The sequence below is a fragment of the Agrobacterium sp. 22117 genome, from assembly GCF_052045735.1.
Lineage (GTDB): Bacteria > Pseudomonadota > Alphaproteobacteria > Rhizobiales > Rhizobiaceae > Agrobacterium > Agrobacterium cavarae.
The window spans coordinates 1-113,721 of the sequence record NZ_JBQEPP010000008.1 but is presented as its reverse complement, the minus strand read 5'-3'; the positions used below and the strand labels follow the sequence as shown (position 1 = coordinate 113,721).

General features: G+C 58.9%; 101 protein-coding genes, 1 tRNA gene and 1 riboswitch (1 of these 103 only partly in view). Of the genes, 39 read left to right on the top strand and 63 right to left on the bottom strand.

Translation table 11 applies throughout. From position 1 onward, the window contains the following. The 5 genes from ACTJKV_RS21340 to ACTJKV_RS21320 form a co-directional block, all read right to left on the bottom strand. Nucleotides 1–167, bottom strand: partial view of an aldo/keto reductase gene (locus tag ACTJKV_RS21340; RefSeq protein WP_440599431.1) — the beginning only. 784 nt of this gene lie to the left of the window's left edge; only the first 167 of its 951 coding nucleotides appear in the window; it begins with the start codon at nt 165–167; the stop codon falls past the left edge of the window. Nucleotides 168–270: 103 nt separating this feature from the next. Next, nucleotides 271–1,263 (bottom strand): GlxA family transcriptional regulator, encoded by a 993-nt coding sequence (locus ACTJKV_RS21335; protein WP_113180532.1) that lies wholly within the window; start codon nt 1,261–1,263, stop codon nt 271–273. Further along, a complete protein-coding gene (locus ACTJKV_RS21330; RefSeq protein WP_062427661.1) occupies nt 1,263–1,820 on the bottom strand; it encodes an isochorismatase family protein in 558 nt (185 codons plus the stop codon). The genes ACTJKV_RS21335 and ACTJKV_RS21330 overlap by 1 nt, the downstream gene beginning before the upstream one ends. Before the next feature lie 180 nt (nt 1,821–2,000). Beyond that, complete coding sequence (locus tag ACTJKV_RS21325; RefSeq protein ID WP_440599430.1) at nt 2,001–2,327, bottom strand: hypothetical protein; 327 nt, start codon at nt 2,325–2,327, stop codon at nt 2,001–2,003. Nucleotides 2,328–2,429: 102 nt separating this feature from the next. Further along, nucleotides 2,430–2,645: a hypothetical protein gene (locus ACTJKV_RS21320; protein WP_062427663.1), complete on the bottom strand. Its 216-nt coding sequence runs from the start codon at nt 2,643–2,645 to the stop codon at nt 2,430–2,432. Between the two features lie 184 nt (nt 2,646–2,829). On the opposite strand from ACTJKV_RS21320, the gene xseA reads away from it, so the two are divergent. Both xseA and ACTJKV_RS21310 read left to right on the top strand, forming a co-directional pair. Beyond that, nucleotides 2,830–4,431: an exodeoxyribonuclease VII large subunit gene (xseA, locus tag ACTJKV_RS21315; protein ID WP_440599429.1), complete on the top strand. Its 1,602-nt coding sequence runs from the start codon at nt 2,830–2,832 to the stop codon at nt 4,429–4,431. A 27-nt stretch (nt 4,432–4,458) separates the two neighbouring features. After that, the gene (locus tag ACTJKV_RS21310) at nt 4,459–4,878 is read left to right on the top strand and encodes a GNAT family N-acetyltransferase (protein WP_440599428.1); all 420 of its coding nucleotides are present in this window, start codon (nt 4,459–4,461) and stop codon (nt 4,876–4,878) included. A gap of 20 nt (nt 4,879–4,898) precedes the next feature. Here the strand turns inward: ACTJKV_RS21310 and ACTJKV_RS21305 are convergent, their stop codons facing one another. The 9 genes from ACTJKV_RS21305 to murA form a co-directional block, all read right to left on the bottom strand. After that, nucleotides 4,899–6,014: an anhydro-N-acetylmuramic acid kinase gene (locus ACTJKV_RS21305; protein WP_312806576.1), complete on the bottom strand. Its 1,116-nt coding sequence runs from the start codon at nt 6,012–6,014 to the stop codon at nt 4,899–4,901. Nucleotides 6,015–6,025: 11 nt separating this feature from the next. Further along, nucleotides 6,026–7,042, bottom strand: coding sequence for a serine hydrolase domain-containing protein (locus ACTJKV_RS21300; protein WP_440599427.1), 1,017 nt, complete (start codon nt 7,040–7,042; stop codon nt 6,026–6,028). Between the two features lie 12 nt (nt 7,043–7,054). After that, the gene (locus ACTJKV_RS21295; protein ID WP_440599426.1) at nt 7,055–8,806 is read right to left on the bottom strand and encodes an ABC transporter ATP-binding protein; all 1,752 of its coding nucleotides are present in this window, start codon (nt 8,804–8,806) and stop codon (nt 7,055–7,057) included. After that, entirely contained in the window at nt 8,803–9,645 is an 843-nt protein-coding gene (locus ACTJKV_RS21290) for an ABC transporter permease (RefSeq protein WP_113225920.1), read from the bottom strand. The genes ACTJKV_RS21295 and ACTJKV_RS21290 overlap by 4 nt, the downstream gene beginning before the upstream one ends. Beyond that, a complete protein-coding gene (locus tag ACTJKV_RS21285; RefSeq protein ID WP_113225921.1) occupies nt 9,642–10,604 on the bottom strand; it encodes an ABC transporter permease in 963 nt (320 codons plus the stop codon). The genes ACTJKV_RS21290 and ACTJKV_RS21285 overlap by 4 nt, the downstream gene beginning before the upstream one ends. A gap of 24 nt (nt 10,605–10,628) precedes the next feature. Next, nucleotides 10,629–12,143 (bottom strand): ABC transporter substrate-binding protein, encoded by a 1,515-nt coding sequence (locus ACTJKV_RS21280; protein ID WP_440599425.1) that lies wholly within the window; start codon nt 12,141–12,143, stop codon nt 10,629–10,631. Nucleotides 12,144–12,212: 69 nt separating this feature from the next. Beyond that, nucleotides 12,213–13,136, bottom strand: coding sequence for an N-acetylmuramic acid 6-phosphate etherase (murQ, locus tag ACTJKV_RS21275; protein ID WP_440599424.1), 924 nt, complete (start codon nt 13,134–13,136; stop codon nt 12,213–12,215). A gap of 109 nt (nt 13,137–13,245) precedes the next feature. After that, complete coding sequence (locus ACTJKV_RS21270; protein ID WP_440599423.1) at nt 13,246–14,130, bottom strand: BadF/BadG/BcrA/BcrD ATPase family protein; 885 nt, start codon at nt 14,128–14,130, stop codon at nt 13,246–13,248. After that, nucleotides 14,127–15,383: a UDP-N-acetylglucosamine 1-carboxyvinyltransferase gene (murA, locus tag ACTJKV_RS21265; RefSeq protein ID WP_440599422.1), complete on the bottom strand. Its 1,257-nt coding sequence runs from the start codon at nt 15,381–15,383 to the stop codon at nt 14,127–14,129. The genes ACTJKV_RS21270 and murA overlap by 4 nt, the downstream gene beginning before the upstream one ends. A 119-nt stretch (nt 15,384–15,502) precedes the next feature. On the opposite strand from murA, the gene ACTJKV_RS21260 reads away from it, so the two are divergent. Further along, complete coding sequence (locus ACTJKV_RS21260; protein WP_062597573.1) at nt 15,503–16,351, top strand: MurR/RpiR family transcriptional regulator; 849 nt, start codon at nt 15,503–15,505, stop codon at nt 16,349–16,351. Between the two features lie 6 nt (nt 16,352–16,357). Here ACTJKV_RS21260 and ACTJKV_RS21255 read toward each other — a convergent pair whose 3' ends face one another. The 13 genes from ACTJKV_RS21255 to ACTJKV_RS21195 form a co-directional block, all read right to left on the bottom strand. Then, the gene (locus ACTJKV_RS21255) at nt 16,358–17,206 is read right to left on the bottom strand and encodes a carbohydrate ABC transporter permease (protein WP_153312837.1); all 849 of its coding nucleotides are present in this window, start codon (nt 17,204–17,206) and stop codon (nt 16,358–16,360) included. Further along, on the bottom strand, nt 17,203–18,123 hold the full coding sequence (locus ACTJKV_RS21250; protein WP_112956954.1) for a carbohydrate ABC transporter permease: 921 nt from the start codon (nt 18,121–18,123) through the stop codon (nt 17,203–17,205). Before ACTJKV_RS21250 ends, ACTJKV_RS21255 begins: the two co-directional genes overlap by 4 nt. Before the next feature lie 156 nt (nt 18,124–18,279). Beyond that, entirely contained in the window at nt 18,280–19,518 is a 1,239-nt protein-coding gene (locus tag ACTJKV_RS21245) for an extracellular solute-binding protein (protein ID WP_153312836.1), read from the bottom strand. A gap of 41 nt (nt 19,519–19,559) precedes the next feature. Next, complete coding sequence (locus tag ACTJKV_RS21240; RefSeq protein WP_440599421.1) at nt 19,560–20,630, bottom strand: ABC transporter ATP-binding protein; 1,071 nt, start codon at nt 20,628–20,630, stop codon at nt 19,560–19,562. Between the two features lie 19 nt (nt 20,631–20,649). After that, nucleotides 20,650–21,288 (bottom strand): HAD family hydrolase, encoded by a 639-nt coding sequence (locus ACTJKV_RS21235; protein ID WP_153312834.1) that lies wholly within the window; start codon nt 21,286–21,288, stop codon nt 20,650–20,652. Nucleotides 21,289–21,502: 214 nt separating this feature from the next. Further along, the gene (locus ACTJKV_RS21230; RefSeq protein ID WP_440599420.1) at nt 21,503–22,285 is read right to left on the bottom strand and encodes an SDR family NAD(P)-dependent oxidoreductase; all 783 of its coding nucleotides are present in this window, start codon (nt 22,283–22,285) and stop codon (nt 21,503–21,505) included. A 3-nt stretch (nt 22,286–22,288) separates the two neighbouring features. Further along, nucleotides 22,289–23,137, bottom strand: coding sequence for a fumarylacetoacetate hydrolase family protein (locus tag ACTJKV_RS21225; protein WP_440599419.1), 849 nt, complete (start codon nt 23,135–23,137; stop codon nt 22,289–22,291). Then, nucleotides 23,137–23,562 (bottom strand): cupin domain-containing protein, encoded by a 426-nt coding sequence (locus tag ACTJKV_RS21220; protein WP_153312831.1) that lies wholly within the window; start codon nt 23,560–23,562, stop codon nt 23,137–23,139. Before ACTJKV_RS21220 ends, ACTJKV_RS21225 begins: the two co-directional genes overlap by 1 nt. 28 nt (nt 23,563–23,590) lie before the next feature. After that, complete coding sequence (locus ACTJKV_RS21215) at nt 23,591–23,986, bottom strand: RidA family protein (protein ID WP_062427683.1); 396 nt, start codon at nt 23,984–23,986, stop codon at nt 23,591–23,593. Next, entirely contained in the window at nt 23,979–24,398 is a 420-nt protein-coding gene (locus ACTJKV_RS21210; RefSeq protein ID WP_153312830.1) for an acyl-CoA thioesterase, read from the bottom strand. Before ACTJKV_RS21210 ends, ACTJKV_RS21215 begins: the two co-directional genes overlap by 8 nt. A gap of 18 nt (nt 24,399–24,416) precedes the next feature. Next, nucleotides 24,417–25,205: an SDR family NAD(P)-dependent oxidoreductase gene (locus ACTJKV_RS21205; RefSeq protein ID WP_440599418.1), complete on the bottom strand. Its 789-nt coding sequence runs from the start codon at nt 25,203–25,205 to the stop codon at nt 24,417–24,419. 7 nt (nt 25,206–25,212) lie between these two features. Next, entirely contained in the window at nt 25,213–27,525 is a 2,313-nt protein-coding gene (locus tag ACTJKV_RS21200; protein WP_112956946.1) for a bifunctional salicylyl-CoA 5-hydroxylase/oxidoreductase, read from the bottom strand. Nucleotides 27,526–27,767: 242 nt separating this feature from the next. Further along, entirely contained in the window at nt 27,768–28,892 is a 1,125-nt protein-coding gene (locus ACTJKV_RS21195; protein ID WP_112956945.1) for an LLM class flavin-dependent oxidoreductase, read from the bottom strand. 117 nt (nt 28,893–29,009) lie between these two features. Here ACTJKV_RS21195 and ACTJKV_RS21190 point away from each other — a divergent pair, with 117 nt between their 5' ends. After that, the gene (locus tag ACTJKV_RS21190; protein WP_112956944.1) at nt 29,010–29,591 is read left to right on the top strand and encodes a winged helix DNA-binding protein; all 582 of its coding nucleotides are present in this window, start codon (nt 29,010–29,012) and stop codon (nt 29,589–29,591) included. A 40-nt stretch (nt 29,592–29,631) separates the two neighbouring features. Here the strand turns inward: ACTJKV_RS21190 and ACTJKV_RS21185 are convergent, their stop codons facing one another. The 3 genes from ACTJKV_RS21185 to ACTJKV_RS21175 form a co-directional block, all read right to left on the bottom strand. Continuing rightward, nucleotides 29,632–30,864: a styrene monooxygenase/indole monooxygenase family protein gene (locus ACTJKV_RS21185; protein WP_112957002.1), complete on the bottom strand. Its 1,233-nt coding sequence runs from the start codon at nt 30,862–30,864 to the stop codon at nt 29,632–29,634. Nucleotides 30,865–30,926: 62 nt separating this feature from the next. Further along, nucleotides 30,927–31,712, bottom strand: a complete 786-nt coding sequence (locus tag ACTJKV_RS21180; protein WP_112956943.1) for an SDR family oxidoreductase — start codon at nt 31,710–31,712, stop codon at nt 30,927–30,929. A 41-nt stretch (nt 31,713–31,753) separates the two neighbouring features. After that, nucleotides 31,754–32,263: a flavin reductase family protein gene (locus ACTJKV_RS21175; protein WP_162734218.1), complete on the bottom strand. Its 510-nt coding sequence runs from the start codon at nt 32,261–32,263 to the stop codon at nt 31,754–31,756. Between the two features lie 166 nt (nt 32,264–32,429). On the opposite strand from ACTJKV_RS21175, the gene ACTJKV_RS21170 reads away from it, so the two are divergent. From ACTJKV_RS21170 to ACTJKV_RS21145, 6 genes are all read left to right on the top strand, one after another. After that, the gene (locus ACTJKV_RS21170; protein ID WP_113176421.1) at nt 32,430–33,422 is read left to right on the top strand and encodes an AraC family transcriptional regulator; all 993 of its coding nucleotides are present in this window, start codon (nt 32,430–32,432) and stop codon (nt 33,420–33,422) included. Between the two features lie 368 nt (nt 33,423–33,790). Next, complete coding sequence (locus ACTJKV_RS21165; protein ID WP_113176422.1) at nt 33,791–35,944, top strand: indolepyruvate ferredoxin oxidoreductase subunit alpha; 2,154 nt, start codon at nt 33,791–33,793, stop codon at nt 35,942–35,944. A gap of 15 nt (nt 35,945–35,959) precedes the next feature. After that, entirely contained in the window at nt 35,960–37,510 is a 1,551-nt protein-coding gene (locus tag ACTJKV_RS21160; RefSeq protein ID WP_440599417.1) for an indolepyruvate oxidoreductase subunit beta family protein, read from the top strand. 127 nt (nt 37,511–37,637) lie between these two features. Next, nucleotides 37,638–38,951, top strand: a complete 1,314-nt coding sequence (locus ACTJKV_RS21155; protein WP_274104074.1) for an MFS transporter — start codon at nt 37,638–37,640, stop codon at nt 38,949–38,951. Nucleotides 38,952–39,094: 143 nt separating this feature from the next. Beyond that, the gene (locus tag ACTJKV_RS21150; RefSeq protein WP_440599416.1) at nt 39,095–40,666 is read left to right on the top strand and encodes a Re/Si-specific NAD(P)(+) transhydrogenase subunit alpha; all 1,572 of its coding nucleotides are present in this window, start codon (nt 39,095–39,097) and stop codon (nt 40,664–40,666) included. A gap of 19 nt (nt 40,667–40,685) precedes the next feature. Further along, entirely contained in the window at nt 40,686–42,119 is a 1,434-nt protein-coding gene (locus ACTJKV_RS21145) for an NAD(P)(+) transhydrogenase (Re/Si-specific) subunit beta (protein WP_112956938.1), read from the top strand. A gap of 66 nt (nt 42,120–42,185) precedes the next feature. Here ACTJKV_RS21145 and ACTJKV_RS21140 read toward each other — a convergent pair whose 3' ends face one another. The 3 genes from ACTJKV_RS21140 to ACTJKV_RS21130 form a co-directional block, all read right to left on the bottom strand. Then, nucleotides 42,186–42,674, bottom strand: coding sequence for a cupin (locus ACTJKV_RS21140; RefSeq protein WP_112956937.1), 489 nt, complete (start codon nt 42,672–42,674; stop codon nt 42,186–42,188). A gap of 173 nt (nt 42,675–42,847) precedes the next feature. Further along, a complete protein-coding gene (locus ACTJKV_RS21135) occupies nt 42,848–44,161 on the bottom strand; it encodes an MFS transporter (protein ID WP_062597591.1) in 1,314 nt (437 codons plus the stop codon). Nucleotides 44,162–44,323: 162 nt separating this feature from the next. Next, nucleotides 44,324–45,460 (bottom strand): iron-containing alcohol dehydrogenase, encoded by a 1,137-nt coding sequence (locus ACTJKV_RS21130; protein ID WP_440599415.1) that lies wholly within the window; start codon nt 45,458–45,460, stop codon nt 44,324–44,326. Nucleotides 45,461–45,614: 154 nt separating this feature from the next. On the opposite strand from ACTJKV_RS21130, the gene ACTJKV_RS21125 reads away from it, so the two are divergent. Beyond that, nucleotides 45,615–46,538, top strand: a complete 924-nt coding sequence (locus ACTJKV_RS21125; protein ID WP_343108451.1) for a LysR family transcriptional regulator — start codon at nt 45,615–45,617, stop codon at nt 46,536–46,538. A gap of 168 nt (nt 46,539–46,706) precedes the next feature. Next, complete coding sequence (dld, locus tag ACTJKV_RS21120; RefSeq protein WP_343108452.1) at nt 46,707–48,464, top strand: D-lactate dehydrogenase; 1,758 nt, start codon at nt 46,707–46,709, stop codon at nt 48,462–48,464. Between the two features lie 11 nt (nt 48,465–48,475). Here the strand turns inward: dld and ACTJKV_RS21115 are convergent, their stop codons facing one another. The 3 genes from ACTJKV_RS21115 to ACTJKV_RS21105 form a co-directional block, all read right to left on the bottom strand. Further along, entirely contained in the window at nt 48,476–48,982 is a 507-nt protein-coding gene (locus tag ACTJKV_RS21115; protein WP_062445126.1) for a MarR family winged helix-turn-helix transcriptional regulator, read from the bottom strand. A 17-nt stretch (nt 48,983–48,999) separates the two neighbouring features. Further along, complete coding sequence (locus ACTJKV_RS21110) at nt 49,000–50,589, bottom strand: phytoene desaturase family protein (protein ID WP_440599414.1); 1,590 nt, start codon at nt 50,587–50,589, stop codon at nt 49,000–49,002. A 101-nt stretch (nt 50,590–50,690) separates the two neighbouring features. Then, nucleotides 50,691–51,476, bottom strand: a complete 786-nt coding sequence (locus ACTJKV_RS21105; RefSeq protein ID WP_343108454.1) for a cyclase family protein — start codon at nt 51,474–51,476, stop codon at nt 50,691–50,693. A 528-nt stretch (nt 51,477–52,004) separates the two neighbouring features. On the opposite strand from ACTJKV_RS21105, the gene ACTJKV_RS21100 reads away from it, so the two are divergent. Next, nucleotides 52,005–52,511, top strand: coding sequence for a MarR family winged helix-turn-helix transcriptional regulator (locus ACTJKV_RS21100; RefSeq protein ID WP_062445119.1), 507 nt, complete (start codon nt 52,005–52,007; stop codon nt 52,509–52,511). 110 nt (nt 52,512–52,621) lie between these two features. On the opposite strand, the gene ACTJKV_RS21095 is transcribed toward ACTJKV_RS21100, so the two are convergent. From ACTJKV_RS21095 to ACTJKV_RS21080, 4 genes are all read right to left on the bottom strand, one after another. Further along, a complete protein-coding gene (locus ACTJKV_RS21095; RefSeq protein WP_440599413.1) occupies nt 52,622–52,870 on the bottom strand; it encodes a hypothetical protein in 249 nt (82 codons plus the stop codon). A gap of 187 nt (nt 52,871–53,057) precedes the next feature. After that, on the bottom strand, nt 53,058–53,186 hold the full coding sequence (locus tag ACTJKV_RS21090) for a hypothetical protein (protein ID WP_440599412.1): 129 nt from the start codon (nt 53,184–53,186) through the stop codon (nt 53,058–53,060). A gap of 136 nt (nt 53,187–53,322) precedes the next feature. After that, nucleotides 53,323–53,398 (bottom strand) — tRNA-Ala (locus tag ACTJKV_RS21085). A gap of 152 nt (nt 53,399–53,550) precedes the next feature. Beyond that, a complete protein-coding gene (locus ACTJKV_RS21080; protein WP_062427762.1) occupies nt 53,551–53,937 on the bottom strand; it encodes a TIGR02300 family protein in 387 nt (128 codons plus the stop codon). Between the two features lie 226 nt (nt 53,938–54,163). Here ACTJKV_RS21080 and cmk point away from each other — a divergent pair, with 226 nt between their 5' ends. Next, a complete protein-coding gene (cmk, locus tag ACTJKV_RS21075; RefSeq protein WP_113226416.1) occupies nt 54,164–54,796 on the top strand; it encodes a (d)CMP kinase in 633 nt (210 codons plus the stop codon). Nucleotides 54,797–54,964: 168 nt separating this feature from the next. Further along, on the top strand, nt 54,965–56,665 hold the full coding sequence (rpsA, locus tag ACTJKV_RS21070; RefSeq protein ID WP_062427705.1) for a 30S ribosomal protein S1: 1,701 nt from the start codon (nt 54,965–54,967) through the stop codon (nt 56,663–56,665). Nucleotides 56,666–56,780: 115 nt separating this feature from the next. Here rpsA and ACTJKV_RS21065 read toward each other — a convergent pair whose 3' ends face one another. Further along, nucleotides 56,781–58,394 carry a hypothetical protein gene (locus tag ACTJKV_RS21065; protein WP_440599411.1) on the bottom strand — a complete coding sequence of 538 codons (1,614 nt, stop codon included), beginning with the start codon at nt 58,392–58,394 and terminating at the stop codon, nt 56,781–56,783. Nucleotides 58,395–58,616: 222 nt separating this feature from the next. After that, nucleotides 58,617–59,243, bottom strand: a complete 627-nt coding sequence (locus tag ACTJKV_RS21060; RefSeq protein ID WP_313057310.1) for a ribonuclease D — start codon at nt 59,241–59,243, stop codon at nt 58,617–58,619. Between the two features lie 256 nt (nt 59,244–59,499). Here ACTJKV_RS21060 and ACTJKV_RS21055 point away from each other — a divergent pair, with 256 nt between their 5' ends. Both ACTJKV_RS21055 and ACTJKV_RS21050 read left to right on the top strand, forming a co-directional pair. Then, nucleotides 59,500–60,069: a nucleoside 2-deoxyribosyltransferase gene (locus tag ACTJKV_RS21055; RefSeq protein ID WP_112956930.1), complete on the top strand. Its 570-nt coding sequence runs from the start codon at nt 59,500–59,502 to the stop codon at nt 60,067–60,069. A gap of 26 nt (nt 60,070–60,095) precedes the next feature. After that, nucleotides 60,096–60,848 (top strand): SDR family oxidoreductase, encoded by a 753-nt coding sequence (locus tag ACTJKV_RS21050; RefSeq protein WP_062427709.1) that lies wholly within the window; start codon nt 60,096–60,098, stop codon nt 60,846–60,848. Between the two features lie 368 nt (nt 60,849–61,216). Here the strand turns inward: ACTJKV_RS21050 and ACTJKV_RS21045 are convergent, their stop codons facing one another. From ACTJKV_RS21045 to ACTJKV_RS21010, 8 genes are all read right to left on the bottom strand, one after another. Then, the gene (locus tag ACTJKV_RS21045) at nt 61,217–63,874 is read right to left on the bottom strand and encodes a nitrate reductase (RefSeq protein ID WP_440599410.1); all 2,658 of its coding nucleotides are present in this window, start codon (nt 63,872–63,874) and stop codon (nt 61,217–61,219) included. 2 nt (nt 63,875–63,876) lie between these two features. Then, the gene (gene nirD, locus ACTJKV_RS21040; RefSeq protein ID WP_440599409.1) at nt 63,877–64,206 is read right to left on the bottom strand and encodes a nitrite reductase small subunit NirD; all 330 of its coding nucleotides are present in this window, start codon (nt 64,204–64,206) and stop codon (nt 63,877–63,879) included. Nucleotides 64,207–64,309: 103 nt separating this feature from the next. Further along, a complete protein-coding gene (nirB, locus tag ACTJKV_RS21035) occupies nt 64,310–66,769 on the bottom strand; it encodes a nitrite reductase large subunit NirB (RefSeq protein WP_153312812.1) in 2,460 nt (819 codons plus the stop codon). A 5-nt stretch (nt 66,770–66,774) separates the two neighbouring features. Beyond that, nucleotides 66,775–67,572: an ABC transporter ATP-binding protein gene (locus ACTJKV_RS21030; RefSeq protein WP_111850834.1), complete on the bottom strand. Its 798-nt coding sequence runs from the start codon at nt 67,570–67,572 to the stop codon at nt 66,775–66,777. A 12-nt stretch (nt 67,573–67,584) separates the two neighbouring features. Continuing rightward, on the bottom strand, nt 67,585–68,481 hold the full coding sequence (gene ntrB / locus ACTJKV_RS21025; protein ID WP_062597605.1) for a nitrate ABC transporter permease: 897 nt from the start codon (nt 68,479–68,481) through the stop codon (nt 67,585–67,587). Between the two features lie 77 nt (nt 68,482–68,558). Next, nucleotides 68,559–69,857, bottom strand: a complete 1,299-nt coding sequence (locus tag ACTJKV_RS21020; RefSeq protein WP_113272385.1) for a CmpA/NrtA family ABC transporter substrate-binding protein — start codon at nt 69,855–69,857, stop codon at nt 68,559–68,561. A gap of 364 nt (nt 69,858–70,221) precedes the next feature. Continuing rightward, a complete protein-coding gene (locus ACTJKV_RS21015; protein WP_440599408.1) occupies nt 70,222–71,493 on the bottom strand; it encodes a CmpA/NrtA family ABC transporter substrate-binding protein in 1,272 nt (423 codons plus the stop codon). A 28-nt stretch (nt 71,494–71,521) separates the two neighbouring features. After that, nucleotides 71,522–72,109, bottom strand: a complete 588-nt coding sequence (locus tag ACTJKV_RS21010) for an ANTAR domain-containing response regulator (protein ID WP_062427764.1) — start codon at nt 72,107–72,109, stop codon at nt 71,522–71,524. Between the two features lie 156 nt (nt 72,110–72,265). Between ACTJKV_RS21010 and ACTJKV_RS21005 the strand changes: the two genes are divergently transcribed. Continuing rightward, nucleotides 72,266–72,973 (top strand): FadR/GntR family transcriptional regulator, encoded by a 708-nt coding sequence (locus ACTJKV_RS21005; protein ID WP_440599407.1) that lies wholly within the window; start codon nt 72,266–72,268, stop codon nt 72,971–72,973. A gap of 63 nt (nt 72,974–73,036) precedes the next feature. Here the strand turns inward: ACTJKV_RS21005 and aspA are convergent, their stop codons facing one another. Then, a complete protein-coding gene (gene aspA, locus ACTJKV_RS21000; RefSeq protein WP_376782209.1) occupies nt 73,037–74,455 on the bottom strand; it encodes an aspartate ammonia-lyase in 1,419 nt (472 codons plus the stop codon). A 237-nt stretch (nt 74,456–74,692) separates the two neighbouring features. Here aspA and ACTJKV_RS20995 point away from each other — a divergent pair, with 237 nt between their 5' ends. The 8 genes from ACTJKV_RS20995 (at nt 74,693) to ACTJKV_RS20960 (ending at nt 83,938) form a co-directional block, all read left to right on the top strand. After that, nucleotides 74,693–76,195: an amino acid permease gene (locus tag ACTJKV_RS20995; RefSeq protein WP_440599406.1), complete on the top strand. Its 1,503-nt coding sequence runs from the start codon at nt 74,693–74,695 to the stop codon at nt 76,193–76,195. Beyond that, the gene (locus ACTJKV_RS20990) at nt 76,192–77,154 is read left to right on the top strand and encodes an asparaginase domain-containing protein (protein ID WP_440599405.1); all 963 of its coding nucleotides are present in this window, start codon (nt 76,192–76,194) and stop codon (nt 77,152–77,154) included. Before ACTJKV_RS20995 ends, ACTJKV_RS20990 begins: the two co-directional genes overlap by 4 nt. 101 nt (nt 77,155–77,255) lie before the next feature. Then, complete coding sequence (locus tag ACTJKV_RS20985; protein WP_111850841.1) at nt 77,256–79,595, top strand: glucose/quinate/shikimate family membrane-bound PQQ-dependent dehydrogenase; 2,340 nt, start codon at nt 77,256–77,258, stop codon at nt 79,593–79,595. Nucleotides 79,596–79,730: 135 nt separating this feature from the next. Beyond that, nucleotides 79,731–79,951, top strand: a riboswitch (cobalamin riboswitch). Nucleotides 79,952–80,147: 196 nt separating this feature from the next. Continuing rightward, on the top strand, nt 80,148–81,173 hold the full coding sequence (locus ACTJKV_RS20980; RefSeq protein WP_440599404.1) for an ABC transporter substrate-binding protein: 1,026 nt from the start codon (nt 80,148–80,150) through the stop codon (nt 81,171–81,173). 4 nt (nt 81,174–81,177) lie between these two features. Next, a complete protein-coding gene (locus tag ACTJKV_RS20975) occupies nt 81,178–82,197 on the top strand; it encodes a FecCD family ABC transporter permease (protein ID WP_440599403.1) in 1,020 nt (339 codons plus the stop codon). Then, a complete protein-coding gene (locus tag ACTJKV_RS20970; protein WP_440599402.1) occupies nt 82,194–82,982 on the top strand; it encodes an ABC transporter ATP-binding protein in 789 nt (262 codons plus the stop codon). The genes ACTJKV_RS20975 and ACTJKV_RS20970 overlap by 4 nt, the downstream gene beginning before the upstream one ends. Further along, complete coding sequence (locus tag ACTJKV_RS20965; RefSeq protein WP_440599401.1) at nt 82,979–83,437, top strand: pseudoazurin; 459 nt, start codon at nt 82,979–82,981, stop codon at nt 83,435–83,437. The genes ACTJKV_RS20970 and ACTJKV_RS20965 overlap by 4 nt, the downstream gene beginning before the upstream one ends. Before the next feature lie 189 nt (nt 83,438–83,626). Further along, on the top strand, nt 83,627–83,938 hold the full coding sequence (locus tag ACTJKV_RS20960; RefSeq protein WP_440599400.1) for a hypothetical protein: 312 nt from the start codon (nt 83,627–83,629) through the stop codon (nt 83,936–83,938). A 19-nt stretch (nt 83,939–83,957) separates the two neighbouring features. Here ACTJKV_RS20960 and ACTJKV_RS20955 read toward each other — a convergent pair whose 3' ends face one another. Continuing rightward, a complete protein-coding gene (locus ACTJKV_RS20955) occupies nt 83,958–84,974 on the bottom strand; it encodes an NAD-dependent epimerase (RefSeq protein ID WP_440599399.1) in 1,017 nt (338 codons plus the stop codon). Nucleotides 84,975–84,992: 18 nt separating this feature from the next. Beyond that, nucleotides 84,993–86,303, bottom strand: a complete 1,311-nt coding sequence (locus ACTJKV_RS20950; protein WP_113262016.1) for a UDP-glucose dehydrogenase family protein — start codon at nt 86,301–86,303, stop codon at nt 84,993–84,995. Nucleotides 86,304–86,516: 213 nt separating this feature from the next. Between ACTJKV_RS20950 and ACTJKV_RS20945 the strand changes: the two genes are divergently transcribed. Together ACTJKV_RS20945 and ACTJKV_RS20940 are read left to right on the top strand one after the other, a co-directional pair. Continuing rightward, nucleotides 86,517–87,731, top strand: a complete 1,215-nt coding sequence (locus ACTJKV_RS20945; RefSeq protein ID WP_440599398.1) for an adenylate/guanylate cyclase domain-containing protein — start codon at nt 86,517–86,519, stop codon at nt 87,729–87,731. Nucleotides 87,732–87,925: 194 nt separating this feature from the next. Then, a complete protein-coding gene (locus tag ACTJKV_RS20940; protein WP_440599397.1) occupies nt 87,926–88,813 on the top strand; it encodes a DMT family transporter in 888 nt (295 codons plus the stop codon). Nucleotides 88,814–88,840: 27 nt separating this feature from the next. Here the strand turns inward: ACTJKV_RS20940 and ACTJKV_RS20935 are convergent, their stop codons facing one another. Beyond that, the gene (locus ACTJKV_RS20935) at nt 88,841–89,743 is read right to left on the bottom strand and encodes a LysR family transcriptional regulator (RefSeq protein ID WP_440599396.1); all 903 of its coding nucleotides are present in this window, start codon (nt 89,741–89,743) and stop codon (nt 88,841–88,843) included. Nucleotides 89,744–89,909: 166 nt separating this feature from the next. On the opposite strand from ACTJKV_RS20935, the gene amaB reads away from it, so the two are divergent. Then, nucleotides 89,910–91,436 carry an L-piperidine-6-carboxylate dehydrogenase gene (gene amaB / locus ACTJKV_RS20930; RefSeq protein WP_440599395.1) on the top strand — a complete coding sequence of 509 codons (1,527 nt, stop codon included), beginning with the start codon at nt 89,910–89,912 and terminating at the stop codon, nt 91,434–91,436. A gap of 64 nt (nt 91,437–91,500) precedes the next feature. Here amaB and putA read toward each other — a convergent pair whose 3' ends face one another. Beyond that, nucleotides 91,501–95,184, bottom strand: a complete 3,684-nt coding sequence (gene putA / locus ACTJKV_RS20925; RefSeq protein ID WP_440599394.1) for a trifunctional transcriptional regulator/proline dehydrogenase/L-glutamate gamma-semialdehyde dehydrogenase — start codon at nt 95,182–95,184, stop codon at nt 91,501–91,503. 160 nt (nt 95,185–95,344) lie between these two features. On the opposite strand from putA, the gene ACTJKV_RS20920 reads away from it, so the two are divergent. Beyond that, nucleotides 95,345–95,815 carry an Lrp/AsnC family transcriptional regulator gene (locus ACTJKV_RS20920; protein WP_062427730.1) on the top strand — a complete coding sequence of 157 codons (471 nt, stop codon included), beginning with the start codon at nt 95,345–95,347 and terminating at the stop codon, nt 95,813–95,815. A gap of 42 nt (nt 95,816–95,857) precedes the next feature. Here the strand turns inward: ACTJKV_RS20920 and ACTJKV_RS20915 are convergent, their stop codons facing one another. Together ACTJKV_RS20915 and ACTJKV_RS20910 are read right to left on the bottom strand one after the other, a co-directional pair. Further along, nucleotides 95,858–96,424, bottom strand: a complete 567-nt coding sequence (locus ACTJKV_RS20915) for a sigma-70 family RNA polymerase sigma factor (RefSeq protein ID WP_062427769.1) — start codon at nt 96,422–96,424, stop codon at nt 95,858–95,860. Continuing rightward, nucleotides 96,424–96,624, bottom strand: coding sequence for a NepR family anti-sigma factor (locus ACTJKV_RS20910; protein ID WP_062427731.1), 201 nt, complete (start codon nt 96,622–96,624; stop codon nt 96,424–96,426). Before ACTJKV_RS20910 ends, ACTJKV_RS20915 begins: the two co-directional genes overlap by 1 nt. 137 nt (nt 96,625–96,761) lie before the next feature. Between ACTJKV_RS20910 and ACTJKV_RS20905 the strand changes: the two genes are divergently transcribed. Further along, complete coding sequence (locus ACTJKV_RS20905; protein WP_062427732.1) at nt 96,762–97,556, top strand: response regulator; 795 nt, start codon at nt 96,762–96,764, stop codon at nt 97,554–97,556. 108 nt (nt 97,557–97,664) lie between these two features. Next, nucleotides 97,665–98,663, top strand: coding sequence for a sensor histidine kinase (locus ACTJKV_RS20900; protein ID WP_440599393.1), 999 nt, complete (start codon nt 97,665–97,667; stop codon nt 98,661–98,663). A 522-nt stretch (nt 98,664–99,185) separates the two neighbouring features. On the opposite strand, the gene ACTJKV_RS20895 is transcribed toward ACTJKV_RS20900, so the two are convergent. After that, nucleotides 99,186–100,802, bottom strand: a complete 1,617-nt coding sequence (locus ACTJKV_RS20895) for a sensor histidine kinase (protein WP_144622911.1) — start codon at nt 100,800–100,802, stop codon at nt 99,186–99,188. Between the two features lie 338 nt (nt 100,803–101,140). On the opposite strand from ACTJKV_RS20895, the gene ACTJKV_RS20890 reads away from it, so the two are divergent. Then, complete coding sequence (locus ACTJKV_RS20890; protein ID WP_440599392.1) at nt 101,141–101,719, top strand: PRC-barrel domain-containing protein; 579 nt, start codon at nt 101,141–101,143, stop codon at nt 101,717–101,719. A 95-nt stretch (nt 101,720–101,814) separates the two neighbouring features. Here the strand turns inward: ACTJKV_RS20890 and galE are convergent, their stop codons facing one another. The 3 genes from galE to ACTJKV_RS20875 all read right to left on the bottom strand — a co-directional run bounded on the left by galE (nt 101,815) and on the right by ACTJKV_RS20875 (nt 103,703). Continuing rightward, the gene (gene galE, locus ACTJKV_RS20885) at nt 101,815–102,798 is read right to left on the bottom strand and encodes a UDP-glucose 4-epimerase GalE (protein WP_440599391.1); all 984 of its coding nucleotides are present in this window, start codon (nt 102,796–102,798) and stop codon (nt 101,815–101,817) included. Nucleotides 102,799–102,932: 134 nt separating this feature from the next. Then, entirely contained in the window at nt 102,933–103,352 is a 420-nt protein-coding gene (locus ACTJKV_RS20880; protein ID WP_111850856.1) for a hypothetical protein, read from the bottom strand. Nucleotides 103,353–103,361: 9 nt separating this feature from the next. After that, nucleotides 103,362–103,703, bottom strand: a complete 342-nt coding sequence (locus ACTJKV_RS20875; protein WP_111850857.1) for a DUF883 family protein — start codon at nt 103,701–103,703, stop codon at nt 103,362–103,364. A gap of 198 nt (nt 103,704–103,901) precedes the next feature. On the opposite strand from ACTJKV_RS20875, the gene nspC reads away from it, so the two are divergent. Then, nucleotides 103,902–104,999: a carboxynorspermidine decarboxylase gene (gene nspC, locus ACTJKV_RS20870; RefSeq protein WP_144622912.1), complete on the top strand. Its 1,098-nt coding sequence runs from the start codon at nt 103,902–103,904 to the stop codon at nt 104,997–104,999. A gap of 78 nt (nt 105,000–105,077) precedes the next feature. Then, nucleotides 105,078–106,316, top strand: a complete 1,239-nt coding sequence (locus ACTJKV_RS20865) for a saccharopine dehydrogenase family protein (RefSeq protein ID WP_144622913.1) — start codon at nt 105,078–105,080, stop codon at nt 106,314–106,316. A gap of 135 nt (nt 106,317–106,451) precedes the next feature. Here ACTJKV_RS20865 and ACTJKV_RS20860 read toward each other — a convergent pair whose 3' ends face one another. Then, a complete protein-coding gene (locus ACTJKV_RS20860) occupies nt 106,452–106,691 on the bottom strand; it encodes a DUF2934 domain-containing protein (RefSeq protein WP_062597628.1) in 240 nt (79 codons plus the stop codon). Nucleotides 106,692–107,410: 719 nt separating this feature from the next. Between ACTJKV_RS20860 and cysP the strand changes: the two genes are divergently transcribed. The 4 genes from cysP (at nt 107,411) to ACTJKV_RS20840 (ending at nt 111,267) form a co-directional block, all read left to right on the top strand. After that, nucleotides 107,411–108,397 (top strand): thiosulfate ABC transporter substrate-binding protein CysP, encoded by a 987-nt coding sequence (gene cysP, locus ACTJKV_RS20855; protein WP_062597629.1) that lies wholly within the window; start codon nt 107,411–107,413, stop codon nt 108,395–108,397. A gap of 120 nt (nt 108,398–108,517) precedes the next feature. After that, the gene (gene cysT / locus ACTJKV_RS20850; RefSeq protein WP_062439094.1) at nt 108,518–109,339 is read left to right on the top strand and encodes a sulfate ABC transporter permease subunit CysT; all 822 of its coding nucleotides are present in this window, start codon (nt 108,518–108,520) and stop codon (nt 109,337–109,339) included. A gap of 3 nt (nt 109,340–109,342) precedes the next feature. After that, nucleotides 109,343–110,236, top strand: coding sequence for a sulfate ABC transporter permease subunit CysW (gene cysW / locus ACTJKV_RS20845; RefSeq protein ID WP_274104038.1), 894 nt, complete (start codon nt 109,343–109,345; stop codon nt 110,234–110,236). Then, nucleotides 110,233–111,267, top strand: a complete 1,035-nt coding sequence (locus tag ACTJKV_RS20840; protein ID WP_335323213.1) for a sulfate/molybdate ABC transporter ATP-binding protein — start codon at nt 110,233–110,235, stop codon at nt 111,265–111,267. The genes cysW and ACTJKV_RS20840 overlap by 4 nt, the downstream gene beginning before the upstream one ends. An 80-nt stretch (nt 111,268–111,347) precedes the next feature. Here ACTJKV_RS20840 and ACTJKV_RS20835 read toward each other — a convergent pair whose 3' ends face one another. Then, nucleotides 111,348–113,288 (bottom strand): M23 family metallopeptidase, encoded by a 1,941-nt coding sequence (locus tag ACTJKV_RS20835; protein WP_440599390.1) that lies wholly within the window; start codon nt 113,286–113,288, stop codon nt 111,348–111,350. Nucleotides 113,289–113,721: the final 433 nt, after the last annotated feature.

Genomic DNA, 113,721 nt, shown 5'->3' with positions numbered 1-113,721 from the left:
CAGGCCGAATAGACATCGGCCGTATCGATGGCATTGAAGCCGGCGTCGAAGAAGGCGTCCAGCAGTTGAAAGGAGGTCTTCTCGTCTGCGGTCCAGCCAAAGACGTTGCCACCGAAGACGATAGGCGCGACGGGAAGGCCGGTGCGGCCAAGCGTTCGGTTCTGCATGGAGTTTCTCCTCAATTGTCTCTCGAATGGTTTAGCGGTGCTGCCAGGCGATGACTATTGAATTTCCGTGATCCAATTATCTCGCCAAAGAGGCAAACGCCTGTCACGAGGAGAGGTTTCGAAACGCAGTCGGTGGCTTTTCATGATGCTGCTGCCAGATGCGGCGCAGATGACGCGCGGAGGCAAAGCCTGAGCGTTCTGCCACGGCCTCCATATCGAGCCTGGATTGGGAGATGATATCGCGCGCCAGGGTCACCCGGATGAGGTTGACATAGTCCACGACGCTTAGCCCCGTCTGCTCTCGAAACAGCCGGGACAGATGTCGCTGGCTGAGATTGGCAATGTCTGAGAGGCGCGCCAGCGTCCAGTCCTCTGCCGGATTTGCAACGATGGCATCCTGGGCTCGATGAATGGAGGGGTGAATGTGGTTTCGGCCCGAAAGCCAGGGTGAAATTTGTGGATCGTGAGTCGTGCGGCGCATATAGACCACCATGATCTGCGCGATGCGGGCGGCGACCTCTGGACTGACGAGGGTCGAGACGAGATGCAGAATGAGGTCTATGCCGGTGGAAATGCCAGCGCTTGAAAAGCGTTTGCCATCCTCGACGAACAACCTGTTTTCCTGAACCAAGGCAAGCGGCGCAATTCGCTTGAGATCGGCGATGCAGTGGGCGTGCGTGGTGCAAGAGTGGCCATCGAACAGCCCGGCCTCCGCGGCAATCAACGCGCCGGAGCATATGCTGACGATTGTCGTGTCCGGCCTCACCGTTCGCAGCAGCCAGTCGGAAAGAGCGCGCCGTTCCTTGGACGCCTCCGGCTGCTGCGGCGTCATAGATGAGCTTCCGGAGATCAGGATCATCGCATGTGCGGGCAGCACATCTGGCAGAGGCTCAAGCCCGCAAAGGCCAAGTCCTATCGTCGTCGTCTGGTTTGGCTGCGCTGCGATGTAGTGGCAAACGAAGCGGATTTTCTTCTGTTGTTCATTGGCGTAGCGCAGCACTTCCAGAGGCCCGGCAACATCCAGCAGTAGTGTCTGCGGGGGCAGCACCACAAAAACAGGAATGACGTGCGGCGTGTCGCCAGGCCCTTGGCTCATCAGTCAGCCTTCCTCATATCATTGATTGCATCTTCGACGGTTGCAATGCGCGCAAATCGTCCCGAAAGAACAAGTTCGGTGCGCTTGGCAATGTCGGCGGGCGAGAAGACCTCGCCGGAGGCATGCGTCATTGGGAAGGTCAGCGTGGCTTCCGTCACGTAATCGACCTTATAGCCGAGATCGGCGGCATGGCGCGTTGTGGTCTCGCAGCATTGCTCGGTACGGATGCCGGAGACGATCAGACGGTTGATCCCCCGCTGCGTCAGCCAGACGTCAAGCCCGGTGCCGACGAAGGCCGAATGACGGTTCTTCTGGAAAGTCACGCTTGGGTTGATGCTGATTCCTTCGAATGTGCGAATAAAGCCGCTTTCGGCCGAGAAGGCCCGGTCTCCATCGACATGGAAAATCTGCACGACGGGAATGCCTGCCGCTTCCGCTCCATCGATCAACGCCTGTTGGGCTGCGATGAATTTCGTCAGGCCGCTTTCTTCGAAGTAGGGTGTGTGTCGGAAGGATTCCTGGACGTCGATAACGAGAAGCGCGGTGTTGTGGGACATTTTTGTAACTCCAGTGTTCATCTGAATACTGTTTTACGCCCGCGATAGAAAGGCGAAATGCGTTCATCGGACGAAAAGAGGACATATCGGGCCATCTTGCTCGTGGTCGAAGAGCCTCGACGGAAGGAAGAAGCGAACGTTAGACTCTCGATGCGCTACACGTCGTCTTTGGACGTCGCTTCATCGTCCGGGACTTGAGCGAGGAGCGCGCCAGTAGCCGATGAGGGACAGAAGCAGAGCCGCAACGAAGGCGGCAATTAAGGCCAACGGCCATTGGAGCATAGGATTGCGCAACAAGAGCAGCGTGGAGATGCCGTAGCTGACGAGCAACGAGATCAGAGTGATGCTGGTTACGATGAAGCGGCTGGTGCTCGCAATTGCGCCTCTGCGCCGCAGATAGAGAACGGCAAAAGCTGCGGTGGAAAGAAAGCTAAGTGTTTTTCCAAGCAGAACCGGAACGCCAACCTGTGACAGGAGCATCCACGTGACGAAAGCATCAAGTGCCATGCACGTGAACTGAACAGAAATAAAACGAAGAAATGTCACGCCAAACCTCGATCATGAGCAAGCGTGATCATAAGTCCTCAATTGAGCGTTGTCAGCAGCTGCTTACCGAAGCGCGAACGCTCCGACGAAGGCCATGGCGACACCGATGTTCAGCCCTACCAACGTCGCCAAAAGCGTCAGAATCGAAACGCCGCTTGCCGCCATAAGCGCGGCAGCTGCAAAGACTGCCACCACAAGGATGCCGACGCTCGCGACGGCAAAGGTCGAACGTGTTGCCGCAGCACTCAAGCCAAGTGCTATTCCCAGAACAAATTCCATGATGCCGCTCCTCCCAAAGCAATCAAGACAAGGCATCTTCTCCTCAAAAGCTGCGATGTCTCCTCGATGGCATGCACTTCAAGATATCGAAGGTAACACAGTATAACGATTCTGCCAGTTTTTATTCAAACTGTCACAAAGTCCTTACGGTTCCCGAATCGTGGCGCATCGGTTACCATTGGGTATGAGCGATATTTTCAGTCAGCCAGCGCTGAGCAACCTCACCGAATTTTCCGTTTCCGAGCTGTCCGGTTCCATCAAGCGGACGGTGGAGACAGCGTTCGATCAGGTGCGCGTACGTGGTGAGATTTCCGGCTATCGCGGACAGCACACATCCGGTCACGCCTATTTTTCGCTGAAGGACGATCGCGCACGCATCGATGCTGTCATCTGGAAAGGGAGTTTTTCCAAGCTGAAGTTCCGCCCGGAAGAGGGCATGGAAGTGATCGCAACGGGAAAGATCACGACCTTCCCGGGATCATCGAAGTATCAGATCGTCATCGAAAGCCTGGAACCCGCGGGAGCAGGCGCTTTGATGGCATTGCTGGAAGAGCGCCGCCGTAGGCTGGCTGCGGAAGGGCTGTTCGATCAGGCACGCAAGCGCCGGCTGCCCTACATGCCGCATGTGATTGGTGTGGTGACCTCGCCGACAGGTGCCGTCATTCGCGATATCCTTCACCGGATTTCCGATCGTTTTCCGGTTCACGTTCTGGTCTGGCCCGTCAAGGTTCAGGGCGAAGGTTCGGGTGAGGAGGTGGCGAATGCCATACGGGGCTTCAACGCTTTGCCTGAGGGCGGCGATATTCCCCGGCCCGATGTGCTGATTGTTGCGCGTGGCGGTGGCAGCCTCGAGGACCTGTGGAGCTTCAACGACGAGATCGTCGTGAGGGCGGCGGCGGAAAGCGCAATTCCGCTGATTTCGGCTGTCGGCCACGAAACCGATACGACCTTGATCGATTACGCCGCGGATGTTCGTGCGCCAACGCCCACAGGGGCTGCGGAAATGGCGGTGCCGGTTCGGGCCGATCTCGAGGCCCAGCTTGCCGGTCTGGCGGCACGTCTATCTGGTTCGACGCGCCGGCATATGGATAATCGCGCCCAGGGACTTCGTGCGCTGGTGCGCGCGCTTCCCTCGCTCGACCAGTTGCTGGCGCTTCCCCGCCGTCGGTTCGATGAGGTATCCGTCGGGCTTGGCAGAGGGCTTGAGCTCAACACCATGAACAAGCGCCGCAGCTTCGAGCGCACCGCGTCCGGATTGCGGCCGGATGTTCTCGGCCACGGCCTGCGCCAGCATCGCCAGCGTGTGAACGAACGCATGCAACGGGCAGAAGCATTGATCGAGAGACGCCTGCTGCAAGCCAAGGCGCGGGTGTCTTCATCGGATTCATCCTTGCGCGCATTGCCGATGCGTCTCTCTGGCCAGCTGGATCGGCAGAAAGAACGACTATTGGCTTGCGTGCGGCGCGCCGACACGGCTGTTCTTCATCGCATGGCGCAGAATAGATCCGGTCTCGCTGCGCATGAGCGCATCTTGCAATCGCTTTCCTACAAAAACGTCTTGAAGCGCGGCTATGCGGTCATTCGCGATGAGGAGAACCGTCCACTCACCCGCGCCGCGGCCGTTGCTCCCGGTGCGGTCATTTCGGTGGAGTTTGCCGATGGCGAAGTTTCGGCGGTGGCGGGTGCTGATGCGCCGGCTCTGGCGGATACGTCCTCGGCTCAGGTGCGCAAGAAATCCGTGAAGCCGGTTGCGAGCGACCCGGGAAATCAGGGCAGTCTTTTTTAAAGCGCTCTTCAGTCTCGGAGACCTGGCATGAAGCACGATCTGACAGTGACCGATCATCCTGCGCCCGAAGACATTGCGGCCATCGGTACCAATCTTAGCGCATTCAACGATGCTGATGTAGGCTCCGCTGACAGGGTGCCGCTCGCGGTGATCATTCGTGGCGATGACGGCGCGCTGCTTGCCGGCATCAATGGATACACGGCCTGGGGCTGGCTCTACGTACAGTGGCTTTGGGTTCACGAAAGTCTTCGCGGCCAGCAGATGGCAGGCCGCATGTTGGCGGCCGCGGAAGACGAAGCGCGAGCGCGTAGCTGCCACTCCGCCTGGATCGACACCTTCAACCCGGCGGCGGAGAAGTCTTATCGCCGCCAGGGTTACGAGGTGTTCGGGGAGTTGCCGGATTTTCCGATCGGTCGCACCCGGAAGTTTCTGAAGAAGCGACTCTAAACGGTCCTACCCGAAAAATTTCAGGCCGCCAGTCGACCTCCGGTCATCGGTTCGGGTGCGCCGGTCGTGGTGGGGAAGCTGATCGGCATATTGCGCAGCACGCGGACGGCCAGAAAAGCAAAGCATTCTGCCTCTACGGCATCGCCCCGCCAGCCCAGTGTTTCAGCAGGCTGCGCGTCCACTCGCGCCAGCTTTGCCAGCATTCTCATCAACGTCGGATTATGGCGACCGCCGCCACTAACGAACAGTCTCTCCGGGCGCTGTGGAAGAAGGTCCAGTGCCTTGCCGACGGCGGAGGCGGTGAAGGCCGTCAAGGTGGCCGCGCCGTCTTCCAGCGAAAGGCCGTCCGCCATGCTGGCACCAAAATCGAAGCGGTCCAGCGATTTCGGGAAGCGGGCGGTGAGATAGGGATGCTGCAGCAGCTTCGCCAGTCGCTCTTCGTTGACGTGACCCGATGCGGCGATCAAGCCGTCACGGTCCATGTCGCCCAGTCCATGCTGCTTGATCCAGTCGTTGATCGGGGCATTGGCCGGGCCGGTATCGAAGGCAACGACATGGCCCTTGCCATCGCTCCAGGTGACATTGCCGACGCCGCCGAGATTGAGGATGGCAGCACTTCCGTCTTGCGCGACGCCTTTCAACAGCGCCGAGTGGTAGGCGGCAGCAAGCGGGGCACCCTGTCCACCAGCGCGAACGTCGGCGCTGCGAAAATCATAGGCAACCTTGGTGCCGAGCAGCTTCGCCATCAACTCGCCATCGCCCAGTTGCCGCGTGGCGCCAAGGCGACCCGGTTGCGGCGCGCGGTGCAGAACCGTTTGCCCGTGGAAGCCGACGACGCCGATATCGGAGAGCGAAAGCCCGGCATCCTTCACGAGGTCTGCCACGGCAGCGGACTGAGCGCGGGTCAGCGCGTCTTCCGCTCTGCCAAAAATCTCCGGCTCCGGTCCTTCGAAATTCCATTTGCGGGCCTCAGCCAGCGTCTCCTCCAGAAGATCGCGAACCGCCTGATCATAGGGTGCGAGCGTGTAGGCACCAAAGCGCTCGACGCGTTCTCCATCGGTGTGAAGAAGCGCAACGTCGATGTTGCCATCCAGCACGGTTCCCGTCATCAAACCCACGGCCCAGATCGGTTCCATGTCGTCTCTCCTCAATGCGTGTTGATCATATCGCCGACAGCAGCCCGCAGTGCGAAAATGCCGCTATCGACGTGGCGGCTCGGATGCACACGGTTGGTCAGCAAGGTCCAGGCGCGGCCCTTGTCGAAATCGATCCAGAGACCGGTGCCGGTGAAGCCGGTATGGCCGATAACGCTATCGTTGCAGCGCGCGCCACCCGACCAACCTTCATAGGGGCGTTCCCAGCCGTGGGTGCGTTTGTCCGAAAGCGGTTGGCGCATCAGCCTGACCACGGGATCGCCATTCTCGTTCCCTGTCAACAGCGACTGGGCATAGGCGAGGACGGCATCGACAGTGCCGAACAGTCCCGCATGGCCCGAGCCTTGAAGCGCGTAACAATTCTCGTCATGCACCTCGCCGCAGATTATCCGGTTACGCCAGCTGCAGAACTCGGTGGCCGCGGTTTTTTCAGGCGTGCTCTCAAAGGCAAAGCCCGGACCGGCATCCATCTCGCGGATACGCTTGGCTTCCAACCTCTCGAGAGCGATGCCAAGCAGGATATAATTGATGTCCGAATAGGCAGGCTCGCCATGTCGCCATTCGCGCTGAAGGACAAAGGCGCGCAGACGGTCGGGGTCATCGCCATAGGTGTAGACCGGTTCTACCGCCGGAAACGGGGTCTGGTGGCCGAGGCACTGGCGGAAAGTCACTTTCCGTTCCCAGCAATCGGGGGCGTATTGCCGGAAATCGGGAATGAGTGTCGTAATGGAACTATCGAGATCGATCGCGCCTGAAACTGCCAATTCGAGGATCTTGCGCGTGGTGAAGATGACCTTGGTCAGCGAAGCGAGATCGAACCATGTGTCGAGGGTCATCGGGCGCTCGCCACCCATCTTCTGCGCGTGGCCGATCGCTCTTGTCAGTCGCTTGCCCTGACGGTCGATCATGCCGAAGACGCCGCCTGGAATGCGACCGTCCTCCACGGCGTTTTTCAGAAGACCAAACCCATTGTCGAAAGGCGTAAGGAGAGGCGACGATGCTTCGGCCATGGATCTTCCCCCTCAGTTGGCTGCCGCCATTTCAAGCTTCACGCGGTGGTCTGCGCCAAAATGTTCCCAGCGTGAGGGCTGCGGCTCGAAGCCCTCGGGACGTAGCAATGTCGGCATGGCCTCGGTGTTCAACTCATACCTCTCGCGCCGCCGTTCCATGGTCGGCACCGCAGCAATCAGCTTCTTGGTATAGCTGTGTTGGGGATTCGACAAGACGGAGCGGGCGTCGCCGATTTCGACGATTTGGCCTGCATAGAGAACGGCCACGCGGTGGGCGATGCGTTCGACCACAGCCATGTCGTGAGAGACGAAGAGATAGGCAAGATCGCTCTCCTTTTGCAGGTCGATCAGAAGATCGAGAACGCGAGCTTGGACGGACACATCGAGCGCCGACACTGCCTCGTCCAGCACGAGAATGGAGGGATCGAGCATCAGCGCGCGGGCGATGCAAAGGCGCTGGCGCTGGCCACCGGAAAACTCGTGTGGGTAGCGGGTGAGGCTATCGGATGGAAGGCCAACGCGATCGAGAAGCGCTGTCATGCGCGACGTGATTTGTCCGTCGATCCGGATGCCCGCTGCAATGACGGGCTCGGCCAAAAGGCTTTGCACATCGAGACGCGGATTGAGCGAAGCATAGGGGTTCTGGAACACCATCTGCATCGGCTTCTGCGCCGTCATCGACTCGGACGATTGCGTTGTAAAAGAGCCTCGTGTGGTCTTGACCAGACCGAGAAGAGCTCGGGCAGTGGTCGATTTGCCCGATCCGCTTTCTCCAACAACCGCCAGAGTCTCGCCCCGGCATATCTCGAAATCTACAGCTTCCACCGCATGGATTGCGCCGGCGGGTCTGCGTAAGAGCCCCGTCGTCGTGGGGAAGCGTACGGTCAACTCCTTGACCGCAAGGACGGCGGGCTCATACGCGTATTTCAGTCGCGGCGCGTCGTCGCGGACATGCTGACCGTTGGCAAAATGCGGCACGGCGTTCAGCAGGTGTTGTGTGTAGCTGTGCTGCGGACGATCGAGAATATCGTCGGCTTTTCCCTGTTCGACTACCTTTCCAGACTGCATGACGAGCACGCGGTCGGCGATACCGGCAACCAGCCCGAGATCATGGGTGATAAAGATCAGGCCGGTGCCGGTCTCGCGCTGAAGCTCGGCGAGGAGCGCCATGATCTGCGCCTGAACAGACACATCCAGTGCGGTGGTCGGCTCATCGGCAATGAGAAGGCGAGGGGAGGCTGCAAGCGCCATAGCGATCATTACCCGCTGCAACATTCCGCCCGAAAGCTGGTGCGGATAGTAGTCCAGGCGTCTCGCTGCGTCGGGAATGCGCATCCGGTCGAGCGCGCGGAGTGTCTCGGCACGCGCCTCAGTCCCGCCCTTGCCTTGCAGGCGAAAGACTTCCTCGATCTGCTTGCCGATGGTGAGAACCGGATTGAGCGAGGTCATCGGCTCCTGAAAGATCATGCCGATCTCCGACCCGCGGATACGCTCCATGCGCCCAGTGTCCAGAGTGGCGAGATCCAGCTTCTTTCCATCTGCAAGCGACAGATCGATCCGACCAGTGGTGATCCTGCCGCCGCTGTAGTCGATGAGGCGGTTGATCGAGAGCGCGGTGACCGATTTTCCCGATCCGCTTTCGCCGACGATCGCAAGCGTTTCGCCCGCATCGAGCGTGAAGGTCACGCCGTCCACGATCGGCTTTATGGCTTTGCCGCGACCAAAGCCGACGCTCAGATTTTGAACAGAAAGAAGCTCAGTCATGATGCCACCCGTCGCATGCGCGGATCGAGCAGATCGCGCAACGCATCGCCCAGAAGGTTGAAGCCGAGAATGCCGAGCATGACGGCGAGACCCGGGAAGATCAGCAGCCACGGCGCCATTTCCATCAGGTTGATGCTATCTGCTAGCATCAGGCCGAGCGAGGAGTTCGGTGGCTGTGTGCCAAGGCCGAGGAAACTCAAGCCCGATTCGGTGAGAAGCGACCATGCCAATGCCAGTGTTACCTGTACGGTCAGTGGCGCTACCAGATTGAGCATCAGATGGCGGGTGAGGATGTAGGAGGTAGAACTGCCGAAGGTGCGTGCCGCATCGACGAAATCACGCGCCTTGATCGACAGTGCCGGTCCGCGCACCACGCGTGTGAAGATTGGCGTGTAGACGAAGGCAATAGCGAGAATGCTGGTGAAGGTGCCGGGGCCGACGACGGTGATGAACAGCAGGGCAAGCAGGATGGCCGGGAAGGCGAGCAGAATATCCATAAGCCGCATGACCACACCATCCCACAGGCGGCCGACCCATGCGGCGGTGAGCCCCAGAACCGTGCCGATCACGGCGGCGATGCCGACGGAGGAAAAGGCGACGAGGAAGGATTGACCGATGCCGATCATCAACCGGCTGAGCACATCGCGCCCGAACATGTCGGTGCCCATCCAGTGAGCGGCGCTTGGGCCTTGCAGGCGGTCGATGCGGAACTGCTGCAGCGGGTCATAGGGCGTCAGTCCGAGCCAGGCGGCAAGAGCCAGCAATAGGTAGGTAAGGACGATGGCCGCGCCGACGCAACCGCTCGGGTGACGCAACAGCCGGGAAAGCAGGGGGGTCATGACCGGCTCCCCAAGCGAATGCGCGGATCGAGCGCGACATAGGCGAGATCGACGATGAGGTTGACGATCATGAAGTTCAACGCGACGAACAGCACGGCACCCTGCACGAGCGCGTAGTCACGCTGCAGGATGGCTTCGAGAGTCATGCGGCCGAGGCCGGGAAGCGCAAAGATCTGTTCGACCAGCACCGCGCCGCCAAGCAGATAGCCGAACTCGACACCGCAGAGCGTGATGACGGGAATGAGGGCGTTGGGCAGGGCATGCCGCCAGATGACGTTGCGGCGCGCGACACCTTTGCTGCGCGCGGTCCGCACATAATCGTCGCTCAAGACATCGAGCATCGCCGAACGGGAAATGCGCGTGACGGAGGCGGTAAAGGAAAGTCCAAGCGTCAGCGCCGGGAAAAACAGCTGCGAGAGGTTGGCGATCGGATCCTGCGTGAAGGGCACGTAATCGCCCATGGCTGGCAGAATGCCGAAGCCTCCCGAAAGGATGTAGATGATGCCGAGGCCAAAGACGAAGCTTGGCGTGGATTGCCCGATCATGGCGAAGATCCGAACGCTGAGATCCGAGCCGCGGCCCGCGCGGGTTGCCGCGAAGACGCCGAGCGGCAGGCCGAGAACAAGAGCGATCACCACGGAAAGGCAGGCGAGTTCCAGCGTCAGGGGGAAACGCTGGAGAATGACCTCGAGAACCGGCTTGCCATAGGTGACCGAGAGACCAAGATTTCCTGTGATAACGCCGGAAAGCCAGCGGCCATACTGGACGAGCCAACCCTGGTCGATACCGAAATAGGCCGATAGCGCCTGCTTCTGCTCCGGCGTCAACAAGCCCGCCTCGGTGCCGAGCATGGCGGTGATGGAGTCACCGGGAACGAGGCGGATGGCGACGAACACCAGAACGGAGACACCCAGCATTACCAGCGGGAATGTCACAAGACGTCGTAGCAGATAGGTCATGTCGTCATCCGCCTCATGCACGCATTACTTAACGGTGACCTTGGACAGGCCGAAGAGAGAGCCATCCGGGGTTGCCACGAAGTTTTCGACATTCTGCTGCTGCGCCGTATAGGAATAGCCGGTGTAGAGCCAGATCCATGGCGAGACTTCGGCGAGATGCTTGTCGAAAGCGGCGAAGATTTCCTTGCGCTTGGCGACATCGGTTTCGACGCGACCCTTCTGCATCAGGTCGTCCAGCGTGTCGTCAATATAGTGGGCGACCTTCTGAAGGTTACCGGCTTTCGTCCAGTAGCGGTTATACATGGTGTAGGGGTCGGCCCGGCCACCATTCAGCGCAATGGCCATGTCAAAATCGCCCTTCAGCCAGGTGTCGACATAGACATTGAGTTCCATCATCTTGATATCGAGATTGATGCCGATTTCCTTCAACTGCGACTGAATGACCTGAGCTTCGGCAGCCGCCGTCGGCGGTTCGCCCGTTGCGGCAATCACGGTTGCCGAGAAGCCATCCTTCAGCCCTGCGTCGGCCATCAGCTTCTTGGCTTTCTCCAGGTCCTTCTTGTAGCAGAAGAGGCTGTTCGGGTCCGAGCGATAGAGCGGCATGGTCAGCGGTCCGGTGACTTCGCCTTCGCCGAGCAGAGCCGTATCGAGAACATCCTGGCGGTCGATAGCGCAGGAAATCGCCTGCCGCACCGCAAGCTCCGTCATCGGCTTGCGCGACGCGTTCAGTTGCAGCGCGTGATAGGAGAGAACCGGCTTGCGGTTCAGCGTCAGCCCGGCAACCTTCGGCACAAGCGTTGCGACCAGGGGGTCGTTCAACAGGGCGAAATCGACCTTTTTCGCGCGTAGTGCTGCAAGAATGGCGTTCTCATCCGGCAACACGTTGATGTCGATGCCATCGATACCCACCTTGCCGCCAGCCCATTCGGCATTGGCTTTAAGGACTTCCTTCTGGTTCGGCTCCCAGCTTTCCAGCTTGAACGGGCCGCTGCCGACTGCAGCCGTACCGATCTTGCCCGAGGTGATTTCGGAAGCAGGAACGATCGCCGCATTGATGCTGCCCATGGCGGTCAAAAGCGGAACATCAGGCTGCGACAGATTGAAGACCACCGTCGCTGCGTCCGGCGTATCGATGCTGGCAATCGAAAGATAATTCGCGCGTGCCGCAGCACCCGTTGCCTGGTCGAGAATGCGCTCGAAGGAAGCCTTCACGTCGGCGGAGGTGACGGCAGCACCATTGTGAAACTTGGCAGCTGGGTCTAGCTTGAAGGTCAGCGTCTTGGCGTCGGGCGAGAAGGTCCATTCTTTCGCAAGTGCTGGCACGACCTTGAGATCGCCATCCAGACGAACCAGAGGTTCATAGATCAGTTCAAGCAGGCGGATGGAGGAAAAGGCCGTCTGCTTGTGCGGGTCAAGGCCCGTCGCATCCTGCGCCCATGCCATCTTCAAGGTGGCTGCGAAACCGGGTGCGGCGGTAGCCGTCAGCAGGCTTCCGGCGATTGCCGCACAAGCCAGCCATTTTCGAGCGATCATCGTCATGCTTATTCTCCCTCTGGTTGGCTGATCCCGTCTCTTTTTCGAACGCCGGGTATGCAGCACGTCTCGCGTTCAATCGGTTTTTTCAGTCAGTGCCTTGCGTAAAAAGCCGTCATGACGAACCAGTGCCGCCTCGGCTTCTTCCCGGTTCAGCCCGCTCAGGATCATCAGGATGGCGAGCTTCACATTGTTGCCGCTCACCGTCAGTTGATCTTCTGCAATTTCCGCCGAGCACCCGGTTGCTTCCATGATGATGCGGATGGCGCGGGCGCGAAGCTTCTGATTGCTGATGGTCAAATCGACCATCAGGTTCTCATAGGTCTTGCCGATACGGATCATGCTGGCGGTCGTCAGCATGTTCAAGACGAGCTTCTGGGCCGTGCCGGATTTGAGCCGTGTCGAGCCTGTGACCACTTCCGGCCCCACGACCGGCGAGATGGCGATATCTGCGATGTCGGCCAGCGTTGAATGCGGGTTGCAGGTCAAAGACACGGTCTTTGCGCCAATGGATTGTGCATAGGTCAGCGCGCCGACAACATAAGGGGTGCGTCCGCTCACCGCGATGCCGACCACCACATCGTTGGCGGAGAGATTGATCTCCGCAAGATTGCGCTTGCCTTCCTCCACATCATCTTCGGCGCCTTCCACTGCATGCAGAATGGCGCGTGGACCACCGGCAATCAGACCGACCACCATGCCTTCCGGCACGGAAAAGGTGGGAGGGCATTCGGATGCATCAAGGACGCCAAGACGCGCGCTGGTGCCCGCGCCGATGTAAATCAAGCGTCCACCGCTGCGGAAGGCGCGAACGATCTCCTCCACGGCCTCTGCAATCTGCGGAATGACTTTGGCGACTGCCCCTGGCACGAACGCATCGTCCCGGTTCATGACCCGCAGGATCTCTTCTGTTGGCAGCAGGTCGATCGACATGGAATTTGGGTTTCGAGCTTCAGAAACCAGCTGCTCAAGTTCCGCCATCAGGTGCAGGTGCGACATGGATCCTCACTCGATTTTTTAACAGACTACGATCGTATATTCCGTCTGTCAATTAATATTGGAATATATTATTCCTTTCTTTGCGGCACGATATCCGCTCGGGTTGCTTTCAGGACGACAGGCGTTTTGCCAGGATGATCGCACCAGCGACGGCGTCGCCATCTGCGGGTTTCAAGCGTTTTCGCACGTCGGGCGCAAGCCAGGGCTCCAGCGGTCCGGAGAGGCCGCCGAGCAGGGTGACACCCGGTGCGCCATACTCGATCAGGCGGCGAACCAACCCATCGATATGGCCAGCACCAGATTGGACGATCTGGCGGGCGGCAGGGTCTCCCTGATCGGCATGACGCAGGACCAGTGGAGCGAGCGTCGCGTAATCCGTGGCGGTTGCTTTGTCCATCCAGCCGACGATATTGGCGGGCAGGTTGTCGAAGCGGTTGAGAACCTCGGAGAGCAAAGCGGTCCTTTCCCGGCGTCCGTCAAAGGCGAGAAGGGCGGATTGGATCGCCTTCAATCCCATATCCGCACCGCTGCCTTCATCGGAGATCGGAAAGCCGTAGCCGCCAGCGCGCTTTTCCTCGCCACCGACCAGTGCCAGCCCGATCGAGCCGGTGCCGGCGATCACGATGCCGCCATCGTGACCGGAATGCGCGCCAAGGCAGGCGGCGGCACCGTCGGAGGTGAAGCAGATATTGCCGAACGGATGGGGCAGGGCTTCCAACTGCTCGCGCGAGCCCGCACGCGTAAGGCCGGCAATGCCGATGCCTGCCGTAACATTCGGCGCGCGGGAAGGATCAAGGCCGGCCTCTTCGGCTGCACCCGTCCAGGCCCGCAGCACCGATGCCCAGGCATTGGGCACCCCGAGGCGCGTCGTGGCCGGGCCTGACAATCCTTGCCCGATCACGTGACCATCCTCATCGACGATCCTCGCCCGGCAGCCCGTGCCGCCGCCATCGACGCCGAGATAAAGTGTCTGGTCGCTAAGCGGCTTCGTCATAGCGACACGCGACGAATGTTGGCGCCGCACTGAGCCAGCTTGCGATCCAGTTGCTCATACCCGCGATCAAGATGATAGACGCGCTTGATGATGGTTTCACCTTGCGCTGCAAGCGCCGCCAGCACGAGGCACACGGATGCGCGCAGATCGGTCGCCATCACCGGTGCACCCTTGAGAGATGGCTGCCCCCGGACTGTGGCGACGGAGCCGTTGAGCGCAATATTGGCACCGAGCCGCGATAGTTCCGGCACATGCATGAAGCGGTTCTCGAAGATGGTTTCGCGGATGACGCTGGCACCCTCGGCAATCGAGGCCATCGCCATGAACTGCGCCTGCAAATCCGTCGGGAAGCCTGGGTAGGGTTCGGTGGTGAAATCGGCAGGCTTGATCCGCCCATGACCTTCGACCACGACGCCACGATCTCCGGGCCAGACGGTGGCGCCCATGCTTTCCAGCACCTGTAGAACCGATGAAAGATGTTCCATCCGCGCGTTGACGAGTTCGATGCGCCCACCCGTGATCATCGCCGCTGCCGCATAGGTGCCGGCTTCGACGCGGTCCGCAATGGCGTGATGGCTCGCGGCACGCCAGTTCGTGCTGCCCTTGACCAGGAGCCGATGCGTGCCAGCGCCTTCAATCTCCGCGCCCATGGAAGAAAGGCAGGCGACGAGATCGATCACTTCCGGTTCGCGCGCCGCATTGAGGATTTCCGTTTCGCCGGTTGCACAGCACGCCGCCATCAATGCGGTCTCACTGGCACCAACGGACGGGCCGGGCAGAACGACGCGCGCACCTTTCAATCCGTCCGAGGCGTTGGCGACGATATAGCCTCCTTCCACGCCAATCGTCGCGCCAAGGGCGGACAGTACCTTGAGATGCATATCGACGGGGCGCGCGCCAATGGCGCAGCCGCCGGGCAGCGATACCCGCGCCGAGCCGAAGCGGGCAAGGAGCGGCGCCAGCACCAGAATCGAGGCGCGCATCTTGCGCACGGTCTCGTAGTCGACTTCGCCCGGCGTTACATTCTGCGCGTTGATGACGGTGCCGCCAGCGTTCCGCTGAACCTCCGCGCCGTAGAGCGAGATGATTCGCAGCATGTTGTCGACATCCGATACCTTGGGCAGGTTCGTCAGCTCGAGCGGATGCGGAGAGAGGAGGGCGGCAGCGATTTGCGGCAGGGCCGCGTTCTTGGCGCCGGCGATCGGAACCGCGCCATCAAGCCTCGTTCCGCCGGTGATATGCAGCTCATCCATAAAAGACCTTCCGGGTCAAAACTGATGCTGAAATCTGGATAGCCAATCATAAGATAAGCGCTATAATATTCCAGAGAATTTTTGATTTACGAATATCTTATTCCGATCGGGGGAACGCCATGTCCGTCTTGAAGGTGATCCAGGCGAAGTTGGAATTCATGACGGATGCCGAGCGCCAGATCGGCCAGTTCATCGTCGATGATCCCGATCGCATGGTGCAGCTTTCGTCTGCCGAACTTGCTGCAGCAACCGGCCGCAGCCAGTCCAGCGTCGTGAAATTCTCGCAGAAGATCGGCTATGACGGCTATCAGCAGCTGAAACTTGCCGTGACCAAGGCCAAGGCGCAGGAATGGCGTGTTCCGTCCGGCATGATCCACGGGACGATCGATGCGGGCGATAACTTCGTCACCATCCAGCAGAAGCTGGTTGCGAGTAAGGTCTCCGCCATGCAACAGACGATGGAGGTGAATGCCGAAGACGCGGTCACCGCGGCGGTCTCCGCACTGGCGTCGGCAAGGCGCATCCATCTCGCCGGCATCGGCGCTTCTTCGCTCGTTGCCCGCGACTTTTCCTACAAGCTCTTGAAGCTCGGATTGGTGGCGCTGATGGATCGCGATCCGCATGTGCAGATGGCCAATGCCGCCTCGCTCAACAATCGCGATGTGCTCTTCGCCATCTCTCACTCCGGCAGTACCAACGAGACGATCCGACTGGCGGAACTGGCGAAAAAAGGCGGCGCCACGGTCGTCACCCTGACGGGTCTTCATGGCAATCGTCTGAGCCAGATCGCCGATATCACGCTTCATACCGTGGCGGATGAGGAGCGTGTGCGCTCTTCCGCCATAACCTCGCGTGATGCGCAACTTGCCATCTGCGATCTGGTCTTCCTGCTGTTGATCGCCAAGATTCCCGGCGCCAATGACGCCATTCATGCCAGCGAGGCCGCGGTCTCCGTTCTCAAGTCTTGACCGTGGCTACTTGATCGCGCCTGCCGTCATGCCGTTGATGAACTGCCGCGACAGCGCGATGTAGAGAATGATGATCGGCAATGCCGAAAGCGTCAGCCCGGAAAACAACACGCCCCAATCCGTGCCGAATTCGCCCATGAAGGCGGTCAGTCCTTGGGGCAGGGTCTTCAGATTGTTGTTCTGAATGAAAATCAGCGGGAAGAAGAAGTCGTTCCAGATCGGCACGACGTTCTGGATCGCTGCGATCACCATGGCCGGGCGCACCAGTGGCAGCATGATGGACCACATGATGCGCGCTTCATTGGCGCCGTCCATGCGGGCGGCATCCTCCAGCTCGTTCGGCAGGCTGCGGATGAAGCCGGTGAGGATGAAGACAGTCGTCGGCAGCCCGGTGGCGACATAGATGAAGATCAGCGACAGCCGCGAGTCGATCAGCCCGAAATCCCGCATCTGGATGAAGAGCGGAATGATGGCAAGTTTCAGCGGCAAGGTCAGCCCCGCCAGAAAGAACAGAAGAATGAAGCCGGCGCCTCGGAACTCGTAACGGGCGATGGCATAGGCCGCCATCGTGCCCAGAATGAGGATGAGCGCAATCGAGCTTGCCGTGACGATGAGCGAATTGCTCATATAGAGCAGGAAGTCCGTCTCGTTCCACACGCGAAGAAGGCTTTTGACATTGGTGAAATCGGGAATGGAGAACGGGGACTGGAAGATCTGTGCGTTGGTCTTGAAGGCTGAAAAGAACATGATGACGATCGGCGTCAGCATGACGATGCTGTTGCCGATGAGCAGGATCTGGATCAGGCCATCCCAGCCATAGGTGCGGAAGCTGCCGCGGTCGATCCCCTTCCTCATAGCTGGATCTCCCGTCTGCGCAGTCTGACTGTAATGACGCTTGAGACCACGGCGATGAACAGGAAGATCAGCACCGCAAGCGCGCTGCCGGGCCCGAAGTTTTCGGCGGACGCGGACATGCTGCCGAAGGCGGTGCGGTAGAAGTAAAGCCCGAGCACATCCGTTGCCTCATGCGGATTGCCGTCCACACCGGCCATGATGAAGGGCAGCTCAAACCAGTTGAAGGCACCGACGAAGAGCAGGGTGAAGACGACGGTCGCCGAAGGAGCAACCAGCGGCCAGACGATCTTGCTCATCTTCACCCATTCGCTTTCGGTCTCCATGCGCACGGCATCGAGAATTTCGGACGGTATGCGCTGCATCCCGGCGAGGAAGACCAGCGTCGGAAAGCCGACCATGTGCCAGGCATTGGCAACGACGATGGCCGTCAATGCCGTGGAATCCTGGCCGAGCCAGGGCTGGGCGAGACTGCCGAGCCCGACGGCCCTCAGACTGGCATTCACTGCGCCAAAGAGTGGATGGTAGAAGAGCTTCCACAGAAGGCCAACGATGACGGTGGAAAGCACCACCGGTAGAAAAACGGCAATACGGTGGAAGCGCGCGCCCCAAAGTTCGCGCCACAGGCAGTAGGCAAGGATGAAGCCGACGCCGTTTTGAAGCACCATCAGTGCGAAGAAGACGAAGATATTGTGCTTGAAGGCGTTGATGGTGCGTTCGGAGAAGGGGTACTCGAAGAGCACGCGGTGGAAATTGTCGAACCAGACGAAGTCGCCGCGGACCAGGCCTCGCCATTCATAGAAGGCATAGGCGAAGGCCGACAGGATCGGATAGACGAGAAACAGGCACATGAAGGCGATCGGCGGGACCACAAGGGCCGCAATCCAAAGTCTTCTGCCTGTCAACTTGCTGGACATCATCAAACTATCCCAACGGCCATAGATCGGTGGAGTGGGCCGCTCCGATGAGGAGCGGCCTCGCGAGAGCATCGGCGGTAAAGGCGGTTCACCGGCGTGCTCTCGATCCGTGCGAAACGTCACAGGCCAAACGGTTTTCAGTCTGGCTGTGACGCCCGGTCACTTCTTGAACGGCGCGTACCAGGCCGCGAGACCATCGGTCATCGATTTGCCGACTTCGGCAGGCGTCACCTGTCCGTTCAGCATCTTCGAAACGCCCGCCTGGATCAGGTTCGAGCCCGTCGGTTCCCCGTAGCGGAAGTTCACGAGCGTCATATAGGGGATCGAATCCTTGTTGAGCGCGGCGACTTCGGCCAGCAGAGGATTATCGAAGGTGACGCCTGGAACGGCAGAAACGTTGTTCAGCCCGTTGGCGAAGGCCTGTCCGAAGTCCTTGCTGGAAACGTAGTTGAGGAACTTCAGCACCGCTTGCGGGTCTTTCGGCTTGGCATTGCCGCCGAAGCCGGAGTCGTAGAAAAGACCGACCAGCTTCTCATCTTCCGCCTTCAGGCCGGGGGCGGCGAAGACACCCATCTTCAGATCCGGATTCTGTTTGGCGAAGTTGGCAAGCTCGAAAGAGCCACCGGCAAACATGCCGGCCATGCCGGATGTAAACAATTGCTGCGCGGAAGCGTAGTCCAGGCCGACAAAGCCATCGGGAAAGTAATGCGAGATTTCCTTGAGCTTGGTCAGAGCTTCGACATAGCGCTTGTCGTTGAAATCGGTCTTGCCCGCCATCAGATCGGCGTAGAAGGCCTTGCCCATGATGGACGAGGTGAGGGCGGAGACGATGGTCTCGTTCTGCCAGCCGGTTGCCGTGCCATTGGCAAACGGCATCACGCCCGCTGCCTTCAGCTTCTCGCAAGCCGCAACGAACTCGTCCCAGCTCTTGGGTTCGGTGATGCCGTTCTTCTCGAAAATCTCGGTGTTGTAGATGACGAGCATGGTCTGGCTTGCGGCCGGAACGGCATAGAGCGTCTTGTCTGAGCGCATCGTTGCGGAGGCAAGAGCCGGTTCCGAGAAGCCCTTCAGTGCAGGGATCTTCGTATCGTCCAGCGGCATCAGGTAGCCAGCACCCGCCAGGCTTTCAATGCCGCCATAGGTGCGGGTCATCATCAGATCCGGACCCTTGCCGCCGGCGAGCGCGGTGGAAAGGACGGTGTTGTAGCTCGTTGCTTCGAAGGCCTCGAACTTGACCGTAACATCCGGGTTGGCCTTGTTGAAATCGGCGAAGAATTTTTCATATTCGGCCTTATCTTCCTGGCGCCAGGTCCAGAAGGTCAGGTCTGCTGCGAAGGTTGCGCTGGCCGACAGGATGGTGCTGCAGGCAATCGCCGCTCCCAGTAAAAATCGTTTCATCTGTTCCTCTCCTTCTTTCTTGGTTTACGCGATTTATTCGATCACACCGCAAGTCGTTGCGATGTTTCACGGCTGAAGTAATGGACTTTCTCAGGCTCGACGCTGATGGTGACCGGGGTGTCAGGCGCATATTGCGTATCCGGCCCGCACCTTACCGAGACAGGTGCGCCATCCCCCATCCGCACATAAACGTAGGCGCTATCGCCGAGATATTCGGTGTAGACGACCTTCGCAGCAAAACCGTCCTGGCGCGTGCCCGACGAAATCGACATGCCGTCCGGCCGCACACCCATCAACAGCTCTCGCACTGGCGACGATGGCAGACGAGGCAATGAGACCTGGCCGATACCGGGTGCAGTGAGCAGGTCGCCGTCGCGTTCGACAGTCAGCATCGCCATGCTTGGCGAGCCGATGAAGTTGGCAACAAAGACGTTGGCTGGCGTCTCGTAAAGCTCCCGCGGGGAACCGAACTGCTCGATCCGGCCGCCATTCATCACCACGATGCGATCGGCAAGCGTCATGGCCTCGACCTGGTCGTGGGTCACATAGATCGTCGTTCCACCAATCTCCCGGTGCAGACGAGCAATCTCAAGCCGCACCTCGGAGCGGAGTGCAGCATCGAGGTTGGAGAGCGGTTCGTCCAGCAGGAGAAGCTGCGGTTTGCGCACCAGTGCCCGGCCGATGGCAACGCGCTGTCGCTGTCCGCCGGACAGCTCGCGGGGCTTGCGCTCCAGCAGGGCTTCCAGCCGCAACATGCGGGTGGCTTCGCCGATACGCGCTTCGACTTCCGCCTTGCTGAGGCCCATAAGGCGCGCACCGAAGGCCATGTTCTCATAGACATTCATATGCGGGTAAAGCGCGTAGGACTGGAACACCATGGCGATCCCACGTCGTGATGGCGCGATCTCGTTCATGCGCTTGTCATTCAGCCGGAATTCGCCATCGGTGATCGGATCAAGGCCGGCGATCAGGCGAAGAAGGGTCGATTTGCCGCAACCGGACGGCCCGACGAAGACGATCAGTTCGCGGTCTTTCACATCCAGATCGATGCCATGGAGAACCTCGACGGACTTGAAACGCTTCTTGATGCCGCGCAGTGACAGTTGAGCCAAGGTCAGATCTCCATTTCGCTCAGGACGTGCCGCTTGGCGGCGTATCGGCGATCGCTTCGTCTATCGCCGCGATCGTCGTCGCCGCATCCAGATGGTGAATGCTGTGCCAGCCGAGCCTGCGCGATGTCTCGATGTTTTCCAGCGTGTCGTCGATAAAGACGATCTGCTCGGGCGAAACATGTTCGCGGCGCTGAACCGCCAGGTAAATCTCCTCGCCCGGCTTCTCCATGCCCATCTCATGGGAGAGGTAGCAGGCATCGAAGAGATCGACCCCGAGCATGGTCTCGATGATGTGGCGCCAATGAATGGCCTGCGTGTTCGACAGACAGACAACGCGATGGCTGGATTTCAGGGTGCGGGCGTAATCCACCATCCCGGTGAAAACGCCTTCGAGAAGCGCGGTTTCCGCTTGCGATACCTGTTCAGCGGTCAGTCCGTAAATCTCGGACGCGCGAGCCAGATAGTCATCTTCGCCGATCTGTCCCAGGCGGAACTGCATGTTGAGGTGAAACAGGTCCGCATTCGCTTGAGCGGTCGACGACCAGAGCCCACCCGCTTCGAGCGCAGCGCGGCGCCTCTCGATATTCAGTTCGATGAAGACTCCGCCGACATCGAAGACGATAAGCTTGTCGTCGCTGTGTCTATCCGGCTTGACCACCACATATTCTCCGCAGGAACAACCCTATAATGCGAAGGAAAACGCGCTACGCCCTTCTACGGGCTCCACATTGGCAAAAGCGGCGGGAATTATCAATTCCTAATTTCGTTAAAAATCAGAATAAAATATTTTTCTTGATCGCCAGAAACGGCATCGCCGGCAGTGGGCAGTACCCATGCCGGCGTTGCAGGTGATCAGTCCCTCGGATTGAGAACTATTGGTCGAATATCCCGGTCTGGGACGCCACCTTGCGATAGGCCGCACCCGCCGTGAAGCCGCCGTCAATGACAAAGTCTTCGCCGGTAATGAAGCTTGAGGCGTCAGACGCCAGGAAGAGCACCAGTTCGGCGATCTCTTCCGGCTTGCCGCTGCGCTTCATCGGCGTCATGTCGATCATCGGTTTCAGGTGAGGGCTGTTGGCGTTCAGACCCGTAACGACGAGGCCGGGGCAGACGGCGTTGACGCGGATGGCTTTGGGCGTCAGTTCCATGGCAGCGCTGCGGGTAAGCCCGCGCAGGCCCCATTTGCTTGCCGTATAGGCGGGATCATAATGGCCGGAAAAGCCACTATTGGATGAGATGTTGACGATGGATCCGCCGCCGGATTTCGCCATCAATTCCGTGACCGCCTGAATGCCGAGGAAGGCGCCTGTGAGGTTGACCTTCAGCACGCGCTCCCATGCTTCCAGGCTGGTGGTTTCGACGATGGTGCGGTTGATGATGCCGGCATTGTTGACGAGAATATCGATGCGACCTTTCCACTCGGTTGCAAGCGCAACGACGCCCGCCCAACTGGTCGGGTCTGTCACGTCGAGATAGATGAAGCGGGCCTCGCGGCCTTCCCTCTGTAGGGCTTCCGCGAGCGCACGACCTTCCTCGGCCAGCACATCGGCGATGATGACGGCGGCACCCTTGGAGGCGAAGAGGCGGGCTTCAGCCTCGCCCTGTCCGCGAGCGCCACCGGTGATGATGGCAAGACGTCCTGAAAGATCGGTCATGGCTCAGTCCCTCGCTTCTACGGTTTGCTGCCGCTGCTCACCCAGACCTTCGATCCCGAGCGTCATGACTTGACCATGCTTCAGGAAGACGGGTTCTGGCTTGATACCCATGCCAACACCCGGCGGCGTGCCGGTGGCGATCACGTCGCCGGGCTCCAGCGTCATGAACTGGCTGATATAGCTGACGAGATGGGCGACGCCGAAGATCATCGTATTCGTGTTGCCCGTCTGCCGGCGTACGCCGTCCACATCCAGCCACAGTGCGAGGTTTTGAGGGTCGGCCAGCTCGTCGCGAGTGACCAGCCAAGGGCCTGTCGGGCCAAACGTGTCGTGGCTCTTGCCCTTGGTCCACTGGCCGCCGCGCTCGGACTGGAAGGCACGCTCGGACACATCATTGACCACGCAATAGCCAGCGACATGGTTCAGCGCATCCACTTCGCTCACATATTTCGCCCGCGTGCCGATGACGACGCCAAGCTCGACCTCCCAATCGGCCTTCTTCGATCCGCGCGGAATTTCGACATCGTCGTTCGGACCGACGACTGCCGAGGCCGCCTTCATGAACAGGATCGGTTCGTCCGGCGGTGCCTTGCCGGTTTCTTTCGCGTGGTCGGCATAGTTGAGACCGACGCAGATGAACTTGCCCGGACGCGGCACGCAGGCACCGATGCGCTCGACCGAGACCTCTGGTAGCGTCATCGGGTCGATTGCAGCGAGCCGCGCGAGACCGGCGTCGGAGAGGGCCTCGCCGTTGAAGTCGGCAATGACGCCGGAAAGATCGCGGATCGAGCCGTCCTTCGCCACAAGGGCTGGCTTCTCGGCGCCTGCGGGGCCGTATCGCAATAGTTTCATCAGACTCTCCTGAAACCTTCGAGAACGGAATCGTCCACATCCGGCAGGTTGACGACGATGTTGTCCGGCGTGCGGGTTGTCAGCCACACCAGCTCTTCCGTCGTCGACATGTTGACTTCGATATGCGGCCAGTTCGGCGGCACGAAGATGAAGTCGCCTTCCTCCATGTCGAGATAGTCTTTCCAGTTCTCGCCGAAATAGATGCGCGCCTTGCCCTTCAGCACATAACCGCCAGTCTCCGCTTCGCCGTGATGGTGCGGATAGGAGCGATAACCCGGCTCATTGGAGACCTTGCCGAACCAGATCTTGGTGGCTGGCGTGTGCTGCGGGCTGACACCTGAAATGCGCACGCAGCCGCCGGATTGGCCGGTTCCGGTGTCTTCCTGGCCCTTGCGGGTGATGAAGGGTCTGATGGTGCTGGTCATGGAATCTCTCCTCCTCTGCAGATTTCAATCAATCGGGAACGACGGCCAGCGCCTGGATTTCGATCTTGGCGCGGTCTTCCATCAAGGACACCACCTGGACTGCCGCCATCGGCGGAAAGTGACGGCCGATGATCTCGCGGTAGATCGCGCCGATTTCCTTCATGCGTGATTTGTAGGAAACGCGATCGGTGAAGTACCAGGTCATCTGGATCAGATGCTCAGGCTTCGCATCCGCTGCCTTCAGCACGCTGACGATATTGAGAAGCGTCTGGCGCACCTGTTCGACGAAGTCGTCCGAGTGAAACTGGCAATGCTCGTCCCAACCGATCTGACCGCCGACCTGTACAATGCGACCGCGCGCGCTGATCCCGTTCGAGTAACCGATCGGCTTTGCCCAGCCGTCCGGCTGGATGATTTCATGCATCATGTCTTGGCTCCAGATAACGTGTGAGACCTGCGCGCACGTCGTCAGGCCAGGGATGGGATTTGTGGTCTTCGAGCGAGGTCATCACGATCCTCTGCTTGACCGACCAGATGATGTCGCCACGCACGGTGACGACGGTTTCGAGATCGAGCGAGGCCCGGCCGATCGAGCGCACATGCACGGCAAAATCGAGCGTGTCGCCATAGACGGCGGGCTTCTTGAACTCGAGGTTCATGGTCACCGTCGGCAGTCCGAGTTTGCGCTCGAACATCAGTTCCTTCCAGGTGACGCCGAAGGAAGCGAACATCGCCTCGTTCACGTCGACGAGCATGGAGAGATAGGCCGGATGATAGGCAATCCCCGTGAGGTCGCAGTCGCCAAAGCGCATGGGTTTGGAATGGGTAAAGGGCATTTTCGTCTTGAACTCCGTTTAGCCTGCCATGACTTCACCGCCGGCAATGGCGATTGCCTGGCCGGTGACGGAACCCGCTGAAGGTGAGGCAAGCCACAGCGTGGCGTCCGCGACTTCCTGCGGCTGGATCAACCGGCCTTGCGGGTTGGACCTGGTGAATTCCGCCAGCGCTTCCTCGCGGCTGCGCCCGGTCTTCTGCATGATGGTGTCGAGCGACTGCTGGATGATCGGTGTATCGGTAAAGCCGGGGCAGACGGCGTTGACCGTTACGCCCTTCTTCGACAGTTCCAGCGCCAGAGCCCGCGTCAGGCCGACCACGCCATGCTTGGCGGCGCAGTAGGCGGAAACATAGGCATAACCCGTCAGCCCAGCAGTCGAGGCGATGTTGATGATGCGCGCTCCCTCGCCATGGACCTTAAGGTCGGGCAGCACGGCTTGGGTCACGTTGAACACACCCGTCAAATCGACCGAAATAACGTGGCCCCACATATCGGACGACGTCTTCTCGAAAGGCGCGCTTGGCGCTTCGCCGGCATTGTTAACGAGAATGGAGACGGTACCAAAGGTCTGACGTGCCTTCTCAAGACCGTCCGCAATCGCTTCGGTCTTCGTCACGTCGAAACCGTCGAGGACCAGGGCCTGGCTTCCGATCTCGGCAGCCACCGCTTCCAGCGGCTCGCGGCGGCGACCGGCGAGCGTCACATTGGCCCCGGCCATCGCCAGCGTGCGGGCGATGGCAGCACCGATGCCGCTTCCGGCACCGGTGACGAGCGCGTGCCGCCCTTCAAGGGGGAGAGCATCTAGCATGGCGCTCTCACTTGCCCGCGCTGGCGCGTTCGAGGTTCGCCTCATACTGGAACTTGCCGGACATGTACTGTTTCGGCCAAGGCACGTTTTTCAGGCCAATCTTCGCCGCCTCGTGGAGAGCCCAGGCGGGATCGGCCAGATGAGGACGCGCCACGGCGCAGAGATCGGCACGGCCTGCGGAGATGATGGAGTTGGCGTGATCGGCCTCGGAAATGGCGCCGACGGCAATGGTTGGAATGCCGATCTCGTTGCGGATCTTGTCGGAGAAGGGCGTCTGGAACAGGCGTCCATAGACCGGCTTTTCCTCTTTCCAGACCTGGCCCGATGAGCAGTCGATCAGGTCTGCGCCTGCGTCCTTGAACATCCTGGCGAAGATCGCGGCATCTTCCGGCGTATTTCCACCTTCCGTCCAGTCATGGCAGGACAGGCGAACCGAGATCGGCTTGTCTTCCGGCCAGGCTTCACGCACGGCGGCGAAAACTTCCAGCGGGTAGCGAGCACGGTTTTCGTAAGATCCGCCGTACTCATCCTCGCGCCGGTTGGTCAGCGGCGACAGGAAGGAGGAGATCAGGTAGCCGTGGGCTGCGTGGAATTCCAGCCAGTCGGCGCCGGCTTCCGCTGCACGCCGCGTGGCGGCCACGAAATCGGCCTTTACCCGGTCCATATCGGCGCGGTCCATGGCCTTCGGAACGACGCTGTGTTTCAAGTATGGGATCGCCGAGGCGGAGAGAAGCGGCCACCCGCCTTCCTCCAGAGGCTGATCGATACCATCCCACGCCCGTTCGGTTGCGCCCTTGCGTCCTGCATGACCAAGCTGGATGCCGACCTTGGCGGCGCTATTGGTGTGGACGAAATCGACAAAGCGCTTCCAGCCCTTCGTCTGCTCGTCGTTCCACAGCCCAAGGCAACCGGGGGTAATGCGGGCATCCGGAGAGACGCAGGTCATTTCAGCAAAGACCAGACCGGCACCGCCAAGCGCGCGGGCGCCAAGATGCACCATATGGAAATCGTCGAGTAGACCGTCTGTCGCCGAATACATTGCCATGGGAGAGACAACGATGCGGTTTGGTAGCGTCGTGCCGCGGGATGTATAGGGTGTGAACATTGGCGGCAGGCAGCGCTCATTCTCCTTGACGGCGAGGCCCGAGTGACGGGCGAACCAGTGCTCGTAACCCTCGAGCCATTCCTTGTCGCGCAGACGCAGGTTCTCGTGGCTGATACGCTGCGAGCGGGTCAGCATCGAATACATGAATTGTTCCGGCGGGAGCGTATCGGCGTAGCGATCGCCGACGACTTCGAACCATTCCATGGCGTTTCGGGCGGCATTCTGGATGCGGGCCACGTCGACGCGGCGGATGTCTTCATAGGTCTTCAGCACATCGGCGATGCTGTCCTTGCCGTGGCCAGCCTTGTTGAACTGGTTGGCAAGCTCGATTGCATCATCGATCGCAAGCTTCGTGCCAGAGCCGATGGCGAAATGCGCGGTGTGAGCGGCGTCGCCCATCAGCACCACATGGGAGTTGCCGTTGAAGTGGCTCCACTTGCCGCAGATCAGCCGGTTGAAGTTCAACCAGGCGGAACCGACCATATGGCGCGCATTGGTCATCAGCTCCGCGCCTTCAAGCGTCTCAGCAAAGAGGTTCTGACAGAAATCGATCGATTCCTGTTGGGTCATCTGGCCGAGGCCATGGTCCTCGTAAGCCTTCTCGGTGGTTTCGACGATGAAGGTCGAGGTATTCTCATCGAACTTGTAGATATGCGCCTGGAACCAGCCGCGATCGGTCTTGCGGAAGTCGAAGGTGAAGGCGTCGAACAGCTTGTTGGTGCCAAGCCAAATGTAGCGGTTCGGGCGCTTGACGAGATCCGGCTCGAAAACGTCCGGATAGCGGTTGCGAACCTTGGAGTTGAAGCCGTCGGAGGCGATGATCAGATCGGCGTCCGGAAAATCCTGGTCGCCGCCCGCATCGGTCTCGAAAATGAGTTCGACGCCGAGCGCCTCACAGCGGCTCTGGAGAATGTTGAGAAGCTTCTTGCGGCCGATGCCGACAAAGCCGTGGCCAGTGGTGCGCTGGCGCGTGCCTTTGAAGAGCACCTCGATGTCGTCCCAGTGGTTGAACGCCTGCTGGATTTCGTCAGCGCTTTCCTTGTCCCACGTCTGCATGGACGCCATGGTCTGGTCGGAGAAGACGACGCCCCAGCCGAATGTGTCATAGGGGCGGTTGCGCTCGACGACGCGGATATGATGCTCGGGATGCAGTTTCTTCATCAGCAGGCTGAAATAAAGCCCCGCAGGACCTCCACCGATACAAACGATACGCATGTAACCCTCCGTGGCTTTGGGTGCACCGTCATGTGCTCTTATTTGAAGATTAAACTAATTTTCGATATCAGGACTGTCAAGTATGCAGATGCATATATCGAAATTTATTTTAGACTTAAAATAAATAGTCGCAGGGGTGGTGCCTGCGACCTTTGGAAATTAGGGTTCGTGGGCTCAAAGCTTTCACCACAGGCCCGCTAATGCTTTGTTTTTAATGCAAGAGGCTGCAAGCGATGAGAGCTTCAGCTTGCAAGAGCGGCGTGCTGTCTTGCGACGGGCACACGAATGCCTGCCTGCTCCAAAAGCGGTAGAACGGCATCCCGGAAGTATGGGAATTCCTCGACGTAATCGACGAAGGAGAGCGTCGTCCCGGCAAAGCCAGCCTTGTGCAGCGAGACCAGTCCCTCTGCTACCTGTTGCGGGGTTCCGACCAGCGGGAAACCACCATGGCCGGCGGCCATGCGATCTCTGATGAGTGCCAGAAGATCGTGTGGGAAGGAATGGGCGTGGGCAAATTGCAGCTTCACCAGATTATCCACCGCGCCCCAGTCGGCATTGTCCTTGCCGAAATGCTGCAGATAGTCGGTCGCCTCCTTTTCGGTCGGACGGCAGACGACGTGTGAGAAGGTCAGGACGCCGGTATTACGGCCGGCTTCCGCACCCTTTGCCTTCAACTCCGCAATCTCCGCGGCGGAGCGGCTGAGATCGATTGCCGGGGTGAAGAGGAAATCGGCATTGCGCAGCGCAAAGTCTCGGCCCTGTCCGGAGCCTGCGGCATTCAGGATCGGCACCTTGTGGGAAGGGCGGGGATCGCCAAGGATGTTCTTCATGTGGAAGAAAGCGCCGTCGTAATCGAACGCCACTTCTTTCTGCCAAAGTGATTTGACCACATCGAACCATTCGTCGGCATAGGCGTAGCGGCTCTCATGATCGGCGGGAAGATTAAGCCCCAGCGCCTCGTATTCCGGCTGATTCCACCCGGCGACGATGTTTAGCCCGATGCGGCCATTGCTGATCTGGTCGATGGTGGCGATCTGCTTTGCCACGACAGCCGGATGATTGGCGGCGGTATGAATGGTGGCGAAGACGTTGATGTTGCGTGTGCTGGCCAGCAATCCGGCAGCCCAGGTCATCGTCTCCAGCACGTTGCCGTGAAAATTTGTCTCGCCGCCATAACCGATCCAGCGTGCGATCGGCAGCATGAAGTCGATGCCGGCGTCATCCAGCAGGCGGGCGAGTTTCAGATTGTTGTCCCAGCTGTTCGTCCAACGCTCCGGCACTTTGGTGACAGACATGCCGCCCGAACAATTGGATGCGAAAGTGCCAAGCAAAAACTGCCCGGCGGCGAACATTGAGTTCTCCGTCATGGTTGGTTCCCATTTTTTAATAGAATTTACGATAGAAAGTCTATTTTAAACCTCAAGCTTGTCAATGGGCAATCGAGAGATCACAAAAGCGGAAATGCGAGCAGAGCAACGACACCGATGAGCAAGCAGAAAAACGGCGACGAGCACCACAATCCCGACAATGATGAAGCATTGGACCGGCGTTGGCATCTGGCGCGAACGCCTGTGGAAGTCGATTTGGCAGAGGCCGAGTTCGCGCTCATGCGCGCCTTTGAAGCCTTCGGACGCTGGCAGGCGGAGTGTTTGGGTTCGGTCGTCGACCTTGCCGTGAGCGGTACGGAAAACGCCATGCTGCATATCATCCGCATGAATGAACGTCCCAAATCGATCAAGGACCTCGCACGGCTGGCAAACCGGGACGACATTCCCAATATGCAATACAGCCTTCGCAAGCTGATCGGTGCCGGTCTGGTGCAAAAGAGTGGTAGCGGGAGGTCGGGCGTCGTCTACAGCGTGACGGAGAAGGGCAAGCTCGTTACCGATCGCTACGCGGATGTGCGCGCCTCGCTGCTGGCAAAGGCGGTTCAATCGGTGCCGGAGTTGCGCCACCGTCTCGAAGACGCCACCACGACGCTCGATCTGATGACCGGCATCTACGAGCATGCGGCGCTGAGCGCCGCAACCCACCGTCGCTTACCGAAAGAGCCTCTGGAAGAATGACAGGCCGCACGGATGCGCGGCCTCCCAAGTCGTGAAAGGGTTAGGCTGCAAGCTTTGTGAGATAGGCGTCCGCTTCTTCCGGCACGGCGAACCATGGGAAGAAATCGCGCGGATCGTTGAAGCCGTTGGCGATGCGCTTTGCCAAAGCGGGGAAGGCCTGAGCCGAGCCCATGATGTTGAGCACATGCGGCGGTGGCGGTGCGAGCAATGCATTGGTCCAGCCGACAACATACTGCGCATAGCTCCAATAGGCTTCAAATGTCGCCTGCTTGAAGGCATCGTCGAACGGCTTGTCGCCATGAGCCAGGATCGCGTCCATGTAGTATTTGGCCGCCTTCGCCGCGTTGTTCGAGCCTTGGCCTGTAATCGGGTCATTGAGGCAGACGGCATCCGCCAGACCGAGAACAGTGGCGCCCGATGGCAGTTTACCGATGGGCTTGCGCACGGTTGGCGCAAAAGCACCTGCCAGACGTCCATTGTCATCGGTCAGGGAGACATCGGTGCAGCGCTCCGCTTCCCAAGGCAGGAAGGTGTCGAGAATCCACTTCGACTTTTCGAGATGCGCATCCGGGGAGTTTACATCCTTCCAGCAATCCATCGGACCGCCGGGAAGGCCTTCGAACACCATGATGTCGCACGGGCCGGTGGTCGTCAGTGCCGGGAAAGTAAAGTATTCGCCGACACCGGGAATGAGGTTAAAATTGACTGCCGAATGACCGGGGCGCGGTGCCATGCCCTTCACATAGGTTAGCGCCAGCGCGCGCTGCGGCTTGTCATAGGGAGAGCGTTGTGGATCGCGCTCGAACATCTTGGCGATATCCCCCTTGCCGGCCGCGACGATCACCAGATCGCTTTCCTTCGCGTAGGTTTCGAGATCGTCGATCCCGGCATCGTGAATGGTCAATTGACCGCCGCGATGCTCGAATTCGGTGAGCCAACGGGGAATCTTGACGCGCTGATCGACGCTTTGGGCCTTGCTGTCCAGCTTGCCGTTCCACTCGATGGCCTTGCCGCCATCTGGTGCCGGAACCACGAAGTTGATCGAATCGACGGTTGGACAACTGTCGCCCCAGAAGTTGAGGCCGAGCTCCCGCTCGTTTTGCAAGGCTTGATCGAACATGCACTGGCTGGACAGAACTCGCCCCGAGGCGATTTCTTCGGCTGTTCGGTTTTGTACGATGTGCACCGAGTGACCGGCATCCAGCAGGCCGCAGGCCAGTTGCAGACCGGATTGGCCGCCGCCGACGATGGTAAAGCTGCGCTTCTTCGTCATTTTCATTCTCCCTGTTCTCAAGTTTTGCTGTGACGTTCCCGTTTGTTGATCTTCGATGCGGCTCAATTCATGAGGCGTGGTATTGCTGGCTCGTTGCGCTCCGGTCCCATGGCAGTGTAGCCGCCATCGACGCGAATATCGGTTCCGGTAATGAAGCTTGCATTGTCGGAGAGGAGGAAGGCGACCGCCTCCGCGACTTCTTCCGGGCTTCCCGTGCGTCCAAGCAGGTGGAAGTCCTTGGCGACACTGTCTGCCTTCTCGCGGGTGTTCTTGGTCAGCTCGACCATGACATTGCTCCAGGTCCAACCGGGAGAGACGGCGTTGACGCGAATGCCGTCAGGCGCCAAATCCATCGCCTGGTTGCGCGTCAATTGCAGGATTGCGGCCTTGGAGACCGGATAGACCCAACGTCCGGTCTGGGCGATGTGGGACGAGATTGAGCCGAAATTGACGATGGCGCCCTTGTTCTTGGCAAGGTGCTTGTGGGCGGCCTGCATCAGAGCGATCGAGCCGACGACATTGATGTCGAAGGCTTTCAGCCAGTCGGCGCGAGTCGTCTCGACGCCATTGTCGAGATAGGTACAGGCGACATTGACAAGAAAATCCAGGCGGCCGGTGGCCTCAACCGTTTTGTCGACGAGTGTGCCGATATCGGCATCGCTGGTGATGTCTGTACGGATAAACTGGACTTTGTCTCCGGCTCGCTCAGCCGCAGCTTTTCCGGCTTCTTCGTTGATATCGGCAATCACCACCGATAGGCCGTAGCCAGCCAGCACCTTGGCAATGCCCTCGCCAATCAGTGTCGCGCCGCCGGAAATGATTACAGTTTTCCCTTGAAGTCCGCGCATCGTCGTCTCCTTGCAAATGTCAGCAGAAATGGTGTGTGGTATCAGGCCGCGGCTTGCGGAGGTGCGGCTGCGGTCAGAAACGCACCGTTTCCGTAGATCAGCGGATTGTCGTCTTCCGAAGCGCAATGGGTCTTGGCGACCTTGCCGATCAGGATCAGATGCGTGCCGAATTCCTTCACCTCGGCGATCTCGCATTCGAAGGAGACGCATGTCTCAGACAGAACCGGCGCGCCGGTCATGATGCCCTTGATCCATTCGCCTGCGGCAAAGCGTTCTTCACGCGCGAGGCCAGCGCGCCCGGCAAAGACTTCCGCCACCGGCTGTTGATCGAGCGCCAGAACGTTGACGGCAAAGACGCCGCTTGCTTCTACCACGGCTGCCACCGAACTCGACCGGTTGACGCAGGCCAGAAGCGATGGAGGCTCGGTCGACAGCGAACAGACGGCCGTGGCCGTCAGTCCGCAGCGGTTGCCCTCTGCATCCATGGAGGTGATGATGGTGACACCGCCGGTCAGCTTGCGCATGCCGGCGCGGAATTCCTCGCTGCTCATGTTTTTGTTCCCTTTGCGAATGGATTTCGCATTCGTTTTATGTTTAAACTTTCGATGATGTTCCGGCGAACAGGTCCAATCGGCAATCCAGATTGCGCAGGGATTTGTCCAGTTTCGGCGACAGGCGGTCTGAAACTTCACTTTTGTCATTTCCGGCGAGTGACTGATGATCGATGTTGGAAAGCAGCAGCCAGAAGCCCGTCCGGTGGTGGACACCCACGACGTGGACGAGGCGCGCGAAGCGATCGGACGTATATTCTGTCCGCATTTTCTGCTCGTGGATGGACGTAGGAAAAGCGGCTTTCACGCGGTTCACGATGTGGTGGAGGAGCCGGGCCACTCCATCAATGTCGTCTCCTATGGATCCGCGGTCGAAATCGATCCGGGCGAGCTTTCGCGCTTCTTTCTTCTGCAGCTTCCTGTGAAGGGCAGTGCCGTCGTTCGTTGCGGGAATGATGAGACCCATGTTGCAGAAGGCCGCACGGCAACGCTTCTGTCGCCGACGCTCTCGACCCGCATGCGCTGGGCGGAGGGATGCGAGAAGCTGATCGTGCGTTTGGAGCGCGATCTGGTGGAAAGCCAATTCGAGAATCTGGCGCATGAGCGATCCGAGCGTATCGAATTCGAACCGGCGATCGATCTGACCTCCGGGATCGGGCAGGGAATATCTCAGCACAGCCTGCTGATGTCGGTAGCCGCCAAGGACAGAGGCCATTTTTCCGAGGCCTATCGGATCATGCTTCGTGACGGGCTGATCAACCTTCTGCTGAGCGGACTGCCCCATAACCGCAAGGGCCTTCTTCAACGATCAAGTTCAGGTGCGGGTCCCGTACCGGTTCAGCGGGCCGAAGACTATATCAGGGCCAATGCCGAGCGTTCCATCACCGCAGCCGATATTGCCGAGGCGGCGGGCGTTCCACTGCGCACCCTCCAGGACAGCTATCGAAAGGCCAAGGGCCAGACCTTGATGGAGGCGGTGCAGGATGCGCGCCTCGAGCTTTTGCGCAAAACCCTGTTGGCGCCATCTGCCGATATTAGTGTCGCAGACGCCGTCTTTTCCTCCGGTCTCGGCCACCTCGGCCGTGCCGCCTTTGCCTATCGAGAAAGGTACGGCGAAACGCCCTCGCAGACATTGCGACAGAGCAGAGGCATGTCTTGACGCGTACGTGACGTGTGACCCGCGACAGGGTTGAACGTCTCGTGAACAGCCGTGAGGACGAGCCTTGGAATGGTCCTTTGTGCCGCCTACCCAAATCGATGATGTTTTAAGCGTAAAGAAAATTACCTGTGTTGGCGTCGGCTCCGCGCCACTGGGGTGGAAAAGTTGCGCTGTGGCACCGGTCTGCGCAAGAAATGTGCATATGCATATGGCGCTGCGTGTATAGCAGTGCAAAAATATGCAGTTTCGAGGCTTGATATCGAGTTTTTGCAATTACTTTAGGCTTAAATCTTTCCCTGTTGACATCTGCTCGAAAGTAGAAATATGATTTTGCATATAAAGGCGTAATAGTCATAAGGGGAACCACCATGGCCGAACGGTCATTTGCGCGCGAGGTCGAAGATCTCAAGCTCGGTGAAGGCGAAATCTTCAGCGGCGAGGGGATCCTCGCCATTACCAAGGCGCTGCTGCAATCCGGCGTGTCCTATGTCGGCGGCTATCAGGGATCGCCGATTTCCCACCTCATGGATGTTCTGGCCGATGCCAAGGATGTCATGCAGGAGCTGGGTGTTCATTTCGAGTCATCGGCGTCCGAAGCGGCAGCTGCGGCCATGCTTTCTGCATCCGTCATGTATCCGGTCCGTGGTGCGGTGACCTGGAAGTCGACGGCTGGAACCAATGTCGCTTCCGACGCGCTGTCCAACCTGTCCTCCGGCGGTGTGACAGGTGGCGCTCTTGTGATCATCGGCGAGGATTATGGCGAAGGCTCCTCCATCATGCAGGAGCGCAGCCACGCCTTTGCGATGAAATCGCAGATGTGGCTTTTGACGCCGCGTCCGAATTTGACCTCCATCGTCGATGCCGTCGAAAAGGGCTTCGAGCTTTCCGAAGCATCGAGCACGCCGGTCATGCTGCAGGTCGGGATCCGCAGCTGTCACGTTCATGGCCAGTTCGTTGCCAAGGACAATAAGCGTCCGTCCTACACGCTGAAACAGGCGCTGGAAAATCCGGTGCGCGATCTCAACCGCATCGTTCTGCCGCCCGCGTCCTTCCAGCACGAGAAGGACAAGCTGGAGCGTCGTTGGCCAGCGGCAGTCGAGTTCGTCAAAACCAACCAGTTGAACGAGTTCTTCGGTCCATCCGAAGGCGAGGTTGGTCTTATCCTTCAGGGAGGCCTCTACAACAGCACCATGCGGGCGCTTCAGCATCTCGGTCTCGCCGATGTCTATGGCAATAGCCGCATCCCGCTCTACGTCATGAATGTCTCCTACCCGCTGATCGACGACGAAATCATCGCGTTTGCAGCTAGCAAGAAGGCGGTGTTGATGGTGGAAGAGGGCGCGCCTGAATATATCGAACAGGCGCTCCACACGCTGATGCGCCGTCGCGACATCCAGACCAAGGTCTCCGGCAAGGACCTGCTGCCCATGGGCGGCGAGTATACGACGCCGGTGCTGATCAAAGGGCTGACCGGGTTTCTCGAGGTCAACGCGCCGCAGCTTCTCGGCAATCGACCGCCTGTTCCCGATCCTTCCGCCGTGTTGAGCGATCCGAAGGTGAAGGCGCTGGCGGACGTCGTGCCAGCCCGTCCGGCTGGCTTCTGCACCGGCTGTCCCGAGCGGCCCATCTTTGCTGCGATGAAACTGGTCGAGAAGGAACTTGGACCGCATCATGTATCGGCCGATATCGGCTGCCACCTCTTCTCCATCCTGCCACCCTTTAATATTGGCGGCACAACGATGGGCTATGGGCTCGGTCCGGCCTCTGCCTCCGCCTTCAATGTCGAGGCCGACAAGCGCTCGATTTCGGTCATGGGCGATGGCGGTTTCTGGCACAACGGTCTCGCCACGTCCGTCGGCAACGCCGTCTTCAACAAGCAGGATGGCGTGACGATCATCGTCGACAATTATTATGCCTCTGCAACGGGCGGACAGGACGTCCTGTCGTCGCGCGCCGACAATCCCAACCGCAAAACCAACAATTCGATCGTCAAGGCGGTTAAGGGCATCGGCGCCACCTGGGTCAAGCAGATCGACCGCACCTATGACGTGGCGAAGATGCGCGACACGTTGAAAGAGGCGCTGACAACGGACGAGAAGGGTCCGAAGATCATCGTCGCTTCCTCCGAATGCATGCTGAACAAGCAGCGCCGAGTCAAACCGCAATTTGCCAAGGCGGTGAAGGACGGCAAGCGCATGGTCAAGGAACGCTTCGGCGTGGATGAGGATGTCTGCACCGGCGATCACGCCTGTATTCGATTGTCCGGTTGTCCCTCTCTTTCGGTCAAGCATACGGACGATCCGCTGAAGGACGATCCGGTCGCGGCGATCGACAATTCCTGTGTGGGTTGCGGCAACTGCGGCGAAGTCTCGGAAGCGGCGGTTCTCTGCCCCTCCTTCTATCGGGCCGATGTCATTCACAATCCGACGAAAACCGACAGGTTTCTCTATCGCCTGCGCTCTGCGGTGATCGAATGGCTGCAAAAGCGCAGAAACGCGTCGCGCGTTCTGTTTCCGGCTTGAGGAGGAGAGATCATCATGGATAGTCTTCAATCGCAGTTTTCGTCCGTTCTTTCCGCCGACAAGCCGCTTTCCATCGCCATCCTCGCCATGGGTGGGCAGGGCGGCGGCGTTTTGGCGGACTGGATCATCTCGCTTGCCGAAGGCCAGGGTTGGGTTGCGCAGACAACTTCGGTTCCAGGAGTCGCTCAGCGCACGGGCGCGACGATCTATTATCTTGAATTGCTGAAGGCACGGGAGGGCGAGAGGCCGATCCTTTCCTTGATGCCGACACCCGGCGATGTCGATATCGTCATTGCCGCGGAACTGATGGAAGCCGGGCGCTCGGTAATTCGCGGCCTCGTCACGCCGGACAAGACGCTGCTGATCGCCTCCACCCATCGTTCCTATGCGGTCGGTGAAAAGGAAAAGCCGGGCGATGGCATCGGCAACCCCACTGTCGTGGTCGATGCGACGGATTTCGCCGCCAAGAAAACCATTGCCTTCGACATGGATACGCTGGCTGTCAAGAATGGCAGCGTGGTGTCTTCGGCGCTCTTCGGTGCGCTGGCCGCGTCCAAGGCATTGCCTTTCTCCAAGGAAATCTTCGAAGCTACCATCAAGTCGGGCGGCAAAGGCATCGAGGCCAGCCTTCGGGCCTTCAATGCCGCTTACGAGCGGGCGACCAAGGGCGAAAACGACAAGCTGTCCGCAACGCCCGTCAAGAAGCTGGAAGAGTTGCCCACATCCGCCGGTCATCCCGCGCTGGATAGGCTGATTGCCCGCATCCGGACAGAGTTTCCGCAAAATGCGCACTCCATGCTCTATGCCGGTGTGAAGAAGCTGACCGAATTCCAGGATCCGGCTTATGCGGATGAGTACCTGACGCGGGTCGCTTCCCTTCACAAGGCAGATGCCGCCAATGGCGGCGCTGAGAAGGATTATGCCTTCACCGCACAGGCAGCAAAATATCTGGCCGTCGCCATGGCCTATGACGATGTCATTCGCGTTGCAGACCTGAAAACGCGTTCGGCTCGCTTCGAGCGCGTGCGCAAGGAAGTCGGCGTCAAGGGCGATCAACTGCTCTACACGACGGAATACATGCATCCGCGCATGGAGGAAGTGTGCGGCACGCTTCCACGTAGGATCGGCCAGTGGATCGAGAATAGTCCGAAACTCTTCGCCTTCCTCAATCGCCGTATCGACAAGGGCCGGCGGGTGAAGACCGGCACATTGTTCTGGTTCCTCTGCCTTCACGTTACCTCCGCCTTGCGCCGTTTCCGCCGGGGCAGCCTGCGCCATCATATCGAAGTCACGCATCGCGATGCCTGGATTCAAAAAGCGGAAGAAATCCTGCCGACTAATTACGATCTCGCCGTGGAGGTTCTTGGCAATCGTCGTCTTGTCAAAGGCTATTCGGATACGCATTCGCGTGGCCTGTCCAAATTCGATCGCGTGATGTCGGCGCTGCCCTTGCTGCGCGATCGTGAGGATGGGGCTGCCTGGATGCGACGCCTGCGGCAGGCGGCACTTCTGGATGAGCAGGGCATTGCGCTGGACGGCGCCCTGAAGACCGTCGCGACGCTCTGAACCTTGGCCGCGACGCTATAACCATAAGAACGGCGGCGCCCTGGGAAGGGTGACCGTCCCCATTTCACAATTTCAATTCGTGTCGAATGCGCGGGGCCTGGCCTCGTGCAAAAGGGGGAACTTTGTCATGACACAGTCCATCGGACGACCGTCTCATGCTGCAGCGAAGCCTGCAGAAATCTCATCGCGCAAGAGCCTGCTGGTGGTGGCGCTCTGCTGGTTCGCTATTTTCGCGGAAGGCTACGACGTCGGTGTTCTCGGCGCCATTCTTCCTGCCCTTGCAACCGATCCAGTCTGGAAACTGACGCCGCTCGAACTAGGCGCTATGGGAAGTTACACCGTGATCGGCATGCTGATCGGCGGCATCATCGTTGGCACGCTGAGCGAACTTTATGGCCGCAAGCCGCTCTTCATGGGCTGCCTCAGCCTGTTTGCCGCTTGCATGATCTTGACCTCTCTGGCACCGACACCGTTCTGGTTTGCGGTCAGTCGCTTCGTCGCCGGTCTCGGCCTTGGCGGCATCATTCCCGTTGCTGCGGCGCTCACGGTGGAGTACTCGCCCAAAAGCCGCAAGAGCTTCAATTATGGCCTGATGTATTCCGGTTACTCGCTCGGCATTCTGGCGGCGGCGCTTTTCAGCCGTGGCTTTCTCGCAGATTATGGCTGGCGCGTGATCGTTCTCTTTGGTGCAGCACCGCTTCTCGTCGTGCCAGTTTTCTATTTCCTGCTGCCAGAATCGGTCGAAAGCCTCGTCTTGCGCGGCAAGCAAAAAGAGGCTGCTGAAACGGCAAGGCGCATGGGTATCGCCGTTCCGAAGACCGTTCAAAAAAACCCGAAAGGCCCGGGCTGGTCGGCTGTTTTGAAAACCATCTTTGCCCGCGACAAGGCCTTTGAGACGATCTGCTTCTGGGTCGGTCTGTTTCTCGGGCTTCTTCTCGTCTATGGCCTGGCGCAGTGGCTGCCGCAGATCATGCGCAAGAACGGCTACGATTTGGGCGATAGCCTGCTGTTCCTCGCGGTCTTCAGCCTGTCCTCGGCCATTGGTGGTATCGTGCTCGGCACATGGGCCGACAGGTTCGGGATCAAGCGCACGGTCGCGCTCTCCTATCTGGTCGGTGCCATCGGCATTGCCGCACTCACCTTCAAGAGTTCCATTCTGCTGAACTACGTCTTCGTCGCCATAGCCGGTTTCGGCACGGTGTCTGCGTCCCTCATTCTTACCGGATTTCTGGCGCAGCGGCTTGATCCCACAATCCGTTCGGCGGGCACGGGTTTTGCGCTGAGCTTCTCCCGTATCGGCGCGCTGACAGGCCCGCTGCTCGGCGGCTTCATCGCCAGCACAAATCTTGCGCCTGAATGGAACTTTTACATATTTGCGGCTGTAGCGGCCTTGGCGGCACTCGCGACTGTGTTAATACCGTCATCAACGAGAGCGTCTTAAGTCCGTTAGGACGCACAAAGGCCGCTCTCCATTTTGAGCCTACGCGTTGTGCCGTCCAAAAATCGACGTCGATTTTCGGGCCGATGCCGGGGTCGATATGAGACGACGTCATTGCAGTGTTTCGGGTTTAAAGGGAGGGACTTTTGAGACTAGGTGCACCGAGAGAAATATATGAGAGCGAAGCGCGCGTCGCGATGACGCCGGATAGCGCTCAGGCCTTGCAGAAACTGGGCTATGAATGCCTCATCGAAACCGGGGCTGGCAAATCTGCCGGTTTCTCCGACGAGGCCTATCGAGCAGCGGGCGTGACCGTGGTGGAGAGCGCAGATGCGCTTTACTCGGGTTCCGATATCATCGCCAAGGTTCGCCCGCCGGAAGACTCCGAGATCGATCGGCTTTCGCCGGACAAGACGTTGATTTCCTTCTTCTACCCGGCGCAGAACCAAACGCTTCTGCAACAGGCAAAGGACAGGGGTGCCGCTGTCATCGCCATGGACATGGTGCCGCGCATTTCGCGCGCCCAGAAGATGGATGCCCTGTCTTCCATGGCAAACATCGCCGGCTACCGTGCCGTCATTGAGGCAGGCAACAATTTCGGCCGCTTTTTCACCGGACAGGTGACGGCGGCGGGCAAGGTGCCGCCAGCCAAGGTTCTGATCATCGGTGCAGGTGTTGCGGGTCTTGCCGCGATCGGCACCGCCACGTCGCTTGGCGCGATTACCTATGCCTTCGATGTGCGCCCGGAAGTGGCGGAGCAGATCGAGTCCATGGGCGCTGAATTCGTCTATCTCGATTTCGCCGAGCAGCAGGATGGTGCTGCGACCGGCGGTTATGCCGCTCCGTCATCGCCTGAATTCCGCGAGAAGCAACTGGCCAAATTCCGCGAGCTTGCGCCGCAGATCGACATCGTCATCACCACGGCGCTGATCCCGGGTCGCGATGCGCCAAAGCTTTGGCTCGCCGATATGGTCGCGGCAATGAAGCCCGGCTCCGTCATCGTTGATCTTGCTGCGGAACGCGGCGGGAACTGCGATCTGACCGTTCCCGATCAACGCATCGTTTCGGACAACGGTGTGATCGTCATCGGCTATACGGATTTTCCAAGCCGCATGGCGGCCCAGGCCTCCACGCTCTATGCCACCAATATCCGCCACATGATGGCCGATTTGACGCCGGGCAAGGATGGGCAGGTCGTGCACAACATGGAAGACGATGTCATCCGTGGTGCAACGGTTGCCTATGAGGGTGAGATTACCTATCCGCCGCCGCCGCCGAAGATCAAGGCCATTGCCGCGCAGAAGCCGAAGGAGAAAGCCAAGGAGCTGACGCCTGCGGAAAAGCGGGCGCAGGAAATCACGCTGTTCAAGACCCAGACCAGGAATCAGGTCGCTCTTCTGGCTGTGGGCACGGCACTGCTTCTTCTCGTCGGCGTTTATGCGCCTGCAAGCTTCATGAGCCACTTCATCGTCTTCGTTCTGGCATGCTTCATCGGCTTCCAGGTCATCTGGAATGTCAGCCATTCTCTCCATACGCCGTTGATGGCGGTGACGAATGCCGTGTCGGGCATCGTCATCCTGGGGGCGTTGTTGCAGGTCGGTTCGAGCAACTGGCTTGTCGTCATTCTGGCGGCACTCTCGGTGCTGATTGCGACGATCAATATCGTGGGTGGCTTCCTCGTGACACGGCGCATGCTTGCCATGTTCCAGAAGTCTTGAGCCGGGTGAGAGGATAATCATGACACTTGGTATTGTTTCGGCGGCCTATGTTGCCGCTGCGGTTCTTTTCATCCTTTCGCTCGGCGGTCTCTCCGGCCAGGAAAGCGCCAAACGCGCCGTCTGGTACGGCATCACCGGCATGGCGCTCGCGATCATCGCTACGGTTTTCGGACCGGATGTCGGCAACTGGTTCATCGTGCTGGTGATGCTGGCAGGCGGGGCGGTTCTCGGCCACTTCGTGGCAAGCCGCGTGCAGATGACGGAAATGCCGCAGCTCGTGGCCGCACTCCATTCCTTCGTCGGTCTGGCAGCCGTCTTCATCGGCTTCAACGCCCATATCGAAGAAGCGCATGTGGCTTCTCTCGATGAAGCGTCACGCTCGGCGCTGACCGGGTTTGCTGCACTTCTGGCGCACAAGACGCCGGTGGAACTGGCGATCATGAAGGTCGAGGTGTTCCTCGGCGTCTTCATCGGAGCTGTCACCTTCACCGGCTCGGTGGTTGCCTTCGGCAAGCTGGCCGGCAAGGTCGATGGCAAGGCAAAGAAGCTCCCGGGCGGGCACATCCTCAATGCAGGGGCTGCGGCGCTCTCCATTCTTCTGCTCATCCTCTATTGCAACGGCGCGGGTGCCTGGACGCTGGTGCTGATGACGCTGCTCGCCTTCTTCATCGGCTATCACCTGATCATGGGCATCGGCGGCGCCGATATGCCGGTCGTGGTCTCGATGCTCAACAGCTATTCCGGCTGGGCGGCAGCGGCGATCGGCTTCACGCTTGGCAATGATCTTCTGATCGTCACCGGTGCGCTGGTCGGCTCTTCGGGTGCGATCCTGTCCTACATCATGTGCAAGGCGATGAACCGGTCTTTCATTTCGGTCATCCTCGGTGGTTTTGGCGGCACAAGCGGTCCGGCAATGGAAATCAGCGGCGAACAGGTGGCGATCGATGCCGAAGGCGTTGCTGCAGCTCTCAACGAGGCCGACAGTGTCGTCATCGTCCCGGGCTACGGCATGGCGGTTGCGCAGGCGCAGGCTGCGGTGTCGGAACTGACGCGCAAGCTGCGCGCAGCTGGCAAGACCGTGCGTTTTGCCATCCATCCCGTTGCAGGCCGCCTACCGGGCCATATGAACGTGCTTCTTGCCGAAGCCAAGGTGCCCTACGACATCGTCTTGGAAATGGACGAGATCAACGACGATTTCCCGAACACCGATGTCGTCATCGTCATTGGCTCCAACGACATCGTCAATCCGGCGGCGCAGGAGGATCCAAACTCCCCGATCGCCGGCATGCCGGTGCTCGAAGTGTGGAAGGCAAAACAGGTCTTCGTCTCCAAGCGCGGCCAGGGCACCGGCTATTCCGGTATCGAGAACCCGCTGTTCTTCAAGGAGAACACCCGCATGTTCTATGGCGACGCCAAGCAGAGCGTCAGCGCGCTGGTGCCTCTGCTTTCATGATGTAAAAAACGGCGAGGCCTCGTCATTCAAGACAGAGGCCTCGTCACCTTTGATCGTTGTTATCGCCTAACGCCAGAGTTCGACCAAGCCGCCGGATGTTTTCAGGACCGGATCGGTTTCGGGAACAGGAAGAGATTTTATCAGCGCCAGCATCTTCTCATTCGGCGCGTCGCGTTGAATGTCTGCCTCCTGCCCTGGCGGGTAAGCACCGACCACCTGAAAATCGCTCGAGCTTTCCAGCCGCTTATGCCCCGTTCCCGCAGGCAGAAGCAGGCAGTCGCCTTGCCTCACATCCAGTAACTTTCCATCCGGTCCACCGATCTGCAGCTTCGCCTCACCGCGTCCGACGCCGAGGACCTCGTGCGCACCGCTGTGATAGTGATGGTAGGCGAAGACACCGTTTTGCCAGATGCCGGTCCAGCCATTGTCGTGGAACATGTCCTCGAAAGCCGATGAATCCACATCGGCCCGGATCTGGCTATAGATCAGGACTGGCAAAGTGGGGTGATTGGGAACCCAGTCGCTTGGCGAAGGGATAAAATGGTCTATCTGCATCTCGCTATCCTCGCTCTGATTTCATTGTTTCGAACGGTCATCCACTCGATAACTCAGATATCGGCATGCAGTTCAGGCCGATCAGCGAAAGACGCGAAAGCACAGCCGCAGCACATACAAAACGCCCCCTCGAAGAACGAGGGAGCGTCTTGGTCCGCGGGAGGACGATTGGGTTAGGCGGGATGCTGCGTGTTTGCAGATGGTGCCTTCATCCGGGTGACGAAGAGAAGGCTTAGAGCACCGCAGGCAAGAAGTGCTGAGACAATGACCAATCCGGCCGAGTAGCTGCCGGTCTGATCCTTCAGATAGCCCATGACGAAGGGTCCGAGATAACCGGCAAGGTTGCCGATGGAGTTGATGAGCGCAATCCCTGCAGCCGCGCCGACACCTGTCAGGAAGGTCGTCGGAAGTGCCCAGAAGGTGGGAAGGGCGGAGAAAATGCCCATGCCGGCGAAGGTCAGAGCGATCACGGCCACGATCGGGGTCGAAAGTGTCGCCGCGCAGACACCAAAGCCTATTGCTGCGAGGATGACGGCGAAGGCGAAATGGCCAAGACGTTCCTGCCGCGCATCGGAGCGGCGTGTCCAGTAGATCATCGCCACCACGCCGAACATGTTGACGCCGGCTGTCGCAAGTCCGATGTGGAAGTTGCTCATCTCGCCGAAGCTCTTGATCATCTGCGGAAGCCAGAAACCGAGCGTATAGGAACCCAGCACGACGCAGAAATAGATGAATGCGAAGCCGAGGACCTTCTTGTCCATTAGGGCTGCTTTCAGTGACTTCTCGCCATGCTGATTGGCAATCGCGCCCCGTTCGGCCGCCATCTTGGCTGAAAGCCAGTCACGCTGGCCCGGCGACAACCACTTTGCCTGTTCAGGGCGGTCTGTCAGGTAGAAGATCGTGACGATGCCGAGAATAACCGCGGGAATCGCTTCCAAAATGAACATCCACTGCCAACCCCGCATGCTCAACCAGTCGAGGCCGAGAAGGGCTGAAGAGATCGGCGCGCCGATCATGGCCGACAACGGGATGGAAACCATGAAGAGACCAATGGCCTTACCGCGCGTCTTGGCCGGAAACCAGTAGGTGAGGTATAGAATGATGCCGGGGAAGAAGCCAGCCTCGGCGGCGCCGAGCAAAAAGCGGATAATGTAGAAGCTGGTTGGATTGGTGACGAAGGCCATGGCACCGGACAACAAGCCCCAGGTGATCATGATGCGCGCGATCCACACTCGCGCACCGAGCTTGTGCAGAAAGATGTTGCTCGGCACTTCGAAAAGCGCATAGCCAATGAAGAAGATGCCAGCGCCCAGTCCATAAACGGTCGCGGAAAAACCGAGATCCGCATTCATGGTCAGCGCTGCAAAACCGATATTGACGCGGTCCAGATAGGCCACGAAATAAAGAAGCATAACAAAGGGAATGAGCCGCCAGAGAACGGCTTTCATGGTGGAAGCCTCCAGGCTTCCATTTTCTGATTTTGACATGATTTCCTCCACAGTAATCAGTTGTCTGCAAGTCAGGTCACACGCGCGGTCATGGCCCCCGGCATGCGGCCGCCCGGTGAAAGGCAAGCCGTACGCGGCGCTCAGGGCTCCCAACCCTGGATCTGCAGCCGGTCAAAACGCGCCATGGGCCTGTGTGTGATGTCAGTAGGATCGTGAGAGCATCGCTTGGTAATCTTCCGGCGAAGCCTCGCGCGGATTGGTCTTATGGGTGTGATCTTTCAGCGCGCCGGCGATGATTGCGGGAAACAGGCTTTCTTCAATGCCGAGCTCGGAGAGCTTGACGGGAAGACCGATGCGCCGTGTCATTGCTTCCAACGCAGGCACCACGTCGTCGGGACCGGCAAGACCCATGGCATGAGCCAGACGGGAGAACTTGTCTTCCTCGATCACCGTCTGTGCCGAGCGATTGAACTCCAGAACCGCAGGCAAGAAAATCGCATTCAGCGTACCATGGTGCAGTTTCGGGTTCAGGCCGCCCAATGAATGGCTGAGGCTGTGAACGCAGCCAAGACCCTTTTGGAAACTCATTGCTCCCATGGTCGCGGCGATACTCATGTTGAGCCGGGCCTCACGGTTGCCGGGTTCTGAAGTGGCGGCTGCAAGATGCCCCCAGGCACGGCGCAGCCCCTCAAGCGCGATACCATCGGCCGGTGGGTTGAAGGCCGGGGCGAGATAGGTCTCGATGCAATGGGAAATCGCATCCATCCCGGTTGCCGCTGTCAGCATGGCAGGGAGACTGAGCGTCAGTTCCGGATCGCAGATTGCAGCTTTCGGTACAAGATAGTTCGATAGGAGACCGACCTTGCGGCCGTCCTCGAGGATGATGATCGCGCCGCGCCCGACTTCGCTTCCCGTGCCGGATGTCGTTGGAATGGCGACCACAGGGAATGTCTTGGCGGAGATTTTTTCCGTGCCGCCTTCGATTGCGGCAAAGGTCTTAAGCGGTCCGTCATGCGCTGCCATCACCGCGACCGCCTTGGCGAGATCGAGCGCTGAGCCTCCGCCGATTGCGATCAGACCGTCCGCGCCGCTGGAGATGAAAAGCTCGGTTGCCGCGCGTACGGCCACTTCGTTGGGATTGCCGGGCGTTTCGTCATAGATGCCCGCGACCTTATTGCCGACGAGCGCGCGAACCCGCTCTACCATCCCTAGCGCCGAAATCGGCTTGTCGCTGACAATCAGCGCTCTGTCGATTTTTGCCAGTGCAAGCTCGTCTGCCAAAAGTTCAAGCGCACCATATCCGAACTGGACACGGGTGATGTAGTTTATCAGTGGCACGTCTAACCTCCCAAATTCGGCGCAAGCGACCCCTGCCGGCCCTGTGAGGGTCGTCGCGAGAGCCAGCAGCTTGTGCGTTGGTTGACGACGATATCGATATATTTCCCCCCGTAAATGCGCTAAGTGTCGATATGGGTATAACGGGAGGGAATATATGATGATGGATCAGACGATGCGCGGGCTTGGCCGTCTCACGATGCGGCAGATCCACTTGCTTGCTACCATCGATGATGCCAACTCGCTCAAGGCTGCCGCCGCACGTATCGGCATGAGCCAGCCTCGGGCTACCAAAAGCCTCCAGGAAATAGAGGAAACCGCGCAGCAGCAGCTTTTCATACGCACCAATCGCGGGCTGTCGGCAACACCCGCAGGTCAATGCGCCATCCGCCATGCGAAGGTGATGATGTCTCAGGTTCGAAGCTTTCAGGAGGAGTTGCGCCATATTGCCGACGGAGAGTGGGCTCGGCTGCGGGTCGGCACCATCATGGGTGCGGTGCCGCTGGTGACGGAGGCCGTGCTTGCCTTCACCGAAAGATTTCCAAGCGTGTCGATCGAGATTTTGGAGGATACGAGTGGAGAGCTTCTGCGCCAACTCGATCGCGGCGACCTTGATCTGGTGATTGGTCGCAGTTCTGTCAGTCCGACACCCGAACTCTACGATGTCTTTGCCTTTCAGGATGAAATTCTGACGGTCGTCGCCAATCCGGCGCATCCGCTGGTGGGGCGCAAGCGCGTGACACTCACCGACTTTTCCGACTCGCGCTGGATCGTCTACACGGCGCGGATGCCGATGCGCTTGTCGTTGGAACAGGAGTATCAGCAGGCGGGTCTCGCCTTCCCCCGCACGCTTGTCGAAACGCGATCCGCCTTCGCAACCATGTCTCTGGTTCAGTCCAGCCAGAACTACGTTGCCCTCCTGTCCAATGATGTTGCCAATGTGTTTGCAGGTCTCGGCATTGCCCGCAAACTCTCTTTCAGGCTTCATTCCAAGAGCCAGGCCTATGAGCTGATTACCCGCATCCGCACACCCCTGCCACCGGCAGCCTCCGAGTTTATCCGGCTCTTGACGCTCAGGTGATGGTTTCGCTATCTGCTAATGTTATATCCCTATCAGGCAACAGCGGATTTACACCCGCCGGACTTCTCCTAAAATAACGCGACCTGCCATACCAGGCCGACCACGATATCAGCATGACGTCCCGTATTGAGGAGATGGACGGCCTGCAAGGATCGAAAGGCTCCTTCCATGATCACGACCCTCATCGAACGTTTGCGCAGCATTGCAGGCGACAGCCATGTTCACGTCGGCGCCCGCGCGACCCGTCGCTTCCGCACCGGCTATCGTTACGGAGACGGGGAGATTGCCGCAGCCGTTCAGCCGGGCACGCTTTTGGAACAGTGGCATGTCCTGCAAGCCTGCGTGGACGCCGATGTGGCGATTATCCTTCAGGCCGCGAACACCGGTCTGACTGGCGGTTCCACGCCCTTCGGAAACGGCTATGACCGGCCAATCGTCATCATCAACACCATGCGCCTCTCGCGCGTCGATCTGATCCGCGATGGTGCACAGGTCATATGCTTGCCGGGGGCGACGCTCGAAAGTCTCGAACGCAGGTTGAAGCCGCTTGGGCGCGAGCCTCATTCCGTCATCGGTTCAAGCTGCATCGGCGCTTCGGTGACGGGCGGTGTGTGCAATAATTCCGGCGGCTCGCTGGTCCATCGCGGCCCGGCCTACACGCAGCTTTCGCTGTTTGCGCGGGTGAATGCCGAAGGCAAGCTCGAGCTCGTCAACCATCTCGGCGTGGAACTTGGACAGAACCCGGAAGATGTTCTGGCGCGTCTGGACCGCGGCGACTACACCGCCGTCGACATCCACGACGAAAACGGTGCGTGGGCATCCGACCGCGAATATGCAAACTATGTCCGCGATATCGATGCCTCGACGCCAGCGCGTTTCAACGCCGATCCGAGGCGGCATTACGAGGTTTCCGGCTCTGCCGGCAAGGTTGCCGTTTTTGCGGTGCGCATGGATACCTTTGCTGCCGAGGCGCAAGAGCAGGTCTTCTACGTGGGCAGCAACGACCCTGCCGTGCTGCAGACGATCCGTCGCCACGTGCTGGGCCAGTTTCGTAACCTGCCGATTGCCGGAGAGTATATGCATGCCGATGCGTTTGGCGCAGCGCAGACCTATGGCAAGGATCTCTTCGTCTTCATTCAGAAGTTTGGTTCGGTCAATGTGCCCCGCGCCTATGCGGCGAAAAGCTGGTTCGATGGCGTCACCGAAATGCTCGGGCTTGGCAAGACGCTGTCGGATCGTCTGCTTCAGACTTTGAGCCGGCTCTTGCCCCAACACCTGCCGAGGCGTCTCATCGACTATCGCGACCGCTATGCGCATCACCTGATGTTTCGCACCGGTGGTGCCTGCATTGCGGAAATGCGCGACTACCTGAATTCGATCTTTCCGGGCCTCAACGGTGACTTTCTGGAATGCGCGAAGGAAGAGGGACAGGCGGCCTTCCTCAACCGGTTTGTCACGGGGGGCGCCGTGGTGCGTTACCGCGCCGTTCATCGCAAGACGATCGAGGATATCGTGGCGCTCGACGTCGCCCTGCCACGCGATACGATCGACTGGTTCGAGACGCTGCCAGAGGAGATCAGCGACAAGATCGCGCTAAAGATCTACGTTGGCCACTTTCTCTGCCAGGTGATGCATCAGGAATATCTGGTGCATAAGGGTGTGGATTGCGAAGCGCTGGAACATGCGATCATGCAAACGCTGGACGTGCGCGGCGCAGAATATCCGGCGGAGCACAATGTCGGCCACCTCTATGAGGCAAAGCCAGCACTTAAGGCCTTCTACCGTCAACTGGACCCGACCAACAGCTTCAATCCGGGAATCGGCAAGACATCGCGGCTGCGCAAATGGGAGGCGGTTGAGGTGACGGGACAACAAGAAGCGGCAAACGATGCCTGCGCCTGCGGAGACCTGCGTCAAAGCGGCTGACCGATTGCCCGCTAGATATCGTGACGACGGATGTTGCGCAGGATCTTGTGCAGGGTCGTCACGAAAGCGCGATATTCCTCGTCGTCGATGTCTTTGAACATCCGGCACATGTCGTTGTACATGATCGGCCAGACATCTTCGAAAACGGCGCGGCCTTCATCGGTGATTGTCACATCGCGCACCCGCATGTCGTCAGCGCGCGGCACGCGGCGTACGAGGCCCTGTTCCTCAAGCGAATCCAGCGTTCGGCTCATGGTCGATTGCTCGGTGACGGCGAAGACGGAAAGCTCGTTGATGGTGAGCGACGAGGAGACGTTAAGGACGGCAAGGGCGCGCATCTTCACGGTGGTGACGTCGCGCGCCTTCATGTCTTCGGCAAGGTTTGCATTCCACCGCGCCATGATGCGGTTCATGATGTAGGGCGCAAAATTGTTGAGCCCGATCTCGCCGAGGCTGGGAATGCGTTTGGTCTGGTCGTCGGGATTTCCGAGGAATTCGACGGAAAAGCCGTTATCCATGTGCTTTCATCCCTTTATCAGCGCAAAGACGAGGCGAGCAGGAAACCGGAGCCGCCTGCAAGACCCGGACCTGGATGCGTGGATGCCCCGATATGGTAAAGCCCCGCAACATGGGTCTTGTGGTTAACCGAGCTTTTGAACGGACGCCAGAGAAAGAATTGGTCGAGCCCGCAGAAACCGCCGTAAGGATCGCCGCCGACGAGGTTCATGTTCATCGCCTCCAGGTCCGTCGGCGCGTAGGCACGGCGCTTCAGAACGATCTCGTCGAAGTTCTCGATCTGTGCGCGCAGCATGGCCTCTATGCGATCGGCAAAGGCCTCTCGCAAAGCCTCCGCCCAGCGTCCGTCCGCCGGGCAGGCAAGCTCACTGGCGGCATCGCCCTTGATATGGCGCGGCGTATCCGGCACCTGCAGCCAGAGAATGGCGGCGCCATCCGGCGCGCGGCTGGGATCGAGGGCGGTCGGCTGGCCGACGCAGACTGTCGGTTCCGCCGGAAGAAGACCGCGTTCGGCTTCATTGGCGGAACGGGACACGCCATCGAGACCCGGGGTGAGATGCAAAAGCGCCACCTTGCTCAGTTCCTCCCCGGCGCGCCAACGCGGGGCTGCCTTCAGCGCATAATGGATCTGCATGTTGCCCTTGCCGTATCGATAGCTGGCAAGTCCTTCCTGAACGGGCCGGGGAAGGGCGGTGGATGAGGTGCTGAGCAGGCGCTCGTAAAGCTGGTGTGGCGTAACGGATGCGATGACGCCTTGGGCTGCGCGCAATCGCTTTCCATCGGCAAGCGTGACGCCGACGGCCTTGCCGGACCCATCGACATCGATCCGGTTAACATCGGCGTTGCGCATGATGCTGCCGCCCTGATCGGTGATTAGCCGCTCGAAGGCTGCGAGCAGATTATCGGCCCCGCCTTTGATGATGGGGCAACCCGCCGCCTCGATGGCAAAGCCGATGACGCGGGTCATTTCTGCGGAATAGGCGCTCTCCGGCCCAAGGCCGCAATGCAGCGCCCAGGGCGCAAAGAGCCCACGCAGCTCTTCGGAGCGATAGGTGGTTTCCAGATAGCCGCGCGCGGGCGCCAAGGCTTCACCGAAAAATGCGGTAAGCCCTTTCAAACCCCGTTTCCAGACCTCGCGACCAAGCAGCTTGGCTGTCGCCGTGGACCAGAGATTGCCGCCAAGCAGGCCGAAGACGAAGCCGGCATTGCCTGCGAAACGGCCCATCTCCCGGTCGAAGGCCTTGCCGTCCCCCTCGGAGATACCATCGAAATGGGCAATGTTGCGGGCACGATCCATGGAAAGGATAGCATGCGTGCCATCCGGCCGTAGAACGCCGGTTGGCGCCGACGTGTGGCAGAATTCCAGCCCTCTCGACTCCAGATCCTTGCCGAGAGCGGCAAAGGCAGGTGAGGTTAAAAACAGAACCATGGTCGTTGCCATGACGTCGTGGCGAAAGCCTGGAAGGGTGATCTCTTCGGTGCGCAGGCAGCCGCCGATGCGTTCGTTTCTCTCAAGCAGCAGGACGCGCTTGCCCTTCTTGCCCAAGAGAGCCGCAGCCACCAGCGCATTGATGCCGCTTCCGACGATGATGTAATCAGGATCAGCCATGGGAAACTCCAGGAGGGGCGAAGGCAGCATCTGCATATTGGGATGATGCGGAGGCGTGAACCACGCCTCCGACCGATAGATTAAAGCGGTGACAGGCTGGTTTAGACGACCAGCGCCAGCGCACGCACGGGCGAGCCGGTTCCCTTGACCAGCTTCAGGGGTGCTGCAATTAGGATCGCGCCCTTTGGCGGCAACTGATCGAGATGGCAGAGGCTGGCAAGACCGTATTTGTTGGCCTTGTGCATGAGGTTGTGGGCCGGGAAGGGCGGGTTCATGCCGCCTGCGGAGCCTGCATCCGTGCCGATGGTTTCCTGGCCCCAGCCGATAATGCCCTTGGAGAGAAGATATTCGATGGCTTCCGCCGTTGGGCCGGGGGAGTGCGGGCCGGTCTCATCGGCATTGAGGAAGGTCTCCGTCGAGCCGTTGCGCCTGTACCAGTCGGTGCGCAGTAACACCCAGGTGCCGGGTTCGATCGCGCCGTACTCGGCTTCCCATTCCTGAATGCTTTCGACAGTCAGCAGGTAATCCGGGTTTTCAGCCGCTTCCTTTGAGCGGTCGATGACATTGACCGGCGCGACGAAGTTCTGCGGGGGAATGGTATCGGTCGTGTTTTCGGCATTGTCCTTGCCGGTAATCCAATGGCACGGCGCGTCGAAATGGGTGCCGGTATGTTCGCCAAGCTCCAGCCAGTTCCACGCCCAGAACGGGCCGTCCTGATCATAGGCGGAAATGGTGTGGACTTTGACATTGGGGGTGTTCTTGCCGAACTGCGGCGGCAGGTAAAGAACCGGCGTGTCCGGCCCAAGCGGCGCGGTCAGATCCACCACCTTCACCTTGCCGGAAAGCAACCCGCTGGCAAGCCCTGCAATCATCGAAGCATCGGTCATTCAAGTTCCCCTTTTTGAACCGTCTGTTCCTGCTTCGTCAGCGCTGCTGAAAGAAGCAGATGCGATAATGGGAAAAACCTATGACCAAAAATATGGATATGCAAGAATTTTGTTTAAGCTTAAATTGTTTTTCGGGAGAGGTTTGAAGAGCCGTGATGCTGCCTTAAAATCAGCGCGGTGAAGGACATAGCCACGGCTTGAGATGACGCCCAAACTAACTGCGCTGCTCTCAAGATTTTGCCAAATCTGTACATGCATATATCGGAAGCGGACTGCACCACGAAGGCATGCCAGCTTGAGAACCCCAGGGCTCGCAATCGCTCGTCTGCCGCTGCCGAAAAATTGCTTGAAGCTTTGAGAATGTTGACCCCGCAGCACGAATGGTGTTCTAGACTACCGATAAGAGCATGTCTCGTAAAAAGCAGGCAGAGGTTTTGCCGTTACGGGGCCATGCGTTAGAACAAGAAACTTGAAGGGCCCGGGTTCTGTATGAGAGACCGCGGCACACTTCAGGACAAGGGATGGGTTATGTCGGCTATCGATCTGGAAGCGATCATCAGCGATACGCAGGATGGCAAGAAACAGGAACTGCGCCTGTGGCTGCGCTTGCTGTCTACGACCAAACTCATCTCCCAGGAAATCCGTCGCCGCCTGCGCCGCGAATTCGGCGCCACGCTGCCGCAGTTCGATCTCCTCTCGCAGCTCTACCGCGAAAACGACGGCCTGCGGCTTGGCGAACTCTCCAAGCGCACGATGGTCACCAACGGCAATATCACCGGTCTGGTGGAGCGGCTGGAAGCAGACGGCCTCGTCATCCGCGAACGCCTCCCCGACGACCGCCGCGTCATCGTCGCCCACCTCACCGACAAGGGCCGCACAACCTTCGACGCCATGGCAAAGGCCCATGACGGCTGGCTGAAGGACATGATGGCCGACGTGGATCCCATCGTCATCTCGGGGCTGATTACGCATGTCGGGCAGGTGAAGCAGTCGACGCGGAATCATCTTTCGGGGGATGATGGAGATGAGGAGTGAGTTTCCGCGCCTGTAAGATGTCGCGCTAGTCACAGTGCCCTGGACGTCGGACATGGTCGAGGTGACTACGGAATAAATCGAGAGAAGCCGGTCTCGTCCCTCAAACTCGACTACTGCTTTTCTTCTGCGGTCGGTTCGCGTGCATTGCCTTCCATGGCCTGAAGGGCTCCGTCTGCAGCCTTGCGCGCTTCTTCTTTCGCTATGCGCAGCCTTTCATTCAAGTCAGATTGCTCTGCGTGCGTTCTTTCCGGATACGCTCCCTGCGCCCGTTCGCCACTGGGAAGCAAGCTTACGGTGTTGAGCAGGTTAATCATGAAGGCTATCGCTGCGCAAATGAGGAATATGAGGACGAAACCCATCCGCCCTTTCATTATCCCTTTCTGCATTAACACCTCGTCTTCAACCCCAATGGAGATTTGAGTTTATCTGGAACTGCACCAGGAGCGAGGCGGTGGTTTCCATTGGTCGTCAGCTTTACACTCACGGTCGCGTAGCGGGTCCCCAAAATCCTCGAAGACCCGCGCTGCAGGTAGAGAAAGCGAAGATTTACTGTGGCTTCTTCTGCTTGCTAGCTTCGACAGTCTTCGCACCCAGAGTAGGAGCGGCAGGCGGTGGGGCCTTGTCCTTCTTGGGTTTGCGGATTTCCTTGTTGCTTCTCACTTGACCCTTAGCCATTGGAATCTCCTCTTCAAAAGAAGAAACTGCCGCTCTTTGCGACTGAATAGCAAGAGAAATCGGAGCGATGTCGCAGACATCAGTACCAAATGAGGCGTACTCTATCTAACGGGATCAAAATGGATTTCTGAGAATTTGGTGGAGCTAAGCGGGATCGAACCGCTGACCTCTTGCATGCCATGCAAGCGCTCTCCCAGCTGAGCTATAGCCCCATAAGGGTTCCGGTATGTTTGATCCGGTTCCGGGAACCGAAGCGGTTGTTTCCGTTCGGTGGCGGCTTGATACTTCTCATGAATGAAGATGGCAAGCCGAAAAGTTCGCCCGGCAACATTTTTTTGCGGCCGGGCGAAAAAACTTTGGAAAATCAGGACTCTTCGTCGTCGCCGCCGACGCCGATGATGCCGGAGACGTCGTCATCGTCGTCATCTTCATCGGCTTCGAGGAAGGTGTCATCATCATCGTCCAGTTCGACATCGTCATCGCCGATATCATCAGGAACTTCGTCGTTGGTATTGTCGCCATCGGCGTCTTCCAGCGAAACGAGTTCGACGTCCGTGCTTTCGGTATCGACTTCCTGTACGTCCTCTTCCTCGGCCTGTTCCATCTTGGCCTGAGCCGTCGTTTCCTCGAAGAAGGAAAGCGGCCAGGACTTGCCGGTGTAAGGAGAGACAACCGGGTCGCGGTTCAGGTCGTAGAATTTCTTGCCGGTATCGGGGTCGGTGCGCTTGGTTCCAAGTTCCGCTTTTGCCACTGTCAAAGCCTCGAATTTTTGAATGAGTTCGGTCTTAACGCCGTGAATTCGGCAGTAGACGGTAAATTTATAGCCGGTCCCCTTAATCCCTGGCGTGGTGCCTGTCAAAGATAAACTGCATGGGATTACGGGGGTGGAAGTTTTCGGCCGCTCTCGGGGTGAATGCTCGCATTCTTTGTGATAAAGCCCGCAGCCGAGACAAACGTCCATTCGAGATTTTATCCCCATGACTTTTATTATCGCCATCGATGGTCCCGCGGCCGCAGGCAAGGGTACGCTTTCGCGCAAGATCGCCGAGGTTTACGGCTTCCATCACCTCGATACCGGCCTGACCTACCGCGCCACCGCCAAGGCACTTCTTGATGCGGGCAAACCTCTGGATGATGAGGCGATTGCGGAAGAGACCGCACTCCACCTCGATCTCGCCGGACTGGATCGCTCGGTTCTTTCGCGACATGAGGTGGGCGAGGCGGCCTCGAAGATTGCAGTCATGCCCGCCGTGCGGCGCGCGCTGGTGACGGCGCAGCGTGCCTTTTCAACGCGTGAGCCCGGCACGGTTCTGGATGGGCGCGATATCGGCACGGTTGTCTGCCCGGAGGCGCCGGTGAAGCTTTACGTGACGGCCTCGCCCGAAATCCGCGCCAGGAGACGTTATGACGAGATTGTCGCGGGCGGCGGTACTGCCGATTACGAGGCGATTTTCGCAGATGTGAAGAAGCGTGACGAGCGGGACATGGGCCGGTCTGATAGTCCTTTGAAACCAGCAGAAGACGCGCACTTGCTTGATACGTCGGAAATGAGTATAGAGGCGGCGTTTCAAGCGGCAAAAGCGATTATCGATGCCGCGCTGAAGAAATGAGAATTGCACGGGAACCGGCAGGTCCGATTTCCGTTCTGGAATGTCCCGAAAGCATGCCCTGCGCCGGAAAGCCTTGCACGACAAGGCGGGCATGGATTTCGGGAATGATCAACGCAAACCCCCGGCGCTTGTGTGTCCCTTGATGAAACGGACACTTCAGGAGATTTAATGTCTGTAGCTACCCCCACGCGCGACGATTTCGCAGCCCTGCTCGAAGAGTCCTTTGCTTCCAACGACCTGGCCGAAGGCTACGTTGCCAAGGGCATCGTAACGGCCATCGAAAAGGATGTCGCGATTGTTGACGTTGGCCTCAAGGTCGAAGGCCGCGTTCCGCTCAAGGAATTCGGTGCCAAGTCCAAGGACGGCACGCTGAAAGTCGGCGACGAAGTCGAAGTTTATGTCGAGCGCATCGAAAACGCTCTGGGCGAAGCCGTTCTGTCGCGCGAGAAGGCTCGCCGCGAAGAGAGCTGGGTCAAGCTCGAAGCCAAGTTCGAAGCCGGCGAGCGCGTTGAAGGCGTTATCTTCAACCAGGTCAAGGGCGGCTTCACGGTCGATCTCGACGGCGCTGTTGCCTTCCTTCCGCGTTCGCAGGTCGACATTCGTCCGATCCGCGACGTAACGCCTCTGATGCACAACCCGCAGCCCTTCGAAATCCTCAAGATGGACAAGCGTCGCGGCAACATCGTCGTTTCGCGCCGTACGGTTCTCGAAGAGTCGCGTGCCGAGCAGCGTTCTGAAATCGTTCAGAACCTCGAAGAAGGCCAGGTTGTTGACGGCGTCGTCAAGAACATCACCGATTACGGTGCGTTCGTTGACCTCGGCGGCATCGACGGCCTGCTGCACGTCACCGACATGGCATGGCGCCGCGTCAACCATCCTTCGGAAATCCTCAACATTGGCCAGCAGGTCAAGGTTCAGATCATCCGCATCAACCAGGAAACCCACCGTATCTCGCTCGGCATGAAGCAGCTCGAGTCCGATCCGTGGGATGGCATCTCCGCCAAGTACCCGGTTGGCAAGAAGATCTCCGGTACGGTCACGAACATCACCGACTACGGTGCATTCGTCGAGCTGGAGCCGGGCATCGAAGGCCTGATCCACATTTCCGAAATGTCCTGGACCAAGAAGAACGTACATCCCGGCAAGATCCTGTCCACGAGCCAGGAAGTCGACGTTGTCGTTCTCGAAGTCGATCCGTCCAAGCGCCGTATCTCGCTCGGCCTCAAGCAGACGCTGGAAAACCCATGGCAGGCATTTGCCTACAGCCATCCGGCCGGCACTGAAGTTGAAGGCGAAGTCAAGAACAAGACCGAATTCGGCCTGTTCATTGGCCTCGAAGGCGATGTCGACGGCATGGTTCACCTGTCGGATCTCGACTGGAACCGTCCGGGCGAGCAGGTCATCGAAGAGTTCAACAAGGGCGACGTCGTCAAGGCTGTCGTTCTGGACGTTGACGTCGAGAAGGAGCGTATCTCTCTCGGTATCAAGCAGCTCGGCAAGGATTCCGTCGGCGAAGCTGCAACGTCTGGCGAACTGCGCAAGAACGCTGTCGTTTCCGCTGAAGTCATCGGCGTCAACGAAGGCGGCATCGAAGTGAAGCTCGTCAACCACGAAGACATCACCTCCTTCATCCGCCGCAACGACCTGGCACGCGATCGTGACGATCAGCGTCCTGAGCGTTTCTCGGTTGGTCAGGTTCTCGACGCCCGCGTCGTCAACTTCTCCAAGAAGGATCGCAAGGTCATGCTTTCGATCAAGGCTCTGGAAATCGCAGAAGAGAAGGAAGCCGTCGCTCAGTTCGGTTCGTCCGACTCCGGCGCGTCTCTCGGCGATATCCTTGGCGCGGCTCTGAAGAACCGCGGCGAGTAATCGTCAGCCTCTAAAGCTTAAAGAACCCGCTGGAGCGATCCGGCGGGTTTTTTGTTGCGGTTATTTCCAGCTGTCAGGGCGGCAAGACGCAATTCGTGGCGCCCTCGCGAGCAGATCAGGCGAAGTTGCCCATTCGCAGATAGTAGGATTCGGCGTCGCCCACCCGGCCATCTTCGCGCGCGCCATCAGAAACCGAGTGATCGACCGGCTCATCATTGGCGGCCACGCGCTCTTCCTGGCCGGATAGATCGTCTGGATGATCTTGCTTCGCGTCGTTCTGGTCTGTCTGGCCATGTCCGGCCTGTTCGCCGGCTTCGCCTTCGCCTTCTCCTTCAGAGGAGGGCCAGCGACCGCGCGGCGGTGCCTCTTCATCGCGCTTCTGCTCCTCGATCGGGTAGTTGACAAAGGGAAGCGGTGTGCCGGGCTTTGTCACCAGCGAGGCGACGGCGGATTGAAGTGCCGCCTGCTCGAAGACGAGGGTTTTTCCGTCGGCGGCGACCGAAGTGCGGGCAGCTATTTGTGCTTCTGGGCGCAGGATCCCGGTGGCCGTCTCTTCACTCGGTGCCTCGGTGGCGTGCACCTGCGGCTGTCCGGTTGTCATGACCTGCTGCTTTTTTGTGGCCTCGGTATCGGAGGCTTCTTCGTGCGGTGGGACTGGCAGCGTGGAAGCTGTGTCTGCGAGCGGATCGGCACGCTCAGGCAGTCTGCCGAGCAGTACAGCCAATAGCAGTTTCTCCATGTCCTGCGGGCTCGCACCACGAATCTGCGCCGCAATCGTCGCCGCGTCCGCTTTCAAGAACGAGGCGAGAGCAGCATCATCCATCGTACCATCTGGCATCACCATCGGTAGCTCCACACTCGGCGGAAGCGCGATGGATGATCCGGCGTTGCTGGATAGAGCGGGTGGCGGAGACGCCTGCGCTTGGGGTACTGGCAGGGAAGCTTGAGGCGCGCCAGGGGCTGCGGGAGTGGAGGCCGTCGCTGACGTGGTATTCTGGGGACGAAGGAGAGGCGACTGCGCCGTCGGCGTTGCAGATACCTCTGTCGACGTCTGAGCTGAATTGGATGTCGAAGAGGGAACCTCGTCTATCACGTCCCCTGTTGGCACCGGCGTGGGGGCCACAGGTTTGCCTGGCGAAGAGACCCTTTGGTCCAGGGAAAGCGGCGGTCGAGGACCCTGCAAGGCGGGGGCCGGCACCTTGATCGGCAGAGGAGTAAGGGATGGGCTGTCGGGCATAAGATCCTGAAGATAGGGCGGCAGCGCCACCTTCACGCCATCCTTCGACTGGCCGACACGCGCCAGTTCCAGCATGACCGCCAGTCTTGCAGCATTGGGTCCGGCGTTGTTTTTCAAAATGTCCAGCATGAGCGCAATCGTCATGCCTTTCAGCAGCTTTCCCAGTTGCTGTTCAAGTGCGGCTTTCTGCGCCAATGGGAGAGATTGGAGGGCCGAGGTGAGACGGTTCACATAGGCTTCGGCATCTTCCCCCTCCAGGCGCTCCATTCCCAGAAGCGAGCCCAGAACCTCTGTCAGCACCGTTCCAGTGCGGTGAAGCTCCGCTTCGCCGGAGACGGCGCGTGCCGCGACGACCGGGGGATTGGGTGAGGTATCGGAAATGGCCTGCGGGACATTTGGCTGATTGACCGGCGAACTGACCGCGTCCTGCTTCTGCCCCGCAGTCTGCGAGGAAAATTCTCCTGCTGTGACGGCACTGACGGGCGGCAACATGGTGCGCTCTTCCTTCGGTCCGAAGCGCGTTGATCCGCTGTCATCGCGTCGCAGCTTTGATGCTCAGGGATGCGCTCGATCCGTTGCTCGTCATCCGCACCGCCGGGGAATGATGTCCAAAGCCCACCCTTCGAAAGCAGGCGAACGAATCATTAAGAGCAATCATGACGGGGAATCGTTAATCGACTGCTAACCATACGTGTGGCGTCGCCACGGACCGCCTCAGCTATGGGCGAAGATGTCTGTATCGTCCCAGCCGAGAAGATCGAGCTTTGCGCGTGTGGGCAGGAAGGCGAAGCAGGCGGTGGCGTGGTCGTAGCGGCCGTCACGGATCAGCCGGTGGGTGAGCTTGTCGCGAAGCGCATGCAGGTGAAGAACATCGGATGCGGCGTATTCGAGCTGCGCCGGGGAGAGCGCCTCAGCCGCCCAGTCGGAGGATTGCTGTGCCTTGGAGATGTCGATCTCCAGCATCTCTTTCAGATTGTCCTTCAAACCGTGCCGGTCCGTATAGGTGCGGCAAAGCCTGGACGCGATCTTGGTGCAGAAGACCGGCGTCGTCGTCACGCCGAAAGTGTGGAACAGCACGGCGATATCGAAGCGGCCGTAATGGAAGATTTTTTCGCGGCTCGGATCCTCCAGCATGGCGACGAGGTTTGGCGCTTCCTTCTGCCCGGCGGCAATGCGTACGACGTCGGCCGTGCCGTCGCCGGGTGAAAGCTGTACGACACACAGCCTGTCGCGACGCGGCACCAAACCGAGCGTTTCCGTATCGACGGCGATTGCGCCTGTATAGCGCGCGGCATCGCTCGCAGAGATGTCGCCTTCATGATAGCGGATCTTGGCAGCCATTTGGTACTCCGGTTACGCGTCTTCCGGTTCCGGCTATAGCGCAAAGTGGCTGCTGGCGATACCGCTTTTGGCCCTGGAGCGCGGTAGGGTGCCACTGGACGCGCCAAGGACGCTCATTTTTTTTGACTAGTCGCATCCTGTCATTGCGAAAATCGATCTCGATTTTCGGGCCGATGCTCCAGGCGCTCTTGCCTCGTCAGGCGGTCGCGGTCTAGGTTGACATCAAATTCCTGCCAATGACGAAATTCCCATATCCATGACCAAGAAAATCTATCTCGCGGGACCTGAGGTCTTTCTCTCCAACGCGCGCGACATGCTGGATGCGAAGGCACAGCTTGCCCGAGACGCCGGCTTCACCCCACTGTCTCCCGGCGATCTTGAAATTCCGCCCGCCGACACAAAGACCGGCCACGGCTGCAATATCAACGCTATCGATGAGCATATGATGCTTGAGGCGGACGCTGTCATTGCCAACCTGACGCCCTTCCGGGGAATTGCCGCCGATGTCGGTACGAGCTTCGAGCTCGGCTTCATGTGCGCTCTCGGCAAGCCGGTGTTCGCCTATACCAATATGGCGAAGAATCATTTTACCCGGATCCACGATCACTATGCCGGCGATGTCTCGCTCAGCGATGATGGGCGTTACAGAGGACCCGACGGGCTTTCCGTCGAGAACTTCGACATGGTCGATAACCTCATGCTTCATGGCAGCATCCTGCGCCGGGGCGGGGCCATCATCGTTGGAGATGCGGCACCTGAGGAACTCTATACCGATCTGGCGGCATTCAAAGAGTGCCTGAAGCTTGCCGCGGCAAAGCTTCTTTAAACAGCACCATCAAGCGGAGAGCAGATATGACAGCCACGATTCTTATCACCGGAGCGACCTCTGGCTTCGGCCTTTCCACCGCGCGTCTCTTTGCAAGCCATGGCTGGAAGGTGATCGGCACCGGCCGCCGCGCCGAGCGTCTCCAAGACCTGAAAGATGAACTCGGATCGTCCTTCCACGGTCTGGCCTTCGACATCACCGATCAGGAGGCGATGCGTTCGGCTTTCGCTGAATTGCCGCAGGAGTTTTCTGCAATCGACGTCCTAGTCAACAATGCCGGTCTGGCCCTTGGAACGGCACCTGCGCCGCAAGTGCCGCTCCAGGACTGGCACACCATGGTCAACACCAATATTACGGGACTGTTGAACATCACACACCACTTGCTGCCGACGCTGATCGAACGCCGCGGCATCGTCGTCAATCTTTCCTCGGTCGCGGCGAGCTGGCCCTATGCCGGCGGCAATGTCTATGCCGGTACCAAGGCGTTCCTGCGCCAGTTTTCGCTTGGGCTACGATCGGATCTTCATGGCAAAGGCGTGCGCGTCACATCCATCGAGCCCGGCATGTGCGAAACCGAGTTCACGCTGGTGCGCACCGGCGGCAACCAGCAGGCATCCGACACGCTTTACAAAGGCGTCAACCCGATCCTGCCGGAGGATATTGCGAACACCATTCACTGGGTGGTGTCTCAGCCGAAGCATATCAACATCAACGCCATCGAGTTGATGCCGGTGAATCAGTCCTTCGCAGGCTTCCAGGTCCATCGCGACACGCAGTGATCAAAAAAACGTCATAGTAAAAGCAGTTATGCAATTTATGCATTGCTGCCCTGCGAGTGTCGCGCTTTTCAGCGCCGGGTAACGGGAGTATATATTGATCATCGAAACGACGCACTCCTCCTCCCAGCGTCGTTCGATGTGGATTGGCGATACTCCTCCTCCCAATTGCCAATCAAGTTCAAAGCCTGCCGCACCTCCTCCCGCGGCAGGCTTTTTCTTTTCTGGATACCTCTTCGATATCTAGTTTTGCCTTCCAGGCGCGATCGCCGGCTCACGAGAGGTGGTTGCCGCATCCTGCTTTAAGAAAACCGAGTCCGACTTTCGGGCCGATGCTGTAAGGCTTCCCCACCTCGTTTCCTGTCGATATGTCACTCGGCTGCGGTCTTCAGGCACCCATCGATGATGGTGCGGATTTCCGCCCGGCAGGAGCCGCAATTGGTGCCGGCGCTGACGCAGGCGCCCACCGCCTCGACTGTGTGGCAGCCCTCGCGGATCGCGCTGGTGATCTGGTTGATGCCGACATTGAAGCAGGAGCAGACGGTGGCGCCTGGATCGGGTCTGCCGCCACCCGGCCTGCCAGCGACGAGCGCGAAGCGGTTGCGTAGATCCTCATGCGGCTCTTTCAACTGAGCGACCGCCCAGTTTCGCGCAACGGCGACGGGCGCAGCTGCGATAAACAGCGTTGCCACTAACTTATCTTCGTCAAAAAAGGCGAGCCGAATGTCACCGGTTCGATTGTCGGTATAGCCGAGCGGTTCGATGCGGGCGTCGATCCCGAAGATTTTTCTGCTCCAGGATATCCAGTCATCCGGCAGCGTATCGAAGGCAAGCTCCAGACGATAGCCGCCCTCGGCCTTGGCGAGAGCCCAGTAGGCGCAGTCGGGTTTTTGCGGAGTCGTGGCAGTCACTGCAAAGGCATAGGCCTTTGCTTGAAAGCGGCGCGCCGTAACGGCGACATTCTTCGATGCCGGCTGTCCGGAGAAGGGATCTGTGGTGGGTGGCACCAGCCTGTCAATCCGGGCATTGGCGGCGAACTGATCGTTCCAGTGCATCGGCACGAAGAGGCTGCCGCGTGCCTGCCTGTCGGTGATGAGCGCGCGCAGGATCACCGTGCCGAGTGGGCTTTCCACCTCCACCAGATCGGCACTCTCAATCCCCGCTTCCATCGCATCGCGGGGGTGAAACTCGACGAAAGGTTCGGCCAGATGTGAGGATAGCCGGGCGCTTTTTCCCGTGCGTGTCATGGTGTGCCACTGATCGCGGATGCGGCCCGTATTGAGCGTCAGAGGATAGTCGGCGCTCGTGCGGCTTGTCTGCGGCAGCGCTGTGGAGACGAAACGCGCCTTTCTATCCGCATGGAAGAATTTTCCATCGGCGAAGAAGCGCGTCGTGTGGGGGCGCTCGCCGGAGCGCTGTGGCCAGTTGAAGGGTGCCAGATCGTCATAGGCCGGTTGCCCGATCTCGGCAAATGCGCCGATATCGAAATCACGGCTGCCATTATTTTCGAAGGCCGAGAGGCTGGCATGTTCGGCGAAAATCTCCGTGGGATTGGCATAGGTGAACGCATCGGCGTAGCCCATGCGCTTGCCGACTTCGGCAAATTGCCACCAGTCTGCTTTCGCCTCGCCTGGCGCCGGAAGGTAGCCGCGCTGGCGGGAGATGCGCCGTTCCGAATTGGTGACGGTGCCGTCCTTCTCGCCCCAGCCGAGTGATGGCAGCAGCACATGCCCATGGCGTGCCGTATCGGTCGTCGCCATGATGTCGGAGACGACAACGAAGGGACATTGCTTCAGCGCCGCTTCCACGGCCCCGGCATCGGGCATGGAGACTGCCGGATTGGTCGCCATGATCCAGAGCGCCTTGATGCGACCATCGGCCACCGCCTGGAAAAGTTCGACGGCTTTGAGGCCGGGCTTACTCGCAATTGTCGGCGCTTTCCAGAAGCGCTGCACCTGGTCGCGGTCCTCGGCGCTTTCGATGGCCATATGGGCGGCGAGCATATTGGCAAGACCACCCACCTCGCGCCCGCCCATGGCATTGGGCTGACCGGTCAGCGAAAACGGCCCCGCGCCGGGCTTGCCGATACGCCCTGTCGCCAGATGGCAGTTGATGATGGCGTTGACCTTGTCGGTACCGCTGGACGACTGGTTGACGCCTTGGCTGTAGCAGGTGACGACGTTTTCGGTGCGCTCGAAAAGTTCATAGAAGCGGGTAAGCTCGGCGAGGCTGAGACCCGTCGCCTCGACCAAGCTGGCAAGGCTGATGTCAGAGGCGGTTCGGACGGCTTCCTCGAAACCCTGCGTGTGGCTTTCGATATAGGTCTTGTCGAGCGTCGCTCCCTTGGCCAGATGCGCCAGCAGGCCGGTAAAAAGCGCCACATCCCCATCCGGCTTGATGGCAAGATGCATATCGGCAATGTCGCAGGTCATGGTGCGGCGTGGGTCTATCACCACCACCTTCATGTCCGGCCGCTCGGCCTTGGCCGCTACAAGGCGCTGATAGATGACCGGGTGACACCAGGCGAGATTGGAGCCGGTCAGGATGACGAGATCGGCGAGAAACAGATCCTCGTAGACACCTGGAACCGTGTCCGAGCCGAAGGCGCGGCGATGGCCTGCGACGGAGGACGACATGCAAAGCCGCGAATTGGTGTCGATATTGGCCGAGCCAATGAAGCCCTTCATCAGCTTGTTGGCGAGATAGTAGTCCTCCGTCAGCAATTGCCCGGAGACATAGAAGGCGACCGAATCCGGTCCATAGGTCGCGATCGCTTCGGAAAATTTCGAGGCCACGAGATCAAGTGCCTCATCCCAGTTCACTCGTTCACCGCCGACTTGCGGGTAAAGCAGCCGGTCGTCGAGATCGAGCGTTTCGCCAAGTGCCGATCCTTTGGAACAGAGCCGACCGTAATTGGCCGGATGATCCGGATCGCCCTTCACCGAAACGCCACCATCATCATCGACCTTCGCGATGACGCCGCAGCCGACGCCGCAATAGGGACAGGTGGTTTTGACCTCTTGTGCCATGCTTACTCCGCCGCGATCATCATGCTTTCAAGCGCAATAGACAGGTTGCCATCGATGTTGCGCACGGGGATGGTGCGCACCGCACCCTCGTCGGCGCCTTCGGCCTTGCCGGTTTCCAGCGAAATGACCCAGTTATGCAAAGGGCAGGTCACCGACGCGCCGTGAACGATGCCTTGAGAGAGCGGCCCGCCCTTGTGAGGGCAGTGATCTTCGATGGCATAGACGTCGTTATCGGCCGTGCGGAACACCGCAATCTTGCCCATCGGCGTCTTTACGCAGCGCGCGCCGCGCAGTGGAATGTCAGAGATATTGCCGATTTCGACCCAGTTCATCGTCGTCATCCTGTGTCCGGTTGAAGGTTTTGGGATGGGGCGACATCTCCTCCATGTCGCCCCACCACCGAGCGCTATGCACCGATGGCTTTCAAAGCCCCGGTCACTCTGCGGCTTGATTGAAGCCGATGGTCGCCATCGGCTTGAACTCGTGCTTGTGTTCGCCGGACACACGCTCCGACCAGGGATCGACCTGGGCGAATTTCTGGCTGAAGACAAAGCGCTCGTAGAAGCCCTTGCGTTTGTCGGCGTCATCCATGATCTGGCGGCGGATTTCGTCGTAGCCGATGCGCTTTGCCCACTTGTAGATGCGCTCAAGATAGCGGGCCTGTTCGCGGTACATTTGCGTCAGCGCCACGATATGCTCCAGCGCCTCATCCGCAGTCTTCACCAGACCGAGAATTTCAGTACCTTTGATGTCGAGGCCCGCAGCTCCGGCAAAATGGATTTCGAAGCCGGAGTCTACGCAGATCACACCGATATCCTTGCAAGTGGCTTCCGCGCAGTTGCGCGGACAGCCCGAAACGGCAAGCTTCAGCTTGGCTGGTGTCCACGAGCCCCACATGAACTTTTCAATGCGAATGCCAAGCCCGGTGGAATCCTGCGTGCCGAAGCGGCACCATTGCTCGCCCACACAGGTTTTGACGGTGCGCAGGCCCTTGGCATAGGCCTGGCCAGAGATGAAGCCAGCCTTGCCGAGATCGGCCCAGACGGCGGGCAGGTCTTCCTTCTCGATGCCGAGAAGATCGATACGCTGGCCGCCGGTCACCTTCACCAGCGGGATCTCGAACTTGTCGACGACATCGGCGATGGCGCGCAACTCACCTGCATTGGTCACGCCGCCCCACATGCGCGGAACGACGGAATAGGTGCCATCCTTCTGGATGTTGGCGTGAACGCGCTCATTGATGAAGCGGGACTGATAGTCATCCGCATATTCATCCGGCCAGTCGCAGACGAGGTAATAGTTGAGCGCCGGACGGCATTTGGCGCAGCCGCAGGAGGTCTTCCATTCCAGTTCCTGCATGACGGCAGGAATGGTCTTCAGCCCCTTGGCCTTGATCAGACGGCGCACATCGTCATGGCCGAGATCGGTGCATTTGCACATGGGCTGCACCGCTGTGGGATTGTAGCTGTCGCCGAGCGTCAGCGTCATCAGCTGCTCGACCAGCCCGGTGCAGTTGCCACAGGAGGCCGAGGCCTTGGTGTGAGCGCGCACATCGTCAAGCGAGGTCAGGCCCTTGCCGGTGATGGTGGAGGTGATTTTTCCCTTGCAAACGCCGTTGCAGCCGCAGATTTCCGCATCATCCGGCAAGGCTGCAACGGCCGCCATAGGGTCCAGGGGGGAGCCCCCCTGATAGGACTGGCCGAAAATCAGTGTTTCGCGCATCTCTGTGATGTCCGCGCCCTTTTTCATCAGGTCGAAGAACCACGAACCGTCCGAGGTCTCACCATAGAGGACCGCGCCGATGATACGATTGTCCTTGAGAATCAGGCGTTTGTAGACGCCCGCCGTCGCGTCGCGCAGCACGATCTCTTCACGGTCATCGCCCTCGGCAAAATCGCCTGCGGAGAAGAGGTTGATGCCAGTCACCTTGAGCTTCGTATTGGTGACCGAGCCGTGATACTCGGACTGGCCGCCGATCAGACGGTCGGCCAAAACTCTGGCACTTTCGTAAAGTGGCGCGACGAGACCATAGCAGATGCCGCGATGCTCGGCGCATTCGCCGAGCGCGTAGATTGAGGAGTCCGACGTCATCATGCCATCATCGACGACGATACCGCGATTGACGGCAAGACCTGCTTCCTTGGCAAGGCCGGAGGCCGGGCGAATGCCGACTGCCATGACCACCATGGTCCCTTCGATGACGCGGCCATCTTCCAGCTCGATGCCCTCGACTTTGTCTTCGCCGAGAATGCGCTTGGTGTTGGCCTTGGTGATGATGTCGATGCCACGTTCGGTCAGCGCTTTTTCCAGAAGATAGGCCGCTGCCGGATCGAGTTGGCGCTCCATGATGGTCGGCATCAGGTGAATGACGGTGACGTCCATGCCCTGACGCTTCAGTCCATAGGCCGCTTCGAGACCAAGAAGACCGGCGCCGATGACGATGGCACGGCCCTTGCCGCCGGCGATCTCCAGCATCTTCGTTACGTCATCGAGATCACGGTAAGCGAGAACGCCTGGCAACTGGTGCCCGGGAACCGGAATGATGAAGGGCGAGGAGCCCGTGGCGATCACCAGCTTGTCGTAAGAGGCGGTGATGCCGTTTTCGCTGGTGACGGTTTTGCGCTCGCGGTCGATATGGCTGACCTTCGCGCCCTTGTGAAGGGTCACACCATGGGCTGCATACCAGTCGTCATTGTGAATGACGATGTCCTCATAGGCCTTTTCACCGGAGAGAACCGGCGAGAGCATGATGCGGTCATAATTGACGCGCGGTTCGGCATTGAAGATCGTGACGTCGAAGACACCGGGAGCGGTCTCGAAGAGGTTCTCCAGCATGCGGCCCGGCGCCATGCCGTTGCCGATGATGACGAGTTTCTGGGGCTTTGTTTCGGACATGGGTCTTACTCCGCTGCTTCGACGAAGCGGTGACGTTCATAGAGGAACTTCAGCACGGCTTCGCGGCATTTGAGATAGGTTCGGTCGGAGGCAAGCTCGATGCGATTGCGCGGGCGTGCCAGCGGCACATCGAGGATTTCGCCGATATGAGCGGCCGGGCCGTTGGTCATCATCACGATACGGTCGGAAAGCAGAACGGCCTCATCCACGTCGTGGGTGATCATGATCATGGTGTTGCCAAGCCGCGCATGGATTTCCATCACCGCATCCTGCAGATGGGCGCGGGTCAGCGCATCGAGCGCGCCGAAAGGCTCGTCCAGCAGCAGGATTTTTGGTTCCATCGCCAGGGCCCGGGCGATGCCGACGCGCTGCTTCATGCCGCCGGAAATCTCGGATGGCTTCTTGTCCTTCGCATGGGCCATCTGCACGAGATCAAGATTGCGCATGACCCAATCATGGCGCTCGGCCTTGGACTTGGTGTAGCGGAAGACCTTCTCTACACCGAGATTGACGTTTTCGTAGACGGTGAGCCATGGCAGCAGGCTATGGTTCTGGAAGACGACCGCGCGCTCCGGGCCCGGCTCGTTGACCTCGCGGTTTTCCAAAAGCACCACGCCGGAGGAAACCTTGGTCAGGCCGGCAATCAGGTTGAGCATGGTGGACTTGCCGCAGCCGGAATGGCCGATAACGGAGACGAACTCGCCCTTGTCGATGGTGAGGTTGATGCCCTTCAACACCTCGGCGCGGCTGCCGCCCTTGTCGAAATATTTGTCGATATGATCGAGCTTCAAATAGGCGTTCATGAAGAAATCCTCCTAGTTCGCTGCCGCGCCGCGGGTGATGAGCTTTCCGGCGGCCGCCACCAGCTTGTCGAGGACGAAGCCGACGACGCCGATATAGGCGAGTGCCACGATGATGTCGGGCAGGCGGGATGAATTCCACGCGTCCCAGATGAAGAAGCCGATGCCCACGCCTCCCGTCAGCATTTCAGCCGCGACGATGGCAAGCCAGGAGAGGCCTACGCCGATGCGAAGACCGGTGAAAATGTAGGGCGCGGCGGATGGCAGCATGATCTTGTAGAAAAATTCGATCTGGTTGAGACGCAGCACCTGCGCGACGTTTCGGTAATCCTGCGGGATGTTGCGCACGCCGACCGCGGTATTGATGATGACCGGCCAGATGGAGGTAATGAAGATCACGAAAATGGCGGATGGATTGCTGTCCTGAAACGCGGCCAAAGACAACGGTAGCCATGCGAGCGGCGGGACGGTGCGCAGCACCTGAAAGATCGGATCGAGGCCACGCATCGCCCAGACGGACTGGCCGATGATGGCGCCGACAACGACGCCGACGATCGCCGCAAGACCAAACCCATAGGCAACGCGTTCGAGCGAAACGAGAACGCGCCAGCCAAGGCCGATATCCTGAGACCCATAATGGAAGAAGGGGTGGACGATCAGGTCGTAGCTTTCCTCAAACACCTGGCTTGGAGGCGGCAGTGACGAGCCGGGCGCCGAACAGAGCGCCTGCCAGAGGCCGAGCAGGATGATCAGGACGACGAGCGGCGGAACGACGTTTCGCGCAATCGATACGGCGATCTTGCGAAAAGAGAGTACCGACACCGGGCGGCGGTTCATGGCGATCACGGTGCCGCCCTTTGGCGTCGCAACGGCGATGGCCGTGCTTTCTGTCTTGCGTGCGGTTGCGGTCATGGTCTTGTCCTGTTTCCGGATGGTGTGTTGCACGGGTTGCGCGCCCCTCCGCCGGCTGCGGAGGAGCCATGGCGTCCTCAGGAGGCGGCCTTGATCGACAGGCTGTCGAGGTAAGCGGATGGGTTTTCGGGATCGAAGACCTTGCCGTCGAAGAAGGTTTCCTTGCCACGGGAGGTGGAGGTCGGAATATCGGCAGCGGCAACGCCCAGGTCCTTCGCGGCAGAGCGCCACAGATCTTCGCGGTTGACCTGAGACACCAGCGCCTTGATGTCGGTGTCCGGCGCGAACTTGCCCCAGCGGATGTTTTCGGCAAGGAACCAGCTGTCATGGCTCTGGAACGGATAGGATGCTGCGTCCTTCCAGAACTTCATGTAGAGATCGGTGCCATGAGCGACGCGGCCGTTGCCGTAATTGATGTCGCCCTTCAAACGGCCGAGCACGTCCTTCGGCGGGACGTTGAACCACTGGCGCTTGCCGAGAATCGTCGACATCTCCTCCTTGTTGTCCATGCTGTCGCACCATTGCTGGGCCTCCATCACGGCCATCAGCATGGCCTTGGCGGCATTCGGGTTCTTCTCAACCCAGTCGGCACGCATGCCGAGCGCCTTTTCTGGGTGACCCTTCCACAGTTCTCCGGTCGTACAGGCAGTAAAGCCGATGCCCTGGTTGACCAGCTGCTCGTTCCAGGGTTCGCCGACACAGAAGACGTCCATGTTGCCGACCTTCATGTTGGCAACCATCTGCGGTGGCGGAACGACGATGGTGGAGACGTCCTTGTCCGGATCGATGCCGCCAGCCGCCAGCCAATAGCGGATCCACAGATCATGTGTGCCGCCCGGGAAGGTCATCGCCGCCTTGATTTCCTTGCCGTCCGCCTTCTTCTTCTCGAAGGCAGCTTTCAGTTTCGAAGCATCGAGCTGGACGCCTGTGTCGGTATAGTCCTTGGCAACGGAGATGCCCTGGCTATCGAGATTGAGGCGGGCGAGGATCGCCATCGGCACCGGTACGTTGTTCTGCGTCACCTTGCCGGTGTGCATGAGATAGGGCATCGGGGTCAGGATATGGGCACCGTCGATCCCGTTGGACGCGCCGCCGAGAACGAGGTTGTCACGCGTAGCACCCCAGGAGGCCTGCTTCAGCACCTCGACATCGGGCATACCATGCTTGGCGAAAAGTCCCTTTTCCGATGCGACGATCAGTGGTGCCGCATCGGTCAGCGCGATGAAGCCGAGTTTTGCGCCCTTGACTTCAGGTTCGGACGTGGCGGCGAAGGCGCCAGAAGGGAAAGCCGTTCGGACGGCGGTGATCAGGGCTGCAGTGGCCGACGTCTTCAGGATCGAGCGGCGGCTGATCGAACTGGAAAGCATTTTCTTCATGTCGCATGTTCCCCTTTTTGGCAGCCTCATGGGCGCCCTATGACTTTTGCGAAGCCCAAAAACAAAAAAACGCCGCTCGGTGATGCGCCTTCGGAACGGGAGGAGGTTCCGGGCTGCATACCTTGCGACGTCTGTGTCGTATGAAGAACGCTGATAACGCGTTCCTGCTGCTCCGATCGCCGTTGACCCGAGCGTTTTACACAAAGCAAGCACCGTGCCAGTTTTTGTGCGTGTCTCTACTAAATTGAAAAATATAAGTTTTTTTAGATGCAGGGTCTGTAGTTGGTATTTAAGCCAAAAAATTTCAGGCTATTATTTAATCTGCGCTCCGACCCTTGGCTCCAAAAATGCAGCACTCGATGCTTCAGAAGTCGCCTGTCGCGGGTTGGGCCGTGGCCGAATTCTTAACCGGGAAGCGCTCGACATAGGCTGGAATGTCTGAGGGATCGAAGGTCATTCCATCCATGAAAAGTGCTCCTGCGCCATCGTTTTCATCCTGAAGAGCAGCGCCGCCCGTGCCTAGCGCCGCGCGATACAGGTCAGGACGATAGGCGGATGCGGCAGCCTTGGCACCCTCGGCCGAAAACGTGGTCTGTCCCCAACGGATCATCTGGCTGTAAATCCAGAGCGCCTGTTTGGGTTGCGGATCGTTGGCGTGATCGGCGTGGAACTGGAAGTATTTGTCGATGACGCGCTGGTTGCCCTGGCTGTCGATATGGAACTCGCCTCCCAACACGCGTCGGAGAATATGTTCAGGCGCGCCGATATAGCGCGGATCTGCAAGCGCTTCGCTCAAAGCCTGCCGATTTTCCAGGCCGTCGCACCAGCGGGCGGCGGCGTCCAATGCCACGAGAAGTCTCGCCACGCTTTCCTGCTGGCTCTCCGCCCAATCGGGGCGCATGCCGATGACTTTTTCCGGTGCGGACGGCCAGATATCCTGCTTGACGGCCACGATGCGCCCGACGCCGCGCTCGCAGGCAATCATGTTCCAGGGAGCGCCGACGCAGAAGCCGTCGATTGCACCGGCTGCAAGCGCGTCGGAGGTCAGCGGTGGCGGCACGACCACCAGCTTGACATCCGTGTCCGGGTGGATGCCACCCGCTGCCAGCCAGTAGCGGAATTCGTAATTATGCGATGAGAATGGATAGGTCATGCCAAGCGTGGGCGTCGGCTCTCCCTTGGCCCGCATCTCATCAAGCACGCTTTTCAGCGCGCGGGCATTTTCCAGCGCACCCGCTGTTGCGGACAAGCCGGTCGTCTCCTGCATTCTTGAGAAAAGCGCAGTGGAAAGCGTAATGGCGTTGCCGCCTCGCCCGAGCGAAAAGGGCGTGATGGTCGGCGAGGGGTTCGAGCCGAGACCGAGCATGGATGCCACCGGCATGGGCGAGAGCATGTGGGCAATGTCGAACTGGCGAAAGGCGAGGCGGTCGCGAACATTCGCCCAGGAGACATCTTTCACCAGGTCGAGCTTCAGGCCCTCCTTCTCGGCAAAACCGAATTCGGCCGCGGCAATCAGGACTGAGGCATCCACAAGCGGGATGAAGCCGGCCCGGAGGGTGCGCTGCCGGTCATTGCCGATCGGCGCAGGCGCTGCAATGCCGGATTTCCTGTCTGCAAGATCGTCTATGACCGTCATGCTATCGCTCCTCGTCCGGTGGCGGCCGTCACATCAGTAGCCCGGCAGCCGTGACCACGCTTTGCGCGATCTCGGACAATTTCTTTTTCTCGTTCATCGCCGTCTGGCGCAGCAGTGCGAAGGCTTCCTCTTCGGAAAGTCCGCGCATCTTCATCAATATGCCTTTGGCGCGCTCGACGACCTTGCGCTCTTCGAGCGCGGATTTCGCCTCGGCCAATTCTCGCTGCAGGCGGCTAAACGCGTTGAAACGGCTAACCGCCATATCGAGGATCGGCTTGACGCGCTCTTTCTTCAGCCCGTCAACGATATAGGCTGAAACACCGGCTTCCACAGCGGCCTCGATCGACGCCGTATCCGATCGGTCGACAAACATGGCGATCGGCCGGCTGATCGTGCGCGTCAGCTGAAACAGATGCTCCATCATGTCGCGGTTGGGATTTTCCAGATCGATAACGATCACATCGGGCTGCAGCGTCTCGATGGTGCGGGCCACCCCGTTGACCTCGTGAATGACGGTAACCTTCATATGACCGGCCTCACGCAGTCCTTCCTCGATAATCGAGGCGCGGATGGCGTTTTCATCGATCACAAGAATGGTCAAATCCCGAAGCGTCATGCGCGCATCAATGCCGCAGACCTGTCGAAATAGCAATGTTTTTCACCATGTCTAAAAATTAAGCAAATGAGTGGGGTCACAGCTTTCTTTGGTTCCGATCATTCTGTCGGCAGGCCGCTTCTTGACAATGATATGATGTTTGGAAAGGTTACTTGCATGAGTGCAGGGGCTGATTGGATTTACGAGGCGAACCCGGTTTATCGCAAAAGTGCGGCGGAATCGGTATTCGAGGATTTGCGGTCGGCCATCGTGTCGGGCCGGCTGACGGTTGGCACGCGCCTGCCATCGGAAACGCATCTGGCCGGTCGATATGGTGTCAGCCGCCCCATCGTGCGCGAAGCGCTTCGCTCGTTGCAGACGCTTGGCATGACGCAGACGCGCACGGGCAGTGGTACGTTCGTCCTGACGGATTCTCCCCGACAAGAGTTGCGCTACGGCGGCTATTCGGCACGCGATCTGATGGAGGCGAGACCTTTCGTCGAGGTGCCCGCCGCCGGTTGGGCAGCCCTTCGCCGAACGGACCAGCAGGTGGCGCGGATGATGAAGCTCTGCGGCGAGATGGATCAACAGGAAGATTTGCACAAATGGGTGCTGCTGGACTGTGAGTTCCATAGCGCTATCGCAGAAGCTTCCGGCAACTCGCTGTTTGCCAAGGTGATTGCGGATGCCCGTGACAGCGTCAGCCAGCAATCGGAACTGCTGAACCTCATGGCCCACCGCCGCGTCGCTTCAAATATCGAGCATCGCAAGATTGCAGAAGCAATCGAGGCAGGCTCTGAGGATGGCGCGCGCCAGGCGATGGAAGCCCATCTCGGCAAGGTCAAGCAGGCGGTGACCTCCATCATGGGTGATGACGCAAGATAAAGCGTAGAGTCTGGGAATGCCGGAAGACTGTCATCGTCTCCCGGCTTGCCTTGTCTGAATGTCTTATGCGGCGGGCTGCACAGCAGTTGCGGTAATGTTTGCCAGCAATTCCGGCCTCAGCGCTTCGATCAACTGTTCGGCGCTCATATAGCCTTTCTCCAGCACGACCTGCGGCACGGTCCGACCGCTTGCCAGTGCCTCGCGTGCAACCTCGGTTGCGGCGTAATAGCCGATCAGCGGATTGAGCGCCGTCGCAATGCCGATCGATTCTTCCAATCGACGCGCCATGATATCGACATTGGCGGTAATGCCGACAACGCAGCGTTCCGCAAGCGTCCGGCAGGCGGTGCCGAGCTGGGCGATGCTTTCCGACAAGGCCCGCACGATGACAGGCTCGAAGGCGTTCAGCTGAAGTTGACCGCCCTCTGCGGCCATGGTCACGGTGATGTCGTTGCCGATGACCACGAAGGCGACCTGGTTGACGACTTCCGGGATCACAGGATTGACCTTGCCGGGCATGATGCTTGAGCCGGCCTGTACGGCGGGGAGATTGATCTCACCGATGCCGGCACGGGGACCGGAGGATAGCAGGCGCAGGTCATTGCAGGTCTTCGAGAGTTTGACGGCGACGCGCTTCAATACGCCCGAGAGATGGACGAAAGCGCCAGGATCCTGCGTTGCTTCGATGAGGTCGCTTGCCGTCACCAGTGGTCGACCTGTCAGTTGGACGAGATGCTTGCAGGCAATCGCGGCGTAACCGGCAGGAGCGTTGAGGCCTGTACCGATCGCCGTCGCACCGAGGTTGATCTCATGCAGCAATGCTGCCGATTCAATCAGGCGCGCGCGGTCCTCCCCGAGCATCACGGCGAAGGTGCGGAATTCCTGGCCAAGTGTCATCGGCACTGCATCCTGCAACTGCGTGCGCCCGACTTTCAGAACGCCGTCAAATTCGCGGGCCTTCGCCTCGAAAGCGTCCTGGAGCACGAGCATGGACGCGGCCAGTTCATCGATTGACTCGATCAGGGCGATATTGATGGCTGTCGGATAGGCGTCGTTGGTGGATTGGCTGAGATTGACGTGATCGTTCGGGTGCAGGTGCTTGTAATCGCCCTTGGCGTGCCCGAGAATCTCCAGCGCGCGATTGGCGATCACCTCATTGGCATTCATGTTGGTAGACGTTCCGGCCCCGCCCTGAATCACATCGACGATGAACTGGTCATGGAGGGCACCGTCGCGGATCTCGCGGCAGGCCGTGACGATGGCGTCCAGACGCTCCTGATCCAGCAGTCCCAACTCATGGTTTGCCAGTGCCGCGGCCTCCTTGACGAATGTCAGTCCGCGAATGAGATAGGGATAGCGGCCGATCGTTGCGCCGCTGATCTGGAAGTTCTCCGCCGCGCGTTGCGTGTGCACTCCCCAATAGGCATCTGCCGGGACATCCTTGGGCCCAAGAAGATCGCGTTCCTGACGCATCGTGATCATATCATCCTCCATGTAGATCCGATAATTTGTAAAGCTGCTAGACAGATTTAACTTGGTTTAATCCTGTCCATGATGTAGGTCAATGGCCGGGGAGAGGGTTGACGGGCGCGCAGTCGAGAATTAAGGGATCGAAAATCTGTCATGCAGCCTTACAGAATGGCTAGCTTGACCTTTCGGCGCCTGGAGTTTTGACAGAGCATTCTCGCGCAAGGACAGAACGGGTCATTCATCAAGTCTATGGACGATAGCTCTGAGGGAGGAGCGACACCAGTGGATAAGGTAACTCAAGCAAACCATGAACGTCAGGTCGAGATCCAGGAGGATTTCGGCTATCACAAAGCACTCAAACCGCGCCAGATCCAGATGATCGCCATTGGCGGCGCGATCGGAACTGGGCTTTTCCTCGGTGCAGGCGGACGCCTTGCCATTGCCGGCCCCGCTCTCATCTTCGTTTATGCAATTTGCGGCTTCTTCGCCTTCCTGGTGCTCAGAGCACTTGGCGAATTGATCATGCATCGCCCGACATCGGGTTCGTTCGTTTCCTATGCCCGCGAGTTCTACGGCGAGAAGATGGCCTTCGCTGTCGGCTGGATGTACTGGATGAACTGGGCGATGACCTCGGTTGCCGATGTGACGGCGGTTGCCCTCTACATGAATTTCTTCAAGCAATATGTGCCCTGGATGCAGGGCATCGACCAGTGGGTGTTCGCGCTCGGCGCGCTCATCATCGTGCTCGGCATGAACATGCTGTCGGTCAAGGTGTTCGGCGAACTGGAATTCTGGTTCAGCCTGATCAAGGTCCTCGCGCTCTTCACCTTCCTGATCGTGGGTGTTTACTTCGTCATTTTTGGAACGCCAATCGAAGATCACGTCACAGGCTTCAGCCTGATTGCCGATAATGGCGGCTTCTTCCCCAATGGCATTCTACCGGCCTTCATCATCATTCAAGGTGTGCTCTTCGCCTATGCCTCTATCGAGTTGATCGGAACCACCGCAGGTGAAACGGAGGATCCGCGCAAGGTGATGCCGAAGGCGATCCGCACCGTCGTCTTCCGCCTTCTCGTCTTCTATGTCGGCTCAGTCCTGCTGCTTACGCTTCTTTTGCCCTATACGGCCTACAAGGCGGGCGAGAGCCCGTTCGTGACCTTCTTTGGCTCCATCGGGGTGGAAGGCGCTGACATCGTCATGAACCTGGTCGTTCTGACCGCGGTTCTGTCGTCGCTGAATGCCGGCCTCTATTCGACCGGGCGCATCCTGCATTCGATGGCGGTGTCCGGCTCTGCACCGGCGGCGCTGGCGAAGATGAATAAGGCTGGCGTGCCCTATGGCGGCATCGCGGTCACGGCTGTCGTCACTGTGCTCGGCGTCATTCTCAATGCCATCGTTCCTTCGGAAGCATTTGAAATTGCGCTCAATCTTGCCGCGCTCGGCATTATTTGCGCCTGGGGCGTCATCGTGTTATGCCAACTCAAGCTGTGGCATCTGTCCCGGCAGGGGAAGATGCAGCGTCCGGATTTCAGCATGATTGGCGCGCCTTATACGGGCATCCTGACGCTTGTCTTCCTGTTTGGCGTTCTGGTGCTGATGGCATTCGATTACCCTGCGGGCACATATACCGTCGGCTCTCTTATCGTCATCGCACCGACTTTGGTGGGGGGATGGTATTTGATGCGTGGCCGTATTCAGGAATTGTCGAAAGTACAGCAGTTGCGTGACGCTGGCGCGCGGGGTCAGCAGTGACCATCGCAATTCCGACCGATCATGACAAAGGGCTGGTGGCGGTCATTGCCACCGGCGGCACCATTGCGAGCCAACGCGATGAAAGCGGGGCTGCGAAACCCTCGCTCTCCGGTGAAAACCTCCTCTCCGGCCTTGGCGGCGATAGCGCCTCCGTCAAACCCGTCGAGCTGATGGCGAAGGATTCCTCCAGCCTGACGATCTCCGACATGCAGGCGATCAGCGATGCGGTTGGTGTCGAGCTTGCCGACCCTGCGGTATGTGGCGTCGTCGTGCTTCACGGCACGGATGCGATGGAAGAAACCTCACTGCTCGTTCATCTACAGCATAGGCTCGGCAAACCGGTGGTATTCACCGGCGCGCAGTTTACGGCCGATAACCCGCTCTCGGATGGCCCGGCCAATCTTCAGGCGGCGATTGCCGCTGCCGCGACGCCATCCAATAGCGACAAGGGCGTTCTTCTGTCTTTCGGTGGCAAGTTGCTGCCGGTCTGGGGTCTCTACAAGCGCTCAGCCGACGATCCGGATGCGTTCGATCTTGCGGGACCTTCCGACTGTCCTCAAAGCCCTGAATTTTCGGCGCCGGTCGATGCTATCCGCATCGACATCGTCGCAATCTATCCGGGCTGTGAAGCGACCCATATCGATGCCAGTCTTGATGCGGGGGCCAAAGGCATCGTTCTTTGCGCTCTCGGCTCAGGTAATGCCAACGCGGACGTAGTTGATGCTCTGCGGCGTTGTCGCGAGAGACATGTTCCGGTCGTCGTTTCCAGCCGCGTTCCCGAGGGGCACCTGGTGGCGGGCTATGGCGGAGGCGGTGGCGGTCACGATATGGGGGCTGTCGGTGCCATCCATTCCCGAACATTGCGGCCTGGTCAGGCAAGAATTCTGCTGGCATCGCTTATAGCCGCGTCTGCTGGACACCGCGACATGGCGCGGGCTTTCAACGACTTTCGCGACTGAAACGATCCGCGGATAACACGGAAGTGGCAGAAATGTGATTTCTGCGGAACTTATCGTCTTCGACCCTGTTAAGCCCCAAGGGAAATTAACAGGGGCTCTTCATGGCGGTCACCATTACTGCTGTCGCTCTAGCGCTTGTCGGCCTTGCGCTTTTCGGCTTCGGTTCTCAACTTATCATGCTCGGGGGAAGCTTTTATTACGCTCTCGCCGGGCTTGCCTTCGTCATCACGGCAATTCTTCTCTTCAAGCGAAACAAGGCGGCGCTGCATTTTTACGCGCTCTTCGTGATCGCGACGCTCGGCTGGGCCTTGTGGGAAGTTGGTCTCGACTGGTGGCAGCTTGGACCGCGTGGCGGCCTGATCATCGTGATCGGCATCTGGCTGCTGATGCCGTGGATCCGTAAGCCACTCGGTTTTGTCAGTCCGACCGGCATTCGCTACGGAGCAAATGCCGTCCCGCTTCTGGTGGCTGTGGTCATTTCCATGGGTGTGGCCGCCGTGTCGATGACGCAGGACCCGCATGACCAGGAGGGCAATCTTCCGACGGAGGTCGTCAACAACGCGCCCTCTTATGGAAACGCTGTTCCGGATGGCGAGTGGCATCAATATGGACGGACGTCCTATGGCCAGCGCTATTCGCCGCTGACACAGATCACCACTGCCAATGTTGGCGATCTGAAGGAGGTCTGGCGTTATCAAACCGGCGACGTCAAGCTTCCCGACGATGTTGGCGAAACGACGTATCAGGTAACGCCGCTGAAGGTTGGCAAGACACTCTTCCTCTGCACCCCGCACAATTGGGCGATCGCCATCGATGCGGCGACCGGCAAGGAAAAGTGGAAATATGATCCGAATGTCGGCCTGAATCCCAATCGCCAGCACCAGACATGCCGCGGCGTGACTTATTATGCCGATCCAGCCGCTCAGGCAGGCTCGCAATGCGCCGCGCGCGTCTATTTGCCAACATCCGATGCTCGTCTGATCGCGCTCGACGCCGAAAGCGGCAAGGTCTGCACGTCATTCGCAGACCAGGGCGTTCTCCATCTCGAAGTCGGTATGAAGTACAATCCGGCTGGCTACTACTACTCCACATCGCCGCCCGCCATTGCCGGCAACAAGATCATCGTCGGCGGCGCAGTCAACGACAACTACTCCACCCAGGAACAGTCGGGCGTCATTCGCGCCTTCGATGTGAACAGCGGAGAGCTGCTGTGGAACTGGGATTCCGGAAACCCTACCCAAACCCAACCGCTTCCGCCGGGTCAGACCTATACGACCAACTCTCCCAACAGCTGGTCCGTATTCAGCGTCGATGAAGCGCTTGGGCTCGTCTACATCCCTTTGGGAAATCAAGTTCCTGACCAGCTCGGAATGGGTCGGAGCGAGAATGTAGAGAAGTACTCCTCGTCGATCGTGGCACTCGACGTGAACACCGGGCAGGACCGCTGGGTCCGGCAGACGGTGCATCACGATCTCTGGGATATGGATGTGCCGGCCCAGCCGGTGCTGCTCGATATCACCAAGCCGGATGGTCAATCTGTTCCCGCTCTCGTCGGTCCGACCAAGCAGGGCGATATCTATGTGCTGGACCGTCGGACGGGTGAGCCAATCCTGCCGGTGACCGAAGAGCCGGCACCTGGTGGCGCAATTCCCGAGGACTTCTCCGCGCCGACGCAGCCTACATCTGCCTTGACCTTCAAGCCGGAACCGCTGCAGGAAAAGAACATGTGGGGTGTCTCGCTGTTCGATCAGCTCGCCTGCCGCATCAAGTTCCATCAGCTGAACTACGAAGGTCGCTACACCCCGCCGTCGCTGAATGGATCGATCATCTATCCTGGCAATTTTGGTACTTTCAACTGGGGCAGCGTCGCAGTCGATCCCGAACGTCAGGTCATGTTCGGCATGCCGACCTATCTCGCCTTTACCTCACAGCTCGTTCCGCGCGACCAGATCCCGCCGAGGGGTCAGGATGAAAAGGGCAGCGAGCAGGGTCTGAACCGCAATGATGGTGCACCCTATGGCGTGCTGATGGGCCCGTTCCTGAGCCCGATCGGCATTCCCTGCCAGGCGCCACCATGGGGCTATGTCGCCGGTGCCGATCTTAGAACCGGCAAGGTTGCCTATAAGCACAAGAACGGCACCGTTTACGACATGACGCCGCTGCCACTTCCCTTCAAGGTCGGTGTGCCGGGTATCGGCGGTCCGATGATTACCAAAGGTGGCGTCGCTTTCCTCGGCGCAGCGGTGGACGATTATCTGCGTGCTTACGATCTGACGAGCGGCAAGCAGCTTTGGGAAGCACGCCTGCCCGCGGGTGGGCAGGCCACGCCGATGACCTACGCTCTCGACGACGGCAAGCAATATGTCGTGATGGTTGCAGGCGGTCACGGTTCGGTGGGGACCAAGCCCGGCGATTATGTCATCGCCTACACGCTCCCATAACCGGATCATTTCGCTAAAACCCTTGATGGCCGGGACCTCGTTCCGGCCATTTCGTTTATGCTCAGCACAATGATCCACTTGTTTTTGATATGTAATAACATTACAAGAGCTTGCTTGACGGACGAGATCAAATAGGTCTATCTGGCTGGCGACGGTTCCAAGCGAGTGATCGTGAGGAATAATAGGGAACACGGTGAGGGGATATCTCCAATGCCGTGGCTGCCCCCGCAACTGTAAGCGGATTGTCGAGCACTCGTGGCGCATTCACCTGCGTCAGGCCACTGCGAATTGTCGTGGGAAGGCGGGCAAGACGATCATCCGTGAGCCAGGAGACCTGCCGTCATAAGTTCATTCCAATGTCACGGGCGGGGATGCCCTGAACAGGAGACGTCATGATTGTTATTTGCGCCCTTCAGCGCTCACATCCATCTGTCTTTTTTCCTCGTTCTCGATCGTCTCACCCCCGTGGCTGTCGAATGAGTGTTTCATTCGCGCTCACATGACGGCGTCTTGCTTGTCGGCAACGTCGACGATTTCGGGGATTATCGGACCATGACATTTCATTTCACCGGCGCATTTCTGGCCGCTGCATTCACTGCGCTCTCGATCGTGCCGAAAACGGCAGAGGCTGCCGAAACGACCTACCCCTTGACGCTGAAAAATTGCGGCAGGGACGTCACCTTTCGGCATGCTCCACAGCGCACCGTTTCTCTCGGTCAGAGCACCACGGAAATTCTTTACCTGCTCGGACTGGCCGACAAGGTGGTCGGTACGGCCGTCTGGATCGGCCCGGTCATCAAGGGATACGAAGAGGCCAACGCCAAGGTCGAGCGCCTCGCGGACAATGATCCGAGTTTCGAGAGTGTGGTTGCCAAAAAGCCGGACCTCGTAACCGCTCAGTTTCAATGGCATGTCGGTCCGGAAGGCATCGTGGCGAAGCCTGAGCAATTCGAAGAGCTTGGTATCCCGGTTTACACGTCGCCTGCCGATTGCACGGGTAAGGACAATTCGGGCGGCGGCGATGGTGTCAGACATTCGGTCTTCAACATGGACCAGATCTACCAGGAAATTGCTGAACTCGCGCAAATCTTCAACGTGCAGGATCGAGGTGAGAAGCTCATCGCCGACCTGAAGGCCCGCGAGGGTGCTGCGCGTCAGAAGATCGCATCCGTGAACGGCAAGCTCTCGGCTGCCTTCTGGTTCTCCAGCGCCGAACTGGATATCGATCCTTACGTGGCGGGCAAGAATGGTGCACCCGGCTACATCATGTCGGCGCTCGGCATCAAGAATGTCATCGACAGTGATGAGGAATGGCCGACCGTAGGTTGGGAAACCATCGCCAAGTCCAACCCCACGATCATCGTCGCAGGCAAGATGGACCGCCGCCGGTTTCCAGCCGACGATATCGCAGTGAAGCTGAAATTCCTGAAAGATGATCCCGTTACAAGCCTGATGCCAGCGGTGAAGGACAACCATATCGTCGTCATGGATGCGCAGGCGATGAACCCGACGATCCGCACCATCGACGGCATCGAGGTGTTGGCCGACCAGATCGTCCAACTTGGCCTAGCGAAGTAAGAGGATGCCCGCTCCCTTGCTTTACACCCGCGCTGCCGTCATTGCAGCCGGGTGTCTTCTGGTGGCGCTTTGGCTGGGCGCGTCGATTGGCGAAACCTCCATTCCGATGGAGGTTGTCGCCAAGACCGTCGCAAATCGCCTCTTGCATGCCGCATATCCACTGGATGCCATCGATGAGGGGATCATCTGGAACTATCGTTTGAGCCGAGCCGTGGTTGCCGCCTGTTGTGGCGCAGCGCTTGCCGTCTCCGGTGTCGTGCTGCAATCGCTGCTGCGCAATCCTCTGGCCGACCCCTATATTCTCGGCATCTCCGCTGGAGCATCGACCGGCGCGGTCAGCGTCGCCCTCCTTGGCTTCGGCGCGGGCATGCTGACACTGCCGCTCGGTGCATTTCTTGGTGCGCTCGTGGCTTTTGCGCTTGTCAGCCTGCTGGCGCTCAGGGCAGGGCGGGGTAACAGTGCAATCATTCTGGCCGGCGTTGCCGGTTCGCAATTGTTCAACGCGCTTACCTCATTCATTGTCACCAAGGCCGCCAATGCGGAACAGGCGCGCGGCATCATGTTCTGGCTGCTCGGCAACCTGTCCGGCGTTCGCTGGACGGATGTCTCGCTTGCCCTTCCCATAGCCATGTTCGGTCTTATCGTCTGCCTCTGGCATGCCCGCGCCCTGGACGCCTTTACCTTCGGAGCGGAGTCGGCCGCCTCTCTTGGCATTCCCGTGCGCCGCGTCTATGTCGTCCTGACGGGCACGTCTGCCTTGATGACGGCGGTGATGGTCAGCATTGTCGGATCGATCGGCTTTATCGGTCTCGTCATTCCCCATGCAGCCCGTCTTGTTGTCGGTGTTCGTCACGGACGCCTGTTGCCGGCCGCCGCGCTGATCGGCGCCATCTTCATGATCGCTGCCGATATTCTCTCCCGCACCATCATCGCTGGCCAAGTCCTACCGATTGGTGTGATTACCGCACTCTTTGGTGCGCCGGCCTTCGCGCTCATCCTTTCGCAGCGAAGGAGGGCGGCATGATGCTGTCAGCGCGCAACCTAAGCTGGGCGACGGGCGGCGTCGATATCGTCAAGAACATCAGCCTCGATCTTTCTGCCGGCGAGTTTCTCGGCATCGTCGGACCCAACGGGTCGGGCAAGACGAGCCTCATGGCCATGCTCTCTGGCCTGAGAAAACCGCGCTCCGGTGAAGTCTTGCTGGATGGCAAGTCGTTGAACCAGGTTCAGCGCCGTGATGTGGCGCGTCAGGTCGCGCTTGTCGAGCAGCAGGCGGAGACGCAGGAGCGCATCAACGCCCGCCAGGCGGTTGAGCTTGGCCGCATTCCGCATAAGGGCGCCCTGTCTCCATGGACTTCTCAAGATGATGAGATTGTCGATCAGGCGTTGCATGACGTCGATATGGAGGGCTTCGGGAGACGGATGTGGCATACGCTGTCCGGCGGAGAGCGGCAGCGTCTGCATATTGCCCGCGCTTTGGCGCAGCAGCCGAAGATCCTGCTCCTCGACGAGCCGACCAACCATCTCGATATCGGACACCAGATCGCACTTCTGCATCTGGTTCAGCAGCAGAAACTGACAGTGGCCGCCGCCTTGCATGATCTCAATCACGCGGCGATGTTTTGTGACAGGGTTGCCGTGTTGAAGGCGGGAGCGCTTGTCGCGATGGGTAAGCCTTGCAACGTGCTGACCCCGGACCTCATCCTCGATGTGTTCGGCGTTCATGTCGATGTGGAACGAGAAGGCAAGGATGCCTGTCACATCCGCTATCGCGCCCCGACTTTGATCTACCCAGTAAGGACGACATGATGAAATTGTTGCTATCCATTGCTACGGCCGCCGTCGCTTTGTCGCTGAGTGCGGGTCTCGCCTTTGCGGAGAACTTCGAGGTCAGGATGCTCAATCAGGGTAAAAAGGGTTCGATGGTTTTCGAACCCGATTATCTTCACCTCCAGCCTGGCGACACGGTGAAGTTCATCGCCACGCATAAGCGCCACAATGCCGCGACCATCGACGGCATGGTTCCAGAGGGGGCGAAGGGTTTCAAGAGCAAGATCAACGAGGAGATTGAAGTCACTTTCGATCAGCAGGGCTTCTACGGCATCAAATGCTCACCGCATTTTGGTATGGGCATGGTCATGTTGATCAAGGTGGGTAAGGGTAGCCTGCCGGAACACTACAGAAGCGTGGCACTGCCAGCCCGCGCCAAGCCACGTCTCGACGCTCTTTTTGCCGAGGTGGAGGCAGATCAAGGCAAACCCTGAGCAATTGACAGTAGGTCAGGCGCTCTTTCCGCAACATCTATCGGAAAGTCTGACCGATGGTCTTGAAGCGGTAGGCGCTCTTCCTACATCTGCCTCAACCCGCTGGTCCGGGCCCCTCTGGTGAAAGTCTCGGCGCTTTCACGATGTCGGACCTTTTCCGACACCACGCCGAGGCTGCAGAGGCCCCTCATGCTTTCCGATATCGCCGCATGGTTCATCACGCTGTTCGTCGTCGATCCGCTTCAGGCGGAAATGCGCGAACAACTCGATCGTGCAAATGCGTCTACTGAGATCATCCAGCAATCGCAGCGTTGCGTTGCCAGCCAGACGCCGCAGCTTCTCAAACGCGCCGGCGAAGACCCGGCCTGGGCGATCGCCACCGTTGTCGGTTTCACCTTCGGCTGGACGTCACCGGCGCAATTGCTGGATAAGGGCGATCCGAACTGCGCAGCCGTTCTAGGCTTGTTGCAAGGCCGTGACGGTGAAGGGACCGAGGTGTAATATCTAAGACCGCAGGGTCTTAGACAGTTCCGTTGCGCCAGCCCCGGTACCATTCGACGAAATGCTGGACGCCTGTTTCGACGGGCGTTTCCGGCGCATAGTTCGTGAGTGCACGCAACAGATCCGGTGAGGCATAGGTGCGCGGCACGTCGCCCTGTTGCATTGGCAGCATGTTGCGGATGGCCTTCTGGCCAAGGACCGTTTCCACCGTTTCGACGAAGCGCATCAATTCGACCGGTTGGCCACCGCCAATATTGACCACACGGAACGGTGCGTGCTTCGACAGCGTATCGGTCACACCCTCTTCGATGACGCGATTGTCTTCGGAAGGCGCAATGTGGCTGAGGCGGATGATGCCTTCCACCAGATCGTCGATATAGGTGAAGTCACGGCTCATCATGCCTTCGCCGTAGATATCGATCGGCTGGCCCTTGAGGATGGCATCGACGAACTTGAACAGCGCCATATCGGGACGGCCAAAGGGACCATAGACCGTGAAGAAGCGGAAGGCGGTCGTCGGTACCTTGTGGAGATGCGCGTAGCTATGCGCCATCAGCTCCATCGACTTCTTGGTGGCCGCATAGATCGTCATCGGCTCGTCGGCGCGGTCGCTCTCGGCAAAGGGCACTTTCTCATTCGAGCCGTAGATCGAGGAGGTCGAGGCGAGCAGAAGATGCTTTGGCTGGAGATTTTTCGCCAGCTCCAGAATATTCCAGGAGCCGATGAGGTTCGAGTTCACATAGTCTTTGGGGCACTCGATGCTGTAGCGAACGCCCGCCTGCGCCGCGAGATGGATGATCACCTCCGGCTCAGCGAGATCGGCCGCGCGGTTGAGCGCATCGGCATCTTCCAGCATGCCGATCTGAGCTTTGAAGCCGTTCGAGCGGGATAGGATCGCGTGCCGCTTTTCCTTCAGCGCCACATCGTAATATTGCGTCATCCCGTCAAAGCCGACGACGAAGTGACCATCGTCCAGCAATCGCTTGGCGAGATGAAAGCCGATGAAACCTGCCGTGCCGGTAATCAGATAACGCATGGGTGTGCAGACCTTCCGTTACTGTTCCGAGCGGCCGATGCTCGAATAGGCGAAGCCATGGGCTGTGACTTCGTCGGCGCGGTAGATGTTGCGCAGATCAACGAGGACAGGGCTCTTCATGGTGCTTTTGAGACGGGCGAGATCGAGCGCGCGGAACTGGTTCCATTCGGTCACGATCACCAGCGCTTCGGCATCCTGCGCCGCCTCATAAGGCCCCTGCGCATAATCGATGCCCTCAATCAAAGGCTTGGCATTCGCCATGCCTTCCGGGTCATAGGCTGTAACTTTCGCTCCGGCATCTTGCAATGTCTGGATGACGGTAATCGCCGGGCTGTCGCGCATGTCGTCGGTGTTCGGCTTGAAGGTCAATCCGAGAACGGCCACCTTCTTGCCGCGGATATCCCCGCCAGCGGCTGCGATGACTTTGCGGCCCATGGCGCGCTTGCGGTTGTCGTTCACAGAAATCGTTGCCTCGATCAGACGAACCGGGCTGTCATAGTCCTGCGCGGTCTTGGCAAGTGCCAGCGTATCCTTGGGGAAGCAGGAGCCGCCGTAACCCGGCCCCGCGTGAAGGAATTTCGAGCCGATGCGGCCATCGAGGCCAATGCCGCGCGACACGTCCTGCACATCGCCCCCCACCTTTTCGCAAAGGTCGGCGATTTCGTTGATGAAGGTGATCTTCATCGCCAGGAATGCATTGGCGGCATACTTGATCAGTTCGGAGGTGCGCCGGGTGGTGAAGAGAAGTGGCGACTGGTTGAGATAGAGCGGACGATACACTTCCGTCATCACCGGACGTGCGCGCTCGTCGGAGAGGCCAACGACGATACGGTCGGGACGCTTGAAATCGTCGATTGCCGCACCTTCGCGCAGAAACTCCGGGTTGGAAACGACGGCAAAATCCGCAGTCGGGTTTTCCTCACGGATGATGCGCTCCACCTCGTCACCGGTGCCGACAGGCACGGTGGACTTGGTGACGATGACGGTAAAGCCGGTGATGGCTGCTGCGATTTCCTTCGCTGCCGCGTAGACATAGCCGAGATCGGCATGGCCGTCACCGCGGCGCGATGGCGTGCCGACGGCGATGAAAACAACATCCGCATCTGCAACAGCCGTTTTCAGATCAGTGGTGAAGCTCAGCCGGCCGGCCTTGGCATTGGTGGAAACAATGACATCGAGACCAGGCTCAAAAATCGGGATCTGCCCGTTCTTCAACGCGTCGATCTTTTCCGGCATCTTGTCGACGCAGATCACGTCATGGCCGAAATCAGCAAAGCAGGCGCCAGAAACCAAGCCGACGTAACCTGATCCAATCATCACAATACGCATTAAACAACCTTTTTCCAGGCTGGGCGGTAAAGCCACTCAGCGACTTAAATATTGTCTCTAAAATTGCTATTTATCTGCCTTCCTCTGCATTCACAAGCACACAAACGGATTTCAACGAGAATAGTAAAATTTTTTTGTACCGAATAAAACCAAACGGCTCTTCAAGCTATTCTCCCTTTACTATCAGTAACGCCTTCTTGCCGCAGGAACTTCATGACCCAACCCAACACTCTCCAGGAAATTGCATTCTGGCTCTCTCGACAGGGCTATGAGGGCACGCCGGAAGAGGAGCTTCTGGCGGGCTTTTGCGAACGCTGCAACGCTGCTGGCATCTCCATTTCCTCGGCTTTGGTCCTGATGGACACGCTCCACCCGGATTTCGAGGGGCATGCCTTCCAGTGGGACAGCCGCGATACCGTCAATTCATCCAGTGTCTATGATTTCACCGATGAGGGTACGGCGCGTGAGGCTTGGGAGAGCTCCGTCTTCTTCCATCTTTTGAAAGAGGATGCGGAAGAGATCAGGCAGCGGTTGTTCCTCAATGAACCGGCGAGCTTCTACAAGCTGGATGAGCTGCGCAATGCGGGTCATACCGACTACATCGCGTCCATCCATCGTTTTACGGAGCGTGGTAGCATCGGGGAAATGAGTGCCTTTTATTCCCGCTGGCTCACCCGGCAGCCGGAGGGCTTTCACGACGATGAGTTGGCTGCGTTGCGCATGCTGCTGCCAACACTGGCACTGGCCGTTAAAACGGCCTGCTGCATGCGCATCATCGAAACGATTACGGATGTCTATCTTGGCCGCGATGCCGGTCGTAAGGTGATGAGTGGCACGATCACAAGAGGAGAAGTTGAGCGGATCGAAGCGGTCCTGTGGTTTTCCGATCTTCGGGATTTCACCGGCATTTCCGATCGCGCCAAGCCGGATCAGATCATCCCGTTTCTTAATGATTACGCCGGTCTCGTCATCGATGCGATCCACGCGCATGGCGGCAGCGTGCTGAAACTGATCGGCGATGGCGTGCTGGCGATCTTCCGAAGTGGCAACCGGCAGGATGATTGTGCCGCAGCACTTGCCGCAGAAATGACGATGCGGACACGCCTTTCCGTTTTGAACCATGAGCGTCACACGAGAGACCTTCCGACGACAGATGTCTATCTCGGTCTCCATGTCGGTGAGGTTTTCTATGGCAATATCGGCAGCCGAGGGCGCCTCGATTTCACCGTGGTCGGCCCGGCAGTCAACATGGTCAGCCGCATCGGGGGTCTGTGCGGTTCGGTTGATCGCGACACGGTGATGTCGCGGGATTTCGTCGCCACTTGCCCTGAAGAGATGCAGGCGCTGATGGTGTCGCTCGGGCGGTACGCCCTGCGCGGCTTTGCGAGAGCACATGAACTCTTCACCATCGACCCCGAACTGGCTTGATCATCCACCAACAAACCGACCGTTGCTGAAATGTCAGTGGTACCGCTTTTGTGTATTTTCGCCTTGTGCGTGTGGAGCATGAGGCGTAGCCCTTGTATTGAGGAGCCACCAATCATCATGATCTGACGCGCATTTAGCCGCGATCGCAGACCGGCTCGCCCATGTCTTTGCCGTTACCGTCTGGATTGTTCGTCATGCAAAAAGGTTTTCTTCTCGGACTGCTCGCTTACGCCAGCTTTTCCTGGGGAGACGCCACGATCAAGTCGCTTGGTCACCAGGTTTCGGTGTTCGAGATCGGCTTCTTCAGTATCCTGTCGTCTGCCGCCATCATCTTCTTCACCAAGCCACGGGAAGAACGGTGGCGCGAATTCTGGCGCATGAGCCGGCCTTTTGCGGTGCATGGGCGCGCAGTCTCAGGCCTGCTCGCGGGCATTCTCGGCATCTACGCCTTCACGACGCTGCCCTTGGCAGAAGCCTATGCGCTGATCTTTCTCTCCCCGCTGTTCGTCACCATCCTCTCCGCAGTGGTGCTGAAGGAAGACATCGGGCTCTGGCGCTGGTCCGCAGTTTTTGCCGGAATTGTCGGCGTGTTCCTTGTCGTGCGACCGGGCTTCAAGGCCTTGGAACTCGGTCACCTGGCGGCAGTCGGTGTCGCTCTTCTGGCGGCGATGACGATCGTCATTTTGCGTTCTCTTGCCGGTCGTGAAAAGCGCACCTCGATCATGGGCGTGCTGCTGGTTTACGGCCTGACCTTCAACGGCATTTTGGCTATTCCGCATTTTCACGTCCCGACACTGCATCAGGTCGGCGCCTTTATCATCATCGGCATTTGCACGGCGGTCGGCCAGATCACGTTGCTGACGGCAACGAAGATCGCGCCTGCCAGCCAGATTGCGCCGTCGCATTATTCACAAATCCTCTGGGCGGTGGGGATCGGCGCTTTCTTCTTCGCCGAGTATCCGGATACGCTTGCGGTGTTTGGCCTGATCGTGATCGCCAGTGCCGGGCTGCTCACGATGATGCGTGAAAAGATCCGGCTTGGGACCGTGCGCTGGAATCCGTTTTTCCGCAATCGCCTGTAGCGAAGCTGGCTTTAGGATGTCCAGGCGCTACAGCGGCTTACCGACCTGCTCCAGAAGCCAGGTCTGAAACGCTTGCGCCAGTACATTGTCCTGCCGCCCCTCCGGAAGAGCGATGTGGTAACTCTTGTCGGTCGCGAGCGGTACATCGAACACCACGGCCAACTGGCCTGACACCAGCTCGGCCTCGATCAGATATTTCGGCAGAAGCGCGAAGCCAAGTCCACTGATCGTCGCTTCAATCAACATCGAAAACTGGTCGAAGCGGCTGCCGCGATATGCGCCCTCCGACGCGATGCCGTTCATCTCGAACCAATCGGTCCAGAGTTTTGGGCGGGTGGTGACGTGCAACAGAGGCTTGGACAAGAGGTCTGCATGGGTCTTGGGCGTGTGTTTCGCGAGTAGCGACGGGCTTGCGACCGGGACGATGACCTCGTTGCAGAGGAAGGTGCAGGTGCCGCGTGCCCAGACCGGCTGTCCGTAATGGATTGCGATATCGAAACTCTCTTCGTCGAAATCGAAAGGCTGGGATCGCGATCCGACGGTCAGAACCGTTTCCGGGTAAAGCGCCATGAATTTGTGCAGGCGAGGGGTCAGCCAGCGGCTGCCGAAGGTGGGCAATGTGGCGATGGAGAGCGAGGCGCTGGAGGTCCCGGCCGTGACTGCGCGCACCATCAACTGCTCGGACTGGTGCAAAAGCTTCTGCACGTCGGGCAGGAACTTGCGGCCCGCATCGGAGAGTACAACCCGCCGTCTGATGCGCTCGAAGAGCAGCATGCCGGTCTGTGCCTCGAGGTCGCTGATCTGCCGGCTGACCGCACTTTGCGTCAGGTTCAATTCTTCCGCCGCCCGGGTAAAGTTTCCATGCCGTGCAGCACATTCAAACGCCTGCAGCGTGACGATATCGGGAACCAGTCGTCTGCGCGTATCCATTCCTGCCTCGCATCAACCCACCCGCTTTCCTCATTTGAAATGGGTGGTTCCAGACGTATATGATCTGGAAAGAGAATGAAATGGGTGGTTCGCACCCGACCAACTGCCCCGAGCCATCTCCCGCGTGCCGGAACAACAGGTGGCGAAAATCGTCAGGAGCCAGAATATGTCCGCAGCCAAAGTCGATGTCGTGAAGGAAGCAGCCGCGCTTCTGTCCAAGATGGGCGTCTCGTCCGATCTCTATCAGGGTGGCGACATGGCCTCCTTCAGCCCCGTGACGGGCGAGCAGGTCGCGAGCCTCAAGACGGTTTCCCCTGCAGAGGTCACAGGTATCGTCGAGAAGGCGGATACCGCGTTCCGCGCCTGGCGCCTGGTTCCCGCGCCGCGGCGTGGCGAGTTGATCCGGCTTCTCGGTGAAGAGCTGCGCGCCTTCAAGACCGATCTCGGTCGCCTCGTCTCGCTCGAAGCCGGCAAGATCCCGTCGGAAGGCCTGGGTGAAGTTCAGGAGATGATCGACATCTGCGATTTCGCCGTTGGTCTGTCCCGCCAGCTTTACGGCCTGACGATTGCGACGGAACGCCCCGGCCATCGCATGATGGAAACCTGGCATCCGCTCGGCGTCGTCGGCGTCATTTCCGCCTTTAACTTCCCCGTTGCCGTCTGGTCCTGGAATGCAGCGCTTGCCATCGTCTGCGGTAACTCCGTCGTCTGGAAGCCGTCGGAAAAGACACCGCTGACGGCGCTTGCCGTGCAGGGTATTTTCGAGCGCGCGGTCGCCCGCTTTGGCGATGCGCCGGAAGGTCTCAGCCAGCTTTTGATCGGCGATCGCGCGGTGGGCGAAGCTTTGGTCGATCATCCGAAGGTCCCGCTGGTCTCGGCCACAGGCTCCACACGCATGGGTCGCGATGTCGGTCCGCGTCTTGCCAAACGTTTTGCCCGTGCCATCCTCGAGCTTGGCGGCAACAATGCTGGTATCGTTTGCCCATCGGCGGACCTCGACATGGCGCTGCGCGCCATCGCCTTCGGTGCCATGGGAACGGCGGGCCAGCGCTGCACGACGCTGCGCCGCCTCTTCGTGCATGACAGCGTCTACGATCAACTGGTGCCGCGCCTGAAGAAGGCTTATGCTTCCGTCTCCGTAGGCAATCCGCTTGAAACGTCTGCCCTCGTTGGCCCGCTGGTCGATAAGGCGGCATTCGATGGCATGCAGAAGGCACTCGAAGAGGCTAAGGCGCATGGCGGTGTGGTCGCCGGCGGCGAGCGCGTCGATACAGGGTCTGCCAATGGCTATTACGTAAAGCCCGCACTCGTGGAAATGCCCAAGCAGGTCGGCCCGGTTCTGGAAGAAACCTTCGCGCCGATCCTCTATGTGATGAAGTATTCCGATCTTGATTCTGCGATTGAGGCGCACAACGCCGTCGCGGCCGGTCTCTCCTCGTCCATTTTCACGAAAGACCTTCAGGAAGCCGAACGTTTCCTCGCGGCCGATGGCTCGGACTGCGGCATCGCCAACGTCAATATCGGCACCTCCGGTGCCGAAATCGGCGGTGCATTCGGCGGTGAGAAGGAAACCGGCGGCGGCCGTGAATCCGGTTCGGACTCGTGGAAGGCCTATATGCGCCGCGCCACCAATACGGTGAACTACTCCAAGGCGTTGCCTCTGGCGCAGGGTGTGTCGTTCGACATCGAGTAAAGTCGCGCGACTAACGCGAAGAGCCGAAAGGCTGGCAGAGAATTTTCCTGCCAGCCTTTTTCGTTCAGCCAATCGACATCAGGCTGGCATTGCCGCCGGCAGCCGTCGTGTTGACGCTGACCGACACTTCTTCGAGCAGCCAGTTGAGATTGTAGGGCTGATTTACGCCCTGAACCTCTTCCATCGATGCGGCCTGAACCAGCACGAGCGGGCCTTCCAGCGTGGCGATCCGGCTGTTGACGGCGCGAACGCGATCCGCGTCACCCTCGACCAGCGCTCCTGCGAAAGGTCCAGCGGCCTGCCAGTCGGCGCTCCACGACAGGCGTGTCTTGACCGATGCCGGGGCCGTTGCCAGAGCGTCTTCCAGACCGCTGTCCCTGTCGATGACGATGGTGTTGCCGCTCGCAAGTGCCGCCGCAAGCTGGCGATAAAGGCCGTTCGTGGAGACCGGCGCCAGCAAGACTTTGCCGCGCGGATGAAGCGCGTAAATATTGCGCTCGCCAACCGGACCGGCAAGCTCCGTCTCGAAGCCAAGTGCTGACGACTGTGCCGAGGTTCTTGCCACTTCCGCCGCCTGCGTTTCGTTCTTGCCATCCAGCCATTGGGCCAGATCGATAACCGCCTGGTCCTTATGCTGAGCAGCGCGCTCCACCAGCGGAGCAACCCGTGTCAGCCTGCCGAGATAGAGCGGCCCGCCTGCCTTGGGGCCTGTGCCGGAAAGGCCGCGACCGCCGAAGGGCTGAACCCCAACGACTGCACCGATAATGTTGCGGTTGACATAGAGGTTGCCCGCCTTCACCCGCGACAGAACATGCGCGATCGTCGCATCAAGGCGCGTATGCAGACCAAAGGTCAGGCCGTAACCGGTTGCATTGATGTCGTCGATCAGCCGATCAAGCTTTTCGCGCTTGAAGCGGATGACATGCAGGACAGGGCCGAAGACTTCGCGCTTCAGGTCGGCAAGCGACTTGAGCTCGATGATGGTTGGCGGCACGAAGGTGCCGTTCTGACTGTCACCGGCGAGCGAAATCTGCTCGATCGTGTTGCCGAGACCGCGCATGGCTTCGATATGTTTTTCGATATTGTCCTTGGCTTCCGCGCTGATCACCGGGCCGACATCGACCGAAAGCTGATCCGTACGGCCGATGCGCAATTCATGGAGCGCGCCCTTCAGCATCGTCAGTGTCCGCTCAGCCACATCGTCCTGCAGGCAAAGAACGCGAAGCGCCGAGCAGCGCTGGCCGGCGCTGTCGAAAGCCGAAGCGATCACGTCTGCCACCACCTGTTCGGCAAGCGCCGAGGAGTCGACGATCATGGCGTTCTGGCCGCCGGTCTCGGCAATCAGCGGAATGGTACGTCCGTCGCTCGAAACGCGCTCGGCAAGCTGCTTCTGGATCAGGCGCGCCACCTCGGTGGAGCCGGTGAACATCACGCCGGCTGTCTGTGGAGCCGCGACGAGCTGCGCGCCGGTCTGACCTGCACCTGGCAGAAGCTGAACCGCATCGGCAGGAACCCCGGCTTCGTGCAGAAGTCGTACGCCTTCGGCTGCGATCAGCGGCGTTTCTTCCGCAGGCTTTGCCAGAACAGGGTTGCCGGCAACGAGAGCCGCCGCAACTTGGCCGATGAAGATCGCCAGCGGGAAGTTCCATGGGCTGATGCAGACGATGGGTCCGAGTGGCTGTTGCAGCAGGCCGAATGTGCTGCGTGCTTCCGCCGCGTAGTAGCGCAGGAAGTCGATGGCTTCCCGCACTTCCGCGATAGCGTTGGGAGCCGATTTCCCGGCTTCGCGCATGATGAGGCCAAGCAGCGTCGGCATCCGCGCCTGCATGAGGTCCGCTGCCTTTTCCAGGCAGTAGGCGCGTGTCTCGGTGCTGGACTGCGGCCATGATGAGGAAGCTGCGACCTCCAGCGCCGTAGCGACATCCTCCTGCGTCGGTTCCGTCACATAGCCAACGATGTCGTTGTGGTCGCCGGGGTTCCTTACCGGGCGCGTCTCTCCGGAGGCGTTGGGGGCAGCAGCCTTCCACTTCATCGTAACGCTGTCGGAAAGTGCGGCACTCAGTGCGGCGAGTGCATTTTCATCGGCTAGGTCCAGGCCGCTGGAGTTCACCCTTGCGCCATAAAGCGCTTCAGGCTTGGCGATCTTGTCATGCTGGGCGCCGGGGACCGGCATCGCCCTTACCACAGCGACCGGGTCTTCCAGTAGAGAATCGACGGGCACATTCGGATCGGCAATGCGGTTGACGAAGGAAGAGTTGGCGCCATTTTCCAGCAACCGACGAACGAGATAGGCCAAGAGCGTTTCGTGCGTCCCGACAGGCGCGTAGAAACGGCACGGACGATCAAGATTCTGTTTGCCGACGACTTCGCTGTAAAGCGGCTCGCCCATGCCATGCAGGCACTGAAACTCATAGTCGCCGATTTTGAAGTCTGGGCCAGCGAGATGGTAGATCGTCGCCATCGACTGCGCATTGTGGGTGGCAAACTGCGGGAAGATGACGTCCCGCGCAGCCAACAGCTTTCGGGCGCAGGCGATGTAGGACACATCGGTGTGGACCTTGCGGGTGAAGACTGGGAAGTCTTCCAAACCGTCGAGTTGAGCGCGCTTGATTTCGGCGTCCCAATAAGCACCCTTCACCAGCCGCACCATGATGCGGCGGTTGGAGCGGCGCGCGAGATCGATAATGTAGTCGAGCACGAAGGGGCAGCGGCGGCCATAGGCCTGAACGACGAAGCCAAGGCCGGACCAGTTGCCAAGATCGGTGTCGAGCGCCAATGATTCCAGCAGATCGAGCGAAATCTCCAAACGGTCAGCCTCTTCCGCGTCGATGTTGAGGCCGATGTCGTAGCTCTTCGCCAAAACCATCAGCGCCTTCACGCGCGGCAGAAGTTCCGCCATCACCCGCTCGGCTTGCGAGCGGGAATAGCGCGGATGGAGTGCAGAAAGCTTGATGGAAATGCCAGGTCCACCATAGACGCCACGCCCGGCGGACGCCTTGCCGATGGCGTGGATCGCCTGCTCGTAGTCGCGGTAATAGCGTTCGGCGTCCTTGGCAGTCGTCGCCGCTTCGCCCAGCATGTCATAGGAATACTGGAAGCCCTTGGCTTCGAGCGGTCGCGAGCGGCTGATGGCTTCCTCGATGGTCTGGCCGGTGACGAACTGCTCGCCCATCATGCGCATCGCCATATCGACGCCACGACGTATGACCGGCTCTCCGGCACGGGAGATCAGCTTCGTCAGCGCGGCAGACAGGCCCCTGTCGTTGACAGTCGAGGTCAGCTTGCCGGTGATGACGAGGCCCCAGGTCGCGGCATTGACGAAAAGCGACCGACCGCCGCCGAGATGCGATTTCCAATCGCCGGTGGCGATCTTGTCGCGGATCAGCGCATCGCGTGTCGCCGTGTCGGGAATGCGCAACAGCGCTTCGGCAAGGCACATCAGCGCCACGCCTTCCTGGCTGGAGAGGGAATATTCCTGCACCAATCCCTCGACGCCTGTACCCCTGGCTTTCGCGCGCAGCGCCTCGATCAGTCGGCGGGCCGTTGCTTTGATCGTCTGGGCTTCGCTGTCGCTGACGCTCGCCGCGTCGAGAAGGGGTGCAAGGCATTCTGGTTCAGAGCGGCGATAGGCTGCGGTGATCGCTTGGCGGAGCGCGCTCTGTTCTCGGACCTGCGGTGCGAAACGGTCAAAAATGCCAACTGGCGTTGTCGCTTCAGTCAGTGCAACGGTGGATACAGTTCCCGCCATCGGATCGGCCCTCGATTGGATTCGTGAAAAGATGAGGTGGCTTTTTGCCTTCCCCATATTGGTTCACAGAATAACACCACCGGCGAAATTGCTATGGCCTTATTTTAAGGGTAAAAAAGGAAAAACGAACTTTTATTTCTGAGCTCTGCAGGAAAAGTGGATGATGAAGGCGCAAGAAACAGGCGATCTGGATCACTTCGATATGAGGATCATGGAAGCGCTCAGCGAGGACGGGCGAATGTCCGTGCTGGAATTGTCGCGGCGCGTGGGGCTTTCGAAGACGCCCTGCCAGACCCGCCTGAAGCGGCTTGTCGATGAGGGCTATATTCTGGGGTTCCGGGCGTCGCTCAATGCAGCGAAGCTTGGGCTCGAACACATCGCTTTCACCGAGGTCAAGCTCTCCGATACGAGAGAGAAGGCGTTGGATGAGTTCAATGCAGCGGTGCGCAAGATCAAGGAGGTGGAGGAGTGCCACATGATCGCAGGCGCCTTCGACTACCTGCTGAAGGTAAGAACGACAGACATCCGCAAATATCGACGGGTGCTTGGCGAGAAAATCTCAAGCCTGCCTTCGGTCGCGAATACATCGACCTTTGTCGTCATGGAATCCGTCAAGGATACGGGGATGTGACGGGCAGCGTCAGTGGGCCACCCGTCATGTTATTGAACGCGATCAGCGAAGACCCATTGCAGCAGTGACTGCCGTGGTCTGGGCGTCAGGACCGAACTCGTTTTCGTTTTCGATGCCGAGAAGTTCTTGCAGACGCATTCGCGCACGGCTGACACGGCTCTTGATCGTGCCGACAGGGCAACCGCAGATCTCTGCAGCTTCTTCATAGGCAAAGCCGGAAGCACCGATCAGCAAAATGGCTTCACGCTGATCGTCTGGCAATTTTTCAAGCGCCTGGCGGAAATCGTGGAGGTCGACCGAGCCATGCTGTTCGGGCGGGACCGACAAGCGCGAGGTGTATGCGCCGTCTGTGTCCTGAACCTCACGGCCGGACTTGCGGATCTGGCTGTAGAACTCGTTTCGCAGGATGGTCACCAGCCATGCACGCATATTCGTGCCAGGCTGATAGCTTTCCTGCTTCGCCCAGGCTTTCATGATCGTGTCCTGGACAAGATCATCAGCGCGGTCGCGAGAGCGAATGAGGGAGATAGCGAATGCGCGCAGATTTGGCAGGGCCGCCAGCATTTCGCGTTTAAAGTTGTGGCCGTCTTTTTCCACGTCTTGTGTCATCATTCACCCGAAGCTTTCGATCTGCGCTCAGCCTCGTCAAGCTTTTCGAGAAGGTCGAGGAACTTGTCCGGGATACCTTCATCCTGGACAGCGTCGTAAAGTTCTCTCAATTTCCGGGTGATGACCGCTCGTCCGGAATCGGGCACACTTGGCCCCGCTCCGTTATCAGACGAATCCTGATCCGATTGAAACATGCTCATGAGTGCGGGTATTCCTTTTGTGACGCTTTATAAATGCGCTCACAAAAAAAACGTTCCAAGCCTGCGGAACTTTTTTTTCCTTCAGGCATTAATCCCGCAGGTTTGCGCTGCAGACCGCATGAACAGGGGAGAATTACATGTCCGTTTCTACACGCATTGCACCGCACCTACCTTATCTCCGTAGGTTCGCGCGTGCCGTTTGCGGGTCTCAATCCACCGGCGATGCCTACGTCGCTGCTAGCCTCGAAGCTCTGATCGCCGATGTCAGCATCTTTCCGCAGACGAGCAGCGATCGTGTTTCGCTTTATCAATTGTTTGTCTCTATTTTTAGTTCCGTCACGATCAACATCAAGACGGATGAGAACCTGACAGGCTGGGAAAAGCGCGCTTCTGCGAATCTTTCGGCCGTTCCGGCTGTGCCTCGGCAGGCGTTTCTGCTGACCACCGTCGAAGAGTTTTCTCCCTCGGAAGCCGCTGAAGTTCTTCAGGTTCCGGAAAGCGATATCGGCAAGTTGATCGATGAGGCGGCGTCCGAAATCGCCCGCCAGGTTGCGACCGACATCATGATCATCGAAGATGAACCGCTGATCGCGATGGACATCGAGCAGATGGTGACCGATCTTGGCCACAACGTCACCGGCATCGCCCGCACCCATAAGGAAGCGCTGGAACTCTTCCACCGCACCCAGCCAAAGATGATCCTTGCGGATATTCAGCTTGCTGACGGCAGTTCCGGCCTTGACGCGATGAAGGACATCCTTCAGATGACGACCCTTCCGGTCATCTTCATCACCGCCTTTCCTGAGCGTCTGCTCACCGGTGAGCGGCCTGAGCCGACCTTCCTTGTGACCAAGCCTTTCAATCCAGATATGGTTAAGGCGCTGATCAGTCAGGCTCTGTTCTTTAATGAAAGTTCACGTGTTGCCGCGTAATTCATGCTGAGTGTCGTTATGTCCCGCAACTCTTGCGGCTGCTGGACGTTTGACGCAAGGATAGTCGGCGCGGGCGCTTCGCGGCTCGACGTCGTTTTCCGCTAGGAGATGAGATTGCATCGGCTCGCGTGGCACAACAGAGACCGAAACGAAGGTGAATTGCATGATTCGCTGGTGTTGGCTTTGCTCGACTCCGGCGAAACTGTCATGCTGCAGGATCGTGACCGGGATTACATATTCATTGCCAATCTGCCGGACGTTTGGAACCTCCCGACGGAGCGGGAAGACGAGCCTACGGACATCAACATATTCGGCAAGGACCTTGCTCAGCGTCTGTCGGAGTTGAAGAAGGACCTTAGCGCTGCGGGCAGCCGCGGCACGCTTGAGGTGATGGCGGGCAAGGACAGGATATTTCAGTTCCATGTCTATTCCACGGTCAACATGTCTGGCCAGGGAGTGTTGAAGACGACGATCCGCGAGGTCACCGTCGAGCGCCGCCGTGAACAGTTGCTTCGCTCGCTGCTGCGCGAGGTCAGTCATCGTTCGAAAAATCTTCTGGCAATCATCCAGAGCCTTTCGGCACAGACGGCACGGTTCAGTTTTACCAAGGAAGATTTCCTGCGGAAATTCCGTGGGCGGCTGCATGCGCTGGCACAATCTCAAGATCTGATCACCGATTCCGACTGGCGCGGAGCGGAGATTTTCGAATTGTTGAAACAGCAATCGGATCTCTACCTTCCAGAATATCCTCACCTGGTTCAGATGAAGGGTGAAAACCTCCTGCTCAATCCGAATGGCGCGCTCTATGTGGGGCTGGCCTTCCACGAACTGGTGGTGAATACCGTCAGCCACAGCCCCAACCTGGCGCTTCACTTGCCCATCACGCTGGAATGCCGGCGCGACGGGGATTTCTTTGAAGTGAGTTGGAGCGAACCGCTCTCTCCGGATGATATGCCCGCATCGCAAGAGAGCGACCGACGAAGCAACTTTGGTAGCGTTGTCCTCGAAAAGGTGGTGCCAGCAGCCCTTGCAGGGGAGGCGCGGTACGACATTTCGGCCAGTGACATCGGATATACGCTGCGCTTCCCGGCTCCGATCGCGTCCTGACGCGAAAGACGTCCTTTGCGTGAAAACCTTCACGCAAAGCGCTATGGCATAGGCTCGAAATCGGGATCGATTTTTTCAGCCCATATGCGTGTGGAAAGAACTCGTGCGCCGCTCAGCACGTCCTAAAGCATGATCCACGTAAAAGTGTCCGGCGGTTTGTGACAGCGAAATGCGCTACGCGACCTAGGGCGTGGAGCGAATCTGGACATCGCGCCATGCTTTACAGGACACGCGGTCATCTCAGCGCGTCTTCGACCAGCAGGCTATCTCAGGTGATGAGCTAAAGCGTACATTATCGACGGAGGACATTCCCCGCGTCTCGGCGTGAGTTGGCGAGTGAGGACTGTCGATCGATGACCCAAAAACAGAAAAGCACGGCTCGGGGGAGAGCCGTGCTATTCAGGGGCAGGTTTTCAGGGGCAAAACCTGCTGCGCCGGGCCTCTAGGCGGGGACGGGGAATTGGCCTGGCGTGCTGAAGAAACGTACGCACCTATTCTTGGTTCCAGAGGCCCAACGATATTTTACGCAGTCTCTGGGCCAGAATTTCTTTTGAGCAGCCGCTCCACGGGCGCGGTCATCGACCAAGTAAACCCGGTTTGCGCATAATCCGTTGAGACGACAGCAGAAAATGCGCTTTCCGCATGGCGCTTTATGATCGTAGAGCCAAATCCTCGACGTGAAGGCTGGCTGGCCGGCGGGCCACCTGTCTCGGTCCACTCCATCGTCACGCTATCGTGATCGGATGAATTAAGGGCCCAATGAAGCCGCACGCGTCCTTCCCTGACTGAAAGCGCGCCGTACTTGATCGAGTTTGTGCTCAGTTCATGAAGGATGAGGCCAAGATTTTGCGCAGCTTCGGGCGATAGGAGGAAATCCTCGCCCGAGATATCGACCTGATGGGCTGTCGAGCCAAACACCTCAAGATGGCCTTTCACCAGACGGTGGATCGGCAGGCCTTCCCACTGGACCTCGGCCAGTGCCGAGATCGACATGGCGAGACCTCGGAGTCGGTGATCGACTTCCTTCTGCAGTTCGGGAACGGTCGTGTTCTCCCGCGCCAATTGGCGCATCATCGCCTGCACCAGGGTCAACATGTTCTTGGACCGGTGAACCAGTTCATGCAAAATCAGCTGGTTACGGTCTTCTGCCTGACTACGATCGAAAGACGCGTTGGAGAGTGCCACACCGACCTGGTTGAGTTCCTTGACGTTGGTTTCGACGCGCGAGACGATTTCGCCTTCGCCGATGCGTTCAGCCACGGCGACGAGTTGTTTGACGGACTGCCGCAATTGCCGGCCGACAAGGTAGGTGCCGAGGACTGCAGCCAGGACGATGAAAAGGCTGCCGATCAACATCTGCCGCCAGGTGCTCCGCAAGGCCGAGTCGCTACGGTCTATCGCGCCCGCCACGACCGCTTTCCAGGGCCAGCCGGGAAGTTGGGCGTAGGCATAGATGTTGTTATGAGCGTCGGTGAAGCTCCCGCTGAAAGCCGACATCCCGGCTGCAAGTTTTGCCGGCTCATAGGCGATACCGGGCGCTGCCTGTTGCATATTGCTTGAAATCACCACGCGCCCGCCGCTGTCGATCACCGATGCCGACCATCCAGCGGGGATTGCGTCCGTCGAGATCAGGCTTGAGAGATCCTTCGCGGCTTGCGTAACGATCAACACGTCGCCAGCGGCTGCGAGCTGACGTGGCAGGGGAAGGGTGACGGTGAACACCCATTCTTTTCGGTTGATGGCATAGAAGATGTTCGAAAGCATGATCCGCTTGGCATCGATCGCCTCCTGAATATGGGCATCCGCAGGAACCTGGCCTAGAGGCTGCCCGTAGGGAATGCGCGTATTGACTTTCTGAACGCCGTCGCGCGTGGCGACCACCACGTAGATGTTTCGCTGGCGCAGGCTTTCACTGACGCGCTGATGGAAACTGGCGAGATCGCCATCTTCCAGTTCCGGAAACTGCACGAGGAGATTAAGCGTGGTGCTCAGTTCCTGAAGACGTCGCTCGATGTTGCGGCTGATGGCGCGGGCATCGTCGACGGCTTCACGCTGCAAATCTTCCCGTTCATCCGCTTCAAGCCGCAACATCAGATAACCGGCAAAAATAATCAGCGGAAGGGTCACCAGCGTCGTCATGATGACGATGTAGGTGCCAATCGATGCTGTGGGAGACAGTCTGGCGAAGAATGCTCTAAACCTGGAAATTGTCGTGCCCTTATACGTCCATAAGTGTCATCTTTTATGCTGAATGACGCACAGATAATAGCTGTCTAATTTGGCGGCACAATGCTGTTCCTTGCGGCAGGGAGCGATATCTCTAGACTTTTTTCTCCTTTCACCCTTTGTTGATGAGGGTGAAAAACCCGGAACCAATTTTGCCGTCGTTTCGTTTGCTCGGCGAACAGGTTGACGAAAAGGACAGATGAACTGTCACCAGCCAGTTTGGTTTAACGACGATGAAAGGAAGGTACGAGATGAAAAAGACATTGACCCTTATCGCGACGGCCGCCCTCATGGGTTCAACAGCGTTCGCACCGCTCGCCATCGCCCAAGACGCAACTCAGCCTGCGCCAGGCACGACGGCTCCCGCGAGCCCGAACGCCGCGCCGGCAACTCCAGTCATGCCGACAACCCCTGGCGCGACTGACACCACGGCGAATGCTGATGCAGCATCCGGCTCCTATCTGACGGAGCAGGCAGCCAACCAGATCAGCGCCAATGATTTTATCGGCAATTCGGTCTACACCTCTGCCGACGAAAGCATCGGTAACGTGACGAACCTCATCCTTGAAGAAAACGGCGGCATTGTCGCTGCTGTGGTCGGCGTCGGCGGATTCCTCGGAATCGGCACCAAGGATGTTGCCGTACCGATGGACAAGCTCACGATGACACGTGACACCAACAATGGCACGGTCCGTCTGACGACGACCGAAACTGCTGAATCGCTGAAGGCAGCGCCCGAGTTCATGACCCTCAAGGACAAGAACGCGAACGCAAGCACCACGGCACCAGCGGCAACGGACACCACGCAGACGGGTGCGACCAAGCCCTAATCCCGTTACGGGAGAGGAGCGAGAGGGAGCATGATGCTCTTTCTCAGAACACCGGCCTCATTGGGGCCGGTGTTTTTTTGTGCTGAACGGGTGTCTCAACGCTCCGCATTGTGGGTCGAATGCCAACGCCATGCGGAGGAGATGATGTCTTCCAGCGTATAGCGCGGCTGCCAACCCAGGACCTCCCGGGCCTTGTCGTTATTGGCCACAAGCGTGGTGGAGTCGCCTTCGCGCCGTTCGGCGAATTCCACGGGGAACGGGCGGCCAGAGACTTTTGAAATCGCGTCGAGCAACTCCTTCACCGTCGTTCCAGTCCCGGTGCCGAGGTTGAGTTCTACGGTTTCGCCGCCAGATAAGAGATAGTCCACCGCGCGGACATGCGCATCGGCAAGATCGAGGATGTGGATATAGTCGCGCACGCAGGTGCCGTCGCGGGTGTCATAGTCGGTGCCAAACACCTTGAAGCCCTGGCGGCGGCAAAGCGCCGCCTCGATCGCGAGCGGAATGGCATGCGTTTCGGGCTTATGCCACTCTCCGATACGGCCTTCGAAATCAGCACCGGCCGCGTTGAAATAGCGCAGCATCACGGACTTCAGATCCTTGTAGGTGCTGAAATCCTTGAGCGCCTGCTCCACGATCCATTTGGTTCTGCCGTAGGGATTGATCGGAGCCTGGGGGTGGCCTTCGTCCAGCGGTACGCGTTCGGGCAGACCATAGGTCGCGCATGTGGATGAGAAGACCAAGGCTTTTACGCCGGCGTCCATCGTAGCGGACAGGAGGGTCAGGGCGCCAATGACGTTGTTATCGTAGAAGGCGACCGGGTTCTTGACCGATTCACCCACCTCGATGAGGGCTGCGAAGTGAAGAACCGCCTCGGGCTGATGCTTGGTGAAGACCTCGTCCAGTCGCGCCTTGTCGCGAATGTCCCCTTGCTCGAACGGTCCCCAGCGAACAAACTCTTCATGACCATTGGAGAGATTGTCGAAAACGACAGGTTCGTAGCCGCGTTCTGCAAGCAACAGGCAGGTGTGCGAGCCAATATATCCGGCCCCGCCGACAACGAGAACTTTCTTCCGCATCCAACATCCTTTCAAAAAGAGACTGTTGGAGACTGCGTATCATTTTGTCGGAAGAAGGGTAGGGGGAATTTTTTTGGAAAAGGCCGCAAGGTAAATGCGCGCCCCTTGGAAACCGAGGGACGCGCAGAAGAGTTTTACTTCTTGCGAATTGTTGTGCGTGTTGTGATGAAGCCAAGCGCCATCGCAATCAACAACGTCGTGAACGGACGTTTTCCAAGAGCACCCGCCGCCATGGCCTCAACAGCCAATGGTGCTGTTGCAAGCGGAGACGCGATTGGTGCACGGCGGTACGCCGTCGGACGACGAAGGATTGCCAGCCAGACCAGCATGATAACGCCAAGCAGGAATGCGACGCCGGCAATCACCAACGCAGCCGGACCAGCACCGATCTCCTTCGCAAGATAGATCGAGCCGCCGATGCCGCCAGCGATCACGGCAACCAGAAAGAAGAAGCCGGCAAGCACCCTCAGCACGATACCGGTCTTTATCCGGCGCGTGACGAAGGTGCCTTCCCGCTGTGTGTCGCCCAGATAGAGCAAAAATGCTTGAAGCATGTTTGCGCCTTATCGACGCGTAACAAGGGCAAGAAGGAAGCCGGTTGCGACAGCGATGCCGAGAGACTGGAGAGGATTGCGCTGAACCTGGTAGACCAGATTGTCGTTCAGGGTCTGGATTTCGTCGCGAACCGCATGAACGGTCTGCTCAGACTTCGCCATGGCATCATCGGCAACGCGCGATGCCTGTGCCTTGACCTCGTGGGAAACGCCAACGCCAAGCGCCTTGACGCTCTTTGCGAGGTTGGAAAGATCGTCACGCAGCTGGGCCAGCTGTGCGGAGACATCTTCGGCCTCAGCGCTGTTGAGGGTTTCGCGTACCTTGTCTTCCACGTTGCGAACGCTTGCCATGTTCAATCCTTTTCTAGGGTGTCAAAATGCGCCTCACCTCCAAACGTAGCGCCAAAGCTTTTGTTCCCGCCTTTTGCGAAAACCCGTCGGGGAATCGTTGCAATTGTTTTCGACAGGTTTGTTTTCCTGTCACAAGCATCATATAAGGCCGGGAAAATGATCTCATGATCTCTATCAATTGGACGATGTGACTGGCCGATGCTGCAAACACCTTACTACCTGATCGACAAGACCAAGCTTCTCCGTAACATGGAGAAGATTGCCTATGTGCGCGAAAAATCCGGCGCCAAGGCTCTTCTCGCGCTCAAGTGTTTCGCGACGTGGTCGGTCTTCGACTTTATGGCTGAGTTTATGGACGGCACCACCTCGTCCTCGCTCTATGAGGTGCGGCTCGGTCACGAGAAATTCGGCGGCGAGACGCACGCCTATTCCGTCGCCTATGCCGATTACGAGATCGACGAAGTCGTCTCCCATGCCGACAAGATCATCTTCAACTCCATCGGGCAGCTGGAACGCTTCGCCGACAAGGCGTCCGGCATCGTTCGTGGCCTTCGCCTCAATCCGCAGGTTAGTTCTTCCACCTTCGATCTGGCTGACCCTGCGCGCCCCTTCAGCCGTCTTGGCGAATGGGATGTGGCCAAGGTGGAGAAGGTCATGGACCGCATCTCTGGTTTCATGATCCACAACAACTGCGAGAACAATGATTTCGGCCTCTTCGACCAGATGCTTGGTCAGATCGAGGAAAAGTTCAGCTCGCTTCTGTCGCGTGCGGAGTGGGTCAGCCTTGGTGGTGGCATTCACTTCACCGGCGAGAACTATCCGCTCGACCAGTTCTGCGACCGCCTCAAGCAGTTTTCCGAGAAGTACGGCGTGCAGGTCTATCTTGAGCCGGGCGAAGCATCGATCACCAAGAGCACGACGCTGGAAGTGTCGGTTCTCGACACGCTGTTCAATGGCAAGAATCTTGCCATTGTCGATAGCTCGATTGAAGCCCATATGCTGGATCTCTTGATCTATCGCGAGAACGCGAAGGTTGCGCCCAACGAGGGCGAGCATTCCTATATGGTATGCGGCAAGTCCTGTCTCGCGGGCGATGTCTTCGGCGAATTCAAGTTCGAAAACGCACTCAAGGTCGGCGACCGCGTCTCTTTCCAGGATGCGGCCGGCTATACAATGGTCAAGAAGAACTGGTTCAACGGCGTCAAAATGCCGGCGATCGCCATCAAGGAACTGGACGGCAGCATTCGAACCGTCCGTGAATTCGACTTTGTCGATTATCAGCAGAGTCTGTCGTAACAGCGCGTTTTTGAAAAACGTATGTAGCACTCTTTCTCAAAAAGCCATCCCTGCGGGGAAAAGGAGGCATCACCTGAAATGAAGAAGAACGTTCTCATCATCGGCGCCGGTGGCGTAGCACAGGTCGTGGCGCATAAGTGCGCCCAGAATAGCGATGTATTGGGAGACATTCATATTGCGTCACGCACTGTCGATAAGTGCCGCAAGATTGTCGAATCCGTACGTGAAAAGAAGAGCCTCAAGACAGAGGTGAAACTTGAGGCCCACGCGCTGGACGCCTTGGATATCGAGGCCACGAAGGCCTTGATAGAAAAGACTGGCGTCCAGATCGTCATCAACGTCGGTTCGGCCTTCGTCAACATGTCCGTTCTTCAGGCCTGCATGGACGCAGGTGTTGCCTATATGGATACCGCGATCCACGAGGATCCAACAAAGATTTGCGAAACGCCGCCGTGGTATGGAAACTACGAATGGAAGCGTGCCGCCGAATGCAAGGAAAAGGGCGTGACCGCCATTTTGGGCGTCGGCTTCGATCCGGGTGTGGTCAATGCTTATGCGCGTCTGGCCAAGGATGAGTATTTCGATAAGGTCACGTCCGTCGATATCGTCGATATCAATGCCGGTAGTCATGGCCGTTGGTTCTCCACCAACTTCGATCCGGAAATCAATTTCCGCGAATTCACCGGCGTGGTCTATTCCTGGCAGAACGGCCAGTGGCAGACGAACCAGATGTTCGAAGTCGGACAGGAATTCGACCTGCCGGTGGTTGGCAAGCAGAAGGCCTATATGACGGGCCACGATGAAGTGCACTCGCTCTCCAAGAACATGGATGGCGCGGATGTGCGTTTCTGGATGGGCTTTGGCGACCATTACATCAACGTCTTCACCGTGTTGAAGAACCTTGGCCTCCTGTCCGAAAAGCCGGTCAAGACCGCTGAAGGTCTGGAAGTGGTTCCGCTCAAGGTGGTCAAGGCCGTGCTGCCCGATCCGTCTTCACTGGCGCCCGACTATGTGGGCAAGACCTGCATTGGCGATATCGTCAAGGGTACGAAGGACGGCAAGGAGCGCGAAGTCTTCATCTACAACGTGGCTGACCACAAGGAAGCCTACGAAGAAGTCGGCTCGCAGGGCATCTCCTACACCGCCGGCGTTCCGCCGGTTGCCGCAGCCATGCTGATTGCCACGGGCGAGTGGGATGTGAAGCAGATGGCGAATGTCGAAGAACTTCCGCCGCAGCCGTTCCTCAATCTCTTGAACAAGATCGGCTTGCCGACCCGCATCAAGGACGAAAACGGCGATCGCGCCTTGACGTTCTAAAGCGACACACGCGCGCAAACGCTGCGCAGTTTTGCGCAGCATCTTCTCAGTCGATACGATAAAGCCCCGTTCTGTGTGAGCGGGGCTTTTTCATGCAGGCTGGAGTTTCTGAAGCGCTTAGCTGTTCTGAAGTGCTTACTGGGCTGCAGACTTCTTGGCGCGTGTCTTGGGTTTGGTTGTCTCGGGAGCGATGGAAGCGGCTTTGACTTCGCCCTTCTTGCGGTGCGCAGGCTTGGTCGCCTTCGTGCTCTGCAGCAGAGTGAATTCTTTTTTCGCCTGCTCCCAGTGCTCGGCATCACGACCGTGCGGGCGGCCTTCGCTCTCCCAAAGTGTGTAAGCCCGCTTGCTGATCCACTCTTGTTCTGAAACCTGCATGTCTATCTCCTGGAGTAACGCCTTAACCCGTAACGGGCTGTCTGCATGGTCCGGCGGCAACGCTGGACAGGAATGAGCCGCGGTCTTCTATTTTCTCTAGAGCGCCGTGCGTCCATTCAGACGCACTTAGGACGCTCTATATCTTTAAATCTACGCATCGTGCGTTTCCGAAAAGCGATTCCGATTTTCGGATTGATGCTGTAGTAGATGCCACGATTCTGCAGACGGTCAAGTCAATTTGCTGCGTCGCAATAGGCAGCGTTTTTCTGTTTTTCTCATATACTCAATACGCTTTCAGGCGCCCTGTCTTCCCTCCGTTTGATAAATGTTGCGTGATGGAGCCACCGCATCCAAACTCCGCAAAAACGGGTTTGGAAGCACGACATGCGAAAAAATTTTGGCGATGCAATAAAGCGGGGCTCAAAGGCCGACATGAACCACGGATTTGCAACTGGATCGGCGCTACATCGGGTCTTTACGAGGCGTTATGGGAATCCACGTCGCGAGGTGAGATCCGCAACGCTACCGGCTGCTCCAGAACCTCACAGTTCAGATTTTGAACATGTATCGGGTTAGAGGTCTTCCGGAAAATTACTGCGAAAAGATCAGTCCGGGGAGTTGAACATTCTCAAGATGGGTCAGCCTGAGGTTCACGGTTCCTCGCCGAGGCTATCTTGCTTCTCTATTCTCCGCCTCCAAAGAGATCCATGGGGGCTGACATGAAACGGATTGCGCTGATTGGCGCCGCACTTGCTGCTTTGATTTCCACCACTGTCTCCGCGGAGGAGCCGAAGACGCTTCTCAACGCATCCTATGATGTGGCGCGTGAGCTCTTCGCGGCTGAAAATGCAGCCTTCGTCAAATCCCATCCGGGCGTGACGATCGACCAATCGCATGCCGGCACCTCGAAGCAGGCCCGTGCGATCGTTGAGGGTCTGGCGGCAGATGTCGTTACCTTCAACCAGGTCACGGATATCGATTTCCTCGTGAAGCAGGGTTTTGTTTCCGCCGACTGGCAGAAGGATTTCCCTAACGACGCGTCGCCCTTCTACTCCTTCCCGTCCTTTCTTGTTCGCAAGGGCAATCCCAAGAATATCAAGGACTGGGATGATCTTGTTCGCGATGACGTGAAGATCGTCTTCCCGAACCCGAAGACGTCCGGCAATGCGCGCTACACCTATTTGGCCGCTGTCGCTTTCGCCAATGAGAAGTTCAATGGCGACCAGGCCAAGGTCGACGAGTTCATCAAGAAGATCTTCGCCAACGTTCCTGTCTTCGATACCGGAGGCCGCGCCGCGACGACCACCTTCGTCGAGCGTGAGATCGGCGACGTTTTGATCACCTTCGAGGCCGAAACCCGTGGCATTGCCAAGCAGTACGGCACGGACAAGTTCGAAGGCGTTGTGCCGTCCGTCAGCCTGCTTTCCGAATTCCCGGTCGCGGTCGTCGACAAGGTTGTGGACAAGCGCGACTCGCGCGAATTGGCAAAGTCTTACCTCGACTTCCTTTATACCGAAGAAGGCCAGCGCATTGCCGCTGAGTTCGGTCACCGCGTTCACAATGAAAAGGTTGCGGCCGAGTTCAAGGACCAGTTCCCCAGCATTCGCCTCGTCAACGTCAATGATGTTTTCGGCGGCTGGGACAAGATCCAGAAAGACCATTTCGCCTCTGGCGGAAAACTGGATGCGCTTTACGGCAATCGCTAATCGTTCTATGGCACAAATCCACATCGACCCGGCGGGATACTCGCCGGGTCGATTTTTGATCTTGTGTCTCTCCATCTCGTGCCGAGAAACAGGACCTTCGCCGATGCAGAGGGGGAAGATTTGAAACGCAATGTCCTGCCGGGGCTCAAATTGTCTCTCGGCGTCACGCTGCTTTACGTCGGCATCATCGTCGTTCTTCCCCTGGCGGCACTCGTCTTCAAGGCGGCAAGCCTCGGACCGGCGGAATATTGGAGCATCATATCGTCTCCGCGAGCCTTCGCGAGCTACCGCGTCACCGTTCTTTGCGCGCTGGCCGCAACAGTCTTCAACGTCATCTTCGGCCTCGCACTTGCATGGGTGCTGACACGCTATCGCTTTCCGGGCTGGCGTCTGGTCGATGCCATTGTTGATTTGCCCTTCGCGCTACCGACGGCGGTGGCCGGTATTGCGCTGACAGCGCTTTTTGCTGGAAACGGCTGGTTTGGCTCAGTTCTGGCAGAGGTCGGAATAAAGGTCGCCTATACGCCGCTCGGCATCATCGTGGCGATGGCCTTTACCAGTCTGCCCTTCATCGTTCGCACCGTTCAGCCCGTGCTGGAAGATCTGGACCCTGCATTGGAAGAGGCCGCCCAGTCGCTCGGTGGATCGGATCTCGAGATTTTTCGCAAGGTCATCCTGCCACTTCTGACGCCAGCGCTTCTTGCCGGCCTGTCGCTCTCCTTTGCCCGCAGCCTTGGCGAATTCGGCGCCATCATCTTCATTGCCGGCAATCAGCCCTTCTCGACCGAGATTACCTCACTGCTGATCTTCATCCGGCTGGAGGAATATGATTATCAGGCGGCTGCAGCGATCGCATCCGTTCTGTTGATCACGGCTTTCGTGATGCTGGCGCTCACGAATTATCTGCAGGCACGCGCTTTGCGCTACACGGTGAGGAGCTAGAGAATGAGCGCTATTTCCTCTCGCCGCAAGCCGCCGCGCGTCGGCGATGCACCATGGGTGCGCCGAAGCCTGATCGGCTTCGTTCTCATCATCGGGGCCTTCCTGGTGGTGGCGCCTCTGCTGGTCATCGCCGTCGAGGCCTTTTCTCAAGGTCTGAAGGCCTACGCCGCGACCATCAACCATCCCGATACCCGTCATGCCATCATGCTGACGGTGATCACCGCACTGATCGCGGTGCCGATCAACACGCTCTTCGGTGTCGCTGCTGCCTGGGCGATCACCAAGTTCGACTTCTGGGGCAAGCGTTTCCTGCTGGTCATCGTGGAAATTCCCTTCTCCATATCTCCCATCGTTGCCGGCGTCGCCTATCTCTTCGTCTATGGCCTGCAGGGTCTGTTCGGGCCGTTGCTGGATGCCTATGAAATCAAGATTCTCTTCGCTCTACCGGGCATCGTCATCGCCTCGATGTTCGTCACGGCTCCATTTGTTGCGCGCGAGCTCATCCCGCTGATGCAGGCGCAGGGACGCGATTTGGAGGAGGCGGCAACTTCGCTTGGGGCCTCCGGCTGGCGCACTTTCTTTTCCGTTACGCTGCCCAACATCAAATGGGCGCTCCTCTATGGCGTCGTACTGTGCAACGCCCGTGTCATGGGCGAATTTGGCGCGGTGTCTATCGTTTCGGGCAATATTCGCGGGCAGACCAACACGCTGCCGCTGCATATCGAGCTTCTTTATCACGACTATCAGGCTGCTGGCGCTTTCGCCTCCGCCTCAATTCTCGCGGCGCTTGCCGTTATCACCATCATCGCCAAAGTCGCATTGGAGCGGCGCGGTGCAGGTCGCGGACGTAAAAAGCTGAGCGCCGCAAACGCCGTCGCCACGGAGACGATTTCATGAAAATCCGCCTGCAGAATGTCGTTAAAACCTTCGACACGTTTCGCGCCGTGCGCGATGTCTCGCTCGATATCGAAAGCGGCGAATTGCTGGCGCTTCTCGGTCCTTCCGGCTCCGGCAAGACGACGATCCTGCGTATGGTTGCAGGGCTCGAATATACGGATGGCGGCCAGATCTATTTCGGCGAGACGGATGCAACAAACATCCCCGTCCGCGACCGAGGCGTTGGCTTCGTCTTCCAGCATTATGCACTCTTCCCGCATATGACGCTGAACGAGAACATCGCTTTCGGGCTGAAAGTCTCACGCGTGAAGCGGAACCGCGCCGAGATCGACGCCCGCGTTCAGGAATTGTTGCGGCTGGTAAGGCTCGAGGGGTTGGGCGACAGGTTTCCCGCGCAGATTTCCGGTGGGCAAAGGCAACGCGTCGCCCTGGCACGCGCACTTTCCGTGGATCCCAAGGTTCTGTTGCTCGATGAGCCCTTCGGCGCGCTCGACGCAAACGTTCGTCGCGACCTGCGCCGCTGGCTTCGCGAAATCCACGACGAGTTGGGCATCACCACGATCTTCGTCACCCACGACCAGGAAGAGGCGCTCGATCTTGCGGATCGCGTCGTCATTCTCAATCAGGGTGAGATCGTCCAGCAGGGCACGCCGAAAGAGGTCTGCCGCCAGCCGAACAGCGCCTTCGTCATGACCTTTCTGGGAGACACAAACAAGGTTTCCGGGATTGCCAAGAACGGCAAGGTCTATGTCGGAAACACAGAGGTTCAGTTTGCCTACGGTCAGGCGGACGGACCTGTCGAGATCTATGCCCGCCCTGCCGATCTGGAATGGGAGGATTTGCATGATGGGATTCCCGCGCAAGTCACCCGTGTTCTGGACAGGGCAGGGGAGCGCCGCGTGATCGCCACGACGAGAGAAGGGGATCTTCTCGAATTCGATGTACCGCCGGAATCGTCGGTGGAAGCCGGAGACCACGGCCATGTGGTCATTCGCCGCGCCAAGATTTTCCCTGCAGCCGAGCGCGCTTAAGGTCGCTCCGCCTTTCGCGTATCGCGATCTTTCAGATTCGCTCGTTACGCTTTAGGCGCGACGGTGTCTAACAGAGTTGATTAGCGGCTGGCGACCTGCTCGCCCTTGCCGTCGATGTTCAGCAGCGTGTCGATACGACGACGCTCATCCGAGAAGCGTGCGAGTGCTTGGCCGGAAAGCGACTTGCCGCCCGGAAGGCGAACCTTCATCGCATCCACTTTGGTGCCATTGACGATCAGCTCATAATGCAGGTGCGCGCCGGTAGAAAGACCGGTGGAGCCGACATAGCCGATCACCTGGCCCTGCGTGACGCGCGCTCCTTCCACCACGCCCTTCGCAATGGCGCTCTGGTGGTTATAGGAGGAGACATACCCATTGGCATGGCGGATCAAAGTCTGGTTGCCGTAGCCGGATGCCCATCCCGCCTTCTCAACAACGCCGTTACCCGTGGCAATGATCGGCGTGCCGCGGGGCGCTGCCCAGTCGGTGCCGGTATGCATACGGCTGAATCGTAGAACCGGGTGACGCCGCATGCCGAAACCGGATGTCATGCGACCGTTCGGAACCGGATTGCGGATCAGAAACTGGCGAATACTTTTGCCTTCGCCGTCGAAGTAATCGATGCTGCCATCATCCGGGTTTTGGAAGCGATAGAAACGCGTCTGGTTGTCGCCGAATTTGGCATTGACGTAGAGCAATTCGGATTGTTCGGTCGCCTTGCCATCCGGTCCTTCGACCGAAAAGAAGGCCTCAAGTGAATCCGAAGGTTTCAGCTGGGCCTGGAAATCGACGCTGCTCGCCAGAAGCTTGATGAGCTGCGATACCATGCTCTGGTTCATACCATAGGCAAGAGCGGCGCGATAAACGCCGTCATAAACACGCGGCAGATCGCGGTTCGCCGTCATCGGCGCGTTGCCGCCGTCAAAGGCAGTCGCGACCGCATCGAGTTTTGGCGGTTCGCTCGCTGCGACGAAGGTCTTCTGGTCGTTTGCCGCCACCGTCACGACGTGGCGGTTCTTGCGGTAAAGGCTGGCGCGAACGATATCGCTCTTTTCGTCGTCCTGCAAAATGCCGATGCGGAGAACGTCACCCGCCTGCAGTTCCCCCGTCTCATTGACGGACGCAAGGGCTGTCGCGGTCTGCTTGGCTTGTTCCTTGGAATAGCCAGCGCCGAAAAGGGCAGCCTCCATCGTCTGACTCTGCCGCACGGGAATGACGTCGTCGGCAAATTCCGGCAGTTTGACCGTCGGTGCCTGCGGCGTCGACACCGACATGTTCTGTTCAACGACGCGGGCAGCCAGTCCCGCGGTGATGTCCACATCCTCATCGGCCTCGAACCGACGTGGATCGATATAGTAGAGCGCAGCAAGCTGTTCGTTGCCGTCTGTCAAGATAGAACCGTTGGAACGGACCGCTTCTTCCACCTCATCGAAACTCATCGCGCCGGCATAGGCAAACGGGCTGTGCTTCGTCGGGAAAGGAACTGATTTGAGGCTGACTTCCGATTCCACCTCGGACCCGTAGATTGTCCCGGTCTTGCTCGCCCCAGCAGCTTCCGGCTCATCGTCGGTGGCGAAGATGTTGAGCGGATCGAATGCGGGATAATCATCCTGCGTATTATAATTGGCAGCGAGCGAGATCTTCACATGGGCGAAGGGGACTTTGCGAACCACTTCCTTGTCGCCATCATGAATGACTGTCGAGACTTCCATAACAGAGCGGTCCGAAGGACGCGCTGCGATATTGGGTGCCACCAACCGGGTGCCACGGCGAACTGTCTCGGAAAGGGAGTGTTCCATGTCTCCACGCGCGAAGGCTTCTGCGGGGATGGCAAGCTGCTGACGACCATCGAGCGCTGCAAAGAGTGCAACGCCCATCAATATGGAAGAGGTGATCCCTGTGAGAAATGTCCCGCTCAGCCAGCGGATCGAGATCTCGCGCCGGTCGGGTGCTCGCCGGCCTTCCGCCAGAATAGGCGGCTCGGTCCCGAGCGTACGGATCATATCCCGATCCGCCGTCATGCCTGTCGCGACCGTTTCTGCATTTGATCTCCAGAAGTCATGTGACGAAGATGTGCAACTTTCAGACCGAGGAGTCAAACTTCTGCGCGGCGATCCCGACGCAGTCCCCAGCTTGCTGTAACTCTTCGTTAAGAAGTGCAGATAGGATTAAGTCGCGGCGAAAACGTGGCGCGTATGTGTACGGCGCGGACTTCTCCCTGCTTTCTCGTAAAAACCCACAGGGAACGTCACGGAACTGATATGTTTCTGACACCTGTTTGCCAGGTTCGTCAAAATTAATCATACAAAACAGTGACTTACGAGAAATATGGATTTTGTTGAAAAACGTCTGTTGACTTGTTTGGGGTGTGTCTCTTATAAGTCCGCTCACTGACGAGGGCGGCGGCGCTGCTGGCGACGAAGTCCTTTGTTCTAGAGAAAATCGGAAAAGATG

What these genes read in the sequence shown, in the direction of transcription:
- ACTJKV_RS21065 (WP_440599411.1), bottom strand. Translation starts at nt 58,394, where the DNA reads ATGTTGCCGCCCGTCAGTGCCGTCACAGCAGGAGAATTTTCCTCGCAG.
- ACTJKV_RS21165 (WP_113176422.1), top strand. Translation starts at nt 33,791, where the DNA reads ATGGCCGAACGGTCATTTGCGCGCGAGGTCGAAGATCTCAAGCTCGGT.
- ACTJKV_RS21335 (WP_113180532.1), bottom strand. Translation starts at nt 1,263, where the DNA reads ATGAGCCAAGGGCCTGGCGACACGCCGCACGTCATTCCTGTTTTTGTG.
- ACTJKV_RS20960 (WP_440599400.1), top strand. Translation starts at nt 83,627, where the DNA reads ATGCTTTCCGATATCGCCGCATGGTTCATCACGCTGTTCGTCGTCGAT.
- ACTJKV_RS21180 (WP_112956943.1), bottom strand. Translation starts at nt 31,712, where the DNA reads ATGCGCGGACTTCAAGGGAAAACTGTAATCATTTCCGGCGGCGCGACA.
- ACTJKV_RS20970 (WP_440599402.1), top strand. Translation starts at nt 82,194, where the DNA reads ATGATGCTGTCAGCGCGCAACCTAAGCTGGGCGACGGGCGGCGTCGAT.
- murA (WP_440599422.1), bottom strand. Translation starts at nt 15,383, where the DNA reads ATGGATGAGCTGCATATCACCGGCGGAACGAGGCTTGATGGCGCGGTT.
- murQ (WP_440599424.1), bottom strand. Translation starts at nt 13,136, where the DNA reads ATGTCGCACCTGCACCTGATGGCGGAACTTGAGCAGCTGGTTTCTGAA.
- aspA (WP_376782209.1), bottom strand. Translation starts at nt 74,455, where the DNA reads ATGATCACGATGCGTCAGGAACGCGATCTTCTTGGGCCCAAGGATGTC.
- ACTJKV_RS21250 (WP_112956954.1), bottom strand. Translation starts at nt 18,123, where the DNA reads ATGATGTCCAGCAAGTTGACAGGCAGAAGACTTTGGATTGCGGCCCTT.
- cysW (WP_274104038.1), top strand. Translation starts at nt 109,343, where the DNA reads ATGAGCGCTATTTCCTCTCGCCGCAAGCCGCCGCGCGTCGGCGATGCA.
- ACTJKV_RS21225 (WP_440599419.1), bottom strand. Translation starts at nt 23,137, where the DNA reads ATGAAACTATTGCGATACGGCCCCGCAGGCGCCGAGAAGCCAGCCCTT.
- ACTJKV_RS21210 (WP_153312830.1), bottom strand. Translation starts at nt 24,398, where the DNA reads ATGCCCTTTACCCATTCCAAACCCATGCGCTTTGGCGACTGCGACCTC.
- ACTJKV_RS20935 (WP_440599396.1), bottom strand. Translation starts at nt 89,743, where the DNA reads ATGGATACGCGCAGACGACTGGTTCCCGATATCGTCACGCTGCAGGCG.
- ACTJKV_RS21135 (WP_062597591.1), bottom strand. Translation starts at nt 44,161, where the DNA reads ATGTCAAAATCAGAAAATGGAAGCCTGGAGGCTTCCACCATGAAAGCC.
- ACTJKV_RS20900 (WP_440599393.1), top strand. Translation starts at nt 97,665, where the DNA reads ATGAGATTGCATCGGCTCGCGTGGCACAACAGAGACCGAAACGAAGGT.
- ACTJKV_RS21200 (WP_112956946.1), bottom strand. Translation starts at nt 27,525, where the DNA reads ATGCGTATCGTTTGTATCGGTGGAGGTCCTGCGGGGCTTTATTTCAGC.
- ACTJKV_RS21195 (WP_112956945.1), bottom strand. Translation starts at nt 28,892, where the DNA reads ATGACGGAGAACTCAATGTTCGCCGCCGGGCAGTTTTTGCTTGGCACT.
- ACTJKV_RS20950 (WP_113262016.1), bottom strand. Translation starts at nt 86,303, where the DNA reads ATGCGTATTGTGATGATTGGATCAGGTTACGTCGGCTTGGTTTCTGGC.
- ACTJKV_RS21145 (WP_112956938.1), top strand. Translation starts at nt 40,686, where the DNA reads ATGACACTTGGTATTGTTTCGGCGGCCTATGTTGCCGCTGCGGTTCTT.
- ACTJKV_RS21285 (WP_113225921.1), bottom strand. Translation starts at nt 10,604, where the DNA reads ATGACCTATCTGCTACGACGTCTTGTGACATTCCCGCTGGTAATGCTG.
- ACTJKV_RS21115 (WP_062445126.1), bottom strand. Translation starts at nt 48,982, where the DNA reads ATGGATAACGGCTTTTCCGTCGAATTCCTCGGAAATCCCGACGACCAG.
- ACTJKV_RS21215 (WP_062427683.1), bottom strand. Translation starts at nt 23,986, where the DNA reads ATGCATGAAATCATCCAGCCGGACGGCTGGGCAAAGCCGATCGGTTAC.
- dld (WP_343108452.1), top strand. Translation starts at nt 46,707, where the DNA reads ATGATCACGACCCTCATCGAACGTTTGCGCAGCATTGCAGGCGACAGC.
- ACTJKV_RS20920 (WP_062427730.1), top strand. Translation starts at nt 95,345, where the DNA reads ATGATGAAGGCGCAAGAAACAGGCGATCTGGATCACTTCGATATGAGG.
- ACTJKV_RS21155 (WP_274104074.1), top strand. Translation starts at nt 37,638, where the DNA reads ATGACACAGTCCATCGGACGACCGTCTCATGCTGCAGCGAAGCCTGCA.
- ACTJKV_RS21295 (WP_440599426.1), bottom strand. Translation starts at nt 8,806, where the DNA reads ATGACTGAGCTTCTTTCTGTTCAAAATCTGAGCGTCGGCTTTGGTCGC.
- ACTJKV_RS21110 (WP_440599414.1), bottom strand. Translation starts at nt 50,589, where the DNA reads ATGGCTGATCCTGATTACATCATCGTCGGAAGCGGCATCAATGCGCTG.
- ACTJKV_RS21160 (WP_440599417.1), top strand. Translation starts at nt 35,960, where the DNA reads ATGGATAGTCTTCAATCGCAGTTTTCGTCCGTTCTTTCCGCCGACAAG.
- ACTJKV_RS21105 (WP_343108454.1), bottom strand. Translation starts at nt 51,476, where the DNA reads ATGACCGATGCTTCGATGATTGCAGGGCTTGCCAGCGGGTTGCTTTCC.
- ACTJKV_RS20905 (WP_062427732.1), top strand. Translation starts at nt 96,762, where the DNA reads ATGTCCGTTTCTACACGCATTGCACCGCACCTACCTTATCTCCGTAGG.
- ACTJKV_RS21290 (WP_113225920.1), bottom strand. Translation starts at nt 9,645, where the DNA reads ATGACCCCCCTGCTTTCCCGGCTGTTGCGTCACCCGAGCGGTTGCGTC.
- nspC (WP_144622912.1), top strand. Translation starts at nt 103,902, where the DNA reads ATGCTGCAAACACCTTACTACCTGATCGACAAGACCAAGCTTCTCCGT.
- ACTJKV_RS20955 (WP_440599399.1), bottom strand. Translation starts at nt 84,974, where the DNA reads ATGCGTTATCTGATTACCGGCACGGCAGGTTTCATCGGCTTTCATCTC.
- ACTJKV_RS20880 (WP_111850856.1), bottom strand. Translation starts at nt 103,352, where the DNA reads ATGCTTCAAGCATTTTTGCTCTATCTGGGCGACACACAGCGGGAAGGC.
- ACTJKV_RS21260 (WP_062597573.1), top strand. Translation starts at nt 15,503, where the DNA reads ATGTCCGTCTTGAAGGTGATCCAGGCGAAGTTGGAATTCATGACGGAT.
- galE (WP_440599391.1), bottom strand. Translation starts at nt 102,798, where the DNA reads ATGCGGAAGAAAGTTCTCGTTGTCGGCGGGGCCGGATATATTGGCTCG.
- nirD (WP_440599409.1), bottom strand. Translation starts at nt 64,206, where the DNA reads ATGAACTGGGTCGAAATCGGCAATATCTCTGACATTCCACTGCGCGGC.
- ACTJKV_RS21175 (WP_162734218.1), bottom strand. Translation starts at nt 32,263, where the DNA reads ATGAGCAGCGAGGAATTCCGCGCCGGCATGCGCAAGCTGACCGGCGGT.
- ACTJKV_RS21015 (WP_440599408.1), bottom strand. Translation starts at nt 71,493, where the DNA reads ATGACGGTCATAGACGATCTTGCAGACAGGAAATCCGGCATTGCAGCG.
- ACTJKV_RS20915 (WP_062427769.1), bottom strand. Translation starts at nt 96,424, where the DNA reads ATGACACAAGACGTGGAAAAAGACGGCCACAACTTTAAACGCGAAATG.
- ACTJKV_RS21330 (WP_062427661.1), bottom strand. Translation starts at nt 1,820, where the DNA reads ATGTCCCACAACACCGCGCTTCTCGTTATCGACGTCCAGGAATCCTTC.
- ACTJKV_RS21060 (WP_313057310.1), bottom strand. Translation starts at nt 59,243, where the DNA reads ATGGCTGCCAAGATCCGCTATCATGAAGGCGACATCTCTGCGAGCGAT.
- ACTJKV_RS21095 (WP_440599413.1), bottom strand. Translation starts at nt 52,870, where the DNA reads ATGGGTTTCGTCCTCATATTCCTCATTTGCGCAGCGATAGCCTTCATG.
- amaB (WP_440599395.1), top strand. Translation starts at nt 89,910, where the DNA reads ATGTCCGCAGCCAAAGTCGATGTCGTGAAGGAAGCAGCCGCGCTTCTG.
- ACTJKV_RS21205 (WP_440599418.1), bottom strand. Translation starts at nt 25,205, where the DNA reads ATGCTAGATGCTCTCCCCCTTGAAGGGCGGCACGCGCTCGTCACCGGT.
- ACTJKV_RS20890 (WP_440599392.1), top strand. Translation starts at nt 101,141, where the DNA reads ATGAAAAAGACATTGACCCTTATCGCGACGGCCGCCCTCATGGGTTCA.
- cmk (WP_113226416.1), top strand. Translation starts at nt 54,164, where the DNA reads ATGACTTTTATTATCGCCATCGATGGTCCCGCGGCCGCAGGCAAGGGT.
- ACTJKV_RS20965 (WP_440599401.1), top strand. Translation starts at nt 82,979, where the DNA reads ATGATGAAATTGTTGCTATCCATTGCTACGGCCGCCGTCGCTTTGTCG.
- ACTJKV_RS21185 (WP_112957002.1), bottom strand. Translation starts at nt 30,864, where the DNA reads ATGACGAAGAAGCGCAGCTTTACCATCGTCGGCGGCGGCCAATCCGGT.
- ACTJKV_RS21045 (WP_440599410.1), bottom strand. Translation starts at nt 63,874, where the DNA reads ATGGCACAAGAGGTCAAAACCACCTGTCCCTATTGCGGCGTCGGCTGC.
- ACTJKV_RS21310 (WP_440599428.1), top strand. Translation starts at nt 4,459, where the DNA reads ATGAAGCACGATCTGACAGTGACCGATCATCCTGCGCCCGAAGACATT.
- ACTJKV_RS21055 (WP_112956930.1), top strand. Translation starts at nt 59,500, where the DNA reads ATGACCAAGAAAATCTATCTCGCGGGACCTGAGGTCTTTCTCTCCAAC.
- ACTJKV_RS20995 (WP_440599406.1), top strand. Translation starts at nt 74,693, where the DNA reads ATGGACGATAGCTCTGAGGGAGGAGCGACACCAGTGGATAAGGTAACT.
- ACTJKV_RS21090 (WP_440599412.1), bottom strand. Translation starts at nt 53,186, where the DNA reads ATGGCTAAGGGTCAAGTGAGAAGCAACAAGGAAATCCGCAAACCCAAG.
- ACTJKV_RS21255 (WP_153312837.1), bottom strand. Translation starts at nt 17,206, where the DNA reads ATGAGGAAGGGGATCGACCGCGGCAGCTTCCGCACCTATGGCTGGGAT.
- ACTJKV_RS21300 (WP_440599427.1), bottom strand. Translation starts at nt 7,042, where the DNA reads ATGGCCGAAGCATCGTCGCCTCTCCTTACGCCTTTCGACAATGGGTTT.
- ACTJKV_RS21220 (WP_153312831.1), bottom strand. Translation starts at nt 23,562, where the DNA reads ATGACCAGCACCATCAGACCCTTCATCACCCGCAAGGGCCAGGAAGAC.
- ACTJKV_RS21230 (WP_440599420.1), bottom strand. Translation starts at nt 22,285, where the DNA reads ATGACCGATCTTTCAGGACGTCTTGCCATCATCACCGGTGGCGCTCGC.
- ACTJKV_RS20910 (WP_062427731.1), bottom strand. Translation starts at nt 96,624, where the DNA reads ATGAGCATGTTTCAATCGGATCAGGATTCGTCTGATAACGGAGCGGGG.
- ACTJKV_RS20865 (WP_144622913.1), top strand. Translation starts at nt 105,078, where the DNA reads ATGAAGAAGAACGTTCTCATCATCGGCGCCGGTGGCGTAGCACAGGTC.
- ACTJKV_RS20875 (WP_111850857.1), bottom strand. Translation starts at nt 103,703, where the DNA reads ATGGCAAGCGTTCGCAACGTGGAAGACAAGGTACGCGAAACCCTCAAC.
- ACTJKV_RS21245 (WP_153312836.1), bottom strand. Translation starts at nt 19,518, where the DNA reads ATGAAACGATTTTTACTGGGAGCGGCGATTGCCTGCAGCACCATCCTG.
- ACTJKV_RS20945 (WP_440599398.1), top strand. Translation starts at nt 86,517, where the DNA reads ATGACCCAACCCAACACTCTCCAGGAAATTGCATTCTGGCTCTCTCGA.
- ACTJKV_RS20835 (WP_440599390.1), bottom strand. Translation starts at nt 113,288, where the DNA reads ATGACGGCGGATCGGGATATGATCCGTACGCTCGGGACCGAGCCGCCT.
- ACTJKV_RS21305 (WP_312806576.1), bottom strand. Translation starts at nt 6,014, where the DNA reads ATGGAACCGATCTGGGCCGTGGGTTTGATGACGGGAACCGTGCTGGAT.
- ACTJKV_RS21325 (WP_440599430.1), bottom strand. Translation starts at nt 2,327, where the DNA reads ATGGCACTTGATGCTTTCGTCACGTGGATGCTCCTGTCACAGGTTGGC.
- ACTJKV_RS20940 (WP_440599397.1), top strand. Translation starts at nt 87,926, where the DNA reads ATGCAAAAAGGTTTTCTTCTCGGACTGCTCGCTTACGCCAGCTTTTCC.
- ACTJKV_RS21010 (WP_062427764.1), bottom strand. Translation starts at nt 72,109, where the DNA reads ATGACGCTTCGGGATTTGACCATTCTTGTGATCGATGAAAACGCCATC.
- xseA (WP_440599429.1), top strand. Translation starts at nt 2,830, where the DNA reads ATGAGCGATATTTTCAGTCAGCCAGCGCTGAGCAACCTCACCGAATTT.
- ACTJKV_RS21030 (WP_111850834.1), bottom strand. Translation starts at nt 67,572, where the DNA reads ATGAACGCCTATTTGAAGCTCGATCATATCGACAAATATTTCGACAAG.
- ACTJKV_RS20980 (WP_440599404.1), top strand. Translation starts at nt 80,148, where the DNA reads ATGACATTTCATTTCACCGGCGCATTTCTGGCCGCTGCATTCACTGCG.
- ACTJKV_RS21270 (WP_440599423.1), bottom strand. Translation starts at nt 14,130, where the DNA reads ATGACGAAGCCGCTTAGCGACCAGACACTTTATCTCGGCGTCGATGGC.
- ACTJKV_RS21020 (WP_113272385.1), bottom strand. Translation starts at nt 69,857, where the DNA reads ATGAAGAAAATGCTTTCCAGTTCGATCAGCCGCCGCTCGATCCTGAAG.
- cysP (WP_062597629.1), top strand. Translation starts at nt 107,411, where the DNA reads ATGAAACGGATTGCGCTGATTGGCGCCGCACTTGCTGCTTTGATTTCC.
- nirB (WP_153312812.1), bottom strand. Translation starts at nt 66,769, where the DNA reads ATGTCCGAAACAAAGCCCCAGAAACTCGTCATCATCGGCAACGGCATG.
- ACTJKV_RS21125 (WP_343108451.1), top strand. Translation starts at nt 45,615, where the DNA reads ATGATGATGGATCAGACGATGCGCGGGCTTGGCCGTCTCACGATGCGG.
- putA (WP_440599394.1), bottom strand. Translation starts at nt 95,184, where the DNA reads ATGGCGGGAACTGTATCCACCGTTGCACTGACTGAAGCGACAACGCCA.
- ACTJKV_RS21050 (WP_062427709.1), top strand. Translation starts at nt 60,096, where the DNA reads ATGACAGCCACGATTCTTATCACCGGAGCGACCTCTGGCTTCGGCCTT.
- ACTJKV_RS21140 (WP_112956937.1), bottom strand. Translation starts at nt 42,674, where the DNA reads ATGCAGATAGACCATTTTATCCCTTCGCCAAGCGACTGGGTTCCCAAT.
- ACTJKV_RS21100 (WP_062445119.1), top strand. Translation starts at nt 52,005, where the DNA reads ATGTCGGCTATCGATCTGGAAGCGATCATCAGCGATACGCAGGATGGC.
- ACTJKV_RS20975 (WP_440599403.1), top strand. Translation starts at nt 81,178, where the DNA reads ATGCCCGCTCCCTTGCTTTACACCCGCGCTGCCGTCATTGCAGCCGGG.
- ACTJKV_RS21005 (WP_440599407.1), top strand. Translation starts at nt 72,266, where the DNA reads ATGAGTGCAGGGGCTGATTGGATTTACGAGGCGAACCCGGTTTATCGC.
- ACTJKV_RS20840 (WP_335323213.1), top strand. Translation starts at nt 110,233, where the DNA reads ATGAAAATCCGCCTGCAGAATGTCGTTAAAACCTTCGACACGTTTCGC.
- ACTJKV_RS21320 (WP_062427663.1), bottom strand. Translation starts at nt 2,645, where the DNA reads ATGGAATTTGTTCTGGGAATAGCACTTGGCTTGAGTGCTGCGGCAACA.
- ACTJKV_RS20895 (WP_144622911.1), bottom strand. Translation starts at nt 100,802, where the DNA reads ATGACGACGCTGGTGACCCTTCCGCTGATTATTTTTGCCGGTTATCTG.
- rpsA (WP_062427705.1), top strand. Translation starts at nt 54,965, where the DNA reads ATGTCTGTAGCTACCCCCACGCGCGACGATTTCGCAGCCCTGCTCGAA.
- ACTJKV_RS20985 (WP_111850841.1), top strand. Translation starts at nt 77,256, where the DNA reads ATGGCGGTCACCATTACTGCTGTCGCTCTAGCGCTTGTCGGCCTTGCG.
- ACTJKV_RS21280 (WP_440599425.1), bottom strand. Translation starts at nt 12,143, where the DNA reads ATGACGATGATCGCTCGAAAATGGCTGGCTTGTGCGGCAATCGCCGGA.
- ntrB (WP_062597605.1), bottom strand. Translation starts at nt 68,481, where the DNA reads ATGACCGCAACCGCACGCAAGACAGAAAGCACGGCCATCGCCGTTGCG.
- ACTJKV_RS20860 (WP_062597628.1), bottom strand. Translation starts at nt 106,691, where the DNA reads ATGCAGGTTTCAGAACAAGAGTGGATCAGCAAGCGGGCTTACACACTT.
- ACTJKV_RS21190 (WP_112956944.1), top strand. Translation starts at nt 29,010, where the DNA reads ATGAGCAAGCAGAAAAACGGCGACGAGCACCACAATCCCGACAATGAT.
- ACTJKV_RS21170 (WP_113176421.1), top strand. Translation starts at nt 32,430, where the DNA reads ATGATCGATGTTGGAAAGCAGCAGCCAGAAGCCCGTCCGGTGGTGGAC.